We start from the raw sequence: 106912 nt of genomic DNA on the forward strand, positions 1-106912 counted from the left end.
CCGGCCGAGCAGCCGCGCGCCCGAGGTGCTGGCCACGCTGCTGCGCGAGCTGCATGCCGACCGTTCGGCCTATGCCCGCCTGCGCGAACTGCTGGAAGCTCAGTTCCAGGCCGCGCTGCGCCACCGGAGCGAGGTGCTGGCAGGGCTGGCCGAGGACATCGTGGCCCTGGTCGAGCAGTTGGACGGGCGCAGCCGCCAGCGCGGCAGCACGCTCAAGCAGCTGCTCGGCAACGGCCCGGACAGGGGCGCCGAACCCAGCATGAGCGCGCTGCTGCAGCGCCTGCCCGCGGCCGTGGCCCAGACCCTGGGTACGGCCTGGCTGGCGCTGGAGCAGCAGGTGCGCGAATGCAAGGCGCTGAACCAGCGCAACTGCCATCTGATCACCGAGCAGCATGCGCTGATGCAGCGCGTGCTGGGCGTCGAGGAGGTTTATCTCTATGCTGAACGCTGATTTCAGGATCGGCGCCGGCGGCTTTCCCGCGCTGCCCGCGTCGCGCGCGGTGGGCGGGCAGGGCGGCCAGGGCGACGGCATGCCCGCGAGTTTCGGCAGCCTCTACCGCCAGCTGAATGCCGAGGTCGGCCGCTTCATCGAGCAGGGCAGCCCGTCCGGCGCCGGGCTCAGCCCCGAGGGCCTGGCGCGCCGCCTGCAAGCTGCGCCGGCCAGCGCCGATGCGACGGCCGAAGCGCTGGACGCGCAGCAGCAGGCCTGGCTGCGCCAGATTGCCCCGCAGGCCGAGGCTGCCGGCCGCCAGCTGGGCGTGGCGCCCGATGTGCTGGCCGCGCAGGCCGCGCTGGAATCCGGCTGGGGCCAGCGCCCGATCCGCCGCGAGGACGGCAGCGACAGCCACAACCTGTTCGCGCTGAAGGCCGGCGCCGGCTGGCGCGGCGAGGTGGCCGAGACCGCTACGACCGAATACGAGCAGGGCGTGGCCGTCAGGAAGCGCGCGGGCTTCCGCAGCTATGCCAGCCGCGACGCCGCCTTTCAGGATTTCACCCGGCTGCTGCTGAACAGCCCGCGCTACCAGGACGCGCTGCAGACCGGCAGCGATGCTCGGGCCTATGGCCTGGCGCTGCAGAAGGGCGGCTACGCGACCGACCCGGCCTATGCCGGCAAGCTGGCCCAGGTGGCCGCTCAAATAAGGGGAGCCCGCTGATGTCAGCGCGTCGAGGGCTCCACCAGGCCAGCCTCCAGCACGCGGGCCATGATGACGCGGCCGCTGCCGCTGTTGCGCACCTTGATGACGGTGTCGCGCGCACCGGCTTCCAGCGCCTCGCCGGCGCCCTGCACCTCGATGCCGTCGACGCGCGCCAGAATGCGCACGCGGTCACCGCGGCGTATCAGCTGGGCGGGCAGCAGCTGGCGCTTCTGCAGCAGCTGGCCGGCGCGCAGGCTGCTGCGCGGGGCCTGGCCCAGCACCTCGTCCAGCCGCGCCAGCGCATCGCTGGCCTGGCTGATGTCGCGGCGCTGCAGCTCCACATCGTCGTCGACCAGAGCGCGGCCGCTGGGCAGGTTCTGGCGCGCCACCAGCACCTCGGCGCTGAGGCTGGCGCGCAGCACGAAGCTCTGCGCGGGCAGCGCGGGACTGCCGGGGCAGCGCGCCATCAGGCGCAGCCGCGACAGGCTGCGCGCGTCCTGCAGCGTGACCTCCCAGCCGCCGGGGCAGGGCGGGGCGGGCTTGGCCGCCGGGAGGGGAGCGAGTTGCAGCTCGGGCGCCACCCAGCCCTCGCGGTCGGCCATCTCGAGCACGGCGCGGCGCGCCGTCTCGGCCACCTCGGCCTCCAGGCCAGCGGCCATGCCCCACAACGGCAGACAAAGGCCGACCCACAACAGATTTCTCGGAGAGCGAAGCATGAGCATTGATTTCAGCAAGGCCATGGGCCAGCACACCGACGCCCTGCGCCTGCGCGCCGAGCGCACCAAGGTGCTGGCCTCGAATATTGCGAACGAAAACACGCCCGGCTACCAGGCACGAGACCTGGATTTTGCCGCGACCTTGCGCCAGGCCGGCGTGGACGGCGCCGACGGGCTGCTGCTGGACACCGAGGCGGGCGATTTGCAGTACCGCGTGCCCTTCCACGCGGCCCAGGACGGCAACACGGTCGAGCTGGGCGTCGAGCAGGCCGCCTTCGCGCAGAACGCCGCGGATTTCAACACCAGCCTGACCTTCCTGAACATGAAGCTCAAGGGCCTGGCCAAGGCCATCAACGGACAGTAAGGAGCCCAAGTCATGTCCTTCAAGCAGATTGCCCAGATCGCCGGATCGGCCATGTCGGCCCAGACCGTGCGCCTGAACACCATCGCCAGCAACCTGGCCAACGCGCAGTCGGCCAGCGGCAGCGAGGCCGAGACCTACCGCGCCCGCAAGCCGGTGTTCGCCGCGCTGGCCGCCAAGGAGGGCTTGGGCGAGCAGCAGCTGGCCGGCGCCCGCGTGCAGGTGCTGGACGTGGTGCAGAGCGAGGAGCCGCTGCGCAAGGTCTACGAGCCCGAGCACCCGCTGGCCAACGAGAACGGCGAGGTCTTTTACCCCAATGTCAACCCGGTCGCGGAGATGACCGACATGCTGTCGGCCTCGCGTGCCTTCGAGAGCAATGTCGAGGTGCTGGGCCGCATCAAGTCCATGCAGGCCGCGCTGCTGCGCCTGGGCGAATGAGCAGGAAGGAAGCGAACCCATGAGTACCGTCAGCGACGTCAGCAACAGCAGCAGCAGTGGTGCGGCCGGCCAGGCCATCAATGCCAACGGCAGCATCTCCAATATGTTCACCACCCTGCTGGTGGCCCAGATCAAGAACCAGGACCCGCTGTCGCCCAGCGACCCCAGCCAGTTCGTCAGCCAGCTGACCCAGCTGAGCCAGATGGAGGCGCTGCAGTCGCTGTCCACCCAGGGCGCCAGCAACGCCAGCATGCTGTCCAGCCTGCAGATGCTGAGCCTCGGAGCCCAGGTCGGCTCCACGGTGCAGGCCCAGGTCGAGCAGCTGCAGCTGGGCGCCGACAAGGTCGAGACCCGCTTCACGCTGGACGCCAGCGCGGCCCAGGCCAGCCTGGTGCTGACCGCGGCCGACGGCAGCGAGAAGCGCGTCGAGCTCGGCGCGCGCGGCATCGGCAGCCACAGCTACACGCTGGACCCGGCGGCGCTGGGCCTGGCGAGCGGCAGCTACCAGGTGCGCATCGAGAACGAGAGCAAGCAGGCCTCGCCGCTCGAGATCGTGGCCCAGCTGAGCAATGTGCGGCTGACCGGCGACGGCGGCGCGATGCTGAGCCTGGGCTCCTTCGGTGAGGTCAGCCCCGGCGCCATCACCCAGTTCAAGGGCCGTCCGGCCACCACCTGATCGATCAACCTACCGAGGTACAGACCATGTCTTTTGAAATCGCACGTTCCGGCATCAATGCGGTCAGCGGCGCCCTGGAGGCGATCAGCAACAATATCGCCAACTCCGGCACCTTTGGCTTCAAGTCCAGCCGCGCCAACTTCTCGGCCATGTATGCCGGCAGCCAGGCCAATGGCGCCGAGGTGTCCTCGGTCTCGCAAAGCCTCGAAAAGACCGGCGGCCTGCTGAACACCGGCCGCGGCATGGACGCGATGATCCAGGGCCGCGGCTTCTTCGCGGTCAAGGACAGCGGCGGCCAGCAGGTCTTCACCCGCGTCGGCATCTTCAATGTCGACAAGGACGGCTTCGTGGTCGATGCCCAGGGCCGCAAGGTGCAGGGCTATGCCGCGGTGCTGGACGCCAACGGCCGCCCGGTGCCCGGCGCCGGCCTCGGCGCTTTAGGCGACCTGCAGCTGCAGACCGGCCAGATCGGCGCCCAGGCCAGCGACGAGCTGGACTTCAACGGCAATCTGTCCTCCGACTGGACCGTGCCGAGCACCGCAACCTTCGACCCGACCGATCCGACCTCGTTCAACAGCTCGGTCACCTCGGTGGTCTACGACTCGCTGGGCAACAAGCACAGCGTCACCCAGTACTTCGTCAAGACCGGCGCCAACACGATCAACGCCCGCTACACGGTGGACGGCGCGCTGCAGGCCGCCCCGCTCACCACGCTGAGCTTCAACGCCCAGGGCCAGCTGACCGCCGTGCCCGCCACCACGCTGAACGTGGCGCTGAGCAACGGCGCGGCGCCGCTGGCCTTCGACATCGACTACACCGGCACCACGCAGTTCGCCGGCGACACCACGACCTTGACCAACGCCGCCAACGGCAATGCCGCGGGCGTGATGACCGGCACCAGCATCGCCGCCGACGGCAGCATCGTCGCGACCTACAGCAACGGCGACAAGCAGACCGTCGGCACCCTGGCCATGGTCACCTTCGCCAACGAGGGCGCGCTGACGGCCATCAGCGATACCAGCTGGGAGGCCAATATCGCCAGCGGCGCGGCGCTGTACTCGCGCCCCGGCTCGGCCACCACCTCGGAGCTGAGCACCGGCGCGGTCGAGCAGTCCAACGTGGACATGACCGGCGAGCTGGTCAACCTGATGTCGGCCCAGCGCAACTACCAGGCCAACACCAAGGTCATCTCGGCCGAGAACGAGATGATGCAGAACCTGATGCAGGCCGTGTAAAGGACCACCCCCTACGGCCTGCGGCCGCCCCCTCAAAGGGGGCACGTCCGGCGGACCGGCAGAGCCGGATCCGCGGCCGTTGCTGGGCAAGACCGGCGCCGCGCGAGATGGAGAGTATTGAATGGATGCATTGATCTACACCGTGATGAGCGGCGCCGAGCGGGTGCTGCGCGCCCAGCAGGTGCATGCCAACAACCTGGCCAACGTCGAGACGGCGGGTTTCCGCGCCAATATCGAGCGGTCGAATGCCCGTCAGGTGGAGGGCTACGGCTATGCCGCGCGGCACCTGAACCAGCTGTCCAGCGAGACGGTCAGCGGCAAGGAGGGCACGCAGCGCGAGACCGGCCGCGAGCTGGACGTGGCGATCCAGGGCGCGGGCCTGTTTGCGGTGCAGGTCCAGGGGCAGGGTGACGCGCAGGGCGAGGCCTATACCCGCGGCGGCAACTTCACGCTCGATGCCGAGGGCAATCTGCTGCTCGGCAAGCGCGCCGTGCTGGGCGAGGGCGGTGCCATCACGCTGCCGCCGCACAGCAAGGTGGAGATCACGGCCGACGGCGTGATCTCGGTGCAGACGCCCGGCGCCCAGGAGCTGCAGCAGGTCGACCGGCTCAAGCTGGTCAGGCCCGAGTTCGCCCAGTTGCGCAAGAACGAGGAAGGCCTGCTGGTGGCCCGCGACGGCCAGCCGCTGGCCTCCGATGCCGGCGTCAAGGTGGGCAGCGGCCGGCTGGAGTCCAGCAACGTCTCCGCGGTGGAGGAGATGGTCACGACCATGAGCCTGGCCCGCGACTTCGAGATGCAGATGAAGCTCTTCAAGGCGGCCGACGGCATGGCCGATGCGGGCAACCGCCTCATCCGCGAGTAAATCTTCCGCGCAAGCGACGGACAAGGAGAATCTATGAATCCCGCAATGTGGATCAGCAAGACCGGTGTGCAGGCGCAGGACGCCAAGCTGCAGGCCATCGCCAACAACCTGGCCAACGTCAACACCGTCGGCTTCAAGCGCGATCGCGTGATGTTCGAGGACCTGTTCTACCAGGTCGAGCGCCAGCCCGGCGCCCAGGGCGAGGATGGCGCCGCGGCGCCGGCCGGCGTGCAGCTGGGCAACGGCACGCGCCTGGTGGGCACGCAGAAGGTCTTCACCAACGGCAGCCTGCAGACCACCGGTCAAAGCATGGACGTGGCCATCATCGGCCAGGGCTTTCTGCAGGTCGAAGGCCCCAACGGCCGCCCGGCCTACACCCGCGCCGGCCAGCTCCAGGTCAACTCGGAAGGCCGCCTGACCAATGCGCAGGGCCTGCGCCTGCAGCCCGAGATCACCGTGCCGGCCGGCGCCACGCTGACGATCTCCGAGAACGGCACGATCACGGCCACCGTGAACGGCACGCCCAACGAGCTGGGGCAACTGCGCCTGAGCAACTTCACCAACCCGACCGGCCTGCTGGCCCTGGGTGACAACCTCTATCAGGAGACCACCGCCAGCGGCGCGCCCACCGAAGGGCTGCCCGGTGCCGACGGCCTGGGCAAGGTCAAGCAGGGCGCGCTGGAAGGCTCGAATGTGCAGGTGGTCGAGGAGATGGTCGACATGATCGCCGCCCAGCGCACCTACGAGATGAACACCAAGGTGCTGTCGGCCGCCGACTCGATGCTGCAGTACCTGTCGCAGGCCGTGCGCTGATGAAGGCCGCGCTGCCCCCCCTGCTGCTGCTCGCGCTGCTGGGCGGCTGCGCGGCCATCCAGCCGCCGGCGCCCGAGCCCGCGGCCCTGCCGCAGGCCGGCGATGCGCAGGCGCGCCAGGCCGGCCAGATCGCCGGCCGGCCGCGCGGCGGCGGCGTCTACCTGGGCGGCCGCGCCACCAGCCTGACCGCCGACACCCGGGCTTTCCGCCCCGGCGACGTGCTGACGGTGATGCTGGCCGAGACCACGCAGGCCAGCAAGAGCGCCGGCACCCAGCTCGGCAAGCAGAGCAGCGCCGGCCTGAGCGCCGCGCTGCGCGACAAGTCCACCGATGCCTCGCTGGGCATGCAGCGCGACTTCAACGGCAGCGCTTCCAGCAGCCAGCAGAACACCCTGCAGGGCGCCATCACCGTGGTGGTGCAGGACGTGCTGCCCAACGGCCTGCTGAAGGTGGTCGGCGAGAAGAGTCTGTGGATCAACCAGGGCGAGGAGCTGATCCGCCTGGGCGGCTATGTGCGCCCGGCCGATGTCGACAGCGACAACCGCGTGTCCTCGCAGCGCGTCGCCAACGCCCGCATCAGCTACAGCGGCCAGGGCGACCTGGCCAGCGCCAACACGCCGGGCTGGCTGACGCGCATGTTCAACAGCCCGCTGGCGCCTTTCTAGGCCCACCCCCCTACGGCCTGCGGCCGCCCCCTCGAGGGGGCAGGTCCGTAGGACCGGCGAAGCCGGATCCTCGGACCTCGCTTGATGAAGACGGAGCAGTTATGCGAGTGATGAATTTTCTCGGTGGCTTGGTGCTGACCTTGGCAATGCTGCCCGCAGCGGCCGCGCCGCGGCCGCTGGGCCAGCTGGTCAGCATCGAGGGCGTGCGCGAAAACCAGCTGCTGGGCTACGGCCTGGTGGTCGGCCTCAATGGCAGCGGCGACAGCACCCAGGTGCGCTTCGCCGGCCAGTCGGTCAACAACCTGCTGAAGCAATTCGGGCTCAAGCAGCCCGAACGGGTCGATGCCAAGAGCAAGAACGTCGCCACCGTGATGGTCAGCGCCAGCTTCCCCAGCGGCTACCGGCGCGGCCAGACCATCGACGTCACCGTCTCCTCGCTGGGCGATGCCAAGAGCCTGCGCGGCGGCGTGCTGCTCTTGACCCAGCTGCATGGAGCCGATGGCGAGGTCTATGCGCTGGCCCAGGGCAATATGGTGGTGGGCGGCCTGTCGGCGCAGGGCCAGAGCGGCTCCAGCGTCACCGTCAACACGCCGACCACCGGCCGCATTCCCAACGGCGCCTCGATCGAGCGCGAGATCGAGAGCGATTTCGACAGCCGCCCCACGGTGCAGCTGAGCCTGAAGCGCCCCAGCTTCCAGACCGCCACCACCATCGTCGAGGCCATCAACAAGCGCTTCGGCGCCGGGCTGGCCAGCACCCGCGATGCCACCGGCGTTGAGGTGCAGGCTCCCGAGCAGCCGACCCAGCGCGTCGCCTTCATGGCGCAGCTGCAGGGGCTGAACATCGAGGTGGGCGAGGCGGTCCCGAAGGTGGTGTTCAACTCGCGCACCGGCACTGTGGTAATCGCCGAGGGCGTGCGCGTGCGCCCGGCGGCCGTCTCGCACGGCGCGCTGAAGGTGGTGATCAGCGAGCGCCCCCAGGTCAACCAGCCCCAGCCCTTCAGCCAGGGCCAGACCCAGGTGACGCCGCAGTCGAGAGTCGCGGTCGACCAGGGCAACGGCCGCATGCTGCGCTGGCCGGCCGGCGCCAGCCTGCAGGCCATCGTCGACACCATCAACAGCATCGGCGCGAACCCGGACGACATCATGGCCATCCTGCAAGCCCTGGACCAGGCCGGCGCGATCGACGGCGAACTGCAAGTGATCTAGCCCACCCCCCACCCCCTACGCGCTTGCGCGCGCCCCCTCAAGGGGGCAGGTCCGACGGACCGGCAGAGCCGGATCCGCGGACCTCGCTGGGTTGAGTGTGGTGTGCCGAAAGAAAAGACATGAACATCGAGAATGGACTTCAGCAAGGCCAGGCCCGGAGCGAGGAGGCGCGGCTGCGCCAGCGCGCCACCGATGCGGCCGTCAAGTTCGAGGCCTTCTTCATCAAGCAGATGATGGGTCAGATGCGCGCCGCGACCCGGGTGCTGGCCGACGAGGACAGCCCGCTGAAGAACAAGGTCAACGAGGACATGCTGGATCTGGCCGACGGCCTAGTGGCCGATGCGATGGCCGGGCAGCGTGCCTTCGGCATCGCCGACCTGATGCTCAGGCAGGTCCTGCCGGCCAGCGGTTTAAGTCCGGCCGCTGCCGCGTCGCCTTCCTCCGCTGAAGCGGTATCCCCCACGCCGCAAGCGGGCAAGCAGCCATGAGCATGATCAACAACGCCCTGTCGGGCGCCATCGCCGCGCAAGCGGCTCTCAGCACCAACAGCCAGAACATCGCCAATGCGATGACGCCGGGCTATACCCGCCAGGGCGTGCTGCTGAACTCGGTGCTGTCGGGGGCCTCCGGTCAGGGCGCTGCCGGCAGTGGCGTCACCGTGTCGGCCCTGCTGCGCTTCTCCGACGGCTACAAGTCGCAGCAGATGTGGCAGGCCGCCGCCAGTCTGGGCCATTTCAGCGCCGGCCAGCCCTACCTGAACCAGCTGGAACAGGTGATGTCGGACGACACCTCCAACATCAACCAGGGCTTGGACGCCTTCTTCGCCGCGCTCAACGCCGCCAGCGTCGAGCCCGACTCCGCGCCGTTGCGCGCCCAGGTGCTGACCTCGGCCGAAGGCCTGGCGCGGCGCTTCAACAGCATGCAGCAGCTGCTCAGCAACCAGACCCGCGCGGTCAACGAGCAGCAGGCCGCGGCGGCCAAGCAGATCAACGGCTATGCCTCCGACATCGCGCTGTTGAACAAGCAGATCGCCGCCGGCCGCGCCTCCGGCATCAATGTCTCGGGCCTGCTGGATGCGCGCGACCAGCGCATCGACGCCCTGTCCGGCCTGGTCGGGCTGCAGGTGGTGGCTCAGGCCGATGGCACGGCCAACGTGTCCCTGAAGAACGGCCAGCCGCTGGTGATCGGCAGCGAGGCCGCGACCGCCAGCATCGATACCGGCACCGGCGTGATGACCTTGCAGTTTGCCGGCAGCTCCTTCGAGGTCAAGGACGGCGAGCTGGGCGGTCAGCTGGGCGGCCTGCGCGCGCTGCTGCGCGACGTGGTGGCGCCGATGCAGACCCGGCTGAAGGACCTGGCCGCCACCCTGGCCACCGAGGTCAACGACACGCTGGCGGCCGGCCAGGACATGGCCGGCAACCCGGGCCTCGCGCTGTTCAACGCGGTGGGCAGCGACGGCCGCATGAGCATCAACGCCGGCCTGAAGCCCGAGCAACTGGCCTTCGCCAGGGCCGGCAGCTCGGCGGGCAACAGCGAGAACCTGGCCGAGCTGATCGCGCTGCGCGACAGCGCACAGGTGAACGGCGTGCAGTTGGGCGATGTGTACACGCAGATCGTCGGGCGCCTGGGGGTGCAGAGCCAGCAGAACATCGCTGGCGAGAAGACCGCGCAGACCGTGCGCGACCAGTCTGAGGAGAGCTGGAAGTCCACCAGCGGCGTCAACCAGGACGAGGAAGCCATCAACCTGATGCAGTTCAAGCAGATGTACGAGGCGAACATGAAGGTGGTGGCAGTGGCCAACGAACTGTTCGACAGCCTGTTGGCCATGGCCTGAGGAGGAACCAGCTATGCGTATCGCCAGCAACCAGTACCACGCCACGATGAACAGCGCCCTGCAGGCCGCCAACACCGGCCTGTCCCAAGTGATGCAGCAGATGGCCTCGGGCAATCGCATCCAGGTGCCCTCCGACGACACCATCGCCACGGTGCGCCTGGCGCGGCTGTCGCGCGAGGAGGCCGCGCTGGACCAGTACCGCGACAATATCGGCGCGCTGAAGAGCCGCCTGCAGACCAGCGAGGTGACGCTGGACAGCATGCAGGAAGACATGATGATGGCGCGCGATCTGCTGGTCTGGGCGGCGGACGGGACCAACACGGCGGAGGACCTGCAGGCCATGTCGGCCTCCCTGGCAACCCTGCGCGACAGCCTGTTCCATGCGGCCAACAGCCGCAACGCCGAGGGGCGTTTCCTGTTCTCCGGCACCGCCACGCTGACGGACACCGTGCTGTTCGACGGCACGCAGCCGGCGGGCGGCCGCTATGCCCCGGGCGCCGGCATCAATACCGAGGCGCAGCTGGTGGCCGTCGGCAACGAGATCACGGTGGGCGGCAATGTCGCGCTCGACGATATCTACGACTTCTTGAACCAGCTTGATCTGGTGGTGGCCGACCTGGCGGCCGGCACCAGGATCGGCAGCGCGCCGCTGTCCGATCTGGACGGCGCGATGAACAAGATCACCGGCTTCATCTCCGAGCTGGGGCGCCGCCAGAACATCCTGCAGACCCTGGACGACAATCACGCCTCGGTGAGCCTGTCCAACCAGCAGTCCGCGCTGGACCTGGGAACGCTGGACTATGCCGAAGCCTCGGTGCGCCTGAACAGCTACACGCTGGCGGTGCAGGCCACGCAGAAGGCCTACGCCAAGGTCAGCAACCTGAGCCTCTTCAACGTCCTCTGAGCCCGTGACCTTGCAAGTTCCCGTGATTTCCGGCGGCAGCGGCCGCAGCTCCCAGGTCCAGCTGCAGGGCCGCGCCGGTATCGACCGCGTCGGCGCGGTGCCCGGCAGCGCTGCGACCGGCAGGGCCGGCAGCGAGCCGGCGCCGACGAATGCGGTGCCTCGCTCCAGCGCCAACCCCTTGCGCGAACCAGGCCTGCAGCAGCGCCTGGGCAGCCTGCAGCAGGGCGCCGCCTATCTGGACGAGTTGGGCCGCACGCTGCAGGAGCTGAAAAACGGCCTGAGCCAGAGCCTGGCGCGCCCGGGCACCGCCGCGACGGCCGGTCTGGCGGACAAGCTGCAGGCCCTGCAGCTGCAGTGGAATGCGCGCGCGGCCGAGGGCGGCGGCGCGCTCGATGCGGCGTTGCAGGTCGTGCCCGAGGGCGAGACGACGCGTCAGCGTTTCCGCCTGCGCGGGCTTGACCTCAACAGCCTGGCCGCGGCCGGCACCGAGACCCTGCGTCTGGCGCTGCCGGGCCAGGCCCGCAGCATCGCCGTGCCGCTGGACGGTCGCGGTCTGCAGCCGGCGCTGCAGACCCTGCAGCGCGCGCTGGCACCCACCGGCCTGCGCGTCGACACCAGCGGTGGCAGCCTGCAGTTCAGCGTGGCGGAGGCCGATTGGCCCGCCTTGCGCGACGGCCTGGGCATCAAGGGGGACGGCAAGCGCTTTCCCAGCGGACAGACCGTGCGGGCGCTGCTGGACCCGGCGGCCGATGCGCTGACACCGGGAGCCTGGCGCATCGACAGCCCCGAGGCGCAGCGGCGCAGCCTGGTGCTGCTGCTGCAGGCACAGCAGCAGCTGGGCCAGGCACGCCAGCAGCTGGAACAGCAGCTGAACGCGGCCGGCGGCAGCACCGCGCAGAGGTTGGACGAGGCGGCCGAGGCCGAGGCCCTGGCCGTCTTCGCGGCCGAGTTCGCCCGCGCGCCCCAGGAGGCGACGCTCGACTACGGCCGCCTGTCGGCCCTGGCGCCGGCCCTGCTGGGCCTGCACCGGGCCCAGGTGCAGCAGTTGCTGCTGCCGGCTGCCGCCCAGGGCTGAGGCGCGGCAGCCTCAGGCCGCAAACTGCAGCGCGGCCAGCCGCGCATACAAGCCGGCGCGCGCCAGCAGCTCCGCATGCGTGCCCATCTCGACGATGCGGCCGTGCTCCATCACGACGATGCGGTCGGCGCGCTGCACGGTGGCGAGCCGGTGCGCGATCACCAGGGTGCTGCGGTCCTGCATCGCCACCTCCAGCGCGGCCTGCACCATGCGCTCGCTCTCGGCGTCCAGCGCGCTGGTGGCCTCGTCGAGCAGCAGCAGCGGTGGGTTCTTCAGGATCGCGCGGGCGATGCTGATGCGCTGGCGCTGGCCGCCCGACAGGCGCACGCCGCGTTCGCCCAGAAAGGTCTGGTAGCCCTCGGGCAGCTGGAGGATGAAGTCGTGCGCGAAGGCGGCGCGGGCCGCGGCCATGACTTCCGCATCGCTGGCCTCGGGGCGGCCGTAGCGGATGTTCTCCAGCGCATTGGCCGAGAAGATCACGCTGTCCTGCGGCACCAGGGCGATGCGCCGGCGCAGGGCCTGCAGCGAGGCGTCCTTGATCGGCACGCCGTCCAGGCGGATCTCGCCCTGCTGCGCGTCGTAGAAGCGCAGCAGCAGCTGGAACACCGTGCTCTTGCCGGCGCCGCTGGGGCCGACCAGCGCGACTGTCTCGCCGGGCGCGATCCGCAGGCTGAAGTCCTCCAGCGCGGCCTGCAGCGGTCGCGAGGGGTAGTGAAAACGCAGGCCTTCCAGGCTCAGCGCGGAGCCGCCGCGCGTGGCCGGCAGCGGCGCTGGGGCGGGCGGCTCGCTCACCGGCGAGCGGGTGGCCAGCAGCTCCATCAGGCGCTCGGTCGCGCCGGCCGCGCGCAGCACCTCGCCCCAGACCTCGGCCAGCACCGCGACGCTGCTGACCAGCAGGGTCACGTAGACCACGGTCTGCCCCAGATGGCCGGCGGAGATGTCACCGGCCAGCACCGCCTGGGTGCCCTGGTAGAGGCCCCACAGCAGGGCGCCGAAGGTCGCGCTGATGATGAAGGCCACCAGGGCCGAGCGAACCCGGATGCGCTTGCGCGCAGTGTCGAAGGCGGCCTCGCTGGCGCGAGCGAAGCGGCTCGTCTCCGCCCCCTCCTGCGTATAGCTCTGCACCACCGGCACGGCGTTCAACACTTCGGTCGCGATCGCGCTGGTGTCGGCGACGCGGTCCTGGCTGGCGCGGCTGAGCTTACGCACGCGCCGCCCGAAGTAGATCGCCGGCGCCACCACCAGCAGCAGCAGGCCCAGCACCTGGCCCATCACCCAGGGATTGGTGACGATCAGCATGGTCAACGCGCCCAGGCCCATGACGCTGTTGCGCAGGCCCATCGACAGGCTGGAGCCCACCACGGTCTGCACCACCGTCGTATCGGTGGTGATGCGGCTCAGCACCTCGCCAGTCTGGGTATGTTCGAAGAACTCGGGGCTCTGGCGCAGCACATGGCTGTAGACCGCATTGCGCAGATCGGCGCTGACCCGCTCGCCCAGCCAAGTGACCGCGTAGAAGCGCGCGGCCGAGAAAAGGCCCAGCGCCGCGCCGACGGCAAACAGCGCCAGGAAATGCCCGCGCAGCGCCAGCACGCGCTGGCCCGGATCGGCGGCTACCAGGCCCTGGTCGATCAATCCTTTCAGCGCCAGCGGAAAGGCCAGCGTGGCCAGGGCCGCCAGCAGCAGGAAGATCAGGGCCAGCGCGATGCGGCCGCGGTAGGGCCGCAGAAAGGGCAGCAGGCCGCGCAGCGCGCGCGGCGGGGCGGTGGACTTCCGGTCGGCAGAGGAGGAGGAACTCATGGTGTCCAGGCTTCGGGATGCAACATTCCAGGAATTTCAATAATAATTGCCTAGGCAATTAGATTTTGCCGATGAAAAACACTTCGAGCCGCGAGGGGCGGGCTCCCGCGTTCTACCGGGCCGAGGACTACCGGCCTCAGGAAAGCCTGGGCTGGCTGCTCAAGCGCATCATGCAGACCTTCGTCCAGGCCGCCAGCAAACAGCTGCTCGGACATGGGCTGAGCCATGGGCAGTGGCAACCGCTGATGCGGCTGCGCTTTGGCGGCAGCCGCTCGGCGGCTGCGCTGGCCAAGGAGCTGGACATGGATGCCGGTGCGATGACCCGCCTGCTGGACCGGCTCGAGGCCAAGGGTCTGACCCGGCGCCAGCGCTCCAGCAGCGATCGCCGTGTCGTGATGGTGGAGCTGACGGAGGAGGGCCGGCGTCTGACGGACGTGCTGCCGGAGGTGTTTTCCGATGTTCACAACGCCCATCTCGCCGGCTTCAGCCACGCGGAATGGCAGCAGTTGCTGGCCCTGCTGCAGCGCGTGGTTGCCAATGGCGAGGCGCTGCGCGACTCGACGACCCATGTGGGCGACTCCAAAGAATGAGCAAGACCTCAACCCTCGGATGGCGCCTCGCGCTGAGCCTCGCGGCCTCGGCCGTGCTGATCCTGATCCTGATCGCCAGCATCTGGCTGACCCGACGTCCACCGCCCATCGGTGGCGCCGCGCCGGTCGACGTCGGCGGCGCGCATTGACTCCGCCGGCCGCGGCATGCGGTTCGGCACCCCGCTCTTTGGGGGGGCGGGTGTGCGGCGGGGCGGGGCTGTGGTCGAATAGGGGCGTGGCGATTGAAGCGCATTGAATAGGCGCGATTGACGGTCCCTCCGGATGCAGCACCTCCTCACCGACCCGCCGGCCTGGCTGCCGGCCTCGCACCGCTGGCTGAGGCGACTGGGCCACCGCTGGTCGCTGGCGCTGCTGGTGATCGCGACCGCCCTGGCGGCGCTGGGGCTGTCCCGGCTGTTCGACGGGCCGCTGGCCGTGGTGTTGTTCAGCGCCGGCCTGGTCGCCCTGTTCGGCTACCTGCTGCTGAGCCTGCTGCGCCACCTGGACCGCACCCAGCGCCACCTGAGCCGCCAGACCCTGCTGGATGCGCTGACCGGGGCCTACAACCGCCGTCATTTCCTGGAGCTGGTGGAGCGCGAATGGTCGCGCGCCAAGCGCTATGAGATGCCCTGTGCCCTGCTGCTGCTGGACGTCGACCATTTCCGCCAGGTCAACGAACAGCATGGTCAGCGCTGCGGCGACCAGCTGCTGCGCGGCATCGCCGAGGCGGCGCTGGAGACCCTGCGCCAGGCCGACATGCTGGCGCGCTTTGGCGGTGAGGAGTTCATCGTCTTTCTGCCGCACACCGACCCGCTGGGCGCGCTGGACGTGGCCGAGCGCATACGCGAGCGCATCGAGACGCTGGACTTCCACTGGAACGGACGCGACGTGCCGGTCAGTGCCAGCCTGGGCGTGGCGGCCCTGCATGCCCACCACATCACGCTGGACCAGCTGATCAACGATGCCGACGAGGCCTTGCATCAGGCCAAGTCGGCCGGCCGCAACTGCGTGCGCGCCAGCACCGGCCTGCTGCCGGGACGCTCCGGCGTGCTGAACCGGCCGCTTGGTTGAATGTCCGGCTAGCCGAGCCGCATGCGGCCGGCGTAGCCGGTCAGCTCCAGATAGCCGTAGCCCAGCAGCCGCCCGTCGGCGTCGCGCAGCGCGGCCGCCCCCTCCCAGTAGAGCAGCCCGCTGCTGGCGCGCGCGTCGATCTCCTGGGCATCCATCAGGGCCTCGAAATGCCAGCCCGCCATGCCCGGGCCGCTCAGGCGCCAGGCCAAGGGATAGTCGGCCCGGCTGGCCGGGCTGCGCCAGTGCCGCAGCGGCTGCAATTGCAGCTCGCCGTCGGCAAAGCTGCGGCTCGTGCCGTCCGCGGCGCGCCAGCCGCCGCCGCTCCACAGGCTGCTGCCGTCGCTGCGGCGCAGGCGGAAGGCGGTCAGCGCGCGGCCATCCAGCAGATTGACGCACAGCCAGTCCCAGCCCACCGCCTCGGGGGCCAGCAGCTGGTCGCTCCATTCATGGTCCAGCCAGGAGCGGCCCTGCAAGATCTGGGGTGAGGCGCCCGCTAGGCTCAGCCGGGCCCGGGTCTGCAGCTGCGGCCGGCTGTAGTAATGGCTGGCCTGGGCAGGATCGGGGCCCTTGCGCGAATAGCCGGCCTCGCCCTGCAGCAGCGGCGGGGCGGTCGTGCGCAGTTCCAGTGCCAGCGCGAAGTCGTGGCCGCCGAAGCGCGCGGCATAGCCCTCGGCCGTGCGGCGCAAGCTCCAGTCGCGCAGGCGCAGATCGCAGTCCGGCTCGGCCGCATGGACGCCTCCCGGGCCGATGCGCGCCAGACGCTGCTCGTGCAGGAGGCGCTGCCCGCGCAGGTCGCTCAGCGCCACATGGGCCAGCAGCAGCTGGCGCGGTGCCAGCGCGCTGGGATGCGCCTGCACGACCGGGTCGCGGTTGCGCAGGCGGAAGAAGGTCAGCTGGTAGCCGTAGCGCGGCGGGGTCGCGTCGGTCTCGCCCAGCAGCCCGGTCAGGTACCACCATTCCAGCGCGGTCTCCGGGTGCGCGCCGAAGTCGCGCGGGAAGCGCAGCGCGCGCCGGCTCACGCCCGGCGCCGGCTCGGCCGCCAGCGCAGGCCCGGCCAGGGCCCACAGCAGCCAGGCGCGGCGCGGCAGATGCGGCGGCATCACCAGCGCGTCTGAATGCTATGGGCCAAGCCGCAAGTCTCTGAATTCATTGAGACTTCGGCCGCTAACGGATTGAGGGTAGATCGCTTCTGGGTCCATGTTCGATGTGTCCGATGCCGCGTGGTCTCGAGATTTTGTCGTGGCCCGCTCTCCGCAGGCACTCATTGTTGCTTGAACGGGGCGCGGCTGGCACGAATCGCTCGGCGCCTGCGCGGTTCATCCCGTAACAATGAACCGATCCGCGCGTACCGCCGCCAGAACGGCTGCCGGATCCGGAGCCAATGCGTCCACCGGCGGCCGGCCATTGGTCCAGACATTGGGCGTCACGAACCACAGTGCAATCTCCCAATCGTCGAAGGTATCGCGCAGCGCCTGTATCACGCCGACGGCGCGGGCGGCGGGCCGCATGCAGTCGCTATCGAACTGGAATAGCGGAATCAGGAGCTGCCCGCGCGATTCGAGATGGATGATCGTGCGATCGACGATCCATCGCGCCAGGATGGAGATCGGCTGTTCGCAGTGGTCGCGCATCAGCCTGGCAACTTCGTCGCCGGCGACCAGGCCTCCGCTCCGTCGGAGCCCACGCGACACGACCGCAAGGGCATCATCCCCATCGCGGCGGATCGCCGCGCCGTCTCGATGGCGCCATCGATGTTGGGTGTTTCGGCGCTCAGGACGCGCGGGCAGGTGCTCGCGTTGATGGCGATACCGGAAAGCGGCTGCTTGACCTCGTGTGCGACCGCCGCGGCAAAAACACCGATGTCCGCTGCCGAACCGTTGCAGATAGCGCAACACGGGCCGACCGAATGCAGGGCTGAGTTGACGCTTCTCGGCATGGAAGGCTCCTGGAAGACGGCTTGTTTGAGTGCTAGGCGTTGATTCAAGCATCGGTCATTCGGCCTCGCATGTCCTTGGAGCCGGCCTGAAGATTTTCTGAAGCTCTCCTCAGGAGCGCTGTTTCGAAGCAGCCCGCCCGACGGCTTCGCGGCAGGCGCTGCGCTTTCGACCTCGGTTTTGGGCCGACACGCCGTCACGGACGCGCATGAAGGCCAGCGCGAGTGAGCGGGCGCTCGGGCTGCTTCGCCAAGGCGGCGAGCAGATCCATGGCGTGCGACCGGATGACGATCTCGGTCCCGGCCTTCAGCAGGCGGCTTTGTCCAATTGCAGCTCGAAGGCGTAGAAGCAACCAGGCCGAGAGCCTCCGGCCTTGCGTCGCCGTCGCCACCGACGAGGGTTGGGCATCGGGATAGGACCTAAGTCCGATTTACCGATCCGTGCCTGCGTGGTCAGATGCCCCTGAACGGATGACTTCGCGAGTCCGGCCCAGCGCGCTGACTTGGTCTTCGTGGTAGTCGGCAGTCCCAGGAAAGGAACACCATGAATTGCAAAGTCGAGGATCCCATCTCCCATCCGTGCCGAAAGTGGTGACCCCGCCGCTTGAGGTCTTCCAGAGCGTGCGCCGGGTCCTGCCCGCGCGCGACCCGCACTACTTCCACCTTGGAGTCTTGCCATGAAATTGCCCCTGATCGCCGCAGCGCTCATCGCCGTTGGCATCGCGTTCGTCAGCCCGGCCCAGGCTCAGACGGCCGCGGCCCCCAAGCGCCAGTCCGTCACCGACGCCAAGGACCAGGTCCGGCTGACCCGCGTCACGCCCGAGTACTGGCGGGTCACCTTCCACAACCCGCCGTTCAACATCTACGGCCCGGGCACGATGCCGCAGCTGAACCAGGTCGTGACCGCGATCGAGACCGACCCGCAGGTGCGCGTCGTGGTGTTCGACAGCGATGTGCCGGACTTCTTCCTGACGCATTACGACTTCCTGCCGCCCGGCAAGACCGGCCTGCCGCAGCTGCCCGACATGCTGGTGCGGCTGAGCAAGGCCCCGGTCGTGTCGATCTCGTCGATTCGCGGACGCGCCACCGGCGTGGGCAGCGAGCTGGCCCTGGCCACCGACATGCGCTTCGCCAGCCGCGAGAAGGCCAAGCTGTCGCAGTTCGAGATCGGCGCCGGCTTCGCGCCGGGCGGCGGCCCGATGGCGCGGCTGCCGCGCCTGATCGGCCGCGGCCGCGCGATGGAGGTGCTGATGACCGGCACCTACCTCAACGGCGACATCGCCGAGCGCTACGGCTACGTCAATCGCGCGCTGCCCGATGCCGAGCTGGATGGCTTCGTCGACACGATGGCGCGCCGCATCGCCAGCTTCGACAAGCAGACCATCGCCGACATCAAGCGCCTGGTCGACGCCAGCAGCCTGCCGAGCAACGAGCAGATCGGTGCCGAGTGGGAGGCCTTCCTCACGTCGGTGCAGCGCCCGGCCGCGCAGCAGCGCATCGGCACGCTGCTGCAGCAGGGGCTGCAGAAGAACGTGGATCTCGAGACGCATCTGGACGACTACACCGGCAGGCTGGGCAAGTCAGCGAAGTGAGCTGCGGCTGCGCCTGCGCAGACGAGCAGCGCAGCCATCGAGCCCCGAGGAGAAGTCATGCACTCACGCCTTTTGGTAGCGCTGGGCCTGGCGTCCGTCGTCGCCCCTGCCGCGGCGGCGGGCGACGCGCCGGCCGCCGCGCAGAAGCCCCTGTCCGTCGAACTGGTCGAGGCGCTCAACAAGATCGCCGACGGTCCCCATCCGGGGTACCGCGCCAATCACGCCAAGGGCGTCACGGCCACCGGGCAGTTCGTTCCCTCCGACTCGGCGCGCACGCTGAGCAAGGCGCCTCACTTCGCGGCGCCCGTGCCGATCACCGTGCGCTTCTCCAATGACAGTGGCCGCATCAACTTCTCCGATGCCTCGCGCGATGCGCGTCCGCACGGGATGGCCGTGCGCTTCCACCTGGCCGATGGCGGATCGACGGACATCGTGACCAACACCACGAAGGCGTTTCCGGTATCCACGCCGGAAGAGTTCCTGGCCCTGCTGAACGCCGCGATCGCCAGTGGGCCGGATGTGCCGAAACCGACCCCGTTCGAGCGCTTCGTTGCGACCCATCCGACGGTGCGCACATATGTCACGACCTTCCATCCGCCACCGCTGAGCTTCGGCACGATGACCTACTTCGGACTGAATGCCTTCAGGTTCACGAACGCCCAGGGCCAGAGCCGCTACGTTCGTTACCAACTGCGTCCGGCTGCGGGGGAGCAGTATCTGTCCGAGGACGCCGCCGCCAAGGTCGCGCCCAACTACCTGATGGACGAACTGCCGGCGCACCTTGCCAAGGCCCCGGTGAAGTTCACGCTCGTCGCGCAACTGGCCGGGCTCGGCGACGACGTCAACGACCCTGCGCGAGCCTGGCCCGCCGGCAATCCGATCGTCGAGCTGGGCACCATCACGGTGGACAAGTTCGTCGCCGATGCCGAGGCAGACCGGGCCCTTCTCTTCAACCCCGTGTCGCTGCCCCCGGGCATCGAGCCCTCCGCCGATCCGGTGCTTGCCCTGCGATTCCCGGCCTATGCCGTCAGCTTCGGCCAGCGTTCGCCAGGAGGAGGGGGGGCCGCGACGGTCACCGAATCGAAGCCGTCGAGCGCCTCGGAGCAGTTGGCCAGGAGCAGGAACTGTCTGAACTGCCACTCGGTCGCCAGCAAGCTCGTTGGTCCGGCGTACCGCGACGTCGCTGCCAAGTACGCGGGCCGGGCGGATGCCGAGGACAGGCTGGTGGGCAAGGTTCTGGCTGGCAGCTCGGGCGTCTGGGGGCCGATTCCGATGCCGCCGAACACGCAGGTCTCGGAAGCGGAGGCGCGCACGCTGGTGAAGTGGGTGCTGCAGCTGAAATAGACCTTGCGCTCTGACGCGCGAAAGGAGTGACACGATGTCGTACACGCTGAAGATCAATGGCCGGGCGCATGTCGCCGACGTCGACGAAGACACGCCGCTGCTGTGGGTGATCCGCGACGTGCTGGGGATGACCGGCACCAAGTTCGGCTGCGGCATGGCGCTGTGCGGCGCCTGCACGGTCCACCTCGATGGCAAGCCGGTGCGCTCCTGCGTGACGCCGGTCGGCGCCGTGGGCAGGGCCGCGATCACCACGATCGAGGCGATCGGCCGCACGCCCGCGGGCAAGCGCATCCAGGCGGCCTGGATCGCCAAGGACGTGCCGCAGTGCGGCTACTGCCAGTCCGGACAGATCATGTCGGCGGCGGCCCTGCTGGCGGGCAAGCCGAATCCGAGCGACGCGGACATCGACGCCGCGATGAGTGGCAATGTGTGCCGCTGCGGCACGTACGCGCGCATCAAGGAAGCGATCAAGATCGCCGCAGCCGGCGGCGCCGGGGCGGCAAGGAGTTGATGAGCATGGAAACCCACACGGTCATCGAGGAGTGCGGCGATGCATCGCCGTCGCGTCGCAGCTTCCTGCGGGTTTCGGCGGGTGCGGGCGCGGCAATGCTGCTCGCGTTCCGCCTGCCGATGGGCAAGGCCTTTGCGGCCGACGCGGATTTCCGGCCCAATGTGTATATCCGCATCGCGCGCAGCGGCCGGGTGGCCTTCATCGTGCCCTTTACCGAGATGGGCCAGGGGACCTTCACCGCCGTGCCCATGATGCTGGCCGAAGAGCTCGACGTGGCCCTGTCGGACGTGACGATCGAGCAGGCGCCCGCGGACGAGAAGGCCTACGCGCATCCGCAGTTCGGCCTGCAGATCACCGGCGGCTCCGCCTCCGTCAGCGCCGCCTGGAAGGCGGTGCGCGGCGCGGGTGCCACCAGCCGCGCGATGCTCGTGGGCGCAGCCGCCGACGAGTGGAGGGTCCGGCCCGAGGATTGCACGACGCATCGGGGCGAGGTGATCCATGCCGCCAGCGGCCGTCGCCTGTCGTACGGTGCGCTCGCGGCGCGGGCTGCCGCACGGCCGCTGCCGTCCGGCGTCGTCCCCAAGGACCCGCGGCGCTACGCGCTGGTGGGCACGCCCATGAAGCGGCTGGACACGCGCGCCAAGGTGGACGGTAGCGCCGTCTTCGGTATCGACGTGCGTCCGCCCGGCGTCAAGGTGGCGGCGGTGGCGAACTCGCCGGTGTTCGGCGGCACCGTGCGCCACGTTGATGACACGAAAGCGCGTGCCGTGAGGGGCGTGCGCCAGGTCGTGGTGGCAGACAGCATCGTCGCCGTGGTGGCCGATCACTACGGTGCGGCGAAGAAGGGCCTCGCCGCGCTGGTGATCGAATGGAACGAAGGCGCCAATGCGGACTTTTCCAGCCAGACCTGGCGCGACACGATCAAGGCCGACCTCAGGAAAACCGGGGCGGTGGCGGTGCGGGAAGGCGACTTCGCCCAAACCCGCGCAAGCGCCGCGCAGACCTTCGAAGCCCGGTATGAGGCGTCACCGTTGGCGCATGCGACGATGGAGCCGTTGAACTGCACGCTGCATGTCCGGGCCGACGGATGCGACGTATGGCTTGGAACGCAGGCGCCCGCGCGCGTGCAGGGCCTGGTCGCGCGGGTGCTGGGCCTGCCGGCGCAGCAGGTGGCGGTGCACAACCACCTCCTCGGCGGCGGTTTCGGACGCAAGCTCGATGCCGATTATGTCGAGCAGGGGGCGAAGATCGCCAAGCAGGTCGCCGGCCCGGTGAAGCTGATCTGGAGCCGCGAGGAGGACCTGCAGCACGACACCTACCGGCCGTATTACTGCGACGAGCTGTCGGCCGCGCTGGATGCTTCGGGCCGAGTCGTGGGCTTCAGCCATCGCATCGGCGGATCGTCGATCGTCGCGCGCTATGCGCCGCAATGGATGGCCGCGGGTTCCGCGGATCCGGACGCCGTCGATGCGGCGGCGGGGCCGTACTCGACACCTGTCAAGTACGTCGAGTATGTGCGCTCGGAGCCGCCCGCGGGGCTGCTCACCGGCTGGTGGCGCGGCGTGGGGCCAACGCATAACTGTTTCGTCAACGAAGGTTTCATGGACGAGCTCGCGGCGCGGGGCAAGGCCGATCCGGTGGCCTTTCGTCGCGCTCACCTCGACGGGAATCCGCGCGCGCGGGCCGTCCTGGACCTCGCGGCCGAGAAAGCGGGCTGGGGCCGCAAGCTGCCGCCCGGAAGGGGTATGGGCGTGGCGCTGCTCAACGCATGGAACAGCTATGTCGCGCTGGTCGTCGAGCTCAGCGTCCGCGCGGACGGCGCGGTGCAGGTCCATCGCATGACCTCGGCCGTCGACTGTGGCACCGTCATCAATCCGGACATCGTGCTCGCGCAAATGCAAGGCGGCCATGTCTTCGGGCTGACGGCCGTGATGTATGGCTCGCTGACCATCGAGCGCGGCCGCGTGCAGCAGAGCAACTTCCACGACTACCCCATGGTGCGAATGAGCGAGTCGCCCGCCATCGAGGTGCATCTCGTCAAGGGCGAGGGCGATCCCGGCGGCATGGGCGAGATCGGCACGGCGGTGGTGGCTCCCGCGTTTGTCAATGCCCTCTACGCCGCCTCGGGCAAGCGCTTCCGGACCTACCCGATTCCGGCGCAAGCGCTGAAGTCATGAGCGATGTCCTCCGGCGGCGGCGGCCTGCCATTTGACGCAAGACCGACCGCCACGCGGCGGTGCTTCCCCTGCACCGCCGTGCCACCGGCTTTCTTGCCGACAGATCGAGGTTTTCCTACCAATCCTCCCGGACCGCCTGCACCGCATCGGCGCGGGCCAGCTGCCGGCCGCCGAGCCAGGCCGTGAGCAGCGCCGCGACCATCACGGCCGCCAGCAGCCCGGCCAGGCGCAGGCCCGGCCAGCTCATGTCCATGCTCCAGTGAAAGCTCTGCGGGTTGACGACGAAGACCAGCACCGCGCTGATCGCCAGGCCCAGCAGCAGGCCGGCCAGCGCGCCGGCGGCGCCGAACAGCGCCGTCTCGGCGAGCAGCAGCGCCAGCAGGCGCGCGCGCGTGAAGCCCAGGTGCAGCAGCAGGCCGAACTCGCGCCGCCGCGCCAGCACCTGGGCCGACAGGCTGGCCGCGATGCCGAACAGGCCCAGGCCCAGGGCCACGGCCTGCAGCCAGTAGGTGACCGCGAAGCTGCGGTCGAACAGGCGCATCGACTGCGCCAGCAACTCGCCGCTGGCCGCCAGCTCCAGGTCCTGCGGCTCGGCCGCCAGCGCGCGCAGCGCCGCCTGCAGCTGCAGGCCATCCTGCCCGGGCCGCAGCCACAGATAGAGCTCGGTGACGGCCGGGTCGCCGCTCCAGCGCCGGTAATCGGCATAGGGCAGCAACAGGGCGCCGCTCTGGCGGCTGTAGTCGCGCCAGACGCCGCGCAGATAGGCGTTGGCGGGTGCGGCGCCCGGCGCCAATGACAGCGCCAGGCGCTGGCCCGGCCGCAAGGCCAGCTCGTCGCGCAGCGCCTCGTTGACGTAGATCGGCAGCAGCCCCGGCGCCGGCGCCTGTGCCAGCGCGCCGGCCAGCGGCAGGCGGCGCTCGTCCGGCAAGGGCCGGGCCAGCAACTGGGCCGGATGGCCGTCCAGCCAGGCGCGCCGGCTGCGCTGCGGCGCCAGCTCGGCGGCCAGGCCGCCGCGACGCGCCGCCTCGACGAAGCCGGCGGGCAGCGGCGCGCTCTGGCGGTCCGCCTCGCGCAGGCTGCTGCGCACATAGAGATCGGCCGGCAGCATCTGGCGCAGCCAGCCGGCCAGCGAATCGCGGAAGCTGCTGACCATCACCAGCATCGCCACCGACAGCGCCAGCGCCACCAGCACGCCGGCCAGCATCTGCGTGGCCTCTCCCGCCTGCCGGTGCGCGCGCTCGCGCAGCAGCAGGCTGCCGGCGCGGCCCCGCGGCAGCAGGGCGGCCAGGCCCTGCACCAGGGCCGGCACGCAGAGGAGGCCGCCCAGCAGCAGGCTCAGCATGCCCAGATAGGCGCCCAGCGGCAGCCCCCACAGCGGCGGCAACTGGGCCAGCGCGGCGCCGATCAGCAGCAGGGCCGGGCCGAGCCAATCCGGCGGACGCGGCGCCGCCAGGCCGCCGAGGCCCTTCAGCACCTGGGCCGGCGCCATGCGCCGCACCGCCAGCGCCGGCAGCCAGGCGCTGGCCAGGCAGACCGCCAGGCCGAGGCCGCCGAACAGCAGCAGGGGCGCGGCCTCGAGCCGCAGCGCCGGCGCCTGGCCGCCCAGCATGCCGCTGCCCAGGTCGCCGCCCAGCAGTGCCAGGCCGAGCCGGGCCAGCCCGGCGCCCAGGGCCAGGCCCAGCGCGCTGCCCAGCAGGCCCAGCAGCGCGGCCTCGGCCAACAGCAGCGCGGCGCGCTGGCTGGCGCTCATGCCCAGCACGCCCAGCAGGGCCAGCTGCGGCAGGCGCTGCGCCACCGACAGCGACTGCACCGCGAACACCAGGAAACTGCCGGTGAACAGGGCCATCAGGGCCAGCACGCCCAGGTTGACGCGGTAGGCGCGGGTCAGGCGCGCCATCTCGGCACCCTCGTCGGGCGGCGGCGCGGCCTGGGCCCCGGCCGGCAGGCTCAGCTCCTGGGCGCGGGCGCCGGGCTGCAGGCGCAGCTCGATGCGGTCCACGCGGCCCAGGCGGCCGAGCAGGGCCTGGGCTGCCGCGATGTCAAGCACCGCCAGCGGCGCGCCCGGCGCCGCGATCCGGCCGGCCAGGCGCAACTCGAGATTGCGCGGCCGGCCTTCCAACTGGACGCGCAGGCTCAGCAGCGTGGGCCGCGGCTGGCCCAGGGCCTGCAGCGCCGCATCGTTCAGATAGAGCGCGTCGGGAGCCAGCAGCTGCAGCGGCTCGGTGCGCGCATCGAAGGGCTGCGGCAGCAGGGCCGGGCTGAACTGGGCCGCCTGCAGCGGGTCCAGCCCCAGCAGGCGCAGGCCCAGGCGCTGGCCGCCCGGGCGCAGCACCTGGGCGCGCGCCTCGATCAGCGGCTGCAGCTGGGCCACGGCCGGCTGCTCGGCCAGCGCGTCGAGGCTCGCCTCGGCCAGCGGGCCGCTACGGCCCTGCAGCACCAGATCGGGCGTGCCGGCGAGGCTGCGCTGGGCGGCGCCGAACTCGGCCAGGGCCGAAGCGTTCATCAGGTGCACGCCATAGGCCAGGGCCACGCCCAGTGCCACGGCCAGCAGCGCCAGCAGCTGGCGCAGGCCCTGCGCGCGCAGCGCCGGCCAGGACAGGGTGCGCAGCCAGGCGGCTAATGCGCGTGCGGATGAGGCTGCCATGGCCGCAGGCCCTCGGCTTCCATCAGCAGGCAGCGATCCGCCGCCACGGCGGCGCGCTCCGAATGCGTGACCAGCAGGCAGGCCGCGCCTTCCTGCCGGCATTGCGCGCGCAGCAGCGCCAGCACCTGGGCCGCATGGCGCGGGTCGAGATTGCCGGTCGGCTCGTCGGCCAGCACCAGGGCCGGACGATGCACCAGGGCGCGCGCGATTGCGACGCGCTGCAACTGCCCGCCCGAGAGCTGGCGCGGCAGGCGCGCACCCAGCTCGGCCAGGCCGACGGCGGCCAGCAGCTGCCGCACGCGTTGCGGATCCGGGCGCTGCAGGAGCAGCAGCGGCAGCGCCACGTTGTCGGCCACCGTCAGGTGCGGCAGCACATGGAAGGCCTGGAACACGAAGCCCAGGCTGCGCCGGCGCAGCCTGGCCTGGCCAGCCTCGTCCAGGCGCGCGATGTCCTGTCCGTCCAGCAAGACCTGGCCCTCGTCCAGTTGGTCCAGCCCGGCCAGGCAGTTCAGAAGGGTGGACTTGCCGCAGCCCGATTCGCCCAGCAGCGCGACCAACTCGCCGGCCCGCAGCGCCAGATCGACGCCGGCAAACACCGTGGTGTCGCCGTAGCGCTTGGTCAGGCCGCGGGCCTCAAGCAGGGCCATGGCCGTTCAGCAGGCGGTGCGCCGCGGCCAGCAGGTGCAGCGGCGCATCGGGCAACTGGCAGTCGATGACCTGGCGTCGCGGCATGCTGCGCAGCCAGGTGATCTGGCGCTTGGCGAGCTGGCGGGTGGCGGCGATGCCGCGCTCGGGCAGGGCGCGCATGTCCCCGCTGTCGAGCGCCTCCCAGGCCTGGCGATAGCCGACGCAGCGCATCGCGGGCAGCTCCAGCGACAGGTCGCCGCGCGCGCGCAGGGCCTCGACCTCGGCCACCAGGCCCTGCGCCAGCATCTGATGAAAGCGCTGCGCCAGGCGTTCGTGCAGCCAGGCGCGGTCCCGCGGTTCCAGCGAGAGCAGGGGCCAGTCGACCCCGGCGCTGCGCTCCTGCTCGGCATGCAGGGTGGAGAGCGGTCGGCCCGTCAGCCGCCAGACCTCCAGCGCGCGCTGGATGCGCTGCGAGTCGCCGGGGGCCAGGCGCGCCGCGGTGATCGGGTCGACCGCGGCCAGCTTCGCATGCATGCCGGGCCAGCCGATGCGCTCGGCCTCGGCATCCAGCTCGGCGCGCAAACCTTCGTCGCCCTGCGGCAGGCTCGACAGCCCGTCGAACAGGGCCTTGAAATAGAGCATGGTGCCGCCCACCAGCAACGGCAGGCGGCCGCGCGCCTGGATCTCGGCGGCCAGCGCCTTGGCCTCCCGCACGAACTGGGCGGCGCTGTAGCTGTCCCGCGGATCGAGGATGTCGATCAGGTGGTGCGGCACGGCGGCCCGCTCGGCGGCCGTGGGCTTGGCGGTGCCGATGTCCATGCCGCGGTAGACCAGAGCCGAGTCGACGCTGATGATCTCGACCGGCAGGAACTCGGCCAGGGCCAGCGCGCCGGCCGTCTTGCCGCAGCCGGTGGGCCCGGCGATGCACAGGGGGCGCAGCTGCGGACCCGTCATGCCGCGCGCGCGGCCAGCGGCCGCCTCTCCTGGGCCTGCACCAGGGTCCAGCCGCACAGCGCGGCGGCCAGGGCGAGCACCATCATCGTGGCCGCCATCGGCCGCACCGTGCCGTCCAGCGCATGGCTGAGCCAGGCACCGACGGCGAAGGCGGTCAGCGCCACCGCGAAGCCCGACAGCGCCGCGGCGGCACCGGCCTGGCGCGGGAAGGGGCCGACGGCCCCCGCCTGGCTGCAGGGCTGCAGCACGCCATGGCCCAGCATGATGAAGACATGGGGCAGCATCAGGGCCCAGGGCGAGGGCGGCAGCACGAAGGCGGCCAGGCCCAGGCCGAGCGCCCCGATGCAGCTGAACACCGCGCCGCGTCGCACGGTCCGCGCCAGGCTCAGCCGCGCCAGCCAGCGCCGGCACAGCAGGGTGCCCAGCACATAGATGCCCGCGCCCAGCCCGACCAGCAGACCGTAATGGGCGCGCGCCAGGCCCAGCACCTCGATGAAGACGAAGGCGGAGCCGGCCAGGAAGGTGTAGAGCGCGCCGTAGGCGAGTGCGGTCAGCAGGGTGTAGGCGCGGAACGAGGGATGGGCCAGCACCAGGGCCCAGCCGGCCAGCAGGCGGCGCGGGTGCAGGGCCGCAGGGTCGGGTCTTGCCAGGCTTTCCGGGATGCGCAGCGCGATCAGCGCCAGCGCCGCGGCACCGGCCAGCGCGATCGCCAGCAGGGCCCAGCGCCAGCCGAAGGCGCCGGCCAGCCAGCCGCCCAGCGGCGGGCTCAGCATCGCCAGCAGGCCCAGACCGCCCAGCGCGCGCGCCATCACCCGCGCGCCCTCCTGGGGTTCGAACCAGTCGCGCAGCATCGCGCGCGCGCCCACCACCGCGGCCGCCAGCGCCAGGCCCTGCAGCGCACGGCAGCCCACCAGCAGCCAGACGCTGCCGGCCAGCACGGCGCCCAGCGCCGCCGCGACGAACAGCGCCAGGCCGCCCAGCAGCACCGGGCGGCGGCCGTAGCGGTCGCTCAGCGGGCCCAGCAGCAGCTGACCCAGGCCGAAGGCCAGCATCAGGGCCGACAGGGTCAGCTGGGTGGCCGACATCGGCGCAGCCAGATCGGCGCGCAGCGCCGGCAGGGCGGGCAGATAGAGGTCGGTGCAGATCGGCTGCAGGCCCAGCAGCAGGGCCAGGGCGGCGACCTGCCAGCCCGGGCGCGGTAGGGTCGGGGAATTGTTCATGAAGGGTTCATGAAAGCAGCTGGTGGCCAAACCGGGCGCTCGCTGCGGAAGCGCCGGTTCTCTGCCTAGCGGGAGCCGCTGATCCGGCTTCGCCGGGCACAAACGGTCCGCGGGGACTGTTCGTGTCCGGGCTCCGCCCCCTTGAGGGGGCGCGCGCAGCGCGTAGGGGGTGGGCCATCAGTCGAAGCGCTCCCAGGGGGCCAGGAAGCGCCATTGGCCCGGCGGCAGATGGCCCAGGTTGATGCGGCCGATGCGCACGCGCTTCAGGCCCACGACCTTCAGGCCGACCAGCTCGCACATGCGGCGGATCTGGCGCTTGCGGCCCTCGCGCAGCACGAAGCGCAGCTGGTCGTCATTGATCCAGCTGACCTTGGCGGGCTTGAGCTGCACGCCATCCAGCTCCAGGCCATGGTTCAGCAGGGCCAGGTCTTGCGCCGGGAACTGCGCCATCGGCGCACCCTGGCCCTGGTACTCGACCCGCACCAGGTATTCCTTCTCGACCCTGGAGTCGTCGCCGATCAGCTGCTTGGCGACGCGGCCGTCCTGGGTCAGCACCAGGAGGCCGGTGGAGTCGATGTCCAGCCGGCCGGCCGGTGCCAGGCCGCGGCTGTGACCGATGTGGTACTTGATGCCCGAGGCGTCGTCCTTCCAGTGGTTGGCGCTCTTCACCAGCACCGCGGCGGGCTCGTAGCCGTCCTCGGCCTGGCCGGAGACATAGCCGATCGGCTTGTGCAGCAGGATCGTGACCTGCTTGGCCTGCTCCTTGTGGGCGGCCGGGTCGATCTCGATCTTCGCATCGGGGCCGACGCGCTGGCCCAGCTGGGCCAGCTTGCCGTCCACCCGCACCCAGCCGGCGGCTATCCACTCGTCGGCCTCGCGGCGCGAGGCCATGCCCAGCGCGGCCATGCGCTTGGACAGGCGCTCGCCCTCGCTGCTCGGGTCGCGGAAATCCTCGTCATCGTCGTCTTCGTCGCGTGGGCGCTGCATCGGGCGCGGCTTGGGCGTCGGGCGCGCGTCGGGGCGGGGATGGCCGGTCTGCGGCCCGCTGGCGCGGCGCTGGTCGCGGCGCGGCTCCTGACGCGGCTCTTGGCGGGGGTGCTGGCGCGTCGGCTCGCCGGCGAACTCGCCGCGCGCGCCGCGCTGGCCGCGCTGCTCCTCGCGTTCCTGGCGCGCCGGGGCGCCGTCGCTGCGGCGCTGCGGGCGGCGTTCCTCGAAGCGCCCCTCCTCGGCGCGCTTGAAGCCGCCGCCGCCGGACTTGCCGGCGGGCCGGGCGGGCCTGCTGCCCGTGGGGCGGCCCTCGTCGCGGCGCTGAGACTGCGGCTGCGGCGGCTGCCGGCCTTCCTCGGCGCGGCGCTGCTCGAAGGCGGCCTGGCGCTCGGCGCGTTCGGTCTGGGCCTGCTCCAGGGTCTGGCGCGGGCGCGACACGCCCTTGCCGCGCAGCGGGGTGCGGCGTTCGCCGCCGCCGGTGCTGCTGCTGCTGCTCTTGGCCACGGCGGGCTTGGGTTTCAATTTCAGGGTTGCCATTCTTCGGTACTCCATGCTGGCAGAGCAGCCGCGGCGCAGGCCGGCCGCGGTCCGGACCCAGCGGAGCCCGAGGATCCGGCTATGCCGGGCCTGCGGGCTCGCCCCCTCGAGGGGGCGCGCGATGCGCGTAGGGGGTGGTTCATATCATCCTCAGCGGCCGCGCAGGAACAGCGCGTCGAGTTCGCGCATCGTCAGCTGGCGCCAGGTGGGGCGGCCGTGGTTGCATTGGTCGGCGCGCTCGGTGCGCTCCATGTCGCGCAGCAGGGCGTTCATCTCGTCCAAGGTCAGCTGGCGGTTGGCGCGTACCGCGCCATGGCAGGCCATGGTGGCCAGGATCTCGTGCTGGGCGCGCTCGATGGCCTGGCTGGCGTCGAACTGGGCCAGTTCGGCCAGCACGCTGCGCGCCAGCTCGACCATGTCGCCGCCGGCCAGGGCCGCGGGCCGGGCGCGCAGCGCCAGCACCTTGGCCGACAGCGGCGCGATGTCCAGCCCCAGGCGGGTCAGGGTTTCGGCCTGGGCCTCGGCGGTGGCGATCTCCTGCGGCGTGGCGGCGAAGGTGACCGGGATCAGCAGCGGCTGCGACTCGATGGCGGCCGCGCCCAGGCTGGCCTTCAGGCGCTCGTAGACCACGCGCTCATGGGCGGCATGCATGTCCACGATGATCAGCCCCTGGGCGTTCTCGGCCAGCACATAGACGCCCTGGATCTGCGCGACGGCGCGACCCAGCGGCCAGTCATGCGCGGGCAGCTCCTGGCGCGGCGCGGCGGGAAGCGGCGCCGGTGCGGGGCTGCCGTAGAGCGTGGCGACCTCGGCCAGGCCCAGCGAGGTCTGGGCGATATTGGGAATGGGGCTGCGCCAGCTCGGGCCGCCGGTGTAGGCCGGCGCCGCGGGCTCCCGGGCGGCCGGTGCATTGAACCAGGCCGGCGGGCTGCCCGGTGCCGGACGCGCCGCGGGCAGGGCGGCGGGCTCGGATGACGGGGCCGCGGCCTCGGTGCTGCGCGACACCGCCAGCGCGTCCTGCACCGCATAGCGCGCCTGCTGATGCAGCTCGCGGCCGTCGCGGAAGCGCACCTCGATCTTGGTGGGGTGTACGTTGACATCCACCCGGTCCGGCGCGATCTCGATGAAGAGCACGTAGCAGGGCTGACGGTGGCCGTGCAGCACGTCCTCGTAGGCCGAGCGCACGCCATGCGCGATCAGCTTGTCGCGCACATAGCGGCCGTTGACATAGACGTACTGCATGTCGGCGCGGCTGCGCGCCGCTTCCGGCAGGCCGGCTCGGCCATAGATGCGCAGGGGGCCGGCCTCGGCGAACACCGGGCGGCTGTCGCCGATGAAGTCGGCGCCCAGCACATCGGCCAGACGCTGCTCGGCCTTGGCGATGCGCAGCTGCTCGACCAGCTTGCCCTCGTGCCAGACCGTGAAACCGACGTCGGGCCGGGCCAGCGCATGGCGGCGCACGGCCTCCAGGCAATGGGCCAGCTCGGTGGCGTCGGTCTTCAGGAACTTGCGGCGCGCCGGGGTGTTGAAGAACAGCTCGCGCACCTCGACGCTGGTGCCGCGGGCGCGCGCCGCGGGCTGCAACTCGCCGCTGCGGGCGTCGAGCCGGTAGGCATGCTGGGCGCCCTCGCAGCGGCTGGCGACGGCCATCTCGGCCACCGAGGAGATCGCGGCCAGGGCCTCGCCGCGGAAGCCCATGGTGGCCACCGATTCCAGCTCGTCCAGCGTGCGGATCTTGCTGGTGGCATGGCGCTTCAGCGCCAGCGGCAGCTCCTCGGCGGGGATGCCGAGGCCGTCGTCCTCGACCACGATGGCGCGCACGCCGCCGGCCATCAGCTTGACGTTGATCTGCGTGGCGCCGGCGTCCAGCGCGTTGTCCACCAGCTCGCGCACTACGGAGGCGGGGCGCTCGACCACCTCGCCGGCGGCGATCTGGCTGATCAGTTCATCGGGAAGCTCGCGGATGGCGCGGCGCGGCGCGGCGCCGGTCGGGGCGACGGGCGAGGCCGGCGGAGAAGACAAATCCATGGGCCGATTGTAAGAAGTCCGCCATGAAGCCGGCGCCGGGCTGCCCTTATCATCCGCGCCCATGGAATTCGCAGCCTTCTTGATCGACTTCATCCTGCATGTGGACCGCCATCTGGCCGAGTTCGTGCAGGCCTATGGCGCCTGGGTCTATGCCCTGCTGTTCCTGATCGTGTTCGTCGAGACCGGCCTGGTGGTGATGCCCTTCCTGCCGGGCGACTCGCTGCTGTTCGTGGTCGGCACCCTGTGCGGCGCCGGCTTGATGAGCCTCCCGCTGGCGATCGCCATCCTGCTGATTGCGGCCGTCCTGGGCGACCAGACCAACTACACGATCGGGCGCTACCTCGGCCCCAAGGTGTTCCGCTGGGAACAGTCGCGCTTCTTCAACCGCCGCGCCTTCGACGCGGCGCATGAGTTCTACGAGCGGCATGGCGGCGTGACCATCATCATCGCCCGCTTCATGCCCTTTATCCGCACCTTTGCGCCCTTCGTGGCCGGCGTCGCCGCGATGAGCCGCGGCAAGTTCACGCTCTACAACGTGGCGGGTGCGCTGATCTGGGTGCTGGGCCTGACCTTGGCGGGCTATCTGTTCGGCAACATCGCCTTCGTGCAGACCCATCTCAGCAAGATCATCTGGGCGATGATCATCATCCCGGGGCTGATCGCGATCTACGGCGGCCTGCGGGCGCGCGGCAAGCCGGCCTCCGGGAAGGTCACGGGCGGCTCCTGACGCGTCCGGATCGCCCGGATCGCCCGCGTTGGCGTGCAATGCATAGGGCTTGAACCCCGCCGGGCGAGCAGTTACCCTGATTCGTCACCCCAGCTCGCCCACCTAGACTCGCGCAAAATCGGGCGCGGCAGGCATGCTGCGCCGACAAGGGAGGCGAGGATGGTGCGATCCGTTCCCCAGCTTGCGAGCAGGACCCGGCGGCCCCGGCGGGGGCTGCGGCGCATCGCCATGCGGCGCCGGAAGGGCGCGCCATGAGCGCGAGCTACAACCCCTGGCTGGTCCTGCTGTCCTATCTGGTCGCCTCGCTGGCGGCCTTCATCACCTTGGATCTGTCGGCGCGGGTCAGCCGTGCGGACGGTGGCCGCGCCGGCGCCTGGATCGCTGTCGGCGCCCTGGCCATGGGTCTGGGCATCTGGGCCATGCATTTCATCGGCATGATTGCCCTGCATCTGCCGATCCGCCTGTCCTACGACCTGACGATCACGCTGATCTCCATCGTCCCGGCGGTGGCAGCGTCGGCCCTGGCCCTCCTGATCATCCGCCGCCCGCAGGTCGATCTGCGGCTGCGCGCCTATGGTGCCGTGGCCATGGGCCTGGGCATCAGCGCGATGCATTACACCGGCATGGCGGCGATCCGGCTGGAGCCTGATTTCAGCTACGAACCGGCGCTGCTCGCCCTGTCCGTCGTGATCGCCATCGCCGCCGCCTTCGCCGCGCTGACGATCGCCCTCGATTCGCGCCACCGCTCGACCGCCACGGCCCTGCTGCCGCGCCTGGCCGCCGCCCTGGTGATGGGGGCGGCCATCGTCGCCATGCACTACACCGGCATGGCCGCGACCTCCTTCGCGCCGGGCAGCGTCTGCATCCTGCCGCCGCTGGGCTTGGATCCGATCTGGCTGGCGGCGATGGTGGGCGTGGGCAGTTGCCTGATCCTGTTCGCGATCCTGGCCGTCTCGATGCGCGATGTGCATTCCCTGGAGCGCCTGCGCGCGATCGACGCCGCCACGCTGGCGCGCGCCGCGCAGCTGGCCGAGGACATGGCCGCCGGCGCCCGGGCCAGCGAGGCGCACAAGCGGGCCATCGTCGAGTCCTCGCTGGACTGCATCATCACGATGGACGGCCAGGGCCGCATCATCGAATTCAACCCGGCCGCCGAGGCGACCTTCGGCTACCCGCGCGAGGCGGTGCTCGGGCAGCGGCTGTCGCAATGCATCGTGCCGCCCAGGCTACGCAGCGCCCATGAGCGCGGTCTGGTGAACGCGCTGGACGGCGAGGCCTCGACGGTGATGGGCCGGCGCATCGAGATCACCGCGATGCGCGCCGGCGGCGAGGAGTTCCCGGTCGAGCTGGCCATCACCAGCACGCCGATCGCCGGCCAGCCCGCCTTCACGGCCCATCTGCGCGATCTCAGCGAGCGCCACACCGCCGAGCAGTCGCTGCGCCTGCGCAGCCTGGCCCTGGACTCGGTGGACAACGGCATCTGCATCGTCGACAGCCGCCGCCCCGGCGGCCCGATCCAATATGTCAATCCGGCCTTCGAGCGCATCAGCGGCTGGCGCGCCCCGCAGCTGATCGGCCAGCCCTATGGCCTCCTGTTCCGCGATGCCGGCGGCGGCGTTCGCATCCCGCGCGCGCTGCGCGGCCCGGGCGGACGGGTGCGGCGCCTGAGCCACAGCGCGCCGGACGGCCGTCTGCTCTGGTGCGATGTGGTCGTCAATATGCTGCGCGACGCCGATGGCCAGCCCACCCATGGCGTGGCCGTGATCAGCGATGTGACGGCCGCCGTGGGCCATGAACGGCAGCTGGAGCAGCTGGCTAATTTCGATTCGCTGACCGGCCTGCCCAACCGCCTGCATTTCCGTCAGCATCTGGAGGCGCGGCTGGCGCGCGAGCGCGGCCGCCGCCTGTCGGTGCTGTTCGTCGACCTGGACCATTTCAAGGTCATCAACGACAGCCTGGGCCACGATGTCGGCGACGAGATGCTGGTCGTGCTGGGCCAGCGCCTGAAGGCCTGCGTGCGCGAGGGCGATCTGGTCGCCCGCCTCGGCGGCGACGAGTTCGTGATGCTGGTCGAGCAGGGCCCGCAGGCCGAGAGCTCGGTGCTGGAGCGTATCAAGGCCAGCGTCGGCGAGCCGATCCCGCTGCGCGGGCGCACGCTGCATGCCACCTGCAGCATCGGCGTCAGCCGCGTTCCCGAGGATGGCGAGGACGCCGAAACCCTGCTGCGCAAGGCCGATGCCGCGATGTATGTGGCCAAGCGGGAGGGCCGCAACGAGGCGCGTGCCTTCACCGGCGCCATCGAGAGCGCGATCAGCCAGCGCATGGAGGTCGAGACCCGCCTGCGCCGGGCGCTGGAGCGCGAGGAGTTCGTCCTGCATTTCCAGCCCCTGGTCGGCATGGACTGCGGCCGCGTGGTGGGCGCCGAGGCGCTGCTGCGCTGGCAGGATCCGCAGCGCGGCCTGGTGGCGCCGCTGGACTTCATCCCGCTGGCCGAGGAGACGGGCCTGATCCAGCCGATCGGCGAGTGGGTGCTGCGCACGGCCTGTCGCCAGGCGCTGGACTGGCAGGCCGGCGATGGTGGGCCGCTGCCGCTGTCGGTCAATCTGTCACCACGCCAGTTGCAGGATGCCGGCCTGGTCGACAAGGTCAGGGCCATCCTGGCCGAGACCGGCTTCGCGGCCCAGCGCCTGGAATTCGAGCTGACCGAGAGCCTGTTCACCGACGAGGGCGGCGCCGCCGGCACGGCCCTGCGCGAACTGGCCGCTTTGGGGGTGCGCCTGGCCATCGACGACTTCGGCACCGGCTATTCCAATCTGCGCTATCTGAAGCGCTTCCCGGTGGCACGGCTGAAGATCGACCGCAGCTTCGTCGCCCAGGTCGGCGTGGACGCCGGCGACAGTGCGATCGCCACCGCCATCATCGCCCTGGCGCGCGGCATGTGCGTGGGCCTGGTGGGCGAGGGTGTCGAGAACGAGGCGCAGCGCCGCTGGCTGGCCGAGGCCGGCTGCGAGGTGGCCCAGGGCTGGCTGTTCGGCCGGCCGGTGCCGGCGGCCGAGTTCGCCGCCCGTTTTCAGGAAACCGGCCTGTGCCTGGCCAATGGCGGGTTCTTGGCGAAATAGCGTGCGATGCCGCTGGCCAGGGCCTCGACCAGCTTCTCCTGATAGTCCGGGTCGCGCAGCTTGGCTTCCTCTTCCGGATTCGAGATGAAGGCGGTCTCGACCAGGATCGACGGCACGTCCGGCGCCTTCAGCACCGCGAAGCCGGCCTGTTCGACCTGCTTCTTGTGCAGCCGACCGACCCGGCCGATCTGGCCGAGCACCTCGGAGCCGAGCTTCAGGCTGTCCTTGATCTGCGCGCTGGTGCTCATGTCGAGCATGGCGCGCAGCACATTGGCATCCTTCACCGCGACATTGACGCCGCCCACCAGGTCGGCGCGGTTCTCCTTGTCGGCCATCCAGCGCGCGGCGGAGCTGCTGGCGCCGTTCTGGCTGAGCGCGAACACCGAGGCGCCGCGCGCCTGCGGCGTGAAGAAGGCGTCGGCATGGATGGACACGAACAGATCGGCCTGCACGCGCCGCGCCTTGCGCACGCGCTCGTGCAGGGGCACGAAGAAATCGGCGTCGCGCGTCATCATCACGCGGATATTGGGGTTGCCGTTGAGCCGCTCGCGCAGCTTCAGCGCGACGGCCAGCACCACGTCCTTTTCCTTCAGCCCGCTGGGGCCGACGGCCCCCGGATCCTCGCCGCCATGGCCGGGGTCCAGCGCGATCACGATCAGACGGTCCAGCTGCTTCTGGGTGATCTGCGGGGCCGGCGCCGGCGGCGTGCTCAGCGGTGGCGCGCTGGCCGCCGGCTTGGGCGCCGGGGGCTGGGCCGGCAGCGGGCCGCCGGGCAGGGCGGGGCGGTCGATGCGGCCGATCAGCTCGCCCAGCGCGTCCTGCACCGCCTGGGCGGCCTGGGCCTCGGCCTGCTCCTTTTCGCGGATCAGGGCCAGCAGCGGGTCGCGCTCCTGCTGCGGATAGAGGTCGAACACCAGGCGGTCGTGGTAGGCCGCCACCGGCTCCAGCGCGAAGATCTGCGGCGCCACCGGCTGCTTCAGGTCCAGCACGATGCGCACCACGCGTGGCTGGTTCTGCCCCACGCGCACCGCGGCGATATAGGGGTCGTCGGGCTTGATCTTGCCGAGCAACTCGCGCAAGCCGGGGCTGAGCTCCAGGCCGTCGATGTCGATCACCAGGCGGTCGGGGCCTTCGACCAGGAAATGCCGGGCCGCCAGCGGCTTGTCCGACTCCAGCGTGACCCGCGTGTAGTCGGGGGCGGGCCAGACGCGCACGGCCACGATATTCGCGACGCTGGCCGCGCGCACCAGCATCGGCGCCTGCAGTACCAGGGCGAGGGTGCCCATGCGTCGCAGGGCATGGCGGCGGCTCACAGCGGCAGCCCCTGCAGCAGGGTCCGGCCCCGCGCCGTGCATGCCTCCAGCGCCACCCGCCGGCTGTCGTCGGCCTGGGTCTCGATGCGGATGCGCAGATCGGGGGTGGGCAGCATCGCGCCGGCCTTCTCGGGCCATTCGCTGAGCTTCAGGCCGGGGCGGGTGAAGATCTCGCGGAAGCCCGCATCCTCCCACTCGCGCGGGTCGTTGAAGCGGTAGAAATCGAAATGGCTGACCTCGCCGTCACCGCCCCAATCGCGCAGTTCATAGCTCTCCAGCACCGCGTAGCTGGGGCTCTTGATGCGGCCGGTCACGCCCAGCGCGCGCAGCAGGTGGCGCACCAGGCTGGTCTTGCCGGCGCCGAGGCTGCCGTGCAGTTCGATACTGGCATCCATCAGACCGGGGGCGCGCGCCAGCAGGGCGGCAAAGGCCTCGGTCGAGGCTTCATCGGGCCAGACGAGCTGGCGGCTTTCTAGAATGCTCAAATGGACGGGGCTCCGCAGCTGAAAAAACCTGAGATCGACGCGTCGGCGCTGATGGCGCAGCTGCGCGCCTGGGCGCTCGAGCTCGGATTCTCACAGATCGGCGTGGCCGATATCGATCTCGCGAGCGCCGAGCCGGGGCTGCTGGCCTGGCTGGAGGCCGGTTTCCATGGCCAGATGCACTATATGGCGGCGCATGGGCTCAAGCGCGCCCGGCCGGCCGAGCTGGTGCCGGGCACCTTGCGGGTGCTGACCGCGCGCATGGACTACCGGCCGCGCGCCGAGCCTGGCGGTGGCGGCAGCGGTGAGAGCGATTGGCAGGCGGTCGAATGGCAGGGCCTGCGCGATCCGCGGCGCGCCCAGGTCTCGATCTATGCCCGCGGCCGCGACTATCACAAGGTGCTGCGCGCCCGGCTGCAACAACTGGCCAGCCGCATCGAGGGCGCGATCGGCGCCTTCGGCTACCGCGTGTTCACCGATTCGGCGCCGGTGCTGGAGGTGGAGCTGGCGGCGCGCTCCGGCATCGGCTGGCGCGGCAAGCACACGCTGACCCTGCACCGCGAGCATGGCTCGATGTTCTTCCTCGGCGAGATCTACCTGGATCTGCCGCTGCCGCTGTCGCAGGCCGTGACGGCGCATTGCGGCCAATGCCAGGCCTGCATCGACATCTGCCCGACGCGTGCCATCGTCGCGCCCTACCGGGTGGACGCGCGGCGCTGCATCTCCTACCTGACGATCGAGCATGACGGCGCCATTCCGGTGGAACTGCGCGCGGCCCTGGGCAACCGCATCTACGGCTGCGACGACTGCCAGCTGATCTGCCCCTGGAACAAGTTCGCCGGCAAGAGCAGCCTGCCGGACTTCGATGCGCGCGAAGCGCTGCGCTCGCCCGAGCTGCTGCGCTTGTGGGCCTGGAGCGAGGCCGACTTCCTGCGCCATACCGAGGGCTCGGCGATCCGCCGCATCGGCATCCGGCGCTGGCGCCGCAATCTGGCGGTGGCACTGGGCAATGCCTGGCGTCTCACCGGCGATGCGCAGATCGCCCGGGCCCTGCGCGAGGCGCTGCCGGCGGCCGATGCGCTGCTGGCCGAGCACATCGAATGGGCGCTAGCGCAGCGTGGCGAGGCCGAGCCAGAGCGGCAGGCCGAGCATGCCCACCAGCGTGGATAGGGTCACCAGCCCGGCCACGAAGGCCGCGTGGCCGCCCATGCGCGCGGCCAGCACATAGCAGCTGGAGGCGGTGGGCAGGGACGCGAACATGGTCAGCACCAGTTGCTGACCGGCCGGCAGACCGAGCGCCCGGCCCAGGCCCAGCGACAGCAGGGGCAGGGCGGCATGGCGGATCAGGATCAGCGCGGCGGCCAGCCAGGGTGCGTCGCGCAGCGCGCCGAAGCGCAGCCCGGCACCCACCGCCATCAGCCCCAGCGGCAGGGCGGCCAGGCCAATGCGGTGCAGGGTCAGCGCGGCGGCCTCGGGCAGCCTGAGGCCCAGCAGATTGGCGATCAGCCCGGCCACGGTGCTGAGGATCAGCGGATTGCGCCCGAGCTCGCGCCACAGGCCATGGCCGCCATGGCGGGCCAGCGGAAACACCGCGCCGACATTGCAGATCGGCACGCACAGCGCCACCAGCAGGGCCACCCAGGCCACGCCCTGGGCCCCCTGCAGGCGCTCGGCCAGGGCCAGCGCCACGTAAGAGTTGAAACGAAAGGCCACCTGGGCGCCCGAGGCATGGGTGCGTGCATCGACACCGGGGGCATATCTCAGCGCGTAGGCCAGGGCCACGCCGGCCAGCACCACGGCCATGCCGCCACCGGCCAGGCTCAGGGTCTCGGCCGGCTGCAGCGGCGTGCGCAGGATGGAATTGAACAGCAGCACCGGGAACAACAGGTAATAGACCAGCTTCTCGGTGGCCTCCCACACCGGCCGGCCCAGCGCGGTGTAGCGGCAGACCAGGAAACCGCACAGTATCAGCAGCGCATCGGGCAGCAGGAGCAGGACATCGGGCATGGCCGGCAGTGTGCCATCGGCATGGTCGCCGGCCCGGCGGACGGATACCCCCTTGTCGGCGCGCGGCCGCGCTGGTGCGTTAGTCTCGCTGTTCCCATCGATGAGCTCGACCGAATGATGAGTGCGAACAGCGAACCCCTGATCAAGCCCGGGCGCCGCCGCCTGCTGGCCGCCGCCATGCTGCTGTCCCTGGGGGTTGCCGGCCCGGCGCTGGCACGCCCCTACGAGGGCTATGAATTCGCGGACAGCCTGCAACTGGGCGGCAGCACCCTGGTGCTGAACGGCCTGGGCATGCGGGCCGTGGCCACGATCCGCGGCTATCTGGCCGGCCTGTACCTGGTCCGGAAGGCCAGCGTGCCTGCCGAGGTCTTCGCCACGCCAGGCCCCAAGCGCATCCAGATGCGCATCCTGCTCGATGCCAGCATGGAAGAGTTCGTCAAGGCGGTCAACAAGGGCGTGCAGCGCAACTGCACCGAGGCCGAGCGCGCGGCCCTGACCGAGGAACTGCCGGCCTTCGTGGCGCTGCTGCGCGGCGTGGGCCAGGTGCGCAAGCAGGACCTGATCGACATCGACTATCTGCCCGGCAAGGGCACCGCCCTGGTCATCAACGGCAAGCAGGCGGGCGCGACCATTGCCGGCGCCGAGCTCTACGATGCGCTGCTGAAGGTGTTCCTGGGCGAGCGCCCGACCGACAAGCGGCTCAAGGCGGGTCTGCTGGGCCTGCCGACGGGCTGAGCCCTACGTAGTTCCGCTAGCATGCCCCCATGTTCGCGTGGCTAGCATCGCGCGTGATCAAGACCACCCCCAGTTCTACAAGAGGAGAGAAGGCCATGAGCCGTCGAGTTTGGATGCGTCGTTGCGGGGCCCTGGTGGCCGCTTCCCTGGTGGCCCCCCTGGCCCTGGCCCAGAACTATCCGGCCAAGCCGGTGCGCCTGATCGTGCCCTTCGCGCCCGGTGGCACCACCGATATCGTGGCCCGCGTGCTGGCCGAGAAGATCAATATGGCCCTGGGCCAGACCATGATCGTCGACAACAAGGCCGGCGGCGGCGGCTCGGTGGGCGCCAACGAGATCGTCAAGTCCACGCCGGACGGCTACACGCTGGGCATGGCGACGGTGTCAACCACCGCGTCGAACCCCGCGATCAACCCCAAGATCCCGTACAACCCGCTGACGGACTTCACCTCGATCATCAATGTGGCGGCCACGCCCAATGTGATCGCGGTGCACCCCTCGTTCCCGGCGCGCGACTACAAGGGTTTCGTCGCCGAACTGAAGAAGAGCCCCGGCAAGTACAGCTTCGCCAGCTCGGGCACCGGCGGCATCGGTCATCTGCAGATGGAACTCTACAAGAGCCTGGCCGGTGTGTTCGTGCTGCACATTCCCTATCGCGGCGCCGGCCCGGCGCTGAACGACACGGTGGCCGGCCAGGTGCCGATGATCTTCGACAATCTGCCCTCGGCGCTGCCCTTCATCAAGGACGGCCGCCTGATCCCGATCGTCGTGGCCGCGCCGCAGCGCCTGGCCGTGCTGCCGAATGTGCCGACCTTCAAGGAAGTCGGCCTGGAACCGGTGAACCGCATGGCCTACTACGGCATCCACGGTCCGAAGAACCTGCCCAAGGAGGTCGTGGACAAGATCTCGGCCGCGGTGAAGAAGACCGTCGAGCTGCCCGATGTGAAGAAGCGCATCGAGGACACCGGTTCGCTGATCGTGGCCAACACGCCCGAGCAGTTCGCCGCCCAGACCAGGGCCGAGTACGAGGTCTACAAGCAGGTCGTCGCGCAGCAGAAGCTCAAGCTCGATTGAGCCGGCTTCGCACCGCCTGAGCACAGGGGCGCCGGCGGCGCCCCTTTTCAATTGACGCTGCCCCATTCATGTCCGACGCCGACGCCCTCCGCCAGCTCAGCCAGCAAGCCATCGCCCGCTTCGTCGAGGCGCTGTGGCTGGAGGATGGCCTGTCCGCCAACACGCTGGCGGCCTACCGGCGCGACCTGGAGCTGCTGGCCGACTGGCTGGCGCGCGAGGCCGGGCTGAGCCTGGACCGGGCGGACGAGCTGCAGCTGCTGGCCTATGCCACGGCCCGCCATGCCGGCAGCCGCGCCACCACGGCGAACCGGCGGCTCTCGGTGTTCAAGCGCTACTACCGCTGGGCGCTGCGCGAGGGGCGCCTGGGCCCGGCCGGGCAAGACCCGACCCTGCGCCTGGCGGCGGCCAAGCAGCCGCTGCGCGTGCCCAAGACGCTCAGCCAGGCCCAGGTCGAGGCCCTGCTGAATGCGCCGGCGGCGGACGAGCCGCTGGGCCTGCGCGACCGGGCGATGCTGGAGCTGATGTATGCCAGCGGGCTGCGCGTCAGCGAGCTGGTGACGCTGAAGAGCGTGCATGTGGCGCTCAGGGAGGCGGTGCTGCGCATCACCGGCAAGGGCGCCAAGGAGCGCCTGGTGCCCTTTGGCGAGGAAGCGCATGGCTGGCTGCTGCGCTATCTGCAGGAGGCTCGCGCGCCGCTGCTGAAGGGCCAGCGCAGCGACGCCCTGTTCGTGACGGTGCGCGGCGACGGCATGACCCGCCAGATGTTCTGGACCCTGGTGAAGAAATACGCCCAGCAGGCCGGCATCACGGTGCCGCTGTCGCCCCACACCCTGCGCCATGCCTTCGCGACCCATCTGCTGAACCATGGCGCCGACCTGCGCGCGGTGCAGCTGCTGCTGGGACATGCCGACCTCTCGACCACGCAGATCTACACGCATGTGGCGCGCGAGCGGCTGAAGGCCATCCACGCCCAGCACCACCCGCGCGGGTGAAGCAAGGCCAGGGCGGAGACAATCCGGCCCATGGACCACAGCTTTCTCTCCGCCTTCATCCTGCTGCTGCTCGTGCTGGACCCGCTCGGCAGCCTGCCGATCTTCATTCCCATCATGCGCGCCGTGCCCAAGGAACGTCGCAAGCTGGTGGCGGCGCGCGAGATCGGCATCGCCTTCGTGGCCCTGTTCGCCTTCATGTTCCTGGGCGACGCCTTTCTCAGCGTGATGCACCTGTCGGAGCGCTCGCTGGAGGTGGCCGGTGGCGTGATCCTGCTGATCATCGCGATCCGCATGATCTTCGGCAGCAGCGGCGAATCGGCCTACGGGCTGGAGCCCGGCCGCGAGCCCTTCATCTTCCCGCTGGCGGTACCGCTGCTGGCCGGTCCTTCGGCCATGGCCACCGTGCTGCTGCTGGCCTCGCGCCAGCCGGACCGCATCTGGGAATGGATTGGCGCCCTGAGCGCGGCCATGGCGGTTTCGGGCCTGACCCTGCTGCTGGCCGACCGCATCCGCAAGCTGCTGGGCGATTCGGTGGTGTCGGCGATCGAGAAGCTGATGGGCCTGGTGCTGACCGCGATCGCGGTGGAGATGGTGCTGGCGGGGCTGAAGCGCTATTTCGTCGGCGGGCTGTAGCCCCATTCCCCGGCCGTGATGCCGTAGACGCTGCAGTCCGTCTCGTACCAGCGCTCGATGCCGCGGTAGCGCATGCCCAGGCGCTGCATCACCTGGGCGGAGGCGCCGTTGTCCGGATGGCAGACGGCCAGCAGCTCGGGCGCCCGCAGCGCCTCGAAGGCATGCGCGGCCATGCAGCGCGCGGCTTCCGAGGCCAGGCCCCGGCCCCAGCGGTCGCGGCGCAGCCGCCAGCCCAGCTCCAGCGGATTGGCCCGCTCGCGCCCCAGGTGCTGCACGCAGCCGGCGCCGACCAGTTCGCCGCTTCCCAGTTCGATGAAGCTCCACCACGAATAGCCCCACTCGGCCCAGCGCGCCTTGACCCGCTCGATCACGGCCCGGGTCTCCTCCAGCGTCTCCGGGCGGCCGGTGAGGTAGCGCATCACCTCGGGGTCGCGGTTGAGTTCGTTGAGCCCATCCAGATGGGCATCGCCAAAGGGTTCCAGGCGCAGGCGGGGCGTCAGCAGAATGGTCATGGAGCGACTGTAGACCCGCCCGCGCGTCGGCGCCCCATAGGCCATCCGGCTCAGCGCTGATCCACCGCGGGGATCGCCCGCACCGCATAGTCGATGGCTTCGTTGAGGAGGGCGGCCAGTGGCGTGCCTTCCATTTCCTGGGCCGCCGTTGCCAGACGGGCGGCAAAGCCGAGGTGATAGTCGGTCATCCAATTCGGCCTGGGCGGCACCTCCGGTGGCGGCAGGGGCACGCCGAGGATGCCATGTCCCGGGAACTTGAAGGGTTTGCCCAGTGGCGGGCACAGCTCGTCCAGCTCGGCCAGGATCTTGCGCCGGTCCGTGCCGCTGCGCTCCCCCAGCCAGGCCAGACGGACAAATTCCCCGGCCATGGCCGCGCCCAGCACATCGGCCGGAAAGGGGGGCAGCGGCTGCGGATTGAGCGCCGCCAGCGAGGGGTTCGGCCCTATGGCCGCCAGCTGCGGTCCGCGCGGGATCACGTCGTAAATGGCCGGAATGCGCTTGCCGATGATGGCCAGCAGTCGTCGATTGATGTCCATGTCTCACTCCCTGGCGACACAAGGGGCGGTGCCGCGGCGCCTCGAACGTGAGACCACAATAGGCGGTGTTTGGCCCCTGCTGTGCGGCGTGTCCACAGCTTTGTGGAAATGGCCTCCCGTGAAATCCGAACCGGACGGTCGGTCTCACGCCGGGTCGAGATAAATCCGCGCCAGCCCCTGTGTGATCGCCTCGACGATCTGTTCGCGGCGCAGCGCGATGTGCTTGTCCATCAGGCGCTCGGCGCTGGCCGCGTCGCGGCGGCGCAGCGCGTCGAGGATCTGGCCATGCTCGCGCTGGGTGGAGTCGCGCCCGACCTTCTCCATGGCTATCCAGCGCAGGAAGCGGATGCGCTCATTGAGGCTGCCGAGCATGCGCTGCAGCTCGCCGTTGCCGGCCATCGCGGCGATGCGCAGATGGAAGGCCTCGTCCAGCTCCACCAGCTCGCGCACCGGCGTATCTAGAGGCACGCCACGGCTGTGCTCCAGAAAGGCCAGGGCCTCGTCGATCTGCGCGTCCTCGGCCCGCTGCAGCGCCAGCCGCAGGCATTCGCGCTCCACCGCCATGCGGGCCTCATAGAGATCGAGCGCCTCCTGCACGTCCAGCGGGCGGCGCATGAAGCCGCGCGTGCAAGGCACCAGGAAGCCCTCGGTGACCAGCCGCGTCAGCGCTTCGCGCACCGGCGTGCGGCTGACCCCCAGGCGGGCGGCCAGCTCGATCTCGCTGATCCGTTCGCCGGGCTTGAGCTGGTAGCTGATCGCCATCTCCCGCAGCGTGTTGAACACGCCGCTGCCGCGCTCGCGCCGCAGCTTGGAAATCTTGGGCGTGCGGGTCTTGGGCGTTTTGGCCGCGCTGGCGGAAGTCCGGGTGGTGCTGCTCATCGATTTAAGTATACTTAATTGAATTCTTAGTGCAGTCAAGGAGACAAGAAAGATGTCCACCAGCCCCCTGAACGCGGCGACACCCACCGAGACGGCGATGAACGGCGCGGACGCCATGGTAAGGATGCTGCAGCTGAACGGCGTGCAGCACATCTTCGGCCTGTGCGGCGACACCAGCCTGCCGTTCTACGACGCGCTGGCGCGGCTGGACCATGGCATCGACCATATCCTGACCCGCGACGAGCGCAGCGCCGGCTATATGGCCGACGCCTATGCCCGCGTGACCGGCAAGGTCGGCGTCTGTGAGGGCCCTAGCGGCGGTGGCGCCACCTATCTGCTGCCGGGCCTGGTGGAGGCCAACGAATCGTCGGTCGCGGTGCTGGGCATCACCTCCGACGTCTCGGTCGGCGCGCGCGGCAAGTTCCCGCTGACCGAGCTGGATCAGCAGGCGCTGTACCGCCCGCTGACCAAGTGGAACACCACGATCGACCGGGCCGACCAGATCCCGCACGCGCTGCGCAGCGCCTTCCGCGCGATGACCACCGGCCGCCCCGGCGCGGCCCATATCTGCCTGCCCTATGACGTGCAGAAGCATGCGGTCGATCCGTCAACCATCTGGGCTCAGCCCGGCCATGGCGAATTCCCGGCCAGCCGCAGCGCACCGGACCCGGCCGCGGTGGACGAGGCTGCCGAGCGCTTGGTGGCCGCCCGCGCGCCGCTGCTGATCTGCGGCGGCGGCGTCGTGATTTCCGGCGCGAGTGCGGCGCTGGAGGCGCTGGCCGGCGCGCTCAACGCCCCGGTCTGCACGACGGTGAGCGGGCAGGGCAGCCTGGCCGATACCCACCCGCTGAACGCCGGCGTGGTGGGCACCAACGGCGGCGTGCCCGCGACCCGCGCGGTGGTGGCGCAGGCCGACCTGGTGCTGTTCATCGGCTGCCGCGCCGGCTCCACGACCACCGAACATGGCCGGATGCCCGGCCGCGGCGTGACCATCCTGCACATCGACGTCGATGCGATGACCATCGGCACCAACTACCGCACCGACGTGGCCCTCGTGGGCGACGCCCGGCTGGCGCTCGAGGCGCTGGGCGCAGCGGTGCAGCGCCTGCTGGCCGGCCCGGCGCGCCGCCCGGCCGATGCGGTGGACGGCCGCGCGCTGGCCGCGAAGGCTAGGGAGGAGAAGCTGGCCTTCCTGGCGCCGCTGGCCGCCTCGCTGGAGCAGCCGATCAAGCCGGAGCGGGTGATCGCCACCCTGAACCGCCTGCTGCCCAAGCGCGCCATCGCGGTGGCCGATCCCGGCACCCCATGCCCCTATTTCTCCGCCTATTTCGACGCACCCCAGGCCGGCCGCCACTTCATCACCAACCGGGCCCATGGCGCTTTAGGCTTCTCGCTGTCGGCCGGCTTCGGTGCGGCGGTGGGGGCGCCGGACTCGGTGGTGGTGGCTGCGATGGGCGACGGCAGTTTCGGCTTCACCTGCGGCGAGCTGGAAACCGTGGTGCGCCGCGGCGTGCCGCTGAAGATGATCGTGTTCTCCAACTCGGTCTACGGCTGGATCAAGGCCAGCCAGAAGACCGGCTACAACGAGCGCTACTTCTCGGTGGACTTCAACCGCACCCATCACGCCCGCGTGGCCGAGGCCTTCGGCGTCAAGGCCTGGACGGTGCGCGATCCCGCAGAGCTGGAGGCGGCGCTGAAGGCCGCGCTGCACCATGACGGTCCGGCGCTTGTGGATGTGATCTCCCAGGAGTTGCAGGACACCGCCGTCCCGGTCAGTCAATGGATGGGCTGAAATTCTTTTGTTGGGCTTGTGATGAAAGGAAGGATGCGCAGATGATCGAGAAGAGAAAACTACATCGTCGCCAGATCCTGGCGCTGGCTGCGGCCGGTGGCGCGCTGGGCTGGAGCGGCCCGCTGCGGGCCGACGAGGCCGTGCTGAAGCTGGTGGTGACCTTTCCGCCGGGTGGCAGCACCGACATCGCCTCGCGCATCCTGCAGCCGCGGCTGGCCGAGAAGGTCGGGCGCGCGGTGATGGTGGAAAACCGCCCCGGCGCGGCCAGCCAGATCGCCACCGGCTATGTGGCCAAGTCGGTACCGGACGGCAACACGTTGCTGGTGTGCTTCGACACCCATGCGATCAACCCGATCGCCAAGCCCAAGCTGCCCTACGACACCTTCAAGGACTTCGCGCCGGTGACCCTGGCGCTGCGCTTCCCGCTGGTGATCGGGGCCTCGGCCTCGGTGCCGGCCAAGAACCTGCGCGAGTTCATCGCCGCCGCCAAGGCCGCGCCGGGCAAGTTCAGCTATGCCTCGACCGGCCTGGGTTCGATGAACCATCTGGTGATGGAGGACATCAAGCGCAGCGCCGGCGTCGAGGTGCTGCACGTGCCCTATGGCGGCGGCGGGCCGGCGGTGCAGGCCGTGCTGGGCGACGTGGCCAGCCTGACCTTGCTGAGCTATGCCGCGCTGCGTGGCCAGATCGCAGCCGGAAAGATCAAGCCGCTGGCCGTCACCGGCGCCAAGCGCCTGCCGGAACTGCCGGACGTGCCCACGGTGGCCGAGTCCGGCTTTCCCGGTTTCGAGGCCTATTCCTGGATCGGCATCTTCGCGCCGGCAGCCACGCCCTCGGCCATGCTGCGCAAGCTGACCGTCGACTTCCAGGCCGCGCTGAACGCGCCGGACGTGCATGCCAAGCTCACCGAGTCCGGCTTCGAGGTGATGGCCAGCGACGGCCCCGGCCTGGACCGCTACTGGAAGGCCGAGCACGAGCGCTGGGCCAAGTTCGTGCGCGAGACCAAGCTGAAGCTGGACGACTAGGCATGACGACGACGCTGGAGCATCTGCCGCTGGACCATGTGGTGATCGCCGTGCCGGACTTGGCCGCCGCGATGACCGATTACCGCGCCCGCGGCTTCCAGGTGCTGCCCGGCGGGCAACACCCGGGCCGCACGTCGCACAACGCGCTGATCTGCTTTACGGACGGCTCCTATCTGGAGCTGATCGCCTGGCAGGCCCCGGCGCCGCAGGAGCGCTGGTGGCGCACGCTGCAGGCCGACGGCGAGGGGCTGGTGGATTTCGCCTTGTTGCCGCAGGACACGATGGAGGTGCTGCGGCGCGCCCAGGCGCGTGGCCTCGGCACCATGGTCGGCCCGGTGGACGGCGGCCGGGTGCGGCCGGACGGCGAGCGCCTGCAATGGCGCACCGCCCGCCATGCCACGCCGGATCTGCCCTTCCTATGCGGCGACATCACGCCACGCCGCCTGCGCGTGCCGGACGATCCGGCGCTGCATGTCCATCCCAATGGCAGCAGCGGCGTCGCGGGCCTGAGCGTCCTGGTGCGGGACATCGACACCACGCTGGCCCGCTACCGCGCCCTGCTGGGCGGGGAGGGCGGCGCGGCCTGCCCGGTGCCCGTCCGCGCCGAATGGCGGGCCGCCGAGGGCCTGTGGGCGGCCATGCTGGCGCTGCCCGGATTTCGGCTGACGCTGCTGAGCCCGCCGCCGGCCCCCGCGGCCGGCGAGCCCGAGCCGGCGCGCGACCTGCGCCAGCGGCTGGCAACTCGGGGCGAGGGCCCCTGTGCGCTGGAACTGGCGGTGCCGGCAGCCTGAACGCCGCGTTGATTTCACAATCCGAAAAGATGCTTTCGAATCGTGAAAGAGAGGCTTGTTGCGTCGCCGCAAATTTTCTCATTATGGTGAAGTTGATTTCACGATACGGTTTTAAATCTCCAAGTATTTGATTTAAAAGAGGAAAATTTTTAGTCTTATATAAGACATAACAGTTCCAAGGGCGGGTGACGGGGACTACGCTTGGAGCCATTCCAAGTCCTCTTTCAAACCCACCGCAGGAGCAACACCATGAGCACCCCGACCCGTGAACAGCAGATCGCCGCCCTTGAAAAAGACTGGGCCGAGAACCCCCGTTGGAAGGGCATCAAGCGCGGCTACAGCGCCGCCGACGTGGTGCGCCTGCGCGGCTCGCTGGCGATCGAGCACACGCTGGCCAAGCGCGGTGCCGAGAAGCTCTGGGGCCTGGTGAACACCGAGCCCTTCATCAACGCGCTGGGCGCGCTGACCGGCAACCAGGCGATGCAGCAGGTCAAGGCCGGCCTGAAGGCGATCTATCTGTCCGGCTGGCAGGTGGCCGGCGATGCCAACAGCAATGGCGAGATGTACCCCGACCAGTCGCTGTACTCGGTGGACTCGGTGCCCAAGGTCGTCAGGAAGATCAACGCCACCTTCAAGCGCGCGGACGAGATCCAGTGGAGCGAGGGCAAGAACGACATCGACTACTTCGCGCCGATCGTGGCCGATGCCGAGGCTGGCTTCGGCGGCGTGCTGAACGCCTTCGAACTGATGAAGGCGATGATCGAGGCCGGTGCCGCCGGCGTGCACTTCGAGGACCAGTTGGCCGCCGCCAAGAAATGCGGCCACATGGGCGGCAAGGTGCTCGTGTCCACCCGCGACGCGGTGGCCAAGCTGGTCGCAGCGCGCCTGGCGGCCGACGTGATGGGCACGCCTACCGTGCTGCTGGCCCGTACCGATGCCGAGGCTGGCGACCTGGTGACCAGCGACATTGACGACAACGACAAGCCCTTCTGCACCGGCGAGCGCACCGTCGAAGGCTTCTTCCGCACCAAGAACGGCCTGGAGCAGGCAATCAGCCGCGGCCTGGCCTACGCCCCCTACGCCGACATGATCTGGTGCGAGACCGGCAAGCCCGACCTGGCCTTCGCCAAGGCCTTCGCCGACGCGATCCACGCCAAATTCCCCGGGAAGCTGCTGGCCTACAACTGCTCGCCCTCGTTCAACTGGAAGAAGAACCTGGACGACGCGACGATCGCCAAGTTCCAGCGCGAGCTGGGCGCGATGGGCTACAAGTTCCAGTTCATCACGCTGGCCGGCTTCCACAGCCTGAACTACTCAATGTTCAACCTGGCCTACGGCTACGCCCGCAACAATATGAGCGCCTTCGTCGAGCTGCAGGAGGCCGAGTTCGCTGCCGCCGAACGGGGCTTCACGGCGGTGAAGCACCAGCGCGAGGTTGGCACCGGCTACTTCGACGCGGTGACCACGACGATCGAGGCCGAAGCCTCCACCGCGGCGCTGAAGGGCTCGACCGAGGACGAGCAGTTCTTCGACGCCAAGCATGGGTGACTCGCGGCCGAGCACAAGCCATTGAGGCTTGTGCGACGCGCAAGGAACCGCCCGGGTCTGCAGGCCCGGGCGTGGACGAATCGATTCGCTTCACGGCTACAGGACGGTGAAGGAGACGGAAGGCCCGCGGCCACAAGCCGCGGGCTTTTTTCCATGGGCGAGCGGTCGGCTGTAGGAAGCCAGGGAGGTCGCAACGGCGCCTCGGCCGACAGTCCGGCCCGCCGCGCGCCGACCCGAGCGGACCGGGCGCGGGCCTATCGTGGATCTGTCCCAACCCCGAGGGCCAAACCATGCTCAGCACCATCCTGCTCGTGATCCTGATCCTGCTGCTGATCGGCGCCGTTCCGACCTGGCCGCACAGCCGCAACTGGGGCTATGTGCCCAGCGGCGGCCTGGGCCTGATCCTGCTGATCCTGGTGATCCTGCTGCTGATGGGCCGGATCTGACCCGTCCGGTGCACTACAGCGACGCCTCCAGCATCGCCCGGTAGTCTTCGGTCGAGGCCAGGCGCGGATTGGTCTTGTGGCAGTGGTCGAGCAGCGCATGCTCGATGATGGCCTCGAACATGCCGCGCTCCACGCCCAGCGCCGCCAGCCCGCCGGGCAGACCCAGGCGCGCGTTCATCGCCCGGATCGCCTCGGCGATCTCATGGCCGGCCGGGTCGCTGCCGGCCAGGCCCATGGCCTGGGCCATGCGGCTCAGGCGCGCATCGCGCTGCAGGCTCTCGTGGCCGGCATTGAACTTCACCACCGCGGGCAGGAACAGCGCGTTCAAGGTGCCGTGATGCAGGCGCGGGTTCAGCCCGCCCAGGCTGTGGCTCAGCGAATGCACGCAGCCCAGGCCCTTCTGGAAGGCCATTGCGCCCTGCATGCTGGCGCTCATCATCTGCCAGCGCGCCTCGCGATCGCCGCCGTCACGGGTGGCGCGCTCGATATGGGCCCAGCCGCGGCGCAGGCCCTCCCAGGCAATGCCGTCGGCCGGCGGGTTGATGGCGGCCGACATGAAGGTTTCCATGCAATGCGCGATCGCGTCCATGCCGGTCGCGGCGGTCAAGAGCGGCGGCAGGCCCAGGGTCAGCTCGGGGTCGCAAATCGCGGCCTTGGGCATCAGCTCCCAGCTGTGGAAGCCCAGCTTGCGGCCGTCGTCGACGATGATGATGGCGCCGCGCGCCACCTCGCTGCCGGTGCCGGCCGTGGTGGGCACCGCGATCACCGGCGCCACCGCCTTCGTGATCTTCGGGCTGCCGCCCTCGATGGTGGCATAGGTCCTCAGCGGGCCTTCATGGGTGGCGGCAATCGCCACGCCCTTGGCCAGATCCATGCTGGAGCCGCCGCCGACGGCCACCAGCCCGTCGCAGCCGAGCTGCCGGTACAGCGCCGCCGCGGCGCGCACCGCCGCCTCGGTCGGGTTGGCCGGTGTGCCGTCGAACACCGGCGGGGCATCCTGGCCCCAGGCCGCCAGCGCCTGGGCCAGCACGCCGGCGGCGCGCACGCCCGCGTCCGTGACGATCAGGGGCTTTTGCATGCCCACGCGCGCGCATTCCTGCGGCAGCAGGGCGGCCGCGCCGAAATCGAGCTGGATCTGGGTCAGGTACTGGATCAGGGCCATGTCGCAATTCTCCTCGTGAGCTCTCTGGCACACTGCGCGCCGATGAGCTTGAGCGTAACCTGCCGGAGTTTCTGTTGAGTAGCACCTTGTTGACACCGCGCATGGCCGGTGTCCTGGAGCGGATACACCGCGCCCACCGCCCGCCCTTCCACAGCCTGACGCCGAAGCAGGCGCGCATCGCCTACCTGATGGGGGCCGAGATCCTGGATCTGCCGCGCGCGCGCCTGCCGCGGGTGGAGAACCTGCAGCTGCCCGGCGCCGAAGGCTGCCTGCCCGCGCGCCTCTACGCCGCCAGCGAGGCCCGCGGCCTGCCGCTGCTGCTCTACCTGCATGGCGGCGGCTTCACGATCGGCAGCCTGGAGACCCACGACAGCCTGTGCCGCCAGCTGGCGCTGCGCAGCGGCGCCGCGGTGATCTCGCTGGACTACCGGCTGGCGCCCGAGCACCGGTTCCCGGCCGCGGTGGACGACTGCTGGGCGGTGCTGCGCTGGCTGGCCGCCTCGGCCGACACCCTGGGGCTGGATGCGAGCCGCCTGGCCGTGGGCGGCGACAGCGCCGGTGGCACGCTGGCGGCGGTCTGCGCCCTGCATGCGCGCGACATCGGCCTGCCCCTGGCCCTGCAGCTGCTGATCACGCCCGGCGCCACGGCCCATGCCGACACCGCCTCGCACAAACTGTTCGCCAACGGCTTCCTGCTCGAGTCGGCCGGCATCGAGTGGTTCTTCAACCACTACATCGCCCATGCCCATCGGCGCGACTGGCGCTTCGCACCGCTGGAGGCCGAGGACCATGGCGGCCTGGCCCCGGCCTGCGTGGTGCTGGCCGAATGCGATCCGCTGGTCGACGAGGGCGTGGCCTATGCCGACCGGCTGCGCGCGGCCGGCGGCCGGGTGCAGCTGGAGCTGTACCGCGGCGTGACCCATGATTTCATCAAGATGGGCCGGCAGATCCCCGAGGCCCTGCTGGCCCTGGAGGCCTGCGGCCAGGCGCTGAAGGAGGCGCTGCAGCCATGACCGAAAGCCACACCCCGAGCCGGCGCGAGTTCCGCTTCTTCGAACGCCTGCGCGTGCGCTGGGTCGAGATCGATGCCCAGCAGATCGTCTTCAACGGCCATTACCTGGCCTATTTCGACACCGCCGTGGGCGGCTACTGGCGCGCGCTGGCCCTGCCTTACGCGAGCACCATGCAGGCGCTGGACGGCGATCTGTTCGTGCGCAAGGCCACGCTCGAGTACCTGGATGCGGCGCGCTATGACGAGCTGCTGGACGTGGGCGTGCGCTGCGAGCGCGTCGGCTCCAGCTCGATGACCCTGCGCTGCGCGGTGTTCCGCGGCGAGGATTGCCTGGTCCATGGCGAGCTGGTCTATGTGTTCGCCGATGCCGTGCAGCGCGTCCCCAGGCCCGTGCCCCAGGGCCTGCGCGGCGTGCTGCAGGGTTTCGAGAAGGGCGAATCCATGGTGCAGGTGCAGGTAGGCGACTGGGCCACGCTGGGCACCCAGGCCGGCCCGATCCGCCAGGCCGTGTTCGTCGACGAACAGAAGATCCCAGCCGAGATGGAGTGGGACAGCGCCGACGCGAGCTGCCTGCATGCGCTGGCCCTCAACCGCCTGGGCCGGCCGCTCGGCACCGGCCGCCTGCTGGAGCATGTGCCCGGCGTGGCCAAGATCGGCCGCATGGCCGTGCTGGCCCCGATGCGCGGCAGCCGCGTCGGCCGCGAGCTGCTGGAAGCGCTGATGCAGGCCGGCCGCGAGCGCGGCTACCGCGAGGTGCTGCTGCACGCCCAGCTCTCGGCCGAGGGCTTCTACACCCGCGCCGGCTTCCAGCGCCGCGGCCCGGTGTTCGAGGAGGCCGGCATCCAGCATGTGGAGATGGTGCGCGGGCTGTAGACCGTGCGGCTTGGCAGATAGATAGGGGTGCCCCATCCCAGCGAAACCCGAGGATCCGGCTTTGCCGGGCCTGCGGGCTTGCCCCCTTGAGGGGCGGAGTCCGGGCACGAACAGTCCCTGCGGACTGGTCGTGCCTGACGACGGCCAAGGCCTCTGGCCTTGGCGCGCGCAGCGCGTAGGGGGTGGGCCTCTCAATCCGCCTCGATCTTCGAGGCCTTCACCACCTGGCCCCAGCGCGCCAGCTCGGATTTCGCGTAGTCGCCCAGTTGCTGCGGGCCCAGGTAGTCGGCCGTCGCTCCCTGTTCGCCGGCCTTCTGCCTGAAGGCTGGCGTGACCATGATCTTCTGGATCTCGCTGCTCAGCCTGTCGATCACGGACTGCGGCGTCTTGGCCGGCGCGAACACGCCGAACCAGGAGCTGGCATCCAGCTTTGGCAGGCCGGCCTCGGCCGCGGTGGGTACGTTCGGCAGCGAGGGCAGGCGGCTCTTGCCGGTCACGGCCAGGGCGCGCAGCTTGCCGGCCTGGATATGCGGCATGAAGGGCGGTGGCGTGCCGAAGGTCAGGTCAACCTGGGCGCCTAGGAGGTCCTGCAAGGTCGGGCCGGTGCCCTTGTAGGGCACATGGACCATCTCGATGCCGGCCTGCTGCTCAAGCATTGCACCGGTCACATGCTGCAGCGAGCCGTTGCCCGAGGAGGCGAAGGTCAGCTTGGCAGGATGCGCCTTGGCATAGGACAGCAGTTCGGCCATGTTCCTGGCCGGCAGACCCTCGCGCACCACGATCAGCTGCGGCGCGCTCAGCACATTGGCCACCGCCTGCAGATCCTTGGCCTCCCAGCCCAGCGGCGACTTGGCCACATTGGGCGTGATCACGTGATAGCCGGAGTACTGCATCAGGAGGGTGTAGCCGTCCGGTTCGGCGCGCTTGACCATCTGCGCGGCCAGGGCGCCGCTGGCGCCGCCGCGGTTGTCCACCACCACGGTCTGGCCCAGGGCCTTGCCCAGCGGCTCGGCCAGCATGCGCGCGGCGATGTCGGTGGTGCCGCCCGGCGCGGTGGGCACGATCAGGGTGATCGGCTTGCTGGGGTAGGGCGCCTGGGCCTGGGCGGCATAGGCGCCCGCGGCGCCCAGCAGCAAGGCGGCCAGTTGACGGCGTTTGAGCTTCGGATGGTTCATCGTCTTGTCTCCATGGGTGTTGTGGGAATGAAATGAAACTCAGCGGCCGCGCGCCAGCGCGCGCTCGCGGATCGCGTCGAAGTCGGCGGGCCGCGGATGCAGGTCCAGGCGGCGCCCGGCCTTGGTGATCTGGCTCGGGATGTCATGGCCGATCAGCGCCGGCAGGCGCTGCGCGGCGCCGATCAGCGCGGCCAGATCGACGCCGCTGTCGTAGCCCATCAGGTCCAGCGCATGGACGATCTCCTCGCTGCAGACATTGCCGCTGGCGCCGGGCGCATACGGGCAGCCGCCGATGCCGCCCAGCGAGGCGTCGAAGCGATCGGCCCCGGCGTCCAGCCCGGCCAGCACATTGGCCAGGCCCATGCCGCGGGTGTTGTGGAAATGCAGGGTCAGCTCGGTGGCGGGCCAGCGCGCGCGGAAACCCGCGGTGAGCGCGGCCACCTGGCCCGGATGGGCCATGCCGGTGGTGTCGCACAGGGTCACGCCATGCGCGCCCAGCTCGTCGACGAAGCGGCCGCACCAGTGCCACACCGCATCCGCGTCGACATCGCCCTCCATCGGGCAGCCGAACACGCAGGACAGCGAGACGTTCACCGGCGTGCCGGCCTGGCGGGCCAGCCGCGCCACTTCGGCCAGGCCGGCGAAGGACTGCTCGCGGGTCATGCGCAGATTGGCCAGGTTATGCGTCTCGCTGGCCGACATCACCAGGTTCATCTCCTCGGTGCTGGCGTCGATCGCGCGTTCGACGCCGCGCACATTGGGCACCAGGGCGCTGTAGATGACGCCGGGCCGGCGCGCGATCTCGCGCAGCACGATCTCGGCATCGCGCAGCGCCGGAATCGCCTGCGGCGAGACGAAGGACGTCACCTCGATCTTGGCCAGGCCGGTCTCGGACAGCGCGTTGACCAGGGCGATCTTGTCCGCGGTGGGCACGAAGACGCGCTCCGCCTGCAGGCCGTCACGGGTGCCAACCTCCTGCATGAAGACGCGTCGGCCGGCGCCATGCCAGGTGTTGCTCGTGCCGTTCATGCGATCACTCCACGGCCGCGCAGGGCGGCGATCTGTTCGTCGCTCAGGCCGATCTCGCGCAGCACCGCCTCGCTGTCCCCGCCCAGCTGCGGCGCGGCGCGGCGCACGCTGCCGGGCGTGCCCAGCAGCTTGGGCACGATGCCGGGCACCTCGATCTCGGCGCCGGCATGGGTGCGCTGCTTCAACAGCATCGCGCGGGCGCGGTAATGCGGGTCCTCGGCGATGTCCCTGGCCGTGTAGACCTTGCCGGCCGGCACGCCCACCGGAGCCAGGCGTTCCAGTACCGCGTCCACGGTCTGCGGCAGGGTCCAGGCCTCGATGGCGGCGTCGATCTCGGCGACGCGGGCGACGCGGCCGGCGTTGTTGGCGAGCTGCGGGTCGGCGCCCAGATCCTCGCGGGCGATGGCCGTCATCAGGCGCTTGAAGATGCTGTCGCCGTTGCCGGCCACCAGCACGAAGCCGTCGCTGCAGCGGTAGGCGTTGCTGGGCGCGATGCCGGGCAGGGCGCTGCCGGCCGCCGCGCGCACCGCGCCGAAGGCGCTGTACTCGGGCACCAGGCTTTCCATCACATTGAATACGGCCTCGTGCAGGGCCACGTCGATCACCTGCCCCTGGCCGCCGTTGACCTTGCGGTGGTAGAGCGCGGTCAGCACGCCGATCACGCCGTGCAGCGCCGCCAGCGTGTCGCCGATCGAGATGCCGCAGCGCACCGGCACCTTGCCCGGCTCGCCGGTCAGATGGCGCAGGCCGCCCATGGCCTCGCCGATCACGCCGAAACCCGGCCGGTCGCGGTAGGGGCCGGTCTGGCCATAGCCGGAGATGCGCAGCATCACCAGGCCGGGGTTGAGCTTGGCCAGTTCCTCGTAGCCCATGCCCCAGCCCTCCAAGGTGCCGGGACGGAAGTTCTCGATCAGCACGTCGGCCTCGGCGATCAGCCGCCGTGCGATGTCCTGGCCCTCGGAAGCGCGCAGGTCCAGCGCCAGCGAGCGCTTGTTGCGCGACTGCACCTGCCACCAGACCGAGGTGCCGGTCTCGTCGAGCATGCGCCAGTTGCGCAGCGGGTCGCCGCCGCCGGGGGCCTCGATCTTGATGACCTCGGCGCCGAACTCGCCCAGGGTCTTGCCGGCGAAGGGGCCGGCGATCAACTGCCCCATCTCGATCACCCGCACGCCGGCGAGGGCGCCCGGGGCGATGCCGCTGCTGTCCATGGTCTTGCTCCGTCTGTGCTTCGTTCGGCCGCATTGTTGTTGCGGGCCGCGCGGGGCGGAAGCTCAAAGACGGGGCGGCTGCTTTCGCAAACCGCGAAAGCAGCCTAGGGTTTGCCGGGAGCCAGGTGTTCGAGCAGCGCGCGCACATGGCGCGGCACCGCGCCGGCATCGCGCAGCCCGATCAGCAGGCGCCGGCTGGCCCAGTCATCCGCGAGCGCGATCTGGCGCAGGTCCATCGAGCGCAGGTGCGGCTGGATCGCCTCGCGCGGCAGGATGGCCACGCCCAGGCCCGCGGCCACCATCTGGCACATCGCGTCGAAGCTGCGCACCTGCACGCGCATCTTCAGGCGCCGGCCCAGCGCCTCGGTCTCGGCCTGCAGGCGCCGGGCCAGCGAGGTGCCCTGGGGCAGAGTGACGAAGTCGTATTCCACCGCCTGCTCGAAGCGCAGGCTGGCGCGGCGCTGCTTCGCCAGCGCATGGCCGCGCGGCACCACCAGCACCAGCCGGTCCTCGCGATAGTTCAGCAGGTGCAGGCCCGGTGCCGGCGTGCGGTCGGCGAAGATGCCCAGATCGGCCCGGCCATCGGTCACGGCCGCGACGATCTCGCCGCTATTGCCTTCCTCCAGCTCGATGCGGATGCCGGGATTGGCCGCGCCGAAGGCGGCCAGATCCCGCGGCAGGAACTGGGTGACGGCCGAGGTGTTGGCCCATAGCCGCACCACGCCCAGCAGGCCCGAAGCGTAGTCCGACAGCTCGGCCGCCAGCTGGTCCACATCGCCGAGGATGCGCTGCGCATGGCGCTGCAGGGCCTGGCCCGCGACGGTGAGGCTGACGCCGCGCGAATGCCGCTCCAGCAGGGTGCTGCCGACCGCGGCCTCCAGATCGGTGATGCGCTTGCTGGCCGCGCCCACCGCCAGGTGGGCCAGGGCCGCGCCGCGGCTGATGCTGCCGCTGCGGGCGACCTGCACGAACAGCGACAGCGACACCAGGTCCAGGCGGTGCAGGTTCATCAGGCCAGCGCCTGGAAGGCCTCGCGGTGCCTGAGGCCCTGCACGAACGGCGCCATTGCCGCCGCGATGGCCGGTTCGGCGGCGGCCAGCGCGGCCGGATAGATCTCCATCCAGGTCAGCAGGCTGGGGTCGGGATCCTGGCGCTGCAGCAGGCGCACGGTCTGACCGGCGCGCGCGGCCTCGAAGCTCGCCAGGGCCTCGGCGGCCTGCGCGGCCCTGAGCCGGTAGTAGACGAACAGCTCGAAGCGGGCGGCGGAGGCGGTGCTCACTGGGGCTCGCCCACGCGGTAGGGCATGGCCTGCGGGGTCAGCCGCGGCCCGTCGGCGGCGCCCAGATGCAGACCGCCATCGCCCTCCAGCGCCGCCAGCTTGACCTCGGCCAGCAGCAGGCTGCGCCCGTCTCGCTGCGCCGCCGCGGCCACCAGGCCGGCCGGCTGGCCCGGATCGGCGCTGTGGAACAGCTCCTGGCCGATCCGCGCCTCGGCGCCGTCCGCCGCGAACAGGAAGGTGCGGCGCTTGATCGTGCCACGGTACTGGCTGCGCGCGACGATCTCCTGGCCGGGGTAGCAGCCCTTCTGGAAATTGACGCCGCCCAGCAGTTCCAGGTTCAGCATCTGCGGCACGAACTGCTCGACGGTCGCCTGGCGCACCCAGGCGAGTCCCGCCTCGACCTCGGCCCATTGCCAATCGGCGGCCTGCAGCGCGGGCAGCGCGGGTGCCGGGGCTTCGGCGGCCTGCAGCAGCAGGTAGCGGGGCAGGGCATGGGCGCCGTCGGGCAAGCGTACGACCCGGGCCTCGCCGGTCGCGCCAACCTGGGCCACGCCCCAGACCGCGGCCGGCGCCGCGTCGCCCAGCCAGGCGCTGGCCGCCTTGCCGGCCAGGCCCCACAAGGCGAACTGGCCGCTGGCGTCGCCGAGCTTGCACTTGGCGCGCAGCACGAACATCGAGAGCCGCTTCAGGGTGGGCGCCAGCAGCTCGGCCGGCAGGGCCAGCAGCAGCTCGTCGGGGCCGGTCTTGACGGCCAGCAGGGTGGCCAGCAGGCGCCCCTTGGCCGAGCAGTAGCCGGCCAGCCGGGCCTGCTCTGGTGTCTGCAGCGCGATATCCTGCGTCAACTGGCTGTGCAGGAACTGGGCGGCTTCCTCGCCCTGGGCGCGCATCACGCCCCAATCGCTCAGGCGCAGGGCGCCGCCGGGGATCTGGGAGATATGGGAGTCGGTAGTCATGGGCCGATTATCATCAGCGCCCGCATCACCTTGGGGGCATCGGGTCTTGGGCCGCAGGAAGAAACAGAAGAAACAGTCGGGATCGCTGCTGGCCGTCCTGGCCTGGCTGCTGGGCCTGGCCCTGCTCGCCGCCGCCGGCGTGGCCGGCGCCGCCTGGTGGTGGCTGGACCACCCCCTGAGCCTGGACAGGCCCTCGGTCGAGCTGTCGATCGAGCCCGGCACGGCGCCGCAGCAGGTGGCGCAGGCCTGGGTGGCCGCGGGCGTGGCCAGCGACGCGCGGCTGCTCTACCAATGGTTCCGCTGGTCGGGCCAGGCACGCCAGATCCGCGCCGGCAGCTACGAGATCCATCAGGGCGCCACGCCGCGCGATCTGCTGGCCAAGATGGTCAAGGGCGACGAGGTGCTGGAGGCCGTGCGCCTGATCGAGGGCTGGAGCTTCCGCCAGTTCCGCGCCGCGCTGGCCAAGGCACCCAGCCTGAAGCCGGCCACCGCGGGCATGAGCGAGACCGAGATCATGGCGGCGCTGGGCGCGCCGCAGCAGCCGGCCGAGGGCGCCTTCTTTCCCGACACCTATGCCTACAGCCGCGGCGTCAGCGATCTGACCGTGCTCAAGCGCGCCCATGCGGCGATGGGCCGCCGGCTGGAGGCCGCCTGGGCCGGCCGCGCCGAGGGCCTGCCGCTGAAGAGCCCGGCCGAGGCTCTGGTGCTGGCCTCGATCGTCGAGAAGGAGACCGGCACGCCGGCCGACCGCGGTCTGGTGGCGGCGGTGTTCGCCAACCGCCTGAAGCTCGGCATGCCGCTGCAGACCGACCCGACGGTGATCTACGGCCTGGGCGAGGGCTTCGACGGCAATCTGCGCAAACGCGATCTGCAGGCCGACACCGCCTTCAACACCTACACCCGCGCCGGCCTGCCGCCGACGCCGATCGCGATGCCCGGCATGGCCTCGCTGCAGGCCGCCCTGCACCCGGCGCCCAGCCGTGCGCTCTACTTCGTCGCGCGCGGCGACGGCAGCAGCGAATTCAGCGAAGACCTGGCCGCGCATAATCGCGCCGTCAACAAGTACCAGCGCGGACAGTAAGAGCTTGAACAGCAGCGCCCGATTCATCACATTCGAAGGCATCGACGGTGCCGGCAAGTCCACGCATCTCGAGGCGCTGAGCCAGCGCCTGCGCGCACGCGGCGCCGATGTCGTCAACACCCGCGAGCCCGGCGGCACGCCGCTGGCCGAGACCCTGCGCGGCCTGTTCCTGCACAGCGACGTGGACCACCTGACCGAGGCCCTGCTGGTGTTCGCCGGCCGGCGCGACCATCTGGTCAAGGTGATCGAGCCGGCCCTGGCCGCCGGCAAGACCGTGGTCTGCGACCGCTTCGTCGATGCCAGCTTTGCCTACCAGGGCCATGGCCGCGGCATGGACCTCGCGGTGCTCGGCACGCTGGAGCAATGGGTGCTGGCGGGTCGCCAGCCCGACCTCACGCTGTGGTTCGACCTGCCGGCCGCAGTGGCCGCGCAGCGCCGCGTGGGTCGCGAGGTCGGGGCGCGCGCGGCCGACCGCTTCGAGCAGCAGGACCTGGCGTTCTTCGAGCGCGTGCGCGCCGGCTATGCCGCCCGCGCCGCCCAGGCGCCGCAGCGCTTCGTGCGCATCGACGCCAGCGGCAGCATCGAGAGCGTCGCGGCCCAGATCGCGGCGGCGCTGGAGGCCCGGGGATGGTGAGCCCCGCGCTGGATCTACCTTGGCTGGCCGGCCCGCTAAGCCAGGCTCTGACGAGCGCGCGCTCGCATGCGCTGCTGGTGCAGGGGCCGGCGGGCGTAGGCCAGTTCGACCTGGCCCTGCTGCTGGCCCAGGCCTGGCTGTGCGAGGCGCCGGTCGAGGGGACGCGCTGGGCCTGCGGCCATTGCGGCAGCTGCAAGCTGTTCCATTCGCGCACCCATCCGGACTTCCAGATCCTGATCCCCGACGCACTGCGCGAGCCGCTGGGCTGGGCGGCCGACGAAGGCGAGGGCGCCTCGGCCAAGGAGGGCAAGAGCGCAAAGCCCAGCCGCGAGATCAAGATCGACGCGGTGCGCGCGATGCTGGCCTTTGCGCAGACCACGCCGGCGCGCGGCCGCGCCAAGGTGGTGGTGGTCTATCCGGCCGAGGCGCTGAACATGGTGGCGGCCAACGCCCTCTTGAAGACCCTGGAGGAGCCGGCCGGCCGGCTGCGTTTCGCGCTGGCCAGCATGGCGCCCGAGGCCCTGCTGCCCACCATTCGCAGCCGCTGCCAGCCGGTGCCCTTGGCCCTGCCGGCGCAAGACCTGGCCCTGACCTGGCTGGCGGGGCAGGGCGTCGAGCAGCCCGAGGTGCTGCTGGCCGCGGCCGGCGGACGGCCGCAGCAGGCGCTGCTGTGGGCCCAGGAGGGCCTGAAGGCCGCAGCCTGGCTGCAATTGCCGGCACGGCTGGCGCGCGGCGAGGTGGCGGCGATCTCCGACTGGCCGGTGCCGCGCGCGATCGATGCGATGCAGCGCCTGTGCCATGACCTGCTGTGCCTGGCCCATGGCGCGGCGCCGCGCTTCTTCCCCCCGTCCAGTCTCCCCAGGCAGACCCAGGCGGCACCGCTGCAGCAGTGGAGCCGGGTGCTGCAGCAGGCCGCGCGCCATGCCGAGCATCCGCTGAATGCCGGGCTGCTGCTGGAGTCGCTGCTGAGCCAGGGCCAGGCGGCGCTGCGCCCGGCCGGCGCGCGCGCCTGAGCGGGGTGAGCCGGGCATTGGCTACACTGACGCCATGAGCGAAACCCCAGCCAAGCCACCCGTTCCCGGCAGCGCCGTCGCCCCCGGCGGCGGCTCCCGGCCCAGCGTGATCCAGCTGGTGTTCCGCGAGAAGGGCGCGCTCTACGCGGCCTACATCTCCCAGTTCGCCGAGGGCGGCCTGTTCGTGCCGACCACCCGCGACTACAAGCTGGGCGAGGACATCTACCTGCTGCTCTCGCTGCCCGAGGATGTGCAGCGCTATCCGGTGGCCGGCAAGGTCGGCTGGATCACGCCGGCCAATGCCTCCGGCGGCCGCACCCAGGGCGTCGGCGTGCGCTTCCCGTCCGACGAGAAGCACCGCCTGATCCGCCTGAAGATCGAGGAACAGCTGGGCACGATGGTCGCCTCGGCCAAGCCGACGCAGACGATCTGAGACCACCCCTACGCGCTGCGCGCGCCCCTCAAGGGGCGACGCCGGCAGCCCGGCGGAGCCGGATCTGCGGCGTCCGCGCGAAAATGCCGGCAGCGCCCTACAGACCCTGTTCGATGTTCATTGATTCCCACTGCCACCTGAGCTTCCCCGAACTGTCCGCACAGCTGCCCGAGATCCTCGAGGCGATGCGCGCGGCCCGGGTGGAGCAGGCCATCTGCATCTGCACGACGATGGAGGAGTTCCCCCGGGTGCGTGCGCTGGCCGCCGCTCACCACGAGCTGTGGGCCACGGTGGGCGTGCATCCGGACAACGAGGAGGTGCACGAGCCCAGCCTCGAGGAGCTGGTGCAGGGCGCGCAGGATCCCAAGGTGGTGGCGATCGGCGAGACCGGGCTGGACTACTACCGCCTGAACGGCCGCAGCGTCGATGCGATGGAATGGCAGCGCGAGCGCTTCCGCACCCATATCCGCGCGTCCAAGGCCACGGCCAAGCCGCTGGTGATCCATACCCGCAGCGCCAGCGCCGACACGCTGCGCCTGCTGCGCGAGGAGCAGGCCGGCGGCGAACGCGCCGGCGTGTTCCATTGCTTCACCGAGACCGCCGAGGTGGCCAGGGCCGCGGTGGACCTGGGCTTTCATATCTCCTTCTCCGGCATCCTGACCTTCAAGAACGCGCAGGATCTGCGCGATGTGGCCAAAGCCCTGCCGCTGGACCGCATCCTGATCGAGACCGACAGCCCCTACCTGGCCCCGGTGCCCTACCGCGGCAAGCTCAACCAGCCGGCCTATGTGCCGCATGTGGCCCAGCAACTGGCCACGCTGCGCGGCCTGAGCGTCGAGGCCGTGGCCGAGGCGACCTCGGCCAACAGCCGCCGCCTGTTCGGCCTGCACTGAGCGCCATGCGCGGCCTCCTGGCCCTCCCGGCGCTCCTGGCCCTGCTGCTGCCGGTCCCGGCCTTCGCGGCGGCGCAGGACGAGGAGCTGCGCATTGCCGCGCTGCGCGATGACGGCAGTCGTGTGATGACCCTGCTGCTGCGCGGTGCCGACCCGAACGGGCGCGATGCGCGCGGCCAGACCGCCCTGCACATCGCGCTGAAGGACGATTCGGACAAGGCGATCAAGAGCCTGCTGGCGCATCCGGGGCTGGACGTCAATGCCGCCAATGCGGCCGGCGAGACGCCGCTGATGCTGGCGGCGCTGCGCGGCCGGCTCGACCTGGCCAGGACGCTGGCCCAGCGCGGCGCGGCCGTCAACCGCGCCGGCTGGACCCCGCTGCATTACGCCTGCAGCGGACCGGACGAGGGCGTGGTGGCCTGGCTGCTGGCCCAGGGGGCCGAACTCGACGCGCGGGCGCCCAACGGCAGCACGCCGCTGATGCTGGCGGCCGGCTATGGCGGCATCAGCAGCGCCGAACGCCTGTTGAAAGCCGGTGCCGATCCCGGGCTGCGCAACGAGCAGGGCTTGGCCGCGGCCGACTTCGCCGAGCGTGCCGGACGCGACAAGCTCGCCCGGGCCCTGCGCGCCGCGACCGACAAGCGCTAGGAAAAAATCCTACAGCGCGTTTGGCGCCCGGCCCACTGTGGCCGGCCGGTCGGCCTCTCTACAGTGGATCCCATACACCACGGGAGTCCCCGCCATGCTGCTGATCTCGACCATCACCGCCGCCGCCAACAACCCCTTCGCGATGCTGCTGGATCCCGAGCGCGTCAGCCGCGCCGTCGAGTGTTCCGAGCGCCTGAACCGCCTGCACAGCCGGATCTATCGCCCGCTGGACAAGCCGGTGATTCCCAGGGCCATCGCCGGCGCCGCCGAGTTCGACCAACTGGTCGACGCCGCCCCGGAAGTTGCGGAAGCCACGGAAGACGACACCGCGCAAGACACCGCGCACTGAGCGCGGGCAGGGCGCGGCCACCAGCAGGGGGCCCGCGCGGCGCCGCTCCGGCATGGGGCGGCCGGGTTCAGGCGAAAATCGCGGGGCCGACTCCCCGCCATGCCTCTTCGAACCAAGATCCTTCTGCTCGCCATCCTGCCCTTGTTGGCCTCGCTGGCCCTGATCGCCATCGCGGTGCGCCAGCAGGAGCGGGACCTGGCCCGGCGCGAGCATGCGCTGGTCGAGCGCGCCTATATGGACGCGCGGCGCAGCGAGCTGCGCAACTATGTCGCGCTGGCCGCCAGCACGATCCGGCCGCTCTACGAGCGCCATGGCAACGAGGCCGCCGACCGGGCGCAGGCGCTCCGGCTGCTGGCCTCGCTGGACTACGGCCCCGACGGCTATTTCTTCGTCTACGACCTGCAGGGCCGGGTGCTGATGCATTCGCGCCAGCCCGAGCTGCTGGGCCAGGATCTGTGGGAGCTGAGCGACCCGCGCGGCCGCCCCACGATCCAGCAGCTGGTCAATCAAGCCAAGGCCGGCGGGGGCTATGTCAGCTACCTGTGGCGCAAACCCTCCAGCGGCCAGATGGCGCCCAAGCTGGGCTATGTGATCGCGCTGGAGCGCTGGAACTGGATGCTGGGTACCGGCCTCTATCTGGACGGCATCCAGGCCACGATGGGCGAGCTGGAGCGCCAGGCCAGCCGCAATATCGCCACCACCCTGCTGTGGATCGCCGGCATCGCGGCGTTCGGCATCGCGCTGATCAGCGCCTCGGGCCTGGCCCTGAACCTCAGCGAGCACCGCGTGGCCGAGACCAAGCTGCGCCTGCTGGCGCGCCAGGTACAGCAGTCGCAGGAGGACGAGCGCGCCCATCTGGCGCGCGAGCTGCACGACGGCATCAGCCAGACCCTGGTGTCGACCAAGCTGCTGGTGGAGACCGCCGCCGAGACCGGGCAGGCCGCGCTGCTGCAGCAGGCGCTGGCGCGGCTGAACACCAGCCTGAGCGAGATCCGCCGCATCTCGCACCGGCTGCGCCCGGCGCTGCTGGACACGCTGGGCCTGGCCGCAGCGCTGCAGCACCTGGGCGAGGAGTTCGAGGAAGGGGGCGGAGGCCCCCAGGTGGCGGTGCATATCGAGGGCGCCGAACGCGAGCTGCCGGCCGAGGTCAAGACCGCGCTGTTCCGCGTCGCGCAGGAAGGGCTGACCAATGCCGCCAAGCATGCGCGGGCGCGGCGGGTCGAGCTGGTGCTGGACTTCGGGGACGAGCGGGCGCTGGCCATGCGCATCGAGGACGATGGCCGCGGCTTCGATTCCGAGGCCGTGCACCAGCATCCGCGGCAGGGCATCGGCCTGCGCAATATGCGCGAGCGCCTGGCCGCGATCGGCGGCAGTCTGGACATCCGCGCCCGCCCGGGACAGGGCACGCGCATCGAGGCCCGCTGGGAGCACGCATGACGATCCGAATCCTGCTGGTCGACGACCACCCGATGGTGCGCGAGGGCCTGAGCGCGCGCCTGTCCAGCGTGCCGCGCCTGCAGGTGGTCGGCGAGGCCGGCGACGCCGACGCGGCGCTGCGGCAGTTGCTGGAGAGCACTCCCGACGTGGCCCTGCTGGACGTGGGCCTGAAGGGCAGCAACGGCATCGACCTGGCCATGGCCCTGCTGGCGCGGAACCCGGGCCTGCGCGTGCTGATGTTCAGCATGTACGACAACCCCGAGTATGTGCAGCGCGCGTTGCAGGCCGGCGCGCGCGGCTATGTGCTGAAGGATGCGCCGGCCAGCGAGATCGTCGCGGCCATCGAGGCGGTGGCGGCCGGCGGCACCTTTCTGAGCCCGGCGGTGTCCAAGCGCCTGTTCCGCAACCAGGCGCCGCGGCCGCTGCTGTCGGCGCGCGAGAGCGAGATCCTGTCGGCGCTGGGGCGCGGCGAATCGAGCAAGCAGATCGCCAAGACCTTCTCCCTGAGCGTGCGCACGGTCGAGGCGCACCGCCAGAACATCAAGCGCAAGCTGGGCCTGGAGGGGCAGGCCGAACTCATCAAGTACGCGGTCGAACATGCGCAGGGTCAATCCTAGGGTTGACCCTTAGGTGGTCCCGCGGGCCGCGTCACGCGGTGTCACAGATGCGGCCACCCGACCGCCCGGTCGAAACTGCCGGCTGCACAGCGGCCCGCATGGTTGACGGGCCGCGGCTGATGAGGAGACAAGCAATGTCTGGATTGGGTCGCCACCTTGCGTGGTTCTTCGTGGCCTTGCTCGGCGCCTTCGCGCTGGCGGCCGTGGCGCTGGGACGGGGCGAAGCCGTCAGCGCTCTCTGGGTGGTGGTGGCCGCGGTCTGCGTCTACCTGATCGCCTACCGCTACTACAGCCTGTTCCTGGCCACCCAGGTGTTCGGCCTGGACGGCAAGCGCATGACGCCGGCCTGGCGGCACAACGACGGCCTGGACTATGTGCCGACCAACAAGTACGTGCTCTACGGCCATCATTTCGCCGCTATCGCCGGCGCCGGCCCGCTGGTCGGCCCGGTGCTGGCCGCGCAGATGGGCTATCTGCCGGGCCTCTTGTGGATCCTGGCCGGCGTGGTGTTCGCCGGCGCGGTGCAGGACTTCATCGTGCTGTTCATCTCGACGCGCCGCGACGGCCGCTCGCTGGGCGACCTGGTCAAGCAGGAGCTGGGCACGGTGCCGGGCGTGATCGCGCTGTTCGGCGCCTTCATGATCATGATCATCATCCTGGCGGTGCTGGCGCTGATCGTCGTCAAGGCCCTGGCCGAATCGCCCTGGGGCACCTTCACGGTGGCCGCGACGATTCCGGTGGCGCTGTTCATGGGTATCTACACCCGCTACATCCGCCCGGGCCGCATCGGCGAGGTTTCCGTCATCGGCTTCGTGCTCCTGATGCTGGCCATCCTCGGCGGCCAATGGGTGCACGAGAGCCCGACCTGGGCACCGCTGTTCACCTACGACGGCAAGGCCCTGACCTGGATGCTGATCGGCTATGGCTTTGTCGCCGCGTCGATTCCCGTCTGGCTGCTGCTGGCGCCGCGAGACTACCTCTCGACCTTCCTGAAGATCGGCACCATCGTCGCGCTGGCCATCGGCATCGTCGTCGTCGCCCCGCCGCTGCAGATGCCGGCCTTCACGCAGTTCGCCGCGGGCAGCGGGCCGGTCTGGGCCGGCAATCTGTTCCCCTTCCTGTTCATCACGATCGCCTGCGGCGCCGTCTCCGGCTTCCATGCGCTGATCTCCTCGGGCACCACGCCCAAGATGCTGGACAACGAGCTCAACGCCCGCTTCATCGGCTATGGCGGCATGCTGGCCGAGAGCTTCGTCGCGGTGATGGCCCTGGTGGCCGCTTCCTGCATCGAGCCCGGCATCTACTTCGCGATGAACAGCCCGGCCGCGCTGGTCGGTGGCACGCCCGAGACCGTGGCCGCGACCCTGTCGACCTGGGGCTTCGTGATCACGCCCGAGATGCTGATCCAGACCGCCCAGGACGTCGGCGAGCACACCATCCTGGCGCGCGCCGGCGGCGCGCCGACGCTGGCCGTGGGCATGGCCCATATCCTGCACCAGGTGGTCGGCGGCAAGGCGATGATGGCCTTCTGGTACCACTTCGCGATCCTGTTCGAGGCCCTGTTCATCCTGACCGCGGTGGACGCCGGCACCCGCGCCGGCCGCTTCATGCTGCAGGACCTCTTGGGCACCTTCGTGCCGGCGCTCAAGCGCACCGACTCGCTGCCGGCCAACCTGATCGCCACCGCCCTGTGCGTGGCGGCCTGGGGCTACTTCCTCTACCAGGGCGTGGTCGATCCGCTGGGCGGCATCAACACCCTGTGGCCGCTGTTCGGCATCGCCAACCAGATGCTGGCCGCGGTGGCGCTGATGCTGGGCACCGTGGTGCTGTTCAAGATGAAGAAGGACCGCTACGCCTGGACCACCATCGTGCCGGCCGCCTGGCTGCTGGCCTGCACGATGAGCGCCGGCTGGCTGAAGATCTTCTCCGCGGACCCCAAGGTCGGCTTCCTGGCCCATGCGCAGAAGTACGCCGACGCGCTGGCCGCCGGCCAGGTGCTGGCCCCTGCCAAGAGCCTGGACGCAATGCAGCGCGTGATCTTCAATGACCGCCTGGACGCCGCGCTTTGCGCGCTGTTCATGTTCGTCGTGATCAGCGTGCTGGTCTACAGCGTCAAGGCCGTGCTGGTCGCACGCGGCCAGGGCCGCCCCTCGGTGCAGGAGACGCCGTTCCAGCCGCTGCCCGCGGGAGCCGGTGGTGATTGACCAGACGGGCTCCAGGCTCGCCGGCCTGGCTGCGGATGTCGGCCGGGCCGGGCGCTATATGGCGCAGAGCTTCCGCCTGATGGTGGGCGTGCCGGACTATGGCGGCTACGTCGCCCATATGCAGGCCACCCACCCCGAGCAGGCGCCGATGAGCTACGAGGATTTCTTCCGCGAGCGCCAGGCTGCGCGCTACGGGGCGCGGATGGGGCGCTGCTGCTGAGACAGGCGGGCGTGCCCGGCTGCAAGGATGAAGACAACATGGGGGCCGTGAGGCCCCTTTGTCTTGCTCCGGACCATGTCTGGACGGCCCAGCCAGGGCGTGCAGGATCGCCAGCTGGACCTTATTTCTTCTGCTTGTCCAGCAGTCTTCCGTATTCGGCGGACATCTTCTCCACATAGTCGAGCGCCGCCTGGTGCTGCTCGGCATGGAACTGCATCAGCTTCTCGAACTGATCGGCGGCGATCGAAAAAGGCATGCCGGAACCGCGCATGGAGTCCATCAACGTCTTCTGGGACTTCATCACCAGCCCCCAGGCTTCGTGCGCTTGCTGCGCCGCAGCCTTCGACTGTTCCCAGAGTGCCTTGGCGAGCTCGATCTGCGCTTTGTCAATCATGAGATTTCCCCTTCGCGGTGAGTGGGTATCGATCGGGAACTTTGAAGCGGCCGCGGCCCGGCGCGATGCGCCGATCTTGCCGCATATCGCCGGCATTTACACCTGCCGCGCAGCGCCGAACGATGAGGGCGGCAGCGGTCGATCCGCGGCGCTTCCGATCGTCGCGTCTGGGAGTCACAGGCGCGCCACCCGCCTTTGCTTCTCCTACGACGTGCATCGACATGGAACCCAGGAGCCCGCCCGATGAATAGCAGCAGCAACAACACCCGTCGGTACATCGATGGATTCGTCGTCCCCGTGCCCACCGACAAGCGCGAGGTCTACCGCCGGCATGCCGCCGCGGCCGTGTTCAAGGAATATGGCGCCCTCAGCGTCGTCGAATGCTGGGGTGACGACATGCCGAGGGCAAGCTGACCTCGTTCACGATGGCGGTGCAGCGAAAACCGGAGGAGAGCGTGGTGTTCGCCTGGATCGCCTGGCCCTCGCGCCAAGTGCGCGAAGCGGGCATGAAGAATGCCATGGCCGACCCGCGCCTGAACCCCGCGGCCAACCCCATGCCCTTCGACGGGCCGCGCATGATCTTCGGAGGCTTCGAGCTACTCCTGGAGGTCTAGGACCGGTCGCGTTCTGGCGCCATCGGCCGCCTCCAGCAGCCGCCAGCCCTGCGCCCACAACTCCTGCACCGCCTGGCCCAGGGCCGCGCTGCGCAGCGCAGCCGCGCTTTGCCCGGGCCGGGCGCTCAGCGCAGCACCGATCCAGACCAGACCGCCGCCGTCACGGCCGGCCCGCCAGAGTGCCAGCCTCCAGGTCTGGCTCAGGCCGCGGCCTGCCGTGCCCCGCTGTGCCTCGTCGGCCAGCAGCCCAAGCCAGTCGCCGGCCTCGATGCCATGCGCGGCACGCAGGATCTCGGCGGGGCCGGCATCGCACGGCAGGGGCAGGGCGGCCATGGCGCCGGGGCCGATCAGATGGCGAGTGGGCAGGGTGGGGTGGGGCGACGCCCGGCGCGCGGCGGTGCCGCGGGTCAGCCAGCGGTCGAAGCCGGCGAGGCTGCTTTCATGCATGAATGAGAACTCCGAGCATTGCCCTGATGGATACCGGCGTTTGCCGGCCCGGGGCATCTCGGAGCCGCAACGCTTTAGCCGCATTTGTTGGACCGCCCGCAAGTAGTTGGTAAATCGGCGGTGACGGCGGCAGGCCTGAAGCCCGGCGACCGTCGGGATTCATTGTATGCGCGCCGGGACATCGCGCGCTGCATCGACCGGTTAAGCAAAAATCCAGCCTCGGGAAAGTACCCAAGCCCGCCCCATTGCGCCGCCGCACGTCGCGCTTAATACTCTGCGTAAAGAGGATTACTCATCAGTAACCCACCGGCCACCGCGGTGCAGCGGCCGGCCCAAGGAGACAAGCCCCGTGCGTGCCCCCGCCGCAGCGCCCGTTGTTTCGCCCTGGCTTCCGATGGAGGACCGTGCGCGCGGCCGCGCCGACAAGCGCGAGGCGGTGCTGCGCGCCGCGGCCCGGCTGTTCAACGAGAAGGGCTTCCACGCCACTTCTCTGGACGAGGTGGCCGAGCGCCTGCATGTCAGCAAGCCGACCCTGTACCGCTATGCGAAGAGCAAGGATGAGATCCTGTTCGGCTGCGTGCAGGCCGGGCTGGACCTGGTACGCGCCCGTATTCTCGAGGCCGCCGGCAGCGGCAAGGGCACGGCGCTGGACAAGCTGCGGGCCTGCATGCAGGCCTATGCCGATGTCGTGACCCAGGATTTCGGCATGTGCGTGATCAGGGTCGGCGAGGATCCCTTGCCGCAGGAAGGCCGCCGCGCGCTGCGCGCGCTGAAGGCGCAGATCGACCTGGAGTTCCGCCGCCTGATCGAACAGGGCGTGGCCGAGGGCTCGATCGCGCCGGTGGATGCCAAGCTGGCCGCCTTCACCCTGGCCGGCGCGATCAGCTGGATCGGGCGCTGGTACCGCGCCGACGGCGAACTGAGCCCGGCGCAGATCGCCGAGCAATGCATCGCAGTGCTGCTGAACGGCATCGTGAAACGGCCGCCGGCCGGGGAGGACTCGCCATGAGCGGTGGTCTGGAGCTGCGGCGCGAGGGCGCTGTCGCGCATCTGCGGCTGAACCGGCCCGAGGCGCTGAACGCGCTCGACCTGGATCTGGCCCAGGCCCTGCTCGCGGCCTGCCGCACATTGCAGCAGGACCGGGGCGTGCGCGCCGTGCTGCTTGACGGCGCGGGCCGGGCCTTTGCGGCCGGCGGCGATCTGGCGCAGATGCGGGTCGGGCCGCTGCGCGTGGCCGAGGCCCTGATCACGCCGCTGCACGAGGCGCTCGGCATCTTGGCCGGCCTCGACGCGCCGGTGGTCGCGGCCCTGCATGGCGCGGTGGCCGGCGCGGGCCTGAGCCTGGCGGCGGCCGCCGATCTGGCCATCGCCGCCGAGGGCACACGTTTCAACCTGGCCTATGTGAATGTCGGCACCAGCTGCGACCTGGGCTCGACCTGGTCGCTGCCGCGCCTGGTCGGCCTGCGGCGCGCGCTGGAGATCGCGTTGCTGGGCGAGAGCTTCGATGCGGCCCGGGCCTTGCAGATCGGCTTAGTGAACCGCGTCGTCCCGCCGGAACAGTTGCAGGACGAAGCCATGGCGCTGGCCCGGCGCCTGGCCAGGGGGCCTACGCTGGCGCTGGGTGAGATGAAGCGCCTGATGCGCGGCAGCTTCGAGCAGAGCTTCCCGCAGCAGCTGGACGCCGAGCGTGCCGCCTTCCTGGGCTGCGCTGCGACGCCGGACTTCGCCGAGGGCCTCGCGGCCTTCCTCGACAAGCGCCCGGCGGCGTTCACGGGGAGGGCGGCATGAGCGGCGTACAAGCCCCGGTGCTGGAGGTCGACGGCGTGACCCTGGCCTTTGGTGGCGTGAAGGCGCTCAACGGCGTGAGCCTCTCGGTGCAGCCGGGTTCGATCACCTCGATCATCGGCCCCAACGGTGCCGGCAAGACCTCGCTGTTCAACGCGATCTCCGGCTTCTACCGGCCCACCGCGGGCCGGATCGGCTTCCACGGGCAGGACATCACATCGTTGCGCGCGCCCGCGCGGGCCCGGCTGGGGTTGGCGCGCAGCTTCCAGAACATCGCGCTGTTCCGCGGCATGACGGTGCTGGACAACATCAAGCTAGGCCGCCATGCCCATCTGCAGACCAATGTGCTGCAGGCCCTGCTGTACTGGGGCGCGGCGCGGCGCGAAGAGGCCGAGCTGCGGGCCGAGATCGAGGAGCGCATCATCGACTTCCTGGAGATCGACCATATCCGCCATGCCTCGGTCGCGGCCTTGCCCTACGGCCTGCAAAAGCGCGTCGAGATGGCGCGCGCGCTGGCGATGCGGCCGCAGGTGCTGATGCTGGACGAACCGGTGGCCGGCATGAACCGCGAGGAGACCGAGGACATGGCGCGCTTCATCCTCGACCTGCGCGACGAATGGGGCATCACCGTGCTGATGGTCGAGCACGACATGGGCATGGTGATGGACCTTTCGGACCATGTCGTGGTCCTGAACTTCGGCCAGGTGATCGCCGCCGGCACGCCGCGCGCGGTGCAGGACGATCCGGAAGTGGTGCGTGCCTATCTGGGCTCGGGGCATGTGGGCTCATCGTCGATCGTGGAGGCGGCATGAACGATCCCGGCTTCGACTGGCTGTTCTTCGCCGAGATCTCGCTGGCGGGGCTGGGCAGCGGGGGGCTGCTAGCACTGACCGGGCTGGCTTTCGTGATCATCTACAAGGCCACCAAGGTGGTGAACCTGGCGATCGGCGAGCTGCTGATGATCTCGGCCTATCTGTTCTTCGCGCTGTCGGCCACGGCGGGCCTGCCGATCTGGGCCGCCATCCTCGGCACCCTGATCGCCAGCGGCCTGCTGGGCGCGCTGATCGAGCGCACCCTGATCCGGCCCATGCTGGGCGAATCGGCGATCTCCACCTTCATGGTGACCGTGGGCCTGGCCTCGATGCTGGTGGGCGTGGTGGAACTGCTCTGGACCGCCGACCCGCAGCGTCTGCCCGAGTTCATGCCCGGCGACCCGGTGCTGCTGGGGCCGGCCATGGTGGCCCCCAAGGTGTTCTACGGCTTCCTGCTGACCGCGCTGCTGATCGCCGCGGTGCTGCTGGTGTTCCGCTTCTGGCGCGGCGGCGTGGCGCTGCGCGCCACCGCCTCGGACCAGGCGGCCGCCTACTCGATGGGTATCAATGTGCCGCGCGTGTTCTCGCTGGCCTGGGCCGCAGCCGCGGTGATTGCCGCGGTAGCCGGCATCGTGGTGGGCGCGATCGGCGGCATCTCCTCGACGATGGGCGTGTTCGGCCTGTCGGTGCTGGTGGTGGTGATCGTCGGCGGGCTGGACAGCGTCGTCGGCGCCCTGGTCGGGGGGCTGCTGGTGGGGCTGGTGGAGGCCTGGGCCGGCGCCTATCTGGGCGGGGCCTACAAGATGATCGCCACTTTCAGCCTGCTGGTGCTGGTGCTGCTCGTGCGCCCGTACGGCCTCTTTGGCACGCATGAAATCGAGAGGTTGTGAGCGATGAGAATCGGTGCCGCCAAGGAAAGCTATGCCGCCGACGCCGCGTTGTTCGACACGCCGGTGCAGCGCGCCTGGCTGGCGCTGCTGGGCCTGGCCCTCGTGGTCTTCCCCTTTGTCGCGGATGAATACTGGCTCTACCTCGCCTGCCTGATCGCGATCAATATCGCCAGCGCCTGCGGCCTGAACATCCTGACCGGCTACACGGGCCTGGTGAGCCTGGGTCAGGCGGCCTTCATGGGCCTGGGCGCCTACACGGTGGCGGTGCTGGAAAACCGCGCCGGCACGCCCTTCGGCCTGAATCTGCTGGCCGCCGGCGCGGTGGCGACCCTGGGCGGCCTGGTGGTGGGCATTCCCTCCCTGCGGGTCAAGGGCCTGTATCTGGCGATCTCGACGATCGCGGCCTCGGTACTGGCGCATTTCCTGTTCGCCAACCTGAGCCTGACCGGTGGCACCTCCGGCCTGTCGCTGCCGCCTGCCCGCATCGCCGGCATCGCGCTGGACAGTTCCTTCAAGCTCTACTGGTTGATCCTGCCCCTGGTGGCCCTGATGCTATTGGGCGCGGCGAACCTGTTCCGAACACGCATCGGCCGCGCCTTCATCGCGATCCGCGACCGCGACATCTCGGCCGAGGTGCTGGGCATCCCGCTGCTGCGCTACAAGCTGCTGTCCTTCGGCCTCTCGTCCTTCTACGCGGGCGTGGCGGGGGGCTTGTGGGCCTACTTCTTCCGCGTGGTCACGCCGGAGAGCTTCCCGCTGATCATGAGCATCTTCTTCCTGGCCGCCATCATCGTCGGCGGCATGGGCAGCATTCTCGGCAGCGTGCTGGGCGCGCTCTTCATGACCCTCGTGCCGGAGCTGCTGAAGCTCGTCGTCGGCTGGCTGCCGCTGTCCAGCAACACCACGCTGATCCTCTCGCCGGTGCGCACCATCGTGTTCGGTGCGCTGATCGTCGGCTTCCTGATCTTCGAACCGCATGGCCTGGCCGAGATCTGGCGGCGCGTGCGGCGCTATTTCCACCTCTGGCCCTTCCGTACCTGATGAGCGCTTCCGACAACACAAGGAGACAAGCATGGTGAGCATCGAGCGTCGTTCCCTCATGGCCGCGGCCAGCGCAGCGCTGCTGGCGGCCGCGCCCGCCTGGGCCCAGTCCGAGGACATCGTGCTGGGCGGTTCGATCCCGATGACCGGCGTGTTCGCCTTCGCCGGCATCGGCATCAATGCCGGCATCCAGGACTACGTGAAGATCGTCAACGAGGCCGGCGGTATCAAGGGCCGCAAGCTGCGCTATGTGCCAGAGGACACCGGCTACAAGGTCGATGCCTCGGTGGCCGCCTTCAAGAAGATCACCGGTCAGCACAAGGTGCACCTCTACTACGGCGACTCGACCGGCTTCGCCAAGACCATCAACCCCGAGCTGGAGCGCTCGGGACAGATCCTGATGGCCGGCGCCTCCTTCGCCACCGAGATCAACAACCCGCAGAAATACCCGCACCAGTTCCTGGTCGGCCCCGACTACACCGAGATGATCGGCATCCTGCTGCGCCATATCGCCAAGACCAAGCCGGGCGCCAAGGTGGCCTTCGTCTATTCGGACAGCGAGTTCGGCCGCGACCCGATCGACGAGGGGCGCGAGGCCGCCAAGAAGCTGGGCCTCAGCGTGGCGGTCGAGATCATGACGCCGCCCGGCAGCGTCGACGTGTCGGGCGAGGTGATCAAGCTGCGCCGCGCCGATCCCGACTTCACGATCTTCCACGGCTATGTGCTGGCGCCGATCCCCGAATTCGTCACCCAGGCCAAGAAGCTGGGCATGAAAAGCCAGTTCATGGGCACCTTCTGGACCATGGACAACTCGATGGTGATGAAGATGGGCGAGGCTGCCGAGGGCTTCATGGGCGTGATGCCCTTCCGCTACTACTACGACACCGAGGGCAGGTCGCCGATGCTGGAGAAGATCCGCGCGCTGCATCCCAACGACTACCAGAGCACCGCCTATATGCAGGGCTTCCTGACCGCGATGCTGATGAGCGAGGCCGCCAAGCGCACCTTGGACGCCGGCAAGCCGCTGGACGGCAAGAACCTGAAGGCGGCGCTGAACTCGATCAAGAACTTCGACACCGGCGGCATCATCGGCACGCCGATCACGATCAAGGGCAACTCCATCCCGGTGGGCCGGGTCTACAGGGCCGATACCAAGCAGCAGAAGATGCTGCCGGCCTCCGACTGGATCACGCTGGAATGACCGCCCACCCCCAACGGCCTTCGACCGCCCCCTCAAAGGGGCAGGCCGGCGAAGCCGGACCTTCGGGCCTCGCGGGGCTCCGTTGGAGCGCTTTCAGATGAGCGCCGACAACATCCTCGACGTCAACAATATCGAGGTCGTCTACAACAAGGCGGTGCAGGTGCTGCGCGGCCTGTCGCTGACGGTGCCGCGCGGCCAGGTGGTCGCGCTGCTGGGCAGCAACGGGGCCGGCAAGAGCACGACCTTGAAGGCGATCTCGGGCCTGCTGGCGCTGGAGGACGGCGAAATGCCCAAGGGCCATGTCAGCTTCGACGGCGCCGCGACGGCACGGCGCGCGCCGCACGAGCTGGTACGCGCCGGGCTGTTCCATGTGATGGAGGGGCGGCGGGTGTTCGAGGACCTGACGGTGGAGGAGAACCTGGTGGCGGCCGGCTATGCGCTCGGCGGCCGCCAGCGGCAGCGTGAGGGCTTCGAGCTGGTTTACCAGTATTTCCCGCGCCTGCACGAGCGCCGCCGCAACCTGGCGGGCTACCTGTCTGGCGGCGAGCAGCAGATGCTCGCGATCGGCCGCGCGCTGATCGCGCGACCGAAGCTGATGCTGCTGGACGAACCCTCGCTGGGCCTGTCGCCGCTCCTGGTGGAGAACATCTTCGGCATCATCCAGCGCATCAATGCGGAGCAGGGCGTCTCGATGCTGCTGGTGGAGCAGAACGCCACGGTGGCGCTGGCGATCTCGCACCAGGGCTACATCATGGAGACCGGCAAGGTGGTGATCGCCGGCACGGCCGCCCGGCTAGCCCAGGATCCGGACGTGCGCGAGTTCTATCTCGGCATGGGCGGCGCCGGCGGTGCCAAGAGCTACCGCGAGCTCAAGCATTACAAGCGCCGCAAGCGCTGGCTGTCATGACGGCGGATCTTGCGGATTGGCCGCCGGCCAAGACCCTGCCGCAGATGTTGCGCGAGCAGGCGCGGCTGCGGCAGGCTGCCACCGCGATCCGGCAGAAGGACTTCGGCATCTGGCGCCCGGTCTCCTGGGCCGACTACCACCGCCGCGCCTGCCATGTGGGCCTGGGCCTGCGCGCGCTGGGGTTGGAGGAGGGCGGCCATGTCGCCGTGATCTCGGAGAACCGCATCGAATGGGTGCTGGCCCAGATGGGCGCGGGCCTGGTCGGCGCGGTGACGGTGGGCGTCTACCCGACCAGCCCCACCGCCGAGGTGGCCTATGTGCTGGCCCATGCCGACATCGATATCGTGGTCTGCGAGGACCAGGAGCAGACCGACAAGGTGCTGGCCGTGCTGGAGCAGTTGCCGCGGCTCAAGCGCATCGTGGTCTGCGAGAAGAAGGGCCTGCGCAACACGCCGGCCGCGCAGCGCGAACTGGTGCTGGCCTTCGACGCGCTGGAGGCGCTGGGCGCGCAGCGCGATGCCGGCGATGCCGGCCTGATCGACATGGTGCTGGCGCGCCAGACCCTCGCCGATCTGGCCCTGATGATCTACACCTCGGGCTCCACCGGCAAGCCCAAGGGCGCGATGCTGAGCTACGGCAATCTGCGCGGCGTCGTGCCGGGCATCGTCGAGCGGCTGGGGCTCAGCGGGCGCACAACGCACCTGTCCTACCTGCCGTTGTGCCATGTGGCCGAGCAGATGCTGACCAGCTTCGTGCCGCTGTACCTGGGCTCGACGGTCAATTTCGGCGAGTCGATACGCACGGTGCAGGAGGATCTGCGCGAGGTGGCGCCGAGCATGTTCCTGGGCGTGCCGCGCATCTGGGAGAAGCTGCACTCGGCCATCTCGATCAAGCTGCAGGAGGCCGGCGCGCTGCAGCGCGCACTGTTCGCCTGGGCCTGCACGGCCTGTGCGCCCTTCGCCGAGAAGGCACCAGCCCAGCGCAGCTGGCGCGAGCGCCTGGTTTTCGGGCTGGCCTATCTGCTGGTGTTCCGTGCGTTGCAGAACTTCATCGGCCTGCGCCGCGCCCGCATCGCGCTGACCGGCGCGGCGCCGATTCCACCGGCCATCGTGCGCTTTTTCCGCACCCTGGGCGTGCCGCTGATCGAGGTCTACGGCCTGACCGAGTCCAGCGGCATGGTGACCGGCCAGCATCCCGAGCGGGTGAAGATCGGCACCGTGGGCGAGCTGACACTGGGGGTCGAACATCGCCTGAGCGAGCAGGGCGAGCTGATCATCCGCGGGGCCATGGTCTTCATGGGCTATTACAAGAACCCCGAGGCCACGGCCGAGAGCGTGCGCGAGGGCGGCTGGCTGCACACCGGTGACGTGGTGAGCGAGGAACCCGGCACGGGACGGCTGCGCATCGTCGACCGACTCAAGGACATCATGATCACGGCCGGCGGCAAGAACCTGACGCCTTCGGAGATCGAGAACACGATGAAGGGCAGCCCCTTCATCAAGGAATGCATCGTGGTGGCCGATGGCCGCAAGTTCGTCAGCGCCCTGATCCAGCTGGATGCCGAGACCGTCGGCAAATGGGCCGAGTCGCGTCGTCTGGCCTTCACCAACTACCGCTCCCTGGTCGAGCTCGAGGCGGTGCGCGCTTTGATCGAGGCCGAGATCGACAAGGGCAACGGCTTGCTGGCCCCGGTCTCGCAGATCAAGCGCTTCCACCTGCTGGGCAAGGAACTGGACCACGACGACGGTGAGGTCACGGCCACGATGAAGGTGCGGCGCGCCAGCATCTACAAGGCCTATGCGGCCGAGATCGAGGCGCTGTACCGATGCACCTAGCTAACGGCGCTGCAACGAGACCTGCAGCGCGACCGGCTTGTCGCCCTTGTTGCTCCACATCCAGCAGTAGCTCTGGTCCAGCGCCACGTCGAGCCGGCCCTCGGCCGCGGCGACCTGCTTGCGCTGCTCCGGATAGACCACCTTACTACCCTCGTGGTAGTGGATGTTGAAGTCCTGCGGCGCCTCGGCCTGGAAGGACCAGACGATGGTCTGGCCCCGCGCGAGCGGGCCGCAGAGCTCGGCGAACCGGCCGGGCGCTATCGACTGGCGATGCGCGAAGGCCTGGGCCGAATCCCAGCGGATATCGGCGATCTCGGCCGCAGACCGGGTGGCGAGGGTGGCGCCGCCGCCAAGCAGCAGGGCGGTCCAGATGAGCTGGGCAAACCGGGTGAACTGAGGGCGGCGCATCGGCCCATTATGGCGGCCGGCCGCTGCGCCAGGCTCAGGGTTTGAGCCCCAGCCGGCGCGCCAGGCGCAGGAAGTTGCTGCGGTCCATCCCGGCCTCGCGCGCCGCCGCGGCCATAGCGCCGCCATGGCGGGCCAGGGCGGCCTCCAGCCATTGGCGCTGAAAAATCTCGGTGGCCTCGCGCAGGCCCTGGCCGGGCGCCGCCGAGACAGCGCTGCCGGCCGGGACCGGCAGCGGCGCGCCGGCGGGGGCCGCGTCGTCGTCGCCCAGCGCCAGATGACGCGGCTCGATCGCGATCCAGCGCCCGCCGCGGCCCTGCTCGGACAACGCACGCAAGGCCGCGCGACTGACCAGATGCTCCAGCTCGCGCACATTGCCAGGCCAGTCATGCGCCAGCAGCGCGCTCGACGCGGCCGGCGACAGGCGCAGATTGCGTGCGCCCAGGCGGTGCTGGTTGTCCTCCAGAAAGCCGCCGGCCAGGGCCAGCACGTCGCGGCCGCGCTCGCGCAATGCCGGCACCTGCAGCGGATAGACCGACAGCCGGTGGTAGAGGTCGGCGCGGAAGCGCCCGCGCGCCACCTCCTGGCGCAGCTCGCGGTTGGTCGCGGCCAGCACCCGCACGTCCACCCGCAGCAGCTTGTCGCTGCCCGGGCGCTGCAGCTCGCCGCTCTGCAGCACGCGCAGCAGCTTGGCCTGCACCGACAGCGGCAGCTCGCCCACCTCGTCGAGGAACAGGGTGCCGCCGTCGGCCAGCTCGAACTTGCCGACCCGATCCTGCACCGCGCCGGTGAAGGCGCCGCGCTTGTGGCCGAACAGCTCGCTGTCGGCCAGGGTCTCGGGCAGGGCCGCGCAGTTGATCTGCACCAGCGGCTGTTCGCGGCGTGCCGAGCGCGCATGCAGGCGCTCGGCCACCAGCTCCTTGCCGACGCCGGTCTCGCCCAGGATCAGCACGGTCAGCTCGGAGGCGGCGACCAGGTCGATCTCCTTCTTCAGCTGGTTCATCGCCGCGCTCTTGCCCAGCAGTTCGCGCTGCCGCGTGCCGCCGCCGCCATGCAGCTCGCGCACCAGGGCCTGCTCGTGGGCAGCGCGCCGGGCCAGCAGGCCGATGGCTTCCTCGGCCGCGATGCCGGTCTCCAGCAGGCCCACGATGGCCTGCAGCTGCGCCGGCGCCACCGCGTCGAAGGCCTGCGGGTCCAGCGCATCCAGGGTCACCAGCCCCCAGACGCGGCCCTGATGGCGCAGCGGCGCACCCATGCAGTCATGCACGGCCAGCAGTTCGGGCCCCCCCTCGCTCGGACCGTCCACCAGGCCGTCGTAGGGATCCGGCAGGCCGGCATCGGCCGGGAAGCGCAGGCCCGCCTCGCTGGCCAGCAGGCGGGCCAGGCGCGGATGGGCCTGCACCTGGAAACGCCGGCCCAGCGCCTCCTCGCTGAGGCCGTCGACGGCCACCGGCCGCAGCACGGGCTGGGCGTCGGCGCCGTCCTGCGCCGGCTCGAGGCGCAGCAGCGCCGCGGCATCGCAGCGCACCAGGCCGCGCACGGCCGCGAGCAAGCGGCGGTAATGGGATTCTGCGGTCATTCTGACTTTATGTTGTCATTCGGACATCTTGTGGATTGCTGTCAATTTAACAGCAATGGAAAAAACTTGTTCCAGGTCAAGGGATTGCGGCATCGTTGCCGCTGGCACGCTTCATGAGTATCAGCAGGCGTCACCCCACAAGCAGGAGTTGTTGTTCCATGTTCTCCCCCCAGACCATCGCGCTGGTCAAGGCCACCGTGCCCGTGCTGAAACAGCAGGGCGAAGCGATCACCGAACATTTCTACCGCCTGATGCTCAGCGAGCATCCGGAGCTGAAGGCCTTCTTCAACGAGGCCCATCAGGGCGCCGGCACCCAGGCCCGTGCGCTGGCCGGCGCCGTGCTGGCCTATGCCAGCCATATCGACCGGCTGGACGCGCTGGCGCCGGCCCTGCCGCGCATCGTGCAAAAGCATGTGGCGCTGGGCGTGCTGCCCGAGCATTACCCGATCGTCGGCGCCTGCCTGCTGCGCGCGATCCGCGAGGTGCTGGGCGAGGTGGCCAGCGACGAGATCATCGCCGCCTGGGGCGAGGCCTATGGCGCCCTGGCGCGGCTGCTGATCGATGCCGAGGAGCAGGTCTACGCGGACACCGCGGCCCAGGCCGGCGGCTGGCGCGGCCAGCGCCCGCTGCGGGTGGCGCGCAAGGTGGTCGAGAGCGAGCTGATCACCTCCTTCTACCTGGAGCCGGTCGACGGCGAGGCGCTGCTGGCCTTCGCGCCGGGGCAATACCTGACCCTGGTGCTGGACATCGACGGCGAGACCGTGCGGCGCAACTATTCGCTGTCCGACGCGCCGGGCAAGCCCTGGTACCGCATCAGCGTCAAGCGCGAGGAGGGCGGCCGGGTGTCGAACTGGCTGCATGACCATGTCGAGGTGGACGCGGTGCTGCAGGCCCAGGCCCCGGCGGGCGAGTTCACGCTGGACGGCGCGGCGCGGCGTCCGCTGCTGCTGGTGACCGGCGGCGTCGGCATCACGCCGGCGATGTGCATGCTGGAGAGCGCGGCGGCCAGCGGCCGGCCGATCCGCTTCATCCACGCGGCCAAGCATGGCGGCGTGCACGCCTTCCGCGAGCGCGTCGAGCAGCTGGCGCGGGCCCACGCCAATGTGCAGGCCCTCTACATCTACGACGAGCCCCGCCCCGGCGACGCGCCGCATGCGGTGGGCCGCGTCGACCAGGCCCTGCTGGCGCGCGAGCTGCCGGCCGACCGCGACGTGGACCTCTACCTGCTGGGCCCCAAGCCCTTCATGCAGTCGGTCTATGCCAGCGGCCTGGCGCTGGGCGTGCCGGCGGCGCAGCTGCGCTACGAGTTCTTCGGCCCCAACGAGGAACTGATGGCGGCGGCCTGAGCCACCTCGGGCGCCTCAGTCGCGGGGCGCGCTCGCAGCACGCGCCCCAGCAGCAGCGCGCCCAGGGCCACGGCGCCGGCGATCAGCCCGGCGCCGGTCCAGACCTGCTCGTCCTGCAGATAGTTGACGCACAGGCGCTGCGGGCTGGATTGGTAGAGCAGGCCGGCGGTGGCCATCATCCAGGCCAGGTTGCCGCCCATGAAGAGCGCGACCACGCCATCCAGCCGCCGCCAGCTGCCGGCCATCGCGACGCCGGCCAGCCACCAGCCGAGGTACTTGGCGACCGCGACGCGGCCGTCCAGCAGGGCCAGGTCCAGCGCCGCCGGAATCATCCAGATGGCCGAGACCGCCAGCAGCAGGGTGGCGCCGGCCAGGCCGCGCCAGTCCAGGCGTCGCCACCGGCGATCGCTCACCCAGCCCTGCGCCGCCCAGCCGGCCAGGAACAGCAGCGGAAACTCCAGCAGCATGTGCAGGGCCATGCGGCTCTCCAGGCCCTGGCGCAGCGCCGGCCACAGCAGCAGCAGGGGCAGGGCGGCGAGCAGTTTTCCTGTCATGGCCGGGCGGCCGTCTCGCGGGCCATCTGCTGGGCATGTGCCAGCGCCTGCGGCCAGGCCTCGTAGTCGTAGATCGCGCGCAGCCGGCCGCGGCCGTCGATCAGATGCAGCGCGGCGTTGTGCACGAAGCCGCCCCGGCCGTCGGGGATGGCGATCACGCCCAGCGCGCGCTGCAGGGCGTCGCGCTCCTGCGCGCTGCGCGGCAGGGCCAGGGTCCAGCGCGCCGGATCGGCCCGGTAGAGCGCGCCGTGGGCCGCCAGCGCGGCGCGGTCGTCGTGCTCGAGGTCGAAGGAGATCGACAGCAGGCTCACGCCGGCCGGCCCGTCCCCGCGCAGGCGCGACTGCATCTGCTGGAACTCGCTGCCGAGCGTGCGGCAGACGCCGGGGCAGCGGGTGTAGATGAAATCGACGATGTGGATGGCCTCCGATCCTTCCGCCCCCTCCGCCCAGGGACGCAAGACCTGGCCCCGGCTGTCGCGCAGCGCCAGCGCGGGCGGCGCCCGCAGCTCGCCGCGTTCGGCGCGCTCGCGGCGCAGATCCTCGAAGGTCCAGGCCGCGAAGCCCCCGGTCAGGGCGGCCGCGGCGGCCAGCGCGGCCGCGGCCAGCAGGGCGCAGAGCAGCAGGGTGCCGCGCAAGGAGGCGTCGGCCCGCGTGTTCATTTCAGCGCCGTGAGTTCGGCGTCGCCCTTCCATGGCGTCTGGCGCTCCTTGCTGGCCTCGCGCTCGCGCGCCACCGCGGCGGCGTCGATCGGCGCGGCGTCATTGCCCCATTGCTTGCGGACATGGCTGGCCACCGCGGCCAGCTCGGCATCGGCCAGTTGCGCGCCGAAGGCCGGCATCGCGCCCTTGTAGACCTGGCCCTTGACGGTCAGCTCGCCCTCGGCGCCATGCAGCAGGATCTGCAGCAGCGCCTTCTCCGCGCCCAGCACCCATTCGGAGCCGGCCAGCGGCGGGAACACGCCCGGCAAGCCCGCGCCGGTGGCCTGGTGGCAGGCCACGCAGCGCGCCGCGTAGATGGCGGCGCCGTCGGCGGCCGCACCGGCCGCGGCACCGGGCTTGGCACGCAGGTCGTCCAGGCTGCGGATGTCGCCGTAGCGCGCCTCGACCAGGGGGCCGGCGGCGAGGATGTAGTAGACGCCCCAGGCCGCCAGCAGCGCGGCGACGCCCAGCACCCACAGCGGGATGGGCCTGCCGAGCTCGTGCGGGTCGGGGTTCTCGCGGCCTTGCGGATCGCTGCTGTCTCGCTGATTCGTCATGGCCATCTCTCCTCAGGGCGCGCTGGCCGCGGGCTCGGCCTGGGCCTTGGCCGGCAGCACCGGGTAGCTGCGGTTCAGCGCCAGCAGGTACTTGACCAGATCCTCGGCCGCGGGCCGGGCCACCACCACCTTGCCGCCACGCGGCTCGTAGGGCGGCGGCAGATTGATCGCGCGCTCGCCGGGCTCGGCCTTGTCCTTCACCTCGAACAGGAAGGGGTAGGCCGGCATGATGCTGCCCGGCACATAGGCGCGCGGCTGGTAGAGATGGCCGAAATGCCAGTCGGCGCTGGGCTGGCGCACGCCGATGTTCATCAGGTCGGGCCCGGTGCGCATGCTGCCCAGTAGGTGCGGGCGGTCGTAGTAGTAGTCGGCCGCCACCGTGGCGCGGCCCCAGCCGCGCTCGGCATCGGCCGGTGTCTGGGAACGGTCGCGCGGCTGCTGGGTGTGGCAGTAGACGCAGCCCTGGCGGATGTATTCGGCGCGGCCGCGCAGCTCGGCCGAGCTGTAGGGCTTGAGCCCCGTTGCGGGCTTGACGTCCTTGAGCTGCAGATAGGGCAGCACGACCAGGGCGCTGGTGGCCACGGCCAGCATCACCATCCCGCCCGCGACCAGCTTGGTTTCGCTGTCCATCGCTTTAGGCCTCCTTGCCGGCCATGTGGAAGAGGGCGGGGCGGTGCCGCGTCGGCCCCAGATTCAGGATCAGCGCCGCGAAATGGGCGGCGAAAACCAGGTGGGCCAGCGTCATCAGCGCGCCGCCGACGCTGCGCCCCTTCAGCCACGGCAGGGTCAGCGTCACCGACTCCATGAAGGGCCGGGCGCCGTCCAGCATCGCCATGCCCTGCAGCCAGCCGCCGATGGTCATCGTCGCGAAGTAGATCGAGACGCCCAGGGCCGCTAGCCAGAAATGCACGAGGATCAGGCGCGGGTAGGGCCATTCGCGCTCCACCACGCGCGGCATCACGAAGTAGATGCCGCCGAAGAAGGCCATGCTGACGAAGCCGTACAGGCCGATGTGCGAATGGCCCACCGTGTAGTGGGTGAAATGGGTCACGGTGTTGACGCTGCGCAGCGCCTCGAACGAACCCTGCGCCGACGTCACCACATACATCGCCCCGGCAAAGGCCACGAAACGCAGCGTGGGCGAATGGATCAGCGCCCGGTAGAAGCCCTTCAGGGTCAGCGCGCCGTTGACGCCGAAGGCCAGCACCGGCACCAGCATCATCATGCTCTGCACGATCGACAGCGTGACCAGCCAATGCGGCACCGGCCCGCCGATCAGGTGGTGGCCGCCCACCTGGCCGTAGAAGAAGGCCAGGGTCCAGAAGCCCAGCAGCGAGAGGTTGTAGGACTGGATCGGCCGGCCCAGCACCTTGGGCATGAAGTAGTAGATGGTGGCCAGCGCCAGCGGCGTGTAAAAGAGGCCCAGCACGTTATGGCCGTACCACCAGTTCATCGTGGCCTGCTCGACGCCGAAATGCAGGTCCGGCGTCTTGGCCACCAGGTAGAGCACCGGAAACCAGAACAGCGCCGCGCCCATGTACCAGACCGAGACGTAGAGATGGTGCACGCGCCGGTTCACCAGCGTGAACACCAGGGGCAGGCCGACGCAGGTGCCGCCGGCGACCAGCAGCAGCGAGATCTGCCAGGGGATCTCCAGCCATTCCAGCCCGTCGTTGATGCCCACCGCGATCGCGCCCAGGCCGGCGATCATCGCGGCGTTCCACAGCACCGCGCCCAGCAGCGCCCAGCGCGCGCCGATCAGCCGCGTCTTCAGCAGGCGCGGCAGCAGCCAGATGCACAGCCCCAGCCCCGCCATCGGCGCCCAGCCGTAGGCGAGGGCGTTCAGGTGCAGGGTGCGCACGCGGCCGAAACTGAGCCATTCGTACTGCGTCAGCCAGTCCGGCTCGTGCAGCTTGATCGAGGCCGTGAGCCCGGCGCCCGACGCCACCAGCAGCCAGATGATCGCGCTGAGCAGGAACACGAACACCACCACGGCGCTGGAGCGGTCGGCCTCGGTGCGCGCCGAGAGTTCGGTGGCGGCCGCGGAGGCGGATGAGGGCGCCCGCACCGTGTCCTGCAGCGCGGCGCGGGCCTGGCCGCTGGCGGCGGGGTCCTCGACCTTGCCGAGTTCGTCGGGCGCGAAGATGACCTCGGCACCCTCGGCCTCGCTGTCGAACAGACCCTGGCGCATCGACCAGATGAAGACCGAAAGGGCCAGCACCGACAGGATGAATGCCGACAGCAGGATCGTGATGGGATCCATGAGGTCCTCCTTCCGCTTCGCAGGCCGACAAGGGGCAAACAGCCGTCGATACGAACGCACGGCGTGCCCGATTGGAACCACCGCGGCCCCGCGCTGTCAACGACCGCGGCGCGAATGTTGAAGCCGACCAGCAAGCGGGATCGACTGCTGGAGCAGGCCGAGAAGCTCAAGGCCAGCGCGCGGGCCAAGGTCGAGCATCCGTTGCGTGTCATCAAGCAGCAGTTATCGGACCGGCCAGCTATTCACTGCTGAGCGCGATTCCGGCCTGTACTGCCTGCTGCGCCCCGAGGCCACACCACAGTGCAAGGCTTTGCCCAAGCATCCAGTCGTGCAGGAGCTTATGGCGCTGCCGACGCAGGACCGTATCAGGCAGCGGCGAGCGTTGCAAGAAGCCGGGGCGATCTGAGGTACAACCCCGGGTCGGGGAGGGTTTCGAAAATGGGGAATCTTTATCGGGAGGGCCACGGTTTTCCGTTGTGGTTAGAAGTGGCGGTGGGCGTGATAGTCGGCAATTTCGTTGTCGGGCTGATCGTTTGGGCTGCTCTTGAATGGCGTGCCGATTGGGAAGTTCGGCAGTTCTTGAAAACGGTTCAGCAGTGGACTTCGGAGAGCGCCGTGGATAGGAAGCGCGAGTCGCAGAGGGCCGCGCTAGAAGCGCAAGAAGCTCAGGCGGCGCATCGTAAAGAACAGGCTGCTACGCAGCGAAGCGAGGAGGCGGCTCGTAGGCAGAAGTTCGAAGCTGATGAACGGCGCGAGCAAGCGTGGGCACGGTTCTATCGCAAGCCACCGGAATGCGATGAGGCCAGATCAGGTACTTGGACGGTTGATTGCGCGAATCACTACATCAGGACGAAGCGGGCCTTTGATGAGCGTTATGGTTCTGGCGCCTTCTGAGCCCGGGGCGCTGGGGCTTGCCCCAGTGAGGCCGCAGGCCGTGGCCTAAGCCTCTCGGCAGTGCCGTTCATTGACCGCGGGCCTGTTCGCGGCGCGCCCGTCCTTCGCCAGCGGTCTACGGTGCGACGGCTGACGCCCAAGGCCCGGGCGACTTGAGCGGCCGATGGGTTGCCCAGGTCGGCCAGGATGCCGGCGAGATCGCCGGGATTCTTAGGCAGTTTTGACAGCATGCCTTTGCGTCGGCAAGACCTGACACAGGCTGTAGATGCAGATCACGATCAGACGCCGGGACAACCAGTGGAAAAGAATCGACAATGTGTATTATGTAAAATCAACACGCAAGGGCGAACCGGCGTGCTCTGGCCCCGCTGATCCCCTCATCCGATGATTCCGGGAGCGACGCCGTCGCATCTATCTCCCAACGCAGTGCTCCTGAATGTCGGTCCAACCTAGGCCGGCGGCATCTGCTCGAATGCCTGCAACGAGGGATCGATGATGGCGTCCCACGCGAGCCCGCGGACGCTGTAGGTGAGCACCTGCGGCGCGAAGCGGCCCGGCTCGTCCAGGCTAGCCGCGTGAACCGCGATCAGCTCCGGCATCGCGGCAAAGCGCAGGAAGACCGGCGTTCCGCAGACCGGGCAGAAGGCATGGGTCTTCACGTTGCCGCTGTCGCCCGCGACCTCCCATTGCGTCGCCTCGCCGGTGATCGCCATCTCGGAGCGCGCGGGAAAGGTCAGGTAGGAGCCGTGCCCGGTGCCGCTGCGCCGCTGGCAGTCGCGGCACTGGCAATGGTTCTGGAAGATGGGCGCGTGCCGGGTCGCGTAGCGGATCGCGCCGCAGGCGCATCCGCCGGTGTAGGGCTGGGTCATGATGAACAACTCCCGGTTCAGGCCGCGATTCCCGCTTTGGGCTTGGCGAAGACATCGATGCCCTGCCCCGTTTCGAGCCAGGACTTCAGGCTGGAAAGAACGATCGGCCAGCCCTGCTGGATGCCCTTGGCCATCCCGCTACCGGCCTCGAGTTCGTCATGGGTGACGGTCAGCCGCACCATCTCCTCGTATGCCGCGATGTCGAAGCTCACGCGGCTGTGGCTGGCCGGATCGGCGGCTTGCGAGGCGCTCGCCCAGGTGATGACCAGGCGCGTCGGCGGCGAGACCTCGACCACCTTGCCGACCAGCTCGACCATGCGCTGCTCATTGGCGCGCACATGTTCCCAGGTCGATCCGGGTTTCCAGTCGGAGACGTTCTCGTGGCCCCAGTAGCGCCGCGCGATCTCCGGCTTCGTGATGGCCTCGAACACCTTCTCCGGCGTCGAGCGGATGTAGCTCACGTAAACGAAGCTCGTCTTCTCTGTGCTCATCGTTACTCTCCTTCGAGTTCCCTCTTCAGGTCGTGCAGCAGGCCGAGCCGCTGGCGTTCGAATTTCCGTACCCACCGCTCGTAGACCTCGTGCAGCGGCACCGGGTTGATGAAATGCAGCTTCTCCCGGCCACGCCAGACCGCGCTCACCAGATTGGCCGCCTCCAGGATCCCGAGATGCTGCGTGGCCGATTGCCGCGCCATGTCCAGGTGCTCGCAGAGCTGGCCCAGCGTCTGCCCGTTGTGCTCGTACAGCAGGTCGAGCAGCTTTCTGCGTGTCGGGTCGCCCAGCGCCTTGAAAACCTTGTCAGCGTCCATTCGATGCGTTCATGCGTGAGGGAATGATATGCAGGCAAATACCTGCATGTCAAGCGACGCATCGACGCCGGCCGAGCTGCGGCGCGACCCGGTCCTGCCGAACAACCTCGGCCGATGCCCCCGCGGCGATCGCCGCGGGGCTTGCGCTCGGCTTCGCGGCAGGCCCGCACAGGGCCGCTGCGGTGGGTGCTCGGACGCGGTCGGCGCGACCCGCGCCGGGTCGTCAATCGAGCTTGATGTTGGCCCGCTTGATCAGCGCGGCCGCCATGTCGGCCTCGTTGTGCACCAGGGAGGCGAACTGGTTCTGCGCCATCGGCACGGGCTCGGCGCCCAGCCTTTGCAGGCGCTCGCGCAGCGCATCCGTCTTCAGGGCCTTGGCAGCCTCCTCGTTCAGCTTGGCGACGACGGCCGCGGGCGTCTTGGCGGGCACGAACATCCCGACCCAGAAGGTGTAGTCCGAGTTCGCGTAACCGGCCTCCAGCGTGGTCGGCACATCCGGCAGCGCCGACGAACGCTTGGGCGTGCCCACGGCGAGCGCGATGAGCTTGCCATCCTTGATCAGCGGCAAGGCCGAGACCAGCGGCGCGAAGAACCAGTCCAGGCGCCCGGCCATCACCTCGGTCAGCGCCTCCGGCGTGCCCTTGAAGGGAATGTGATCGGCCTCGATGCCGACGGCGGCGCGGAATTTCTCGGCGTTGATATGGGTGGCGCTGCCGTTGCCGGCCGAGGCATAGAGATATTTGCCCGGATTCGCCCTCGCCTTCTGCACCAGTTCCTGCACGGTGCGGAAGTCCTTGCCCGGCGCCGTGACCAGCACATTGGGCAGGGCCGCCAGCATGGTCACCGGCGTGAAGTCCTTCAGGGTGTCGTAGCGCAGGTTCTTGTACAGCGCCGCGTTCGCGACATGGGCCGCCGAATGGATCAGCACCGTGTGGCCGTCGGCCACCGCCGCGGCCACCTGGCCGGCGCCCAGCGTGCCGCCGGCACCGGGCTTGTTCTCGGTGATGACCGGCTGGCCCAGGGCCTTTTCCAGCTGCTCGCCGACCGCGCGCGCCACCACATCGGTGCCGGAGCCGGGCGTGAACGGCACCAGGAACTTCAGCGGCTGCTTGGGAAAGCCGTTGGGCGCTTGCGCGAACGCCGGGCAGGCACCCAGGGCGGCGGCCAGGGCGGCCGCGGCGACCAGGGTTCTTCGGTGCATCGAAACAGGGATCACGGGCATTTGTCTCTCTCCATCAAGATTTCAATACCAAGCCTTCAAGCCTTCAAGGCGTGCGCGGCATCAGCAGCAGCACCGAGGCCGGCCGCGCGCTGCGATTCGTCAGCTGCCGCGCCTCTCCGGGCGCGATACGGCAGCTGTCAAGCGGATGCAGGATCTCGGATTGGCGGTCTTCGCCGTTCTGCGCGGCGATCTCCAGCTCGCCTTCGAGCACCACATAGAACTTCTCGACCGCCGAGGCGCTCGATGTCGTGCCGCCGCCCGGCTCGATCACCGACAGGCCGATCCACAGGCTGTCGGACGGGCCGGCCTCGCGGCCCTGCAGATAGCGCATCGCCATCGCGGTGTGACCGGCGGCCTCGTAGGCGGGCGCCTGGTCGATGCGAACCACATGCATCGTCGTCTCCCGCCTCAGGGCGCCAGCACGACGCGGTCGCGCGAGCCTTCGAGCACGCGCCGGTAGGCGGCGCCAGCCTGCTCCAGCGGGATCAGGGCGGTCTCGTCGACGTCGAAGGCCTTCAGCGAGCCGTCGTCGAAGCCCGGCAGCAGCGAGTTCAGGATCCGCGCGCATTCGGTCACCGGCAGCTTCAGCGTGTCCACGCCCAGCATCTGCAGATTGCGGCGGTAGAAGGCCAGGATGTCGAAAGGCACGCTGCGCTCGATGGTCGAGATCAGGATCTGCGTGCCGCCGACCGCCAGGCTCTCCAGCGCCGCGGCGAAGTACGGCGAGCCGACGGTGTTGTAGGCGATGTCGGCGCCGCGCCCGCCGCTGGCCTCCAGCACGGCCGCGGCAAGATCGGGACGCGCGCCGTCCAGCAGGGTCACGGCCGACGAGGCATGGCCCTGATAGGCCCGCGCATCGCGCTCGACGCCGATCACGGTGGCCCCGGCGCGCGTCGCCAGCTGGATCGCGGCCTGGCCGACCTTGCCGTTGGCGCCGAACACGACCACGGTCTGCCCGGCGCCGCGCAGCAGCGCGCGGCGCAGGCCCTCGAAGGCCGTGATGAAGGGCACCCCCACCGTCGCGGCCGAGGCCACCGACACCGAGGCCGGCTTGCGGCTCAGCGCCTCGATGGGCAGCAGCAGGTAGCGCGAGTGGCTGCCGTCGCGCGTGATGCCCAGGTCGCCGCCGGTGCCCCAGACCTCGACGCCGATCCAGTCGGCCGGCCCGGCCACCACGGTGCCGGCGAAGTCGCGGCCCGGCGTGCGTGGCCAGACGGCATGCGGCATCATCCCCAGCGCCGCCTTGACGTCGCTCGGATTCACCGCGGCGGCGCGCACCTCGACGACGGCCTGGCCGGGCCCGGCCTCGGGCAGTTCGACCGGAATGATGCTGGGCGCCAGCTCCTCGGGGGACGGAGCCTTGGCGCTGAAGCGCAGCGCGCGGCCCATGGTTTCTTGCGGGGCGTTCATAAGCGGGAGTCCTTCTTTCTTCTCGTGATTCAGATGACGGTGACGGCGGGGTGCCGGTTCGACGGGCGCAGGCCCCAGCGCTCGCGCGCCTCGCGCGGCGTGGCCAAGGTGCCGCCCAGGTCCTCGACGATGCGGCGCGCCTTGGCCACCAGTTCGCCATTGCCGCGGGCCAGTTCGCCGCGGCTCAGATAGATCGTGTCCTCCAGGCCGATGCGCACATTGCCGCCCAGCAGCTGGGCCTGGGCCACCGCCTGGAAGGCATGGCGCCCCACCGCGAAGGCCGACCACTGGGCCTCGCGGTCGATCAGCGAGCGCGCCAGCTGCATCGCCTCGGTCGTGAAGGGCAGCGCATAGCGCACGCCCATCACGAAGGTATAGAGCCCGGGGCCTTGCAGCGTGCCGTCGGCGATCAGCTGCTGGGCCAGCACCAGGTCGCCGGTGTCGAAGCATTCCAGCTCGGGCATGGCACCGGCGTCGCGGATGATCCTGGCCATGCGGCGCACGTTCTTCGGCGTGTTCATCACGACCTGATCGCCCGAGTTCATCGTGTTGAGGTCCAGCGAACAGATGTCGGGCCGCAGCGCCGCGATATGTTCGACCCGGCGCTCCGGCGGCAGCAGCGAGGTGCCGGGCGCGAACAGCTTGGGGTCCTCGTCGCTGGGCACATAGCGGCCACCGGGTCCGGTGGTCAGATTGATGATCAGCGCCGGGTTGGCGCGGCGCAGCGCCTCGACCACCTCGGCATAGAGTTCCAGCGCCATCGAGGGCTTGCCGCTCGCGGGGTCGCGCACATGGATATGCACCGCGGCGGCGCCGGCCTCGGCGGCCTCCAGGCAGGCCGCGGTGATCTGCGCCGGCGTCACCGGCAGGTGGGGCGTCTGCTCGGGCGTCGTCAGATTGCCGGTGACCGCGCAGGTCAGGATGGTGGATCGTTCCATGGATTTCTTCCGTTCAGCCGAGGTGGCGGCCGCCGTCGGCGACGATGACGCTGCCGGTGGCATAGCGCAGCGCGGTGCAGCAGGCGACGATGGCGGCGGCCACGTCGTCCGCGGTGCCGACCCGGCGCAGCGGGATGGCGGCGCCCGCCTTCTCGTTGAAGGCCGCATCGCGCCCCGGCACGAAGCCGGTGTCGACGATGCCCGGCGAAACCGCCAGCATCCGGATCTGCGGCGCCAGCGTCTTGGCCAGCGCCTTGGTCAGCGCATCGGTGCCGGCCTTGGCCGCCGCATAGGCCAGGTTGCTGCCCAGGCCGGTGAAGGCGGCGATCGAGGACACGTTGACGACCACCGCGTCGCCGCGCTCCCTGAGCTGCGGCGCGAAGGCGCGGATCGCCGCGAAGGTGCCGCGCCAGTTGGTGGCGAAGATCTCGTCGATCAACTGGTCGCTCAGGCCGTCGAGATCGGCCGCCGCGACCGGCTTGGTGAAGCCGGCGCAGTTGACCAGGATGCTGGCGGCGCCGGCGCGTTCCCGCAGCTCGGCGGCGGCGGCGGTCAGCGCGGCGCTGTCGGTGACCGAGGCCGTCACCGCGAAATGACCGTCACCCTCCAGTTCCTGCAGCGCGGCCCGCGCGCTCTCGCCGCCGCGCCGCTGCAGCAGCACGACGCGCGCGCCCAGGCGCGCCAGGCGCCGCGCCGCGGCCAGGCCGATCGCGCCGGTGCCGCCGGTGATCACCGCCAGCTCGCCGTCCAGGCGCTCGCGCGGTTCAAAGCTTCTTGTAGCGTTCATTTCTGCGGTCCTCGCTCAGGGGATCGGGCATTTCGGCAGCTGGGTCTCGCCGGGCTCCAGGCGCAGCTCGACGTCGAGCCGCCAGCCGCCCTCGCCGTCCGGCTCGAAGCGCCGCAGCAGCGAGCCCACCGCGCCGAACACGACATCGTCATAAGCATGCGGGTCCTCGCTGTCGAAGAACTGCGTGGCCAGCACCCGGTGCCCCGGCGCGACGACGATGAAGTGCAGATGCGCCGGCCGCATCGTGTGGCGGCGCTGTGCGGCCAGCAGCTCGCCGCAGGGGCCGTCGACCGGCACCGGATAGCCGGCCGGCCGCACGCTGACGAAGGAGAAGCGCCCCTCGCCATCGGTCTCGAAGCGGCCGCGCAGATTCATGCGCGGCTGGGCCTCGTCCTGGTTCTCGTAGAGGCCCTTGGGCGAGGCCTGCCAGGTCTCGACCCGGGCGCCGGCGATGGCCCGGCCATCCAGCGAGCGAACCCGGCCGCGCACGCTCAGGCGCGGGCCCGGCGTGTCATCGCTGGCGATGCATTCACCGTCGCGGCGCAGCGGCTGGTGGGCGCGCCAGAAGGGCCCGATCAGGGCCGGCTCGGTGCCGCCGGCCTGCAGCGCATGGCGGGCGCCGCGCAGCTGAACCAGGGTGGCCAGGCCCAGGATGTCGGCCAGCAGGATGCCTTCATGCTTCTTGGGCCCGCTGGCCTGGCCGATGCGCACCAGGAAGTCCAGCCCCTGCTCCAGCTCGGCCGGCGTCAGGTCGACCTCCAGCGCGAAGGCATGCAGATGACGGATCGCCGCCGCCAGGATCTGTTTCAGCCGCGGATCGGCCGTGGCCTCGTTGGCCCGCAGCACCGCGTCGAGCAGGGCCTGCGGGTCGGAAGCGGGCAAAGCAGTTTGCACCTTGGGTCTCCTTTTTCCTGATTGCAAGGCAATCGATTGCCCTAAGGTACGACCGAAAAATCAATTCAGCAAGCTGTTTTCTCCCAGGATTTCGAACAAATCGGACGATTTGGTAAGTGCAAACAAGGGCGGAAGTTCCAGTAATATAGGCAACCGATTGCCTCCAATTGCCGATGAACACCCCCTCCTCACCCGTGACCATCGACGACATCGCGCGCGCCGCCGGCGTCCATCCGGCCTCGGTGTCGCGGGCGCTGCGCGGCGTGGCCGGCAAGGTCTCGGAGCAGACGCGCGAGCGCATCGTGCGCATCGCCGCCGAGCTCGGCTATCAGCCCAACACCATCGCGGCCTCGCTGCGCACCCAGCGCACCGACCTGGTCGCGATCGTCGTGCCCGATCTCGGCAACCCGCTGTTCGGTCCCATCGTCAAGGGCCTGGAGGCCGAGCTGCGCAAGCAGTCGCTGATGTGCCTGATCGTGCAGACCCCCGACGACGCGGCGCAGCGGCGCGACATCATCGTCGCGCTGGCGAACCGCCGGGTCAGCGGCCTGCTGGTGCTGGCCGCCGAGAGCGACGATCCGATGCTGGAGGTCGCGGCCCAGCGCGGCCTGCCGACCGTGCTGGTGAACCGCGGCTTCGGCGAGCGCCGCTTTCCCAGCGTCGTCAACGACGACCGCGAGAGCGTGCGCCTGGTGCTGCAGCATCTGGCCGGGCTGGGCCATCGCCGCATCGCGCATATCTCCGGCCCGAGCAGTTCCTCGACGGGCCGGGCCCGCAGCGCCGCGGTGCTGGAGCTGGCGCCGGCGCTGGGCTTCGGCAAGCCGCTGATCGTCGAGGCTTCGGCCTTCACGCGCCAGGCCGGCGCCGACGCGACACGCCGGCTCTGGAGCGGCAAATCCACCCGGCCGAGCGCGATCTTCGCGGCCAACGACCTGATCGCGCTCGGCACGCTGGAAGTGCTGCGCGGCGCGGGCGTCGGCGTGCCGCAGGATGTTTCGCTGGTGGGCCACAACGACATGCCGCTGGTCGACCTGATCGACCCGCCGCTGACCACCGTGCGCATCGCGGTCGAGCAGATGAGCCACCAGGCCGCCCAGCTCTTCATGGACCTGCTGCGGGAACCCCTCCAGCAGCCCAGCGCGCGCGTGCTGACGCCCGAGCTGATCGTGCGCGGCTCGACGGCCGCGCCGTCATCGTCCTAGGTTTTGCCCGCTGGGCCTCGAAGTTCGGACGATTCGGTAGAAGGCGGGACGCCCGGGGAGCCGCGCGGGCAAGACCCGTCCCTAGACTGGCCGCGACGCCATGCGGCGACTGCAACGGAGAGATGCCTTGACAACGATGTACTGCGCCGGCCGGCGTCTGCTGATCGCCGGTCTCGCGGCCCTGAGCCTGCTTCCCGCGGCTCGGGCCCAGCCTTATCCGGCCAAGCCGATCCGGCTGGTCGTGCCCTTCCCCGCCGGCGGCGCGCAGGACGTGCTGGCCCGGCTGATCGCCGAGCCGCTGGCCGCGCGGCTGAAGCAGCCGGTGATCGTCGAGAACCGCGCCGGCGCGGCCGGCAACCTGGGCGCGGACTTCCTCGCCAAGGCGCCGCCCGACGGCTACACGGTCGGCATCCTCAGCGGCGTGCACACCGCGAACTCGGCCTTCTACCGCCAGATCCCCTTCCAGCTGGAGAAGGACTTCGTGCCGGTGAAGGCGCTGGGCGATTCGGCCGTGCTGCTGGCGGCCTCGAAGACGGCGCCCTTCGCGACCATCCCGCAATTCCTTGCCCATGCCAAGGCCCATCCGGGCCAGGTGCAGTTGGGCAGCACCACCAGCCTGACCCTGGATCTGCTGAAGGTGCAGACCGGACTGGATCTGCAGCTGATCCCCTACAAGGGCGTCGGCGAGGCGCTGCAGGACCTGATGGGCGGGCGCCTGGACCTGGTGGCCGGGCCGGCGCTGCAGATGATCCCGCTGATCAAGCAGGGCCGCATCCGCGGCCTCGGCCTGGCCAGCACGAAGCGCGTCGCCGAGCTGCCCGGCGTGGCCAGCATCGGCGAGTTCGTGCCGGGCTACGAGGCCGGCATGTGGTACGGCCTGTTCGCGCCGGCCGGCACGCCGGCCGCGGCGGTCGAGACGCTGAACCGCGCGATCGGCGCGATCCTGAACCAGCCCGAGGTGCGCGAGAAGCTGGCGCTCCAGGGCATCGACGTCGCGTTCTCGACCGCCCCGCCCGAGGCCGTCCGCGAGCGCATCCAGACCGAGATCGCACGCTGGCGCCGCGTCGCCGCCAAGACCGGCAATTACGTCAACTGAAGCGCGAGGAGTCGCCCGCCATGCTCTGCAAGAAACTGCACCACGCCGCCTACCGCTGCCGCGACGCCCGCGCCACGGTGGACTTCTACACCCAGGTGCTGGGCCTGAAGTTCTCCCATGCGATGGGCGAGGACCATGTGCCGTCCACCGGCCAGTACAGCCCGCATATCCACATCTTCTTCGAGATGGAGGACGGCAGTTCGATCGCCTTCTTCGAATGCCCGCGCGATCCCGGCCAGATGCGCGATCTCGAGTCGCCCGACTGGATCCAGCATTTCGCCTTCGAGGTGGACAGCGTGGCCACGGTCATGGCCGAGCGCGAGCGCCTGCAGGCCCTGGGCCTGCCGGTCATCGGGCCGACCAACCACGACGACTTCATCACCTCGATCTATTTCTTCGACCCCTCGGGGCATCGGCTCGAGCTGACCGCGCGCACCGCCCCGCCCGAGCGCCATCGTGAGTTCGAGGCCGAGGCCTACCGGGTGCTGGAACTCTGGGAACGGACGCACGACTGGTCGCAGCGCGAGCGCGTCTTCGGCGCCCAGACCGGCTACGCCCGCCCCCACCCCTGATCATCAAGCACGGAAATCCAAACATGAAACTCGCCACCCTCAAGAACGGCAGCCGCGACGGCGCCCTGCTGGTCGTCAGCCAGGACCTGAGCCGCGCGGTCAGCGCCGCCGATATCGCCGCGACGATGCAAGCCGCGATCGACCAATGGAGCGATGTGCGCGACCGGCTCGACGCGCTGTACCGCCGGCTCAACGCCGGCGCGCTGCCCGAGTCCTTCGCGCTCGAGCGCGAGGCGCTGGATGCGCCGCTGCCGCGCGCCTACCAGTTTCTCGACGGCAGCGCCTACCCGGCCCATATGCGCGCGGTGCGCAAGGCCCGAGGCGCGGCGATGCCGACCGACTTCGACACCGTCCCCCTGCTCTACCAGGGCAACTCGGACCGTTTCCTGGCGGCCCATGAGCCGATCGAGTTCCTCGACGACGAGTCGCTGGGTATCGACTACGAGGCCGAGGTGGTGGTGGTCACCGACCGCGTGCCGCAGGGCACGACGCCCGAGCGGGCCAGGCGCCATGTGATCCTGCTGGGCCTGCTGAACGACACCTCGCTGCGCAACATCATCGCCAGCGAGATCCCGCGCGGCTTCGGCTTCATGCAGGGCAAGCCCTTCCGCACGCTGGGCCCGGTGTTCGTCACGCCCGACGAACTGGGCGCGGCCTGGGACGGGCGCTGGCTGGCCGGCACCTATATCTCCGAGGCGCGCGGCACGATGATCGGCACGCTGAATCCGGCCGAGGGCGCCAGCTTCGGCTATCACGAGCTGATCGCGCATGGCGCACGCACCCGCGATCTGTCGGCCGGCACCCTGCTCGGTCTGGGCGCGATTGCGGCGCCCGAGGGCGAGCGCAGCCGCGGCTGCGGCTGTCTGGCCGAGCTGCGCGCCCATGAACAGCTCGAGACCGGCCGGGCCGTGACGCCCTTCCTGCGCTTCGGCGACGAGGTGCGGCTGGAGATGTTCGACAGCACCGGCCTGAGCATCTTTGGCGCGATCCAGCAGCGGGTCGAGAAGATCGCCGGCTGAGGCGGCGCAAGCTCGGACAAAGCTCGGACAAAACGGTACGCCAGCGGCAATTCCGGTTCCGGCCCCCGCCCCCGCCGGCCCTAGCCTTGAGGTGTTCCCCAGCGGACCTGCGCCGCCGATGTTGGAGCACCGGCGCCACCCCCGCCGGTTCCAGACCCGACCCATCAGGCCGCGGTCGATGACAGGCAACACGAGCCGCACGGAGCGCCCCTGAGGCCTTTGTTTGCAACCCGGACCGGAGACATATGAAAAAGATCAAGCAGGCCCTCGCGGCCATCCCGATGGCCATGCTCGCCCTGGGCGCGCAGGCGCAGAGCAGCGTGACGATTTACGGCACCGCCGACCTCTTCGCGGGCGATGTCAAGAACCGCGGCGGCAGCGCGCCCCAGGGCCATGCCCAGGTGCTGAACTCCGGCGGCCTGACCACCTCCTACCTCGGCTTTCGCGGCAGCGAGGACCTGGGCGACGGCCTGAAGGCGGTGTTCAACCTCGAGTCCTATATGCGCATGGACACCGGCCAGATCGGCCGCAACGATGCCGACCCCTTCTGGGCCCGCCTGGCCGTCATCGGCCTGGAGTCCTCCTGGGGCGCGCTGACCCTGGGCCGCCATGTGACACCCTATTCGCTGGCGACGACCAATTTCACGCCCTTCGCCGGCTCGACCACCTTCGGCACCGCCTTCGGCCATGTCTTCCGCAACAACCTGCAGGGAAACACGCGCTTCAACAACTCGATCCGCTACCGCAGCCCGGGCTCGACCGGCCTCCTCGCCGACGCGGTCTGGTCCTTCGGCCAGGAGATCTCCGAGGGCCCCAACAAGCACCAGGAGCAGGGCTTCGACGGCACCCTGCGCTATGCCGGCGCGGGCTGGAGCGTCGTGGTCGGCACGCGCCTGATCGACCTGAACGCCAACAACAACGGCCGCGAGCAGAAGGCCTATATGGTCGGCGCCAGCTACGACTTCAAGCGGGTGCAGCTGTTCGCGCAGGTGCATGACATCGAGGAAAGCTTCAACAACGGCAGGCTCGACGTCCAGCGCCGCAGCTACGAGCTGGGCGCGGCGGTGCCGGTCGGCATCGGCGCGCTCTGGGCCACCTATGCGCGCTCGACCATCGACGACCGCAGCCCGACCACTTCGCCGCGCCGCACCGGCTGGGCGCTGGGCTACGACCATCCGCTGTCCAAGCGCACCGATCTCTATGCGGCCGCCTACAGCGACAAGTTCGAGTCGCCCAAGGTCGAGCAGCAGATCGTCGGCGTCGGCGTCCGGCATCGTTTTTAAGCAAGACCGCTAAGCAAGACCCGGCCCCGTCCAGGAGATCCACGATGAACGCCATTCGACACCTCGTCCTCGGTACCCTGCTCGCCGGCGGCGCCGCGGCGCAAGCGCAGCAGCCGCCGCTGCAGCCGGCCCTGCCGGCCGCCCATATCTCGCTGGAGCAGGCGACGAGGCTGATGCAGGCGGCGATCGAGTTCGCCAAGGCCGGCAAGGCCGGTATCTCGATCGTCGTGGTCGACTCGGCGGGCCATGTCGTGACCGGGGCACGCATGAACGGCGTGCCCTTCGGCAGCTTCGACGTGGCACGCGGCAAGGCGATCGCCAGCGTCGCCACCGGCGGCGTCGCGGGCCGCGAGCTGATGGAGCGCTACAAGGCCAACCCGATCGTGTTCGGCCAGATCAGCGCGCTGTCCTATGGCGGCCCGATGTTCCCCTCGCAGGGCTCGCTGCCGATCTTCGTCGACGGCGTGCTGATCGGCGCGGCCGGCGCCAGCGCGGCCTCCTCGCAGTTCGACGAGGACGCGGTGCGCGCCGGCATCAGGGCCATCGGCGCCAGCGAGACGCGCTGAAGCCCCCCCAAACAAGCACAGACAAGGTAGAACAAGATGGAGACACAACGCATCCTCGGTGCCGACGAGCAGGCCGCGAGCCTGGAACGCGGCGCGGCCCGCCTGGGCCTGAGCCGTCGCATGCTGCTGGGCAGCGGCATCGCGGCCGTGGCCTCGGCCTGCGCGGCGCCGCATCCCCAACCGCAAGGCGCCGCGCTCGCGCCCGCCCCCGCGGGCCGCACCCATGTGGTCGAGTGCAACCCCAGGACCGTGCGGGTCGGCGCGCTGGACCCGGCCGCCGAGCCGGCCGCGGTGATCGAGTCCGGCGACGTGGTCCATTACCCGAACACCTGGCTCAACTGGGCCAACGAGCCGCGCTACGGCATGAGCTTCGCCGAGCGCGAGCCGATCCGTAAACGCTATCCGGCCGGACCCTATTCGAACATCGGCCCGGTGGTCGTGCGCGGCGCCGAGCCCGGCGACCTGATCGAGATCCGCACCCTGAAGGCGCGGCCGATCGAATGGGGCTGGAACTCCTCGCCGGTCAATGTGGGCACGCTGCCGGAGGACTTCAAGCAGCCCTATCTGCAGTACTTCAAGTTCGGGCCGGATCGCCGGTCGGTCGAGTTCGCCCCCGGTATCCGCCTGGATCTGCATCCGGGCCAGGGCCTGTTCGCCACCCAGCCGCCCGGCGACAAGGCGGTCAGCGGCATCCTCAACGGGCCCTACGGCGGCAAGCTCGGGCTGCACGAGCTGGTCGAGGGCACGGCGCTGTTCCTGCCGGTGTTCCATGCCGGCGGCCGCGTCTGGACCGGCAACTCCCATGCGGTGCAGGGCGATGGCATGGTCAACCAGACCGCGCTGGAGACCGCGATGGAGGAGCTGCGCATCCAGTATGTGCTGCACAAGCGCCGCAGCGTGCAGCTGCCGATCGCCGAGACCGCGACGCATTGGATCGGCGTCGGCTTCGGCGCCACGCTGGACGACGCGCTGGTGCAATGCCTGCGCCATCTGCTGGACTGGTCGGCCCCGGCGCTGGAGATGTCGCGCGCCGAGGCCTATTCGCTGTTCAGCCTGGCCGGCAGCTTCCGCGTCACCAAGTTCGCGCGCCAGCTGCAGACGGTCTACACCAACAAGCCGCTGCAGACCATGCACGGCATGCTGCCCAAGGCCATCCTGTCGCCGCAGCTGCAGGCCCGGCTGTCGCAGTCGCTGCGCGCGGCCTGAGGGGAACGGTCGCATGAACACCGCCGTCGAACGCCCGTTTGCGCAGCTCGCCGAACCGAGCGCAGAAGCGGTCCCGCAGATCCGGATCGAGAACCTCGGCAAGCGGTTCGTCGAGCGCGGCCGGACCGTCGTCGCGCTGGAAGGCGTCAGCCTGGCGGTCGAGCGGGGGCAGTTCTGCTGCCTGGTCGGCCCCTCGGGCTGCGGCAAGACCACCTTGCTGCGCATCGTCGCGGGGCTGGAGACGCACAGCAGCGGCACCCTGCGACTGGCGCATTTCGAGCGCAGCAAGCCGCTGCTCTCGATGGTGTTCCAGGAGCAGTCGGTGTTCCCCTGGATGACGGTGGAGCGCAATGTCGAGTACGGGCTGCGCATGCGCGGCGTGGCGCGCGCCGAGCGCACCGAGGTCGTGCGGCACTACATCGACAAGGTCGGCCTGGGCGCCTTCCGTCACAGCTATCCGCACCAGCTCTCGGGCGGCATGAAGCAGCGCGTCTCGATCGCCCGCGCCTTCGCCAACGACCCCGAGATCCTGCTGATGGACGAGCCCTTCGCCGCGCTCGACGAGCAGAACAAGGCCCTGCTGCAGGAGGAGCTGCTGCGCATCTGGGAAGAGAGCAGGAAGACCGTGCTCTTCATCACCCATTCGATCGACGAGGCCCTGGTGCTGAGCGACCGGGCGCTGGTGATGACGGCGCGGCCCGGCCGGCTGAAGGCCGATGTCGCGGTCGGCCTGGAACGCCCGCGCGCCGCCTATGAGCTGCGCGCCAGCAGCGCCTATGCCCAGCTGAGCCGGCGCCTGTGGGCCGAACTGCGCGAAGAGGTGCTGCACGGCCGCGCACCCCAGGAGTTGTCATGAACCGGATCACCGCTTCCGCGCCCCTGATCGACGAGCGCCGGCCGGTCGCCCCGGCGACGCGGCGCGTCTCGCGGCGCATGCAGGAGCGCCTCGCCGCGCTGCTGGCGCCGCTGGCCCTGCTGCTGCTGTGGGAAGCCGCGGTGCGCGCCGGCGCGCTGGACGCGCGCTTCTTCCCGGCGCCCTCGCAGATCGTCGGCACCTTCTACGCGATGAGCGTCGAGGCTGCCTGGGAGCAGTCGCTGCCGCGCCATCTGCTGGTCAGCCTGTCGCGCGCGCTGATCGGCTTCGCGATCGGGGCCCTGCCCGCCATCGTGCTGGGCGCGGTGATGGGCCTGGTGCCGATCGTGCGCGCGGCGGTCCAGCCCCTGGTCGGCGCGCTGTTCCCGATCCCGAAGGTGGCGATCCTGCCGCTGCTGATGCTGATCTTCGGCATCGGCGAGGAATCGAAATGGGCCATCATCGCGGTCGGCGTGTTCTTCCAGGTGCTGATCGCCACGGCCGCCGGGGTCGCCAATATCGACGCGATCTACCTCGACGTCGGGCGCAATTTCCGCGCCGGCCGGCTGGCCCGCTACCTGACCATCGCCCTGCCCGGCGCCCTGCCGGTGATCTTCGCCGGCCTGCGCCTGGGCTGGGGCGCCGCGCTGCTGCTGCTGGTGACGGCCGAGATGGTGTCGAGCCAGTCGGGCATCGGCTTCATCATCTGGCGCGCCTGGCAGCTGCTGACGGTGGAGGACATGTATGTCGGCCTGGTCGCGATCGCGCTGACCGGCATCGCCAGCTTCGCCGCGCTTGACGCGCTGGAGCGCCGCCTGCTGCCCTGGAAGCAGCGTTCCTGACCCCCCGGAGCTCACGATGCCGCATTTGCCTCATTCCCCGCTGCGCCGCAGCCTGCTCGCGGCCGGCGCCGCCGCGCTCGCCCTGCCCCGGTCGCCCGCGCGGGCGCAGCCGCCGCAGAAGATCCGCGTCGGCATCATCGCCGCGATGTTCGACGCGATCTCGCTGATCGCCGCCGAGAAGGGCTATTTCCGCGAGCAGGGGCTGGACGTCGAGATCAAGGCCTTCCCGGGCTCGGGCGACGCCGCCCAGGCCCTGGCGATCGGCGCGCTGGAGGTGCTGGCCAGCGGCCCGAACCCGATGATCTTCAACTCGCGCCAGCGCCAGATCGACCTGACCATCGTCGCCAGCGCCGGCCAGCATTCGCCGGGCCATGGCTCGATCAGCTTCGTGCTGCGCCGCGACCTGGTCGAGTCTGGGCGCTACAGGACGCCGGCCGATCTGCGCGGCATGAAGATCGCGTCGGGCCTGGCCGCGCCCAGCAGCTGGTTCGTCTCGGAGCTGGCGCGCCAGCATGGCGTGGCGGAGAAGGAGTTCGAGATCGTCCAGCTGGGTCTGCCCAATGTCGTCGCCGGCATGGGCAACAAATCGATCGACGGCGGCTGCATCAACGAGCCGCATGCGACCCAGGTGCTCAAGCGCATCAACGGCGTGCGCGTGATGTCGATGGACCAGTTCCGGCCGAACTTCCCGAACGGCTATCTGCTCTACGGCGCCCAGCTCGCCAAGAAGAACCCCGAGGCCGGCCGGCGCTATCTGGTGGCCTATCTGCGCGCGCTGCGCGACTACCGCGAGGCCTTTCTGCTGCCCGGCGGCCGGGGCGTGGCCGAGATCGCCGCGCTGCTGAGGAAGCACAATATGGAGCTGAGCCCCGAGACGCCGATGCTGGACTTTCCGGCCGATGGCGCGCCCTCCTTCGTCGCGGTCGACGAACTGGTCGCCTGGCATCTGAGGATGGGCAATATCCGCCAGAAGCCCGACCTGGCGGCGCTGACCGACGACAGCTTCCGCCGGCACGCGCTGGCCCAGCTTGCACGCTGATCGGGCGAAGCTCATGGACCGCTACCTTCCCTATGCCTGCTGTGCCGGCCTGCGCCAATGCCTGCACCGCCTCGCCGCCGGGGCGCCCGCCGCCGTGCACGCCGAGGGCGTCGACCGGCTCGAGCTCGAGCGGATCGCGGACCGGCGCCGGACCCGGCTGGCCTCGCCCGACCGGCGCGCCGCCTTGGGCTGGGGCGGCGGTCTCGGCCTGGCGGCCCTGCTGCCGCTGACGGGCTGCGCGACCGGCATCGGCGGCTCGAGCGCGCCGGCGGCCGCCCCCCAGGGCCGCACCCATGTGCTGCCCTCGACGCAGCAGACCGTGCGGGTCGGCGCGATGGACCCGCACGCGCCGCCGGCCGTGAGCATCGATTCGGGCGATGTGGTCCATTACCCGAACACCTGGGTCAACTGGGCCAACGAGGCCAGGTACGGCATGGGCTTCGACGAGCGCGAGCCGATCCGCAGGCGCTATCCGGCCGGGCCCTATTCGCTGGTCGGGCCGGTGGCCTTGCGCGGCGCCGAGCCGGGCGACTGGATCGAATGCCGGATGCTGCGCCTCAAGCCGATCGAATGGGGCTGGAACAGCGCGCCGCTGGGCGTTGGCGCGCTGCCCGGCGAGTTCAAGAAGCCCTATCTGCAGTATTTCAGGTTCGACGCGGCGCGCACGCGCGCCGAGTTCAAGGACGGCATCGGCTACGCGCTGCAGCCGACCCAGGGCGTGATTGCGACGATGCCGGCCGGCGACCAGCCGGTCAGCGGCATCCTCAGCGGCCCCTGGGGCGGCAATATCGTGCTGCGCGAGCTGACCGAGGGGGCGGCCATCTTCCTGCCGGTGCTGCGCCCCGGCGGCCTGGTCTGGACCGGCGACTCGCATGCGGCCCAGGGCGACGGCGTGGTCAACCAGACCGCGATCGAGACCGCGATGGAGGATATGCGCATCCAGTTCGTGCTGCACAAGCGTGCGCCGTTGCGGAGCCTGCTGGTCGAGACCCCCACCCATTGGGTGCTGGTCGGCCATGGCGAGTCGCTGGAGAAGGCCCTGAGCGCCAGCCTGCTGAACACGATCGACTGGCTCTCGGCCGCCGCGGGGCTGGGGCGCGACGAGGCCTATTCGCTGATCAGCGTGGCCGGCAGCGTGCGCATCACCCAGTACTCGCACCAGACCGGCACGGTCTATGCCAATGTGCCGGCCAAGGGCGTGCACACCCTGGTCCCCAAGAGCGTGTTCGAGCCGGCCAAGGCGGCCGCGATCGCGCGCGCGACGCGGCGCCCGGCATGATCGTCGAACAGCGCATCTACAGCCTGGTGCCGGGCCGCTTGCCGGCCTTCCTGGCCGCCTACGAGCGGTTCGGCCTGCCGCTGCACCGCGAGATCTACCAGCGCCTGGTCGGCTACTACACCAGCGAGAGCGGCCTGCTGAACCAGGTCGTCCATCTCTGGGCCTTCGAGGACCATGCCGACCGCGCGGCGCGGCGCGCCAGGCTGCAGCGCGACCCGCGCTGGGCCGCCTATCTCGAGAAGGTACAGGGCATGGTGACGCAGCAGGAAAGCCGGCTGCTGGCGCCGACCGCCTGGTGCCCGGCCTGCCCCGCGCTGCCGGCCGCTTGATCTCGGCCCGCGAACGGCCGCCGCCGACCGGGCCGGCGATTGCTCGGCAGCGCCGTCGCGGTGAGGGGCTTGAGCGCTCCGGTGCGACATGGCAGGATCATGCCGATGACCATCAGACCCGCCGCAGCGCAGCAGCTGCGCGACCTCACGCGGCTGCGCCGCGTGCGTGACCGGATCGACCGGGAGTATGCGCAGCCCCTGGACGTCGAGGCGCTCGCCCGCGGCGTGCATATGTCGGCCGGGCACCTGAGCCGCCAGTTCCGGCTCGCCTATGGCGAGTCGGTCTATGCCTACCTGATGACGCGGCGCATCGAGCGCGCGATGGCCCTGCTGCGCCGCGGCGACCTCAGCGTCACCGAGGTCTGTTTCACGGTCGGCTGCGCGTCGCTGGGCACCTTCAGCACGCGCTTCGCCGAGCTGGTCGGGGTGCCGCCCGGCGTCTATCGGCGTCAGGCGGCGCAGGCGGCGCAGGCGATGGCGGGGCTGCCGTCCTGCGTGGCCAAACAGGTGACCCGACCGATCAGGAATCGAGAAGCGCCGGACGCCGAGCCCCAACTAGACTGAGCGTCACGGACCTCAGCCCTGATGGAGACTCAGCCATGGACCTCACCATTCACTCGACCTTCCTGCCCCATAGCGACCCGGAAGCATCGCTGGCCTTCTATCGCGACATCCTCGGCTTCGAGCTTCGCAACGATGTCGGCTACCAGGGGATGCGCTGGATCACGGTCGGCCCCGCCGGCCAGCCCGGCACCTCCATCGTCCTGTACCCACCGGCCGCCACCCCCGGCATCACCGAGGACGAGCGCCGCACCATCGCCGAGATGATGGCCAAGGGCACCTTCGCCACGCTGCTGCTGGCCAGCAAGGATCTCGACGCCACCTTCGAGCGCCTGCAGGCCGGCGACGCCGACATCGTCCAGGAACCGACCGAGCAGCCCTACGGGGTGCGCGACTGCGGCGTCCGCGATCCCGCGGGCAATATGCTGCGCATCCAGCAAGCGCGCTGAACCGGTCCGTCCATCGCTCGAATCTCTCAAATCTCTCAGAAGGGGGCACAGCAAGCATGAGCATGCGCAAGAAGACGCAGTCGTCGGCGCAGTCGCCGGCGCCGGCGCGACACGAGGCCGACCGCCACGACCTGATCCGCGTACGGGGCGCGCGCGCGAACAACCTCAAGGACCTCAGCATCGAGCTGCCGAAGCGCCGGCTGACGGTGTTCACCGGCGTCTCCGGATCGGGCAAGAGCTCGCTGGTGTTCGGCACGATCGCCGCGGAGTCGCAGCGCATGATCAACGAGACCTACAGCGCCTTCGTGCAGGGCTTCATGCCGACCCTGGCGCGGCCCGAGGTCGACGTGCTGGAAGGGCTGACGACCGCGATCATCGTCGATCAGGAACGGATGGGGGCCAACGCACGCTCGACGGTCGGCACCGCCACCGACGCCAACGCGATGCTGCGCATCCTCTTCAGCCGGATCGGCAGGCCGCATATCGGCCCGCCCAACGCGTTCGCCTTCAACGTCCCCTCGGTGCGGGCGGTCGGGGCGATCACGGTGGAACGCGGCGAGGGCAAGACCAAGACCGTCAAGCAGAGCTTCAACCGCAGCGGCGGCATGTGCCCGCGCTGCGAGGGCATGGGCAGCGTGACCGACATGGATCTGGCCCAGCTGTTTGATGCCGGCAAGTCGCTCAACGAGGGCGCGCTGA

115 protein-coding genes and 1 pseudogene (2 of these 116 cut by a window edge) are annotated in these 106912 nt (G+C 70.1%); 73 read left to right on the top strand and 43 right to left on the bottom strand.

Annotation, left to right across the window (positions count from 1 at the left end):
- Together flgN and flgJ are read left to right on the top strand one after the other, a co-directional pair.
- On the top strand, positions 1 to 451 hold the 3' portion of the coding sequence (gene flgN, locus AC07OQ_RS00260; RefSeq protein WP_495051071.1) for a flagellar export chaperone FlgN. 11 nt of this gene lie to the left of the window's left edge; the window shows 451 of its 462 coding nt (coding positions 12-462); its start codon lies beyond the left edge, outside the window; the stop codon is at positions 449 to 451.
- Entirely contained in the window at positions 438 to 1154 is a 717-nt protein-coding gene (flgJ, locus tag AC07OQ_RS00265; RefSeq protein ID WP_495051072.1) for a flagellar assembly peptidoglycan hydrolase FlgJ, read from the top strand. Before flgN ends, flgJ begins: the two co-directional genes overlap by 14 nt.
- A 2-nt stretch (positions 1155 to 1156) precedes the next feature.
- Here flgJ and flgA read toward each other — a convergent pair whose 3' ends face one another.
- On the bottom strand, positions 1157 to 1795 hold the full coding sequence (gene flgA, locus AC07OQ_RS00270; protein ID WP_495051073.1) for a flagellar basal body P-ring formation chaperone FlgA: 639 nt from the start codon (positions 1793 to 1795) through the stop codon (positions 1157 to 1159).
- Between the two features lie 55 nt (positions 1796 to 1850).
- Between flgA and flgB the strand changes: the two genes are divergently transcribed.
- From flgB to AC07OQ_RS00330, 12 genes are all read left to right on the top strand, one after another.
- Positions 1851 to 2216, top strand: a complete 366-nt coding sequence (gene flgB, locus AC07OQ_RS00275; protein WP_495051074.1) for a flagellar basal body rod protein FlgB — start codon at positions 1851 to 1853, stop codon at positions 2214 to 2216.
- A gap of 12 nt (positions 2217 to 2228) precedes the next feature.
- Positions 2229 to 2651, top strand: a complete 423-nt coding sequence (gene flgC / locus AC07OQ_RS00280; RefSeq protein WP_495051075.1) for a flagellar basal body rod protein FlgC — start codon at positions 2229 to 2231, stop codon at positions 2649 to 2651.
- A gap of 19 nt (positions 2652 to 2670) precedes the next feature.
- Complete coding sequence (locus AC07OQ_RS00285; protein ID WP_495051076.1) at positions 2671 to 3327, top strand: flagellar hook capping FlgD N-terminal domain-containing protein; 657 nt, start codon at positions 2671 to 2673, stop codon at positions 3325 to 3327.
- A gap of 26 nt (positions 3328 to 3353) precedes the next feature.
- A complete protein-coding gene (locus AC07OQ_RS00290) occupies positions 3354 to 4562 on the top strand; it encodes a flagellar hook protein FlgE (RefSeq protein WP_495051077.1) in 1209 nt (402 codons plus the stop codon).
- Positions 4563 to 4683: 121 nt separating this feature from the next.
- Positions 4684 to 5424: a flagellar basal body rod protein FlgF gene (locus tag AC07OQ_RS00295; RefSeq protein WP_495051078.1), complete on the top strand. Its 741-nt coding sequence runs from the start codon at positions 4684 to 4686 to the stop codon at positions 5422 to 5424.
- A 33-nt stretch (positions 5425 to 5457) separates the two neighbouring features.
- A complete protein-coding gene (gene flgG, locus AC07OQ_RS00300; protein ID WP_495051079.1) occupies positions 5458 to 6237 on the top strand; it encodes a flagellar basal-body rod protein FlgG in 780 nt (259 codons plus the stop codon).
- The gene (gene flgH / locus AC07OQ_RS00305) at positions 6237 to 6902 is read left to right on the top strand and encodes a flagellar basal body L-ring protein FlgH (RefSeq protein WP_495051080.1); all 666 of its coding nucleotides are present in this window, start codon (positions 6237 to 6239) and stop codon (positions 6900 to 6902) included. The genes flgG and flgH overlap by 1 nt, the downstream gene beginning before the upstream one ends.
- A 110-nt stretch (positions 6903 to 7012) precedes the next feature.
- Positions 7013 to 8110, top strand: a complete 1098-nt coding sequence (locus AC07OQ_RS00310; protein WP_495051081.1) for a flagellar basal body P-ring protein FlgI — start codon at positions 7013 to 7015, stop codon at positions 8108 to 8110.
- A 119-nt stretch (positions 8111 to 8229) separates the two neighbouring features.
- Positions 8230 to 8598 (top strand): rod-binding protein, encoded by a 369-nt coding sequence (locus tag AC07OQ_RS00315; RefSeq protein WP_495051082.1) that lies wholly within the window; start codon positions 8230 to 8232, stop codon positions 8596 to 8598.
- Positions 8599 to 8600: 2 nt separating this feature from the next.
- Positions 8601 to 9944 carry a flagellar hook-associated protein FlgK gene (gene flgK / locus AC07OQ_RS00320; RefSeq protein ID WP_495051083.1) on the top strand — a complete coding sequence of 448 codons (1344 nt, stop codon included), beginning with the start codon at positions 8601 to 8603 and terminating at the stop codon, positions 9942 to 9944.
- Positions 9945 to 9957: 13 nt separating this feature from the next.
- Positions 9958 to 10848 (top strand): flagellin N-terminal helical domain-containing protein, encoded by an 891-nt coding sequence (locus AC07OQ_RS00325; protein WP_495051084.1) that lies wholly within the window; start codon positions 9958 to 9960, stop codon positions 10846 to 10848.
- 10 nt (positions 10849 to 10858) lie between these two features.
- Positions 10859 to 11923 (top strand): hypothetical protein, encoded by a 1065-nt coding sequence (locus AC07OQ_RS00330; RefSeq protein WP_495051085.1) that lies wholly within the window; start codon positions 10859 to 10861, stop codon positions 11921 to 11923.
- 12 nt (positions 11924 to 11935) lie between these two features.
- Here AC07OQ_RS00330 and AC07OQ_RS00335 read toward each other — a convergent pair whose 3' ends face one another.
- Positions 11936 to 13723 carry an ABC transporter transmembrane domain-containing protein gene (locus AC07OQ_RS00335; protein WP_495051086.1) on the bottom strand — a complete coding sequence of 596 codons (1788 nt, stop codon included), beginning with the start codon at positions 13721 to 13723 and terminating at the stop codon, positions 11936 to 11938.
- Positions 13724 to 13794: 71 nt separating this feature from the next.
- Between AC07OQ_RS00335 and AC07OQ_RS00340 the strand changes: the two genes are divergently transcribed.
- From AC07OQ_RS00340 to AC07OQ_RS00350, 3 genes are all read left to right on the top strand, one after another.
- On the top strand, positions 13795 to 14313 hold the full coding sequence (locus AC07OQ_RS00340; RefSeq protein ID WP_495051087.1) for a MarR family winged helix-turn-helix transcriptional regulator: 519 nt from the start codon (positions 13795 to 13797) through the stop codon (positions 14311 to 14313).
- The gene (locus AC07OQ_RS00345) at positions 14310 to 14462 is read left to right on the top strand and encodes a hypothetical protein (protein ID WP_495051088.1); all 153 of its coding nucleotides are present in this window, start codon (positions 14310 to 14312) and stop codon (positions 14460 to 14462) included. The genes AC07OQ_RS00340 and AC07OQ_RS00345 overlap by 4 nt, the downstream gene beginning before the upstream one ends.
- Before the next feature lie 133 nt (positions 14463 to 14595).
- On the top strand, positions 14596 to 15384 hold the full coding sequence (locus tag AC07OQ_RS00350; RefSeq protein WP_495051089.1) for a GGDEF domain-containing protein: 789 nt from the start codon (positions 14596 to 14598) through the stop codon (positions 15382 to 15384).
- 8 nt (positions 15385 to 15392) lie between these two features.
- Here AC07OQ_RS00350 and AC07OQ_RS00355 read toward each other — a convergent pair whose 3' ends face one another.
- The 3 genes from AC07OQ_RS00355 to AC07OQ_RS00365 form a co-directional block, all read right to left on the bottom strand.
- Positions 15393 to 16484, bottom strand: a complete 1092-nt coding sequence (locus tag AC07OQ_RS00355) for a lipocalin-like domain-containing protein (RefSeq protein WP_495051371.1) — start codon at positions 16482 to 16484, stop codon at positions 15393 to 15395.
- A gap of 216 nt (positions 16485 to 16700) precedes the next feature.
- The gene (locus AC07OQ_RS00360) at positions 16701 to 17015 is read right to left on the bottom strand and encodes a hypothetical protein (protein WP_495051090.1); all 315 of its coding nucleotides are present in this window, start codon (positions 17013 to 17015) and stop codon (positions 16701 to 16703) included.
- Positions 17015 to 17320, bottom strand: coding sequence for a hypothetical protein (locus tag AC07OQ_RS00365; protein ID WP_495051091.1), 306 nt, complete (start codon positions 17318 to 17320; stop codon positions 17015 to 17017). Before AC07OQ_RS00365 ends, AC07OQ_RS00360 begins: the two co-directional genes overlap by 1 nt.
- A gap of 674 nt (positions 17321 to 17994) precedes the next feature.
- Here AC07OQ_RS00365 and AC07OQ_RS00370 point away from each other — a divergent pair.
- From AC07OQ_RS00370 to AC07OQ_RS00385, 4 genes are read left to right on the top strand one after another with little or no spacing between them, the layout of a single operon-like run.
- On the top strand, positions 17995 to 18909 hold the full coding sequence (locus AC07OQ_RS00370; RefSeq protein ID WP_495051092.1) for an enoyl-CoA hydratase/isomerase family protein: 915 nt from the start codon (positions 17995 to 17997) through the stop codon (positions 18907 to 18909).
- A 57-nt stretch (positions 18910 to 18966) separates the two neighbouring features.
- Positions 18967 to 20253, top strand: a complete 1287-nt coding sequence (locus AC07OQ_RS00375) for a catalase (RefSeq protein ID WP_495051093.1) — start codon at positions 18967 to 18969, stop codon at positions 20251 to 20253.
- A gap of 34 nt (positions 20254 to 20287) precedes the next feature.
- Positions 20288 to 20764, top strand: coding sequence for a (2Fe-2S)-binding protein (locus AC07OQ_RS00380; protein WP_495051094.1), 477 nt, complete (start codon positions 20288 to 20290; stop codon positions 20762 to 20764).
- A gap of 5 nt (positions 20765 to 20769) precedes the next feature.
- Positions 20770 to 22941 carry a xanthine dehydrogenase family protein molybdopterin-binding subunit gene (locus tag AC07OQ_RS00385; RefSeq protein ID WP_495051095.1) on the top strand — a complete coding sequence of 724 codons (2172 nt, stop codon included), beginning with the start codon at positions 20770 to 20772 and terminating at the stop codon, positions 22939 to 22941.
- A gap of 115 nt (positions 22942 to 23056) precedes the next feature.
- Here AC07OQ_RS00385 and AC07OQ_RS00390 read toward each other — a convergent pair whose 3' ends face one another.
- From AC07OQ_RS00390 to mutL, 6 genes are all read right to left on the bottom strand, one after another.
- Positions 23057 to 25585: an FtsX-like permease family protein gene (locus AC07OQ_RS00390; RefSeq protein WP_495051096.1), complete on the bottom strand. Its 2529-nt coding sequence runs from the start codon at positions 25583 to 25585 to the stop codon at positions 23057 to 23059.
- Positions 25558 to 26232 carry an ABC transporter ATP-binding protein gene (locus AC07OQ_RS00395; RefSeq protein WP_495051097.1) on the bottom strand — a complete coding sequence of 225 codons (675 nt, stop codon included), beginning with the start codon at positions 26230 to 26232 and terminating at the stop codon, positions 25558 to 25560. Before AC07OQ_RS00395 ends, AC07OQ_RS00390 begins: the two co-directional genes overlap by 28 nt.
- A complete protein-coding gene (gene miaA / locus AC07OQ_RS00400) occupies positions 26219 to 27166 on the bottom strand; it encodes a tRNA (adenosine(37)-N6)-dimethylallyltransferase MiaA (protein WP_495051098.1) in 948 nt (315 codons plus the stop codon). Before miaA ends, AC07OQ_RS00395 begins: the two co-directional genes overlap by 14 nt.
- Positions 27163 to 28386: a Bcr/CflA family efflux MFS transporter gene (locus AC07OQ_RS00405; RefSeq protein WP_495051099.1), complete on the bottom strand. Its 1224-nt coding sequence runs from the start codon at positions 28384 to 28386 to the stop codon at positions 27163 to 27165. Before AC07OQ_RS00405 ends, miaA begins: the two co-directional genes overlap by 4 nt.
- A 177-nt stretch (positions 28387 to 28563) precedes the next feature.
- On the bottom strand, positions 28564 to 29910 hold the full coding sequence (locus AC07OQ_RS00410; protein ID WP_495051100.1) for a pseudouridine synthase: 1347 nt from the start codon (positions 29908 to 29910) through the stop codon (positions 28564 to 28566).
- 150 nt (positions 29911 to 30060) lie between these two features.
- Positions 30061 to 31938: a DNA mismatch repair endonuclease MutL gene (mutL, locus tag AC07OQ_RS00415; RefSeq protein ID WP_495051101.1), complete on the bottom strand. Its 1878-nt coding sequence runs from the start codon at positions 31936 to 31938 to the stop codon at positions 30061 to 30063.
- A gap of 61 nt (positions 31939 to 31999) precedes the next feature.
- Here mutL and AC07OQ_RS00420 point away from each other — a divergent pair, with 61 nt between their 5' ends.
- On the top strand, positions 32000 to 32665 hold the full coding sequence (locus AC07OQ_RS00420; RefSeq protein ID WP_495051102.1) for a DedA family protein: 666 nt from the start codon (positions 32000 to 32002) through the stop codon (positions 32663 to 32665).
- A 251-nt stretch (positions 32666 to 32916) separates the two neighbouring features.
- Positions 32917 to 35784, top strand: coding sequence for a bifunctional diguanylate cyclase/phosphodiesterase (locus AC07OQ_RS00425; RefSeq protein WP_495051103.1), 2868 nt, complete (start codon positions 32917 to 32919; stop codon positions 35782 to 35784).
- Here the strand turns inward: AC07OQ_RS00425 and AC07OQ_RS00430 are convergent.
- Complete coding sequence (locus AC07OQ_RS00430; RefSeq protein ID WP_495051104.1) at positions 35736 to 37070, bottom strand: N-acetylmuramoyl-L-alanine amidase; 1335 nt, start codon at positions 37068 to 37070, stop codon at positions 35736 to 35738. The genes AC07OQ_RS00425 and AC07OQ_RS00430 overlap by 49 nt on opposite strands.
- A 23-nt stretch (positions 37071 to 37093) precedes the next feature.
- Positions 37094 to 37582, bottom strand: a complete 489-nt coding sequence (tsaE, locus tag AC07OQ_RS00435; RefSeq protein WP_495051105.1) for a tRNA (adenosine(37)-N6)-threonylcarbamoyltransferase complex ATPase subunit type 1 TsaE — start codon at positions 37580 to 37582, stop codon at positions 37094 to 37096.
- Here tsaE and queG point away from each other — a divergent pair, their 5' ends adjacent.
- Positions 37583 to 38749 carry a tRNA epoxyqueuosine(34) reductase QueG gene (gene queG / locus AC07OQ_RS00440; RefSeq protein ID WP_495051106.1) on the top strand — a complete coding sequence of 389 codons (1167 nt, stop codon included), beginning with the start codon at positions 37583 to 37585 and terminating at the stop codon, positions 38747 to 38749.
- Here queG and AC07OQ_RS00445 read toward each other — a convergent pair.
- Positions 38687 to 39586, bottom strand: a complete 900-nt coding sequence (locus AC07OQ_RS00445; RefSeq protein ID WP_495051107.1) for an AEC family transporter — start codon at positions 39584 to 39586, stop codon at positions 38687 to 38689. The two genes, queG and AC07OQ_RS00445, sit on opposite strands and share 63 nt — an antisense overlap.
- A gap of 114 nt (positions 39587 to 39700) precedes the next feature.
- Here AC07OQ_RS00445 and AC07OQ_RS00450 point away from each other — a divergent pair, with 114 nt between their 5' ends.
- The 4 genes from AC07OQ_RS00450 (at position 39701) to AC07OQ_RS00465 (ending at position 43019) form a co-directional block, all read left to right on the top strand.
- On the top strand, positions 39701 to 40321 hold the full coding sequence (locus AC07OQ_RS00450) for a chalcone isomerase family protein (RefSeq protein WP_495051108.1): 621 nt from the start codon (positions 39701 to 39703) through the stop codon (positions 40319 to 40321).
- 95 nt (positions 40322 to 40416) lie between these two features.
- The gene (locus AC07OQ_RS00455) at positions 40417 to 41394 is read left to right on the top strand and encodes a tripartite tricarboxylate transporter substrate binding protein BugE (protein ID WP_495051109.1); all 978 of its coding nucleotides are present in this window, start codon (positions 40417 to 40419) and stop codon (positions 41392 to 41394) included.
- A 68-nt stretch (positions 41395 to 41462) separates the two neighbouring features.
- Positions 41463 to 42386: a site-specific tyrosine recombinase XerD gene (xerD, locus tag AC07OQ_RS00460; RefSeq protein ID WP_495051110.1), complete on the top strand. Its 924-nt coding sequence runs from the start codon at positions 41463 to 41465 to the stop codon at positions 42384 to 42386.
- Between the two features lie 30 nt (positions 42387 to 42416).
- Positions 42417 to 43019, top strand: coding sequence for a MarC family protein (locus tag AC07OQ_RS00465; protein WP_495051111.1), 603 nt, complete (start codon positions 42417 to 42419; stop codon positions 43017 to 43019).
- Here the strand turns inward: AC07OQ_RS00465 and AC07OQ_RS00470 are convergent.
- From AC07OQ_RS00470 to AC07OQ_RS00480, 3 genes are all read right to left on the bottom strand, one after another.
- Positions 42998 to 43531, bottom strand: coding sequence for a GNAT family N-acetyltransferase (locus tag AC07OQ_RS00470; RefSeq protein WP_495051112.1), 534 nt, complete (start codon positions 43529 to 43531; stop codon positions 42998 to 43000). The genes AC07OQ_RS00465 and AC07OQ_RS00470 overlap by 22 nt on opposite strands.
- A 50-nt stretch (positions 43532 to 43581) precedes the next feature.
- Positions 43582 to 44067 (bottom strand): hypothetical protein, encoded by a 486-nt coding sequence (locus tag AC07OQ_RS00475; protein WP_495051113.1) that lies wholly within the window; start codon positions 44065 to 44067, stop codon positions 43582 to 43584.
- Positions 44068 to 44211: 144 nt separating this feature from the next.
- A complete protein-coding gene (locus tag AC07OQ_RS00480; protein WP_495051114.1) occupies positions 44212 to 44946 on the bottom strand; it encodes a GntR family transcriptional regulator in 735 nt (244 codons plus the stop codon).
- 52 nt (positions 44947 to 44998) lie between these two features.
- On the opposite strand from AC07OQ_RS00480, the gene AC07OQ_RS00485 reads away from it, so the two are divergent.
- The 5 genes from AC07OQ_RS00485 to AC07OQ_RS00505 all read left to right on the top strand — a co-directional run bounded on the left by AC07OQ_RS00485 (position 44999) and on the right by AC07OQ_RS00505 (position 50548).
- Positions 44999 to 46738, top strand: a complete 1740-nt coding sequence (locus tag AC07OQ_RS00485) for a thiamine pyrophosphate-binding protein (RefSeq protein ID WP_495051115.1) — start codon at positions 44999 to 45001, stop codon at positions 46736 to 46738.
- A 41-nt stretch (positions 46739 to 46779) separates the two neighbouring features.
- Positions 46780 to 47763 (top strand): tripartite tricarboxylate transporter substrate binding protein, encoded by a 984-nt coding sequence (locus AC07OQ_RS00490; protein WP_495051116.1) that lies wholly within the window; start codon positions 46780 to 46782, stop codon positions 47761 to 47763.
- Between the two features lie 2 nt (positions 47764 to 47765).
- Positions 47766 to 48554 (top strand): VOC family protein, encoded by a 789-nt coding sequence (locus AC07OQ_RS00495; RefSeq protein ID WP_495051117.1) that lies wholly within the window; start codon positions 47766 to 47768, stop codon positions 48552 to 48554.
- Positions 48555 to 48803: 249 nt separating this feature from the next.
- The gene (gene aceA, locus AC07OQ_RS00500) at positions 48804 to 50102 is read left to right on the top strand and encodes an isocitrate lyase (protein ID WP_495051118.1); all 1299 of its coding nucleotides are present in this window, start codon (positions 48804 to 48806) and stop codon (positions 50100 to 50102) included.
- A 290-nt stretch (positions 50103 to 50392) separates the two neighbouring features.
- Positions 50393 to 50548, top strand: a complete 156-nt coding sequence (locus tag AC07OQ_RS00505) for a DUF3309 family protein (RefSeq protein WP_495051119.1) — start codon at positions 50393 to 50395, stop codon at positions 50546 to 50548.
- A gap of 13 nt (positions 50549 to 50561) precedes the next feature.
- On the opposite strand, the gene gbd is transcribed toward AC07OQ_RS00505, so the two are convergent.
- Positions 50562 to 51710, bottom strand: coding sequence for a 4-hydroxybutyrate dehydrogenase (gene gbd, locus AC07OQ_RS00510; protein ID WP_495051120.1), 1149 nt, complete (start codon positions 51708 to 51710; stop codon positions 50562 to 50564).
- Between the two features lie 101 nt (positions 51711 to 51811).
- Here gbd and AC07OQ_RS00515 point away from each other — a divergent pair, with 101 nt between their 5' ends.
- Complete coding sequence (locus AC07OQ_RS00515) at positions 51812 to 52723, top strand: alpha/beta hydrolase (RefSeq protein WP_495051372.1); 912 nt, start codon at positions 51812 to 51814, stop codon at positions 52721 to 52723.
- Positions 52720 to 53595 (top strand): YbgC/FadM family acyl-CoA thioesterase, encoded by an 876-nt coding sequence (locus tag AC07OQ_RS00520; protein WP_495051121.1) that lies wholly within the window; start codon positions 52720 to 52722, stop codon positions 53593 to 53595. Before AC07OQ_RS00515 ends, AC07OQ_RS00520 begins: the two co-directional genes overlap by 4 nt.
- A 191-nt stretch (positions 53596 to 53786) precedes the next feature.
- Here the strand turns inward: AC07OQ_RS00520 and AC07OQ_RS00525 are convergent, their stop codons facing one another.
- From AC07OQ_RS00525 to ygfZ, 6 genes are all read right to left on the bottom strand, one after another.
- Entirely contained in the window at positions 53787 to 54770 is a 984-nt protein-coding gene (locus AC07OQ_RS00525; RefSeq protein WP_495051122.1) for a Bug family tripartite tricarboxylate transporter substrate binding protein, read from the bottom strand.
- A 39-nt stretch (positions 54771 to 54809) separates the two neighbouring features.
- Positions 54810 to 55799 carry a hydroxymethylglutaryl-CoA lyase gene (locus AC07OQ_RS00530; RefSeq protein WP_495051123.1) on the bottom strand — a complete coding sequence of 330 codons (990 nt, stop codon included), beginning with the start codon at positions 55797 to 55799 and terminating at the stop codon, positions 54810 to 54812.
- A complete protein-coding gene (locus AC07OQ_RS00535; RefSeq protein ID WP_495051124.1) occupies positions 55796 to 57007 on the bottom strand; it encodes a CaiB/BaiF CoA transferase family protein in 1212 nt (403 codons plus the stop codon). The genes AC07OQ_RS00530 and AC07OQ_RS00535 overlap by 4 nt, the downstream gene beginning before the upstream one ends.
- Before the next feature lie 104 nt (positions 57008 to 57111).
- On the bottom strand, positions 57112 to 58017 hold the full coding sequence (locus AC07OQ_RS00540; protein WP_495051125.1) for a LysR family transcriptional regulator: 906 nt from the start codon (positions 58015 to 58017) through the stop codon (positions 57112 to 57114).
- The gene (locus AC07OQ_RS00545; protein ID WP_495051126.1) at positions 58017 to 58286 is read right to left on the bottom strand and encodes a DUF4936 family protein; all 270 of its coding nucleotides are present in this window, start codon (positions 58284 to 58286) and stop codon (positions 58017 to 58019) included. The genes AC07OQ_RS00540 and AC07OQ_RS00545 overlap by 1 nt, the downstream gene beginning before the upstream one ends.
- Positions 58283 to 59239 (bottom strand): CAF17-like 4Fe-4S cluster assembly/insertion protein YgfZ, encoded by a 957-nt coding sequence (ygfZ, locus tag AC07OQ_RS00550; RefSeq protein ID WP_495051127.1) that lies wholly within the window; start codon positions 59237 to 59239, stop codon positions 58283 to 58285. Before ygfZ ends, AC07OQ_RS00545 begins: the two co-directional genes overlap by 4 nt.
- Before the next feature lie 85 nt (positions 59240 to 59324).
- Between ygfZ and mltG the strand changes: the two genes are divergently transcribed.
- The 11 genes from mltG (at position 59325) to AC07OQ_RS00605 (ending at position 68767) form a co-directional block, all read left to right on the top strand.
- Positions 59325 to 60320, top strand: a complete 996-nt coding sequence (gene mltG, locus AC07OQ_RS00555; protein ID WP_495051373.1) for an endolytic transglycosylase MltG — start codon at positions 59325 to 59327, stop codon at positions 60318 to 60320.
- Between the two features lie 4 nt (positions 60321 to 60324).
- On the top strand, positions 60325 to 60954 hold the full coding sequence (gene tmk, locus AC07OQ_RS00560) for a dTMP kinase (protein ID WP_495051128.1): 630 nt from the start codon (positions 60325 to 60327) through the stop codon (positions 60952 to 60954).
- The gene (locus tag AC07OQ_RS00565) at positions 60948 to 61967 is read left to right on the top strand and encodes a DNA polymerase III delta subunit-related protein (RefSeq protein ID WP_495051129.1); all 1020 of its coding nucleotides are present in this window, start codon (positions 60948 to 60950) and stop codon (positions 61965 to 61967) included. The genes tmk and AC07OQ_RS00565 overlap by 7 nt, the downstream gene beginning before the upstream one ends.
- Before the next feature lie 34 nt (positions 61968 to 62001).
- Complete coding sequence (locus AC07OQ_RS00570; RefSeq protein ID WP_495051130.1) at positions 62002 to 62400, top strand: PilZ domain-containing protein; 399 nt, start codon at positions 62002 to 62004, stop codon at positions 62398 to 62400.
- A 113-nt stretch (positions 62401 to 62513) separates the two neighbouring features.
- Positions 62514 to 63293 carry a TatD family hydrolase gene (locus AC07OQ_RS00575; RefSeq protein ID WP_495051131.1) on the top strand — a complete coding sequence of 260 codons (780 nt, stop codon included), beginning with the start codon at positions 62514 to 62516 and terminating at the stop codon, positions 63291 to 63293.
- A gap of 5 nt (positions 63294 to 63298) precedes the next feature.
- Positions 63299 to 63940 (top strand): ankyrin repeat domain-containing protein, encoded by a 642-nt coding sequence (locus AC07OQ_RS00580; protein WP_495051132.1) that lies wholly within the window; start codon positions 63299 to 63301, stop codon positions 63938 to 63940.
- A gap of 94 nt (positions 63941 to 64034) precedes the next feature.
- Positions 64035 to 64289, top strand: coding sequence for a hypothetical protein (locus AC07OQ_RS00585; protein ID WP_495051133.1), 255 nt, complete (start codon positions 64035 to 64037; stop codon positions 64287 to 64289).
- Positions 64290 to 64388: 99 nt separating this feature from the next.
- The gene (locus tag AC07OQ_RS00590; protein WP_495051134.1) at positions 64389 to 65726 is read left to right on the top strand and encodes a cache domain-containing protein; all 1338 of its coding nucleotides are present in this window, start codon (positions 64389 to 64391) and stop codon (positions 65724 to 65726) included.
- Positions 65723 to 66343 carry a response regulator transcription factor gene (locus AC07OQ_RS00595; protein ID WP_495051135.1) on the top strand — a complete coding sequence of 207 codons (621 nt, stop codon included), beginning with the start codon at positions 65723 to 65725 and terminating at the stop codon, positions 66341 to 66343. The genes AC07OQ_RS00590 and AC07OQ_RS00595 overlap by 4 nt, the downstream gene beginning before the upstream one ends.
- A 134-nt stretch (positions 66344 to 66477) precedes the next feature.
- A complete protein-coding gene (locus tag AC07OQ_RS00600; RefSeq protein WP_495051136.1) occupies positions 66478 to 68547 on the top strand; it encodes a carbon starvation CstA family protein in 2070 nt (689 codons plus the stop codon).
- A 25-nt stretch (positions 68548 to 68572) separates the two neighbouring features.
- On the top strand, positions 68573 to 68767 hold the full coding sequence (locus AC07OQ_RS00605) for a YbdD/YjiX family protein (RefSeq protein WP_495051374.1): 195 nt from the start codon (positions 68573 to 68575) through the stop codon (positions 68765 to 68767).
- Positions 68768 to 68888: 121 nt separating this feature from the next.
- Here AC07OQ_RS00605 and AC07OQ_RS00610 read toward each other — a convergent pair whose 3' ends face one another.
- A complete protein-coding gene (locus AC07OQ_RS00610) occupies positions 68889 to 69161 on the bottom strand; it encodes a hypothetical protein (protein ID WP_495051137.1) in 273 nt (90 codons plus the stop codon).
- 243 nt (positions 69162 to 69404) lie between these two features.
- Here AC07OQ_RS00610 and AC07OQ_RS00615 point away from each other — a divergent pair.
- Positions 69405 to 69775: pseudogene (locus tag AC07OQ_RS00615) on the top strand (DUF1428 domain-containing protein).
- On the opposite strand, the gene AC07OQ_RS00620 reads toward AC07OQ_RS00615, so the two are convergent.
- Positions 69758 to 70222, bottom strand: coding sequence for a hypothetical protein (locus tag AC07OQ_RS00620; RefSeq protein WP_495051138.1), 465 nt, complete (start codon positions 70220 to 70222; stop codon positions 69758 to 69760). The pseudogene AC07OQ_RS00615 and the gene AC07OQ_RS00620 sit on opposite strands and share 18 nt — an antisense overlap.
- A gap of 349 nt (positions 70223 to 70571) precedes the next feature.
- Here AC07OQ_RS00620 and AC07OQ_RS00625 point away from each other — a divergent pair, with 349 nt between their 5' ends.
- From AC07OQ_RS00625 to AC07OQ_RS00660, 8 genes are all read left to right on the top strand, one after another.
- Positions 70572 to 71231 carry a TetR/AcrR family transcriptional regulator gene (locus AC07OQ_RS00625; protein ID WP_495051139.1) on the top strand — a complete coding sequence of 220 codons (660 nt, stop codon included), beginning with the start codon at positions 70572 to 70574 and terminating at the stop codon, positions 71229 to 71231.
- Positions 71228 to 72010 (top strand): enoyl-CoA hydratase/isomerase family protein, encoded by a 783-nt coding sequence (locus AC07OQ_RS00630; RefSeq protein ID WP_495051140.1) that lies wholly within the window; start codon positions 71228 to 71230, stop codon positions 72008 to 72010. The genes AC07OQ_RS00625 and AC07OQ_RS00630 overlap by 4 nt, the downstream gene beginning before the upstream one ends.
- Complete coding sequence (locus AC07OQ_RS00635) at positions 72007 to 72819, top strand: ABC transporter ATP-binding protein (protein WP_495051141.1); 813 nt, start codon at positions 72007 to 72009, stop codon at positions 72817 to 72819. The genes AC07OQ_RS00630 and AC07OQ_RS00635 overlap by 4 nt, the downstream gene beginning before the upstream one ends.
- Positions 72816 to 73709: a branched-chain amino acid ABC transporter permease gene (locus AC07OQ_RS00640; protein WP_495051142.1), complete on the top strand. Its 894-nt coding sequence runs from the start codon at positions 72816 to 72818 to the stop codon at positions 73707 to 73709. The genes AC07OQ_RS00635 and AC07OQ_RS00640 overlap by 4 nt, the downstream gene beginning before the upstream one ends.
- Before the next feature lie 3 nt (positions 73710 to 73712).
- A complete protein-coding gene (locus AC07OQ_RS00645; RefSeq protein WP_495051143.1) occupies positions 73713 to 74750 on the top strand; it encodes a branched-chain amino acid ABC transporter permease in 1038 nt (345 codons plus the stop codon).
- A gap of 31 nt (positions 74751 to 74781) precedes the next feature.
- Complete coding sequence (locus AC07OQ_RS00650; RefSeq protein ID WP_495051144.1) at positions 74782 to 75951, top strand: ABC transporter substrate-binding protein; 1170 nt, start codon at positions 74782 to 74784, stop codon at positions 75949 to 75951.
- Positions 75952 to 76048: 97 nt separating this feature from the next.
- On the top strand, positions 76049 to 76858 hold the full coding sequence (locus AC07OQ_RS00655) for an ABC transporter ATP-binding protein (protein ID WP_495051145.1): 810 nt from the start codon (positions 76049 to 76051) through the stop codon (positions 76856 to 76858).
- On the top strand, positions 76855 to 78693 hold the full coding sequence (locus AC07OQ_RS00660) for an AMP-dependent synthetase/ligase (protein WP_495051146.1): 1839 nt from the start codon (positions 76855 to 76857) through the stop codon (positions 78691 to 78693). Before AC07OQ_RS00655 ends, AC07OQ_RS00660 begins: the two co-directional genes overlap by 4 nt.
- Here the strand turns inward: AC07OQ_RS00660 and AC07OQ_RS00665 are convergent, their stop codons facing one another.
- Both AC07OQ_RS00665 and norR read right to left on the bottom strand, forming a co-directional pair.
- A complete protein-coding gene (locus AC07OQ_RS00665; protein ID WP_495051147.1) occupies positions 78694 to 79101 on the bottom strand; it encodes a hypothetical protein in 408 nt (135 codons plus the stop codon).
- A 34-nt stretch (positions 79102 to 79135) separates the two neighbouring features.
- Complete coding sequence (norR, locus tag AC07OQ_RS00670; RefSeq protein ID WP_495051148.1) at positions 79136 to 80677, bottom strand: nitric oxide reductase transcriptional regulator NorR; 1542 nt, start codon at positions 80675 to 80677, stop codon at positions 79136 to 79138.
- Positions 80678 to 80835: 158 nt separating this feature from the next.
- Here norR and hmpA point away from each other — a divergent pair, with 158 nt between their 5' ends.
- Positions 80836 to 82023: an NO-inducible flavohemoprotein gene (gene hmpA, locus AC07OQ_RS00675; protein ID WP_495051149.1), complete on the top strand. Its 1188-nt coding sequence runs from the start codon at positions 80836 to 80838 to the stop codon at positions 82021 to 82023.
- Here the strand turns inward: hmpA and AC07OQ_RS00680 are convergent.
- From AC07OQ_RS00680 to AC07OQ_RS00700, 5 genes are read right to left on the bottom strand one after another with little or no spacing between them, the layout of a single operon-like run.
- Positions 81978 to 82577, bottom strand: a complete 600-nt coding sequence (locus AC07OQ_RS00680; protein ID WP_495051150.1) for a hypothetical protein — start codon at positions 82575 to 82577, stop codon at positions 81978 to 81980. The genes hmpA and AC07OQ_RS00680 overlap by 46 nt on opposite strands.
- On the bottom strand, positions 82574 to 83236 hold the full coding sequence (locus tag AC07OQ_RS00685; protein ID WP_495051151.1) for an SCO family protein: 663 nt from the start codon (positions 83234 to 83236) through the stop codon (positions 82574 to 82576). Before AC07OQ_RS00685 ends, AC07OQ_RS00680 begins: the two co-directional genes overlap by 4 nt.
- On the bottom strand, positions 83233 to 83832 hold the full coding sequence (locus AC07OQ_RS00690) for a c-type cytochrome (RefSeq protein WP_495051152.1): 600 nt from the start codon (positions 83830 to 83832) through the stop codon (positions 83233 to 83235). Before AC07OQ_RS00690 ends, AC07OQ_RS00685 begins: the two co-directional genes overlap by 4 nt.
- Positions 83833 to 83844: 12 nt before the next feature.
- Positions 83845 to 84462 carry a cbb3-type cytochrome c oxidase subunit II gene (locus AC07OQ_RS00695; protein ID WP_495051153.1) on the bottom strand — a complete coding sequence of 206 codons (618 nt, stop codon included), beginning with the start codon at positions 84460 to 84462 and terminating at the stop codon, positions 83845 to 83847.
- A gap of 4 nt (positions 84463 to 84466) precedes the next feature.
- Positions 84467 to 86095 carry a cbb3-type cytochrome c oxidase subunit I gene (locus AC07OQ_RS00700; RefSeq protein WP_495051154.1) on the bottom strand — a complete coding sequence of 543 codons (1629 nt, stop codon included), beginning with the start codon at positions 86093 to 86095 and terminating at the stop codon, positions 84467 to 84469.
- Between the two features lie 114 nt (positions 86096 to 86209).
- On the opposite strand from AC07OQ_RS00700, the gene AC07OQ_RS00705 reads away from it, so the two are divergent.
- Entirely contained in the window at positions 86210 to 86347 is a 138-nt protein-coding gene (locus tag AC07OQ_RS00705; RefSeq protein ID WP_495051382.1) for a hypothetical protein, read from the top strand.
- Between the two features lie 186 nt (positions 86348 to 86533).
- Positions 86534 to 86989 (top strand): hypothetical protein, encoded by a 456-nt coding sequence (locus AC07OQ_RS00710; RefSeq protein WP_495051155.1) that lies wholly within the window; start codon positions 86534 to 86536, stop codon positions 86987 to 86989.
- On the opposite strand, the gene AC07OQ_RS00715 is transcribed toward AC07OQ_RS00710, so the two are convergent.
- The 10 genes from AC07OQ_RS00715 to AC07OQ_RS00760 all read right to left on the bottom strand — a co-directional run bounded on the left by AC07OQ_RS00715 (position 86968) and on the right by AC07OQ_RS00760 (position 93917).
- Positions 86968 to 87219 carry a helix-turn-helix domain-containing protein gene (locus AC07OQ_RS00715; protein WP_495051156.1) on the bottom strand — a complete coding sequence of 84 codons (252 nt, stop codon included), beginning with the start codon at positions 87217 to 87219 and terminating at the stop codon, positions 86968 to 86970. The genes AC07OQ_RS00710 and AC07OQ_RS00715 overlap by 22 nt on opposite strands.
- 219 nt (positions 87220 to 87438) lie before the next feature.
- A complete protein-coding gene (locus tag AC07OQ_RS00720; RefSeq protein ID WP_495051157.1) occupies positions 87439 to 87858 on the bottom strand; it encodes a GFA family protein in 420 nt (139 codons plus the stop codon).
- A 17-nt stretch (positions 87859 to 87875) separates the two neighbouring features.
- On the bottom strand, positions 87876 to 88349 hold the full coding sequence (locus AC07OQ_RS00725; protein WP_495051158.1) for an SRPBCC family protein: 474 nt from the start codon (positions 88347 to 88349) through the stop codon (positions 87876 to 87878).
- Between the two features lie 2 nt (positions 88350 to 88351).
- Positions 88352 to 88666, bottom strand: a complete 315-nt coding sequence (locus AC07OQ_RS00730; RefSeq protein WP_495051159.1) for an ArsR/SmtB family transcription factor — start codon at positions 88664 to 88666, stop codon at positions 88352 to 88354.
- A 223-nt stretch (positions 88667 to 88889) separates the two neighbouring features.
- Positions 88890 to 89867 (bottom strand): Bug family tripartite tricarboxylate transporter substrate binding protein, encoded by a 978-nt coding sequence (locus AC07OQ_RS00735; RefSeq protein ID WP_495051160.1) that lies wholly within the window; start codon positions 89865 to 89867, stop codon positions 88890 to 88892.
- 64 nt (positions 89868 to 89931) lie between these two features.
- A complete protein-coding gene (locus tag AC07OQ_RS00740; protein ID WP_495051161.1) occupies positions 89932 to 90282 on the bottom strand; it encodes a cupin domain-containing protein in 351 nt (116 codons plus the stop codon).
- A gap of 14 nt (positions 90283 to 90296) precedes the next feature.
- On the bottom strand, positions 90297 to 91298 hold the full coding sequence (locus tag AC07OQ_RS00745) for a quinone oxidoreductase family protein (RefSeq protein ID WP_495051162.1): 1002 nt from the start codon (positions 91296 to 91298) through the stop codon (positions 90297 to 90299).
- Positions 91299 to 91327: 29 nt separating this feature from the next.
- Positions 91328 to 92236, bottom strand: coding sequence for a beta-keto acid cleavage family enzyme (locus AC07OQ_RS00750; protein ID WP_495051163.1), 909 nt, complete (start codon positions 92234 to 92236; stop codon positions 91328 to 91330).
- 13 nt (positions 92237 to 92249) lie between these two features.
- The gene (locus AC07OQ_RS00755; protein ID WP_495051164.1) at positions 92250 to 93023 is read right to left on the bottom strand and encodes an SDR family NAD(P)-dependent oxidoreductase; all 774 of its coding nucleotides are present in this window, start codon (positions 93021 to 93023) and stop codon (positions 92250 to 92252) included.
- 15 nt (positions 93024 to 93038) lie between these two features.
- Positions 93039 to 93917, bottom strand: coding sequence for a dioxygenase family protein (locus AC07OQ_RS00760; RefSeq protein WP_495051165.1), 879 nt, complete (start codon positions 93915 to 93917; stop codon positions 93039 to 93041).
- 173 nt (positions 93918 to 94090) lie between these two features.
- On the opposite strand from AC07OQ_RS00760, the gene AC07OQ_RS00765 reads away from it, so the two are divergent.
- The 15 genes from AC07OQ_RS00765 to AC07OQ_RS00835 all read left to right on the top strand — a co-directional run.
- On the top strand, positions 94091 to 95119 hold the full coding sequence (locus AC07OQ_RS00765; RefSeq protein ID WP_495051166.1) for a LacI family DNA-binding transcriptional regulator: 1029 nt from the start codon (positions 94091 to 94093) through the stop codon (positions 95117 to 95119).
- A 136-nt stretch (positions 95120 to 95255) separates the two neighbouring features.
- Positions 95256 to 96215, top strand: coding sequence for a tripartite tricarboxylate transporter substrate-binding protein (locus AC07OQ_RS00770; RefSeq protein ID WP_495051375.1), 960 nt, complete (start codon positions 95256 to 95258; stop codon positions 96213 to 96215).
- 20 nt (positions 96216 to 96235) lie between these two features.
- On the top strand, positions 96236 to 96787 hold the full coding sequence (locus AC07OQ_RS00775) for a VOC family protein (RefSeq protein ID WP_495051167.1): 552 nt from the start codon (positions 96236 to 96238) through the stop codon (positions 96785 to 96787).
- 23 nt (positions 96788 to 96810) lie between these two features.
- Positions 96811 to 97806 carry a fumarylacetoacetate hydrolase family protein gene (locus AC07OQ_RS00780; protein ID WP_495051168.1) on the top strand — a complete coding sequence of 332 codons (996 nt, stop codon included), beginning with the start codon at positions 96811 to 96813 and terminating at the stop codon, positions 97804 to 97806.
- Positions 97807 to 98051: 245 nt separating this feature from the next.
- Positions 98052 to 99089 carry a porin gene (locus tag AC07OQ_RS00785; protein ID WP_495051169.1) on the top strand — a complete coding sequence of 346 codons (1038 nt, stop codon included), beginning with the start codon at positions 98052 to 98054 and terminating at the stop codon, positions 99087 to 99089.
- A 44-nt stretch (positions 99090 to 99133) separates the two neighbouring features.
- Positions 99134 to 99655 carry a GlcG/HbpS family heme-binding protein gene (locus tag AC07OQ_RS00790; RefSeq protein WP_495051170.1) on the top strand — a complete coding sequence of 174 codons (522 nt, stop codon included), beginning with the start codon at positions 99134 to 99136 and terminating at the stop codon, positions 99653 to 99655.
- A 36-nt stretch (positions 99656 to 99691) separates the two neighbouring features.
- Positions 99692 to 100861, top strand: coding sequence for an acetamidase/formamidase family protein (locus AC07OQ_RS00795; RefSeq protein ID WP_495051171.1), 1170 nt, complete (start codon positions 99692 to 99694; stop codon positions 100859 to 100861).
- Between the two features lie 13 nt (positions 100862 to 100874).
- A complete protein-coding gene (locus AC07OQ_RS00800) occupies positions 100875 to 101717 on the top strand; it encodes an ABC transporter ATP-binding protein (RefSeq protein ID WP_495051172.1) in 843 nt (280 codons plus the stop codon).
- The gene (locus AC07OQ_RS00805; RefSeq protein WP_495051173.1) at positions 101714 to 102556 is read left to right on the top strand and encodes an ABC transporter permease; all 843 of its coding nucleotides are present in this window, start codon (positions 101714 to 101716) and stop codon (positions 102554 to 102556) included. The genes AC07OQ_RS00800 and AC07OQ_RS00805 overlap by 4 nt, the downstream gene beginning before the upstream one ends.
- Before the next feature lie 16 nt (positions 102557 to 102572).
- Positions 102573 to 103595, top strand: a complete 1023-nt coding sequence (locus tag AC07OQ_RS00810) for an ABC transporter substrate-binding protein (protein ID WP_495051174.1) — start codon at positions 102573 to 102575, stop codon at positions 103593 to 103595.
- A 13-nt stretch (positions 103596 to 103608) separates the two neighbouring features.
- Complete coding sequence (locus AC07OQ_RS00815) at positions 103609 to 104874, top strand: acetamidase/formamidase family protein (RefSeq protein ID WP_495051175.1); 1266 nt, start codon at positions 103609 to 103611, stop codon at positions 104872 to 104874.
- On the top strand, positions 104871 to 105203 hold the full coding sequence (locus AC07OQ_RS00820; RefSeq protein ID WP_495051176.1) for an NIPSNAP family protein: 333 nt from the start codon (positions 104871 to 104873) through the stop codon (positions 105201 to 105203). The genes AC07OQ_RS00815 and AC07OQ_RS00820 overlap by 4 nt, the downstream gene beginning before the upstream one ends.
- 105 nt (positions 105204 to 105308) lie before the next feature.
- On the top strand, positions 105309 to 105767 hold the full coding sequence (locus AC07OQ_RS00825; protein ID WP_495051177.1) for a helix-turn-helix transcriptional regulator: 459 nt from the start codon (positions 105309 to 105311) through the stop codon (positions 105765 to 105767).
- Positions 105768 to 105802: 35 nt separating this feature from the next.
- Positions 105803 to 106213 carry a VOC family protein gene (locus tag AC07OQ_RS00830; RefSeq protein WP_495051178.1) on the top strand — a complete coding sequence of 137 codons (411 nt, stop codon included), beginning with the start codon at positions 105803 to 105805 and terminating at the stop codon, positions 106211 to 106213.
- Between the two features lie 62 nt (positions 106214 to 106275).
- On the top strand, positions 106276 to 106912 hold the 5' portion of the coding sequence (locus tag AC07OQ_RS00835; RefSeq protein ID WP_495051179.1) for an ATP-binding cassette domain-containing protein. The gene runs 1763 nt beyond the window's last position; 637 of the gene's 2400 nt are visible here — the first part of the coding sequence; the start codon lies at positions 106276 to 106278; its stop codon lies off the right edge, out of view.

The organism is Roseateles sp. GW821-FHT09B06, assembly GCF_059418245.1.

What these genes read in the sequence shown, in the direction of transcription:
- AC07OQ_RS00640 (WP_495051142.1), top strand. Translation starts at nt 72,816, where the DNA reads ATGAACGATCCCGGCTTCGACTGGCTGTTCTTCGCCGAGATCTCGCTG.
- AC07OQ_RS00740 (WP_495051161.1), bottom strand. Translation starts at nt 90,282, where the DNA reads ATGCATGTGGTTCGCATCGACCAGGCGCCCGCCTACGAGGCCGCCGGT.
- AC07OQ_RS00350 (WP_495051089.1), top strand. Translation starts at nt 14,596, where the DNA reads ATGCAGCACCTCCTCACCGACCCGCCGGCCTGGCTGCCGGCCTCGCAC.
- queG (WP_495051106.1), top strand. Translation starts at nt 37,583, where the DNA reads ATGGACGGGGCTCCGCAGCTGAAAAAACCTGAGATCGACGCGTCGGCG.
- AC07OQ_RS00385 (WP_495051095.1), top strand. Translation starts at nt 20,770, where the DNA reads ATGGAAACCCACACGGTCATCGAGGAGTGCGGCGATGCATCGCCGTCG.
- AC07OQ_RS00690 (WP_495051152.1), bottom strand. Translation starts at nt 83,832, where the DNA reads ATGACGAATCAGCGAGACAGCAGCGATCCGCAAGGCCGCGAGAACCCC.
- AC07OQ_RS00815 (WP_495051175.1), top strand. Translation starts at nt 103,609, where the DNA reads ATGGACCGCTACCTTCCCTATGCCTGCTGTGCCGGCCTGCGCCAATGC.
- AC07OQ_RS00660 (WP_495051146.1), top strand. Translation starts at nt 76,855, where the DNA reads ATGACGGCGGATCTTGCGGATTGGCCGCCGGCCAAGACCCTGCCGCAG.
- AC07OQ_RS00480 (WP_495051114.1), bottom strand. Translation starts at nt 44,946, where the DNA reads ATGAGCAGCACCACCCGGACTTCCGCCAGCGCGGCCAAAACGCCCAAG.
- flgH (WP_495051080.1), top strand. Translation starts at nt 6,237, where the DNA reads ATGAAGGCCGCGCTGCCCCCCCTGCTGCTGCTCGCGCTGCTGGGCGGC.
- AC07OQ_RS00420 (WP_495051102.1), top strand. Translation starts at nt 32,000, where the DNA reads ATGGAATTCGCAGCCTTCTTGATCGACTTCATCCTGCATGTGGACCGC.
- flgA (WP_495051073.1), bottom strand. Translation starts at nt 1,795, where the DNA reads ATGGCCGCTGGCCTGGAGGCCGAGGTGGCCGAGACGGCGCGCCGCGCC.
- AC07OQ_RS00645 (WP_495051143.1), top strand. Translation starts at nt 73,713, where the DNA reads ATGAGAATCGGTGCCGCCAAGGAAAGCTATGCCGCCGACGCCGCGTTG.
- AC07OQ_RS00630 (WP_495051140.1), top strand. Translation starts at nt 71,228, where the DNA reads ATGAGCGGTGGTCTGGAGCTGCGGCGCGAGGGCGCTGTCGCGCATCTG.
- AC07OQ_RS00585 (WP_495051133.1), top strand. Translation starts at nt 64,035, where the DNA reads ATGCTGCTGATCTCGACCATCACCGCCGCCGCCAACAACCCCTTCGCG.
- AC07OQ_RS00610 (WP_495051137.1), bottom strand. Translation starts at nt 69,161, where the DNA reads ATGATTGACAAAGCGCAGATCGAGCTCGCCAAGGCACTCTGGGAACAG.
- AC07OQ_RS00380 (WP_495051094.1), top strand. Translation starts at nt 20,288, where the DNA reads ATGTCGTACACGCTGAAGATCAATGGCCGGGCGCATGTCGCCGACGTC.
- AC07OQ_RS00295 (WP_495051078.1), top strand. Translation starts at nt 4,684, where the DNA reads ATGGATGCATTGATCTACACCGTGATGAGCGGCGCCGAGCGGGTGCTG.
- AC07OQ_RS00680 (WP_495051150.1), bottom strand. Translation starts at nt 82,577, where the DNA reads ATGACAGGAAAACTGCTCGCCGCCCTGCCCCTGCTGCTGCTGTGGCCG.
- AC07OQ_RS00490 (WP_495051116.1), top strand. Translation starts at nt 46,780, where the DNA reads ATGATCGAGAAGAGAAAACTACATCGTCGCCAGATCCTGGCGCTGGCT.
- AC07OQ_RS00710 (WP_495051155.1), top strand. Translation starts at nt 86,534, where the DNA reads ATGGGGAATCTTTATCGGGAGGGCCACGGTTTTCCGTTGTGGTTAGAA.
- AC07OQ_RS00445 (WP_495051107.1), bottom strand. Translation starts at nt 39,586, where the DNA reads ATGCCCGATGTCCTGCTCCTGCTGCCCGATGCGCTGCTGATACTGTGC.
- AC07OQ_RS00390 (WP_495051096.1), bottom strand. Translation starts at nt 25,585, where the DNA reads ATGGCAGCCTCATCCGCACGCGCATTAGCCGCCTGGCTGCGCACCCTG.
- AC07OQ_RS00780 (WP_495051168.1), top strand. Translation starts at nt 96,811, where the DNA reads ATGAAACTCGCCACCCTCAAGAACGGCAGCCGCGACGGCGCCCTGCTG.
- AC07OQ_RS00525 (WP_495051122.1), bottom strand. Translation starts at nt 54,770, where the DNA reads ATGAACCATCCGAAGCTCAAACGCCGTCAACTGGCCGCCTTGCTGCTG.
- AC07OQ_RS00600 (WP_495051136.1), top strand. Translation starts at nt 66,478, where the DNA reads ATGTCTGGATTGGGTCGCCACCTTGCGTGGTTCTTCGTGGCCTTGCTC.
- hmpA (WP_495051149.1), top strand. Translation starts at nt 80,836, where the DNA reads ATGTTCTCCCCCCAGACCATCGCGCTGGTCAAGGCCACCGTGCCCGTG.
- AC07OQ_RS00730 (WP_495051159.1), bottom strand. Translation starts at nt 88,666, where the DNA reads ATGGACGCTGACAAGGTTTTCAAGGCGCTGGGCGACCCGACACGCAGA.
- AC07OQ_RS00590 (WP_495051134.1), top strand. Translation starts at nt 64,389, where the DNA reads ATGCCTCTTCGAACCAAGATCCTTCTGCTCGCCATCCTGCCCTTGTTG.
- AC07OQ_RS00665 (WP_495051147.1), bottom strand. Translation starts at nt 79,101, where the DNA reads ATGCGCCGCCCTCAGTTCACCCGGTTTGCCCAGCTCATCTGGACCGCC.
- AC07OQ_RS00700 (WP_495051154.1), bottom strand. Translation starts at nt 86,095, where the DNA reads ATGGATCCCATCACGATCCTGCTGTCGGCATTCATCCTGTCGGTGCTG.
- AC07OQ_RS00470 (WP_495051112.1), bottom strand. Translation starts at nt 43,531, where the DNA reads ATGACCATTCTGCTGACGCCCCGCCTGCGCCTGGAACCCTTTGGCGAT.
- AC07OQ_RS00410 (WP_495051100.1), bottom strand. Translation starts at nt 29,910, where the DNA reads ATGGCAACCCTGAAATTGAAACCCAAGCCCGCCGTGGCCAAGAGCAGC.
- AC07OQ_RS00770 (WP_495051375.1), top strand. Translation starts at nt 95,256, where the DNA reads ATGTACTGCGCCGGCCGGCGTCTGCTGATCGCCGGTCTCGCGGCCCTG.
- norR (WP_495051148.1), bottom strand. Translation starts at nt 80,677, where the DNA reads ATGACCGCAGAATCCCATTACCGCCGCTTGCTCGCGGCCGTGCGCGGC.
- AC07OQ_RS00695 (WP_495051153.1), bottom strand. Translation starts at nt 84,462, where the DNA reads ATGGACAGCGAAACCAAGCTGGTCGCGGGCGGGATGGTGATGCTGGCC.
- AC07OQ_RS00735 (WP_495051160.1), bottom strand. Translation starts at nt 89,867, where the DNA reads ATGCACCGAAGAACCCTGGTCGCCGCGGCCGCCCTGGCCGCCGCCCTG.
- AC07OQ_RS00515 (WP_495051372.1), top strand. Translation starts at nt 51,812, where the DNA reads ATGGCCGGTGTCCTGGAGCGGATACACCGCGCCCACCGCCCGCCCTTC.
- AC07OQ_RS00745 (WP_495051162.1), bottom strand. Translation starts at nt 91,298, where the DNA reads ATGAACGCCCCGCAAGAAACCATGGGCCGCGCGCTGCGCTTCAGCGCC.
- AC07OQ_RS00520 (WP_495051121.1), top strand. Translation starts at nt 52,720, where the DNA reads ATGACCGAAAGCCACACCCCGAGCCGGCGCGAGTTCCGCTTCTTCGAA.
- miaA (WP_495051098.1), bottom strand. Translation starts at nt 27,166, where the DNA reads ATGACGGGTCCGCAGCTGCGCCCCCTGTGCATCGCCGGGCCCACCGGC.
- AC07OQ_RS00395 (WP_495051097.1), bottom strand. Translation starts at nt 26,232, where the DNA reads ATGGCCCTGCTTGAGGCCCGCGGCCTGACCAAGCGCTACGGCGACACC.
- AC07OQ_RS00290 (WP_495051077.1), top strand. Translation starts at nt 3,354, where the DNA reads ATGTCTTTTGAAATCGCACGTTCCGGCATCAATGCGGTCAGCGGCGCC.
- AC07OQ_RS00565 (WP_495051129.1), top strand. Translation starts at nt 60,948, where the DNA reads ATGGTGAGCCCCGCGCTGGATCTACCTTGGCTGGCCGGCCCGCTAAGC.
- AC07OQ_RS00315 (WP_495051082.1), top strand. Translation starts at nt 8,230, where the DNA reads ATGAACATCGAGAATGGACTTCAGCAAGGCCAGGCCCGGAGCGAGGAG.
- AC07OQ_RS00795 (WP_495051171.1), top strand. Translation starts at nt 99,692, where the DNA reads ATGGAGACACAACGCATCCTCGGTGCCGACGAGCAGGCCGCGAGCCTG.
- AC07OQ_RS00310 (WP_495051081.1), top strand. Translation starts at nt 7,013, where the DNA reads ATGAATTTTCTCGGTGGCTTGGTGCTGACCTTGGCAATGCTGCCCGCA.
- AC07OQ_RS00365 (WP_495051091.1), bottom strand. Translation starts at nt 17,320, where the DNA reads ATGCCGAGAAGCGTCAACTCAGCCCTGCATTCGGTCGGCCCGTGTTGC.
- AC07OQ_RS00575 (WP_495051131.1), top strand. Translation starts at nt 62,514, where the DNA reads ATGTTCATTGATTCCCACTGCCACCTGAGCTTCCCCGAACTGTCCGCA.
- AC07OQ_RS00430 (WP_495051104.1), bottom strand. Translation starts at nt 37,070, where the DNA reads ATGGGCACCCTCGCCCTGGTACTGCAGGCGCCGATGCTGGTGCGCGCG.
- AC07OQ_RS00720 (WP_495051157.1), bottom strand. Translation starts at nt 87,858, where the DNA reads ATGACCCAGCCCTACACCGGCGGATGCGCCTGCGGCGCGATCCGCTAC.
- AC07OQ_RS00685 (WP_495051151.1), bottom strand. Translation starts at nt 83,236, where the DNA reads ATGAACACGCGGGCCGACGCCTCCTTGCGCGGCACCCTGCTGCTCTGC.
- AC07OQ_RS00540 (WP_495051125.1), bottom strand. Translation starts at nt 58,017, where the DNA reads ATGAACCTGCACCGCCTGGACCTGGTGTCGCTGTCGCTGTTCGTGCAG.
- AC07OQ_RS00595 (WP_495051135.1), top strand. Translation starts at nt 65,723, where the DNA reads ATGACGATCCGAATCCTGCTGGTCGACGACCACCCGATGGTGCGCGAG.
- AC07OQ_RS00750 (WP_495051163.1), bottom strand. Translation starts at nt 92,236, where the DNA reads ATGGAACGATCCACCATCCTGACCTGCGCGGTCACCGGCAATCTGACG.
- AC07OQ_RS00810 (WP_495051174.1), top strand. Translation starts at nt 102,573, where the DNA reads ATGCCGCATTTGCCTCATTCCCCGCTGCGCCGCAGCCTGCTCGCGGCC.
- AC07OQ_RS00715 (WP_495051156.1), bottom strand. Translation starts at nt 87,219, where the DNA reads ATGCTGTCAAAACTGCCTAAGAATCCCGGCGATCTCGCCGGCATCCTG.
- AC07OQ_RS00830 (WP_495051178.1), top strand. Translation starts at nt 105,803, where the DNA reads ATGGACCTCACCATTCACTCGACCTTCCTGCCCCATAGCGACCCGGAA.
- AC07OQ_RS00765 (WP_495051166.1), top strand. Translation starts at nt 94,091, where the DNA reads ATGAACACCCCCTCCTCACCCGTGACCATCGACGACATCGCGCGCGCC.
- gbd (WP_495051120.1), bottom strand. Translation starts at nt 51,710, where the DNA reads ATGGCCCTGATCCAGTACCTGACCCAGATCCAGCTCGATTTCGGCGCG.
- AC07OQ_RS00790 (WP_495051170.1), top strand. Translation starts at nt 99,134, where the DNA reads ATGAACGCCATTCGACACCTCGTCCTCGGTACCCTGCTCGCCGGCGGC.
- AC07OQ_RS00455 (WP_495051109.1), top strand. Translation starts at nt 40,417, where the DNA reads ATGAGCCGTCGAGTTTGGATGCGTCGTTGCGGGGCCCTGGTGGCCGCT.
- AC07OQ_RS00755 (WP_495051164.1), bottom strand. Translation starts at nt 93,023, where the DNA reads ATGAACGCTACAAGAAGCTTTGAACCGCGCGAGCGCCTGGACGGCGAG.
- AC07OQ_RS00655 (WP_495051145.1), top strand. Translation starts at nt 76,049, where the DNA reads ATGAGCGCCGACAACATCCTCGACGTCAACAATATCGAGGTCGTCTAC.
- mutL (WP_495051101.1), bottom strand. Translation starts at nt 31,938, where the DNA reads ATGGATTTGTCTTCTCCGCCGGCCTCGCCCGTCGCCCCGACCGGCGCC.
- AC07OQ_RS00360 (WP_495051090.1), bottom strand. Translation starts at nt 17,015, where the DNA reads ATGCGCGACCACTGCGAACAGCCGATCTCCATCCTGGCGCGATGGATC.
- flgG (WP_495051079.1), top strand. Translation starts at nt 5,458, where the DNA reads ATGAATCCCGCAATGTGGATCAGCAAGACCGGTGTGCAGGCGCAGGAC.
- AC07OQ_RS00820 (WP_495051176.1), top strand. Translation starts at nt 104,871, where the DNA reads ATGATCGTCGAACAGCGCATCTACAGCCTGGTGCCGGGCCGCTTGCCG.
- flgJ (WP_495051072.1), top strand. Translation starts at nt 438, where the DNA reads ATGCTGAACGCTGATTTCAGGATCGGCGCCGGCGGCTTTCCCGCGCTG.
- AC07OQ_RS00725 (WP_495051158.1), bottom strand. Translation starts at nt 88,349, where the DNA reads ATGAGCACAGAGAAGACGAGCTTCGTTTACGTGAGCTACATCCGCTCG.
- AC07OQ_RS00805 (WP_495051173.1), top strand. Translation starts at nt 101,714, where the DNA reads ATGAACCGGATCACCGCTTCCGCGCCCCTGATCGACGAGCGCCGGCCG.
- AC07OQ_RS00620 (WP_495051138.1), bottom strand. Translation starts at nt 70,222, where the DNA reads ATGCATGAAAGCAGCCTCGCCGGCTTCGACCGCTGGCTGACCCGCGGC.
- AC07OQ_RS00345 (WP_495051088.1), top strand. Translation starts at nt 14,310, where the DNA reads ATGAGCAAGACCTCAACCCTCGGATGGCGCCTCGCGCTGAGCCTCGCG.
- flgC (WP_495051075.1), top strand. Translation starts at nt 2,229, where the DNA reads ATGTCCTTCAAGCAGATTGCCCAGATCGCCGGATCGGCCATGTCGGCC.
- AC07OQ_RS00800 (WP_495051172.1), top strand. Translation starts at nt 100,875, where the DNA reads ATGAACACCGCCGTCGAACGCCCGTTTGCGCAGCTCGCCGAACCGAGC.
- AC07OQ_RS00705 (WP_495051382.1), top strand. Translation starts at nt 86,210, where the DNA reads ATGTTGAAGCCGACCAGCAAGCGGGATCGACTGCTGGAGCAGGCCGAG.
- AC07OQ_RS00475 (WP_495051113.1), bottom strand. Translation starts at nt 44,067, where the DNA reads ATGGACATCAATCGACGACTGCTGGCCATCATCGGCAAGCGCATTCCG.
- AC07OQ_RS00580 (WP_495051132.1), top strand. Translation starts at nt 63,299, where the DNA reads ATGCGCGGCCTCCTGGCCCTCCCGGCGCTCCTGGCCCTGCTGCTGCCG.
- AC07OQ_RS00465 (WP_495051111.1), top strand. Translation starts at nt 42,417, where the DNA reads ATGGACCACAGCTTTCTCTCCGCCTTCATCCTGCTGCTGCTCGTGCTG.
- AC07OQ_RS00285 (WP_495051076.1), top strand. Translation starts at nt 2,671, where the DNA reads ATGAGTACCGTCAGCGACGTCAGCAACAGCAGCAGCAGTGGTGCGGCC.
- AC07OQ_RS00375 (WP_495051093.1), top strand. Translation starts at nt 18,967, where the DNA reads ATGCACTCACGCCTTTTGGTAGCGCTGGGCCTGGCGTCCGTCGTCGCC.
- AC07OQ_RS00425 (WP_495051103.1), top strand. Translation starts at nt 32,917, where the DNA reads ATGAGCGCGAGCTACAACCCCTGGCTGGTCCTGCTGTCCTATCTGGTC.
- AC07OQ_RS00505 (WP_495051119.1), top strand. Translation starts at nt 50,393, where the DNA reads ATGCTCAGCACCATCCTGCTCGTGATCCTGATCCTGCTGCTGATCGGC.
- AC07OQ_RS00340 (WP_495051087.1), top strand. Translation starts at nt 13,795, where the DNA reads ATGAAAAACACTTCGAGCCGCGAGGGGCGGGCTCCCGCGTTCTACCGG.
- ygfZ (WP_495051127.1), bottom strand. Translation starts at nt 59,239, where the DNA reads ATGACTACCGACTCCCATATCTCCCAGATCCCCGGCGGCGCCCTGCGC.
- AC07OQ_RS00825 (WP_495051177.1), top strand. Translation starts at nt 105,309, where the DNA reads ATGACCATCAGACCCGCCGCAGCGCAGCAGCTGCGCGACCTCACGCGG.
- AC07OQ_RS00635 (WP_495051141.1), top strand. Translation starts at nt 72,007, where the DNA reads ATGAGCGGCGTACAAGCCCCGGTGCTGGAGGTCGACGGCGTGACCCTG.
- AC07OQ_RS00650 (WP_495051144.1), top strand. Translation starts at nt 74,782, where the DNA reads ATGGTGAGCATCGAGCGTCGTTCCCTCATGGCCGCGGCCAGCGCAGCG.
- AC07OQ_RS00570 (WP_495051130.1), top strand. Translation starts at nt 62,002, where the DNA reads ATGAGCGAAACCCCAGCCAAGCCACCCGTTCCCGGCAGCGCCGTCGCC.
- AC07OQ_RS00530 (WP_495051123.1), bottom strand. Translation starts at nt 55,799, where the DNA reads ATGAACGGCACGAGCAACACCTGGCATGGCGCCGGCCGACGCGTCTTC.
- aceA (WP_495051118.1), top strand. Translation starts at nt 48,804, where the DNA reads ATGAGCACCCCGACCCGTGAACAGCAGATCGCCGCCCTTGAAAAAGAC.
- AC07OQ_RS00535 (WP_495051124.1), bottom strand. Translation starts at nt 57,007, where the DNA reads ATGGACAGCAGCGGCATCGCCCCGGGCGCCCTCGCCGGCGTGCGGGTG.
- AC07OQ_RS00485 (WP_495051115.1), top strand. Translation starts at nt 44,999, where the DNA reads ATGTCCACCAGCCCCCTGAACGCGGCGACACCCACCGAGACGGCGATG.
- AC07OQ_RS00325 (WP_495051084.1), top strand. Translation starts at nt 9,958, where the DNA reads ATGCGTATCGCCAGCAACCAGTACCACGCCACGATGAACAGCGCCCTG.
- AC07OQ_RS00450 (WP_495051108.1), top strand. Translation starts at nt 39,701, where the DNA reads ATGATGAGTGCGAACAGCGAACCCCTGATCAAGCCCGGGCGCCGCCGC.
- AC07OQ_RS00335 (WP_495051086.1), bottom strand. Translation starts at nt 13,723, where the DNA reads ATGAGTTCCTCCTCCTCTGCCGACCGGAAGTCCACCGCCCCGCCGCGC.
- AC07OQ_RS00785 (WP_495051169.1), top strand. Translation starts at nt 98,052, where the DNA reads ATGAAAAAGATCAAGCAGGCCCTCGCGGCCATCCCGATGGCCATGCTC.
- AC07OQ_RS00355 (WP_495051371.1), bottom strand. Translation starts at nt 16,484, where the DNA reads ATGCCGCCGCATCTGCCGCGCCGCGCCTGGCTGCTGTGGGCCCTGGCC.
- AC07OQ_RS00370 (WP_495051092.1), top strand. Translation starts at nt 17,995, where the DNA reads ATGAAATTGCCCCTGATCGCCGCAGCGCTCATCGCCGTTGGCATCGCG.
- flgB (WP_495051074.1), top strand. Translation starts at nt 1,851, where the DNA reads ATGAGCATTGATTTCAGCAAGGCCATGGGCCAGCACACCGACGCCCTG.
- AC07OQ_RS00775 (WP_495051167.1), top strand. Translation starts at nt 96,236, where the DNA reads ATGCTCTGCAAGAAACTGCACCACGCCGCCTACCGCTGCCGCGACGCC.
- AC07OQ_RS00405 (WP_495051099.1), bottom strand. Translation starts at nt 28,386, where the DNA reads ATGAACAATTCCCCGACCCTACCGCGCCCGGGCTGGCAGGTCGCCGCC.
- AC07OQ_RS00495 (WP_495051117.1), top strand. Translation starts at nt 47,766, where the DNA reads ATGACGACGACGCTGGAGCATCTGCCGCTGGACCATGTGGTGATCGCC.
- xerD (WP_495051110.1), top strand. Translation starts at nt 41,463, where the DNA reads ATGTCCGACGCCGACGCCCTCCGCCAGCTCAGCCAGCAAGCCATCGCC.
- flgK (WP_495051083.1), top strand. Translation starts at nt 8,601, where the DNA reads ATGATCAACAACGCCCTGTCGGGCGCCATCGCCGCGCAAGCGGCTCTC.